The sequence below is a fragment of the Nocardiopsis sp. iso_25 genome, from assembly GCF_056173305.1.
Genome location: NZ_CM149667.1, coordinates 6,236,965 through 6,352,307 on the forward strand (window position 1 = coordinate 6,236,965; position 115,343 = coordinate 6,352,307).

Here is a 115,343-nt window from a genome sequence, read left to right on the forward strand (position 1 = left end):
GGGTGCGGGTCGGACACGGGAGGGGCGCACGGGGACGCCTAGACCCAGGTGACGTGTGTGCACCCGAATCCGCCACAGACAGAACCGCCCGGTTTCGGTCTTCCCCATGGGAGCGATGGGGGCCCGGCGCACGGAAGCGCCCCCCTCCGCGCCCCGTACCGGTGCGGCGGTGTGCGTCCAAACCCGGAGCGAACCCGCGGACCGGCCCCGAGCGCCGGTCTCCTTCCCGGGCGGGTCGGGGGTCGAAGCACCCAACGGCGGTGTGTGCCCCCGGTCCCGGAGCGGCCCCTCCCTCCGCTGTGCGCGGCGTGAACGGCGAACGGGCCGGTGCCGGGGACGCACTCCCCGGCACCGGCCCGTCACGGCCGCGGCGCCCGGATCACCCGGGCGGCGCCCCGGTCAGAACAGCTCCATGGCCCGCGAGTAGTGGCAGGCGTCCAGGTGGCCCGCCCCCCGGTCCATCAGCTCCGGCGGCTCCTCCACGCACTTGGCGCGCTCGCTCTCCGACAGCTCGTTCGCGAACTTCGGGCACCGGGTCCGGAACCGGCAGCCCGAGGGCGGGTCGGCGGGACTGGGCACGTCGCCGGTGACCACGATCCGCTCCCGGGTCCGCTCCTTGACCGGGTCCGGCAGGGGGATCGCCGAGATCAGCGCCTGCGTGTAGGGGTGCGAAGGCGCCCCGAACAGCTCCGCCGTCGTCCCCGTCTCCACGATCTTGCCGAGGTACATCACGGCCACCCGGTCGGCGATGTGCTTGACCACCGACAGGTCGTGCGAGACGAACAGGTACGACAGGCCCAGGTCGTCCTGGAGGTCCTCCAGCAGGTTGATCACGCCCGCCTGGATGGACACGTCCAGCGCCGAGACCGGCTCGTCCAGGATGAGCACCTTGGGGTTGAGCGCCAGCGCGCGGGCGATGCCGATGCGCTGGCGCTGGCCGCCCGAGAACTCGTGCGGGTAGCGCGTTCCGTGCTCGGCGTTGAGCCCCACCAGGTCCAGCAGCTCCTTGACCCGCTTCTTGGCGGTGCCGTTGCCCTGGCCGTGGATCCGCAGCGGCTCGGCGATGATGTCCGAGACCGTCATGCGCGGGTCCAGGGAGGCGAACGGGTCCTGGAAGACCAACTGGAGGTCGCGGCGCAGCGGGCGCATCTGCCGCGGGGACAGCGTGTGCAGCGGCTGCCCCATGTAGCTGACCTCGCCCGAGGTCTGCTTGATCAGCTGGAGCATGAGGCGGGCGGTGGTGGACTTTCCGCACCCGGACTCGCCGACCAGGGCGAGGGTCTCGTGCTCGCGCAGCTCCAGGGAGACCCCGGAGACCGCCTGCACCTCGCCGATCCTGCGCCGCAGGAGGCCCTTGGAGCGGATGGGGAAGTTCTTGACCAGGTCCTTGACGGTCAGAATGGCCTCACGGGGCTCCACGTCCGCGGGCTCGGCGGTCTCCGCGCCGATCCGGGCGCGCGCCTCCTGTGCCTGTCCCTCGGCCTCCTCGACCTCCGTGACGGTGTCGGCCTCCACCGCCGTCCCCCGGAACAGGTCGGCGGGGGCGGCGCCCCCCAGCTCCTCGCTGAAGTGGCAGGCCGCCGTGTGCGCGGAGGTGTCCGTCGCCGGCACGCGCACCCGCTCCCCGTTCCCGCCGACCGCGAGCAGGAGGGGCTCCTGTTCACGGCACAGGTCCCGGGCCATCGGGCAGCGCGGCGAGAACGCGCACCCGGTGGGCAGGGAGAGCAGGGAGGGCGGGGTGCCCACGATGGGGGTGAGCCGTTCGTGGCGGTCCTCGTCCAGGCGGGGCAGCGAACCCAGCAGGCCGAGGGCGTAGGGCATCCGCGGGCGGTAGAAGACCTCCTCCACGGGGCCCATCTCCACGAGGCGGCCGCCGTACATCACGCCGATCCTGTCGACGTGCCCGGCCACGACGCCGAGGTCGTGGGTGATCAGCACCAGGGCGGCGCCGGTCTCCTTGCGGGCCGCCTCCAGCGCCTCCAGGACCTGCGCCTGGACGGTCACGTCCAGGGCCGTGGTCGGCTCGTCGGCGATGATGACGTCGGGCTCGTTGGCCATCGCGATGGCGATCACCACGCGCTGGCGCATGCCGCCCGACAGCTCGTGCGGGTACTGCTTGATCCGCTGCTCCGGGCTGGGGATGCCCACCAGCACCAGCAGCTCCAGCGCCCGGGCCATCGCCGCCTTCTTGCCCACCTTGCGGTGGGCCAGGACGGCCTCGGCGATCTGGTAGCCGACGGTGTACACGGGGTTCAGCGAGGTCAGCGGGTCCTGGAAGATCATCGCGATCTTGTTGCCGCGGACCTTGCTGATCTGCGCGTCCTTGAGGCCGATGACCTCCTGGCCCAGCACCTTGGCCGAGCCCTCGACGCGGGCGTTCTTGGGCAGCAGCCCCATGATCGCCATCGAGGTCACGGACTTGCCCGATCCGGACTCGCCCACGATCCCCAGCGCCTCGCCCCGGCGCAGGACGTAGGACACCTCGCGCACGGCGGGCAGCGGCCCGTCGTCGGAGGGGAAGGTGACGCTGAGGTCGCTGACCTCCAGGACCACGTCGCCGGTCGCGGCCGGGGCGGTCCCCTCGTTGCTCATCTGGTCAGTCGTGGTCATCGCCGCACCATGGTCTGTCGTGGGTCGAGGGCGTCGCGCAGCCCGTCGCCGATGAAGTTGATCGTCAGGCAGATCACCAGCAGCAGCAGGCCCGGCGGGTAGAACAGCCAGGGCCTGGTGGAGACGGCCGTGCGCGCGTCGCTGATCATCTGGCCGAGCGAGATGTCGGGGGGCTGGATGCCGAACTGGAGGAAGGACATGCCCGCCTCCAGAAGGATCGCCACCGCGATCAGCAGGGTGGCCGCGACGATGATCGGCCCGGCCGCGTTGGGCAGCAGGTGGCGGACGATGATCCACCCGGGCGAGGCCCCCGCGGCCTTGGCCGCCTCCACGAACTCCTGCTCGCGCAGGGACAGGACCACGCTGCGCACCACACGGGCGATCTGCGCCCACGAGAAGAAGCCGATGATGAGGGCCACCGCGTACCAGGTGGTCCCGGCGCGGGCGTTGCCCGCGATCGCGGCGACCATCACCAGCAGGGGCACGATCATGAACACGTCGGCCACACGCATCATGAGCGCGTCGATCCGGCCGCCGTAGTAACCGGCCGTGGCCCCCCACAGGGAGCCGATGACGGTGCCCATGACCGACACCGTGAAGGCCACCTTGAGCGTCTGCTGGGCGCCGCGCATGAGCTGGCCCAGGACGTCGTGCCCGGCGGTGGTGGTGCCCAGCGGGTGGTCCGCGTTGGGCGGCACGCTCGGCGGGATCTCCAGGTGGACGGTGTGGTCCCACCGCCAGAGGAGCGGGCCCACGAAGGCGGCCAGGACGACGACCGCCAGGACGACCAGGCTGATCATGGCGGCCCGGTGGCGCAGGAACCGGGACAGGATCATCTGGAACTGGGTGCGTTCGGCACCTCCGACGCTCTCGGCGTCGGCGCTCCGCGGCGCCTGGGGCGCCCTCTTCTCACTCATAGCGAATCCTCGGGTCGAGCACGCCGTACAGGAGGTCGGCGATGAGGTTGGCCACGATGACCATGACACCGCTGAGCAGCAGCCACGCCATCAGCGCGTACGAGTCGTTCTTCTCGACCGCGGTGATGAAGAACTCGCCCAGGCCGCGCCACTGGAAGACGCGTTCGGTCAGGACCGCGCCGTCGATGATCCCGGCGATGCCGACGGCGACCACCGTGGTCAGCGGGATGAGGGCCGTGCGCAGCGCGTGGCGCCGGATGACGACGCGGTTGGGCAGGCCCTTGGCGCGTGCCAGGCGGACGTAGTCGCTGTTGAGCACCTCGAGCATGGAGGTCCGCTGGTACCGGCTCCACGAGGCGAAGCTGGTCAGCATCAGCACGATCGTGGGCAGGGTCATGTAGGCGAAGGCGTTGGTGACGCGCCCCCAGAAGTCCTCGCCCTGGGCCTGGTAGACGCCGTCGCCGATCGTGGCGAGGACCTGGTCGCCCACCAGTTCGTTGAAGCTGACACCGGCCTGCTGCATGATGCCCGCGAACCAGAAGACGGGCATGGACAGGGCCAGGAAGCCGATGAACGTGAGCGTGTAGTCGAGCTTGGAGTACTGGCGCATGGCGCTGACGACACCGGCCAGGACGGCCAGGCCCAGCGCGAAGACCATGGACGCGGCCACCAGCCGCAGGGTGGTGCCCAGCCGCTCGGCGATGTTGGCGCCGATGTCGTAGCTGTTGCTCTGCGTGGAGGGGCCGAACTCGCCCTGAAGCAGTCCGATGTCCCCGTTGCCGCCGATGCCGGTGACCCAGAGCCAGTAGCGCTCGGGCATGGACCGGTCGAGGTAGAGCCGCTCCTCCTGGAGCTGGATGACCGAGGGGTCCGGGGGCGGCTGCTGCATCCTGAGCTCTGTCAGGGGATCGCCGGAGACGTCGATCAGGACGAAGGTGAGCACGGACGCGAGGATCAGGATGGGTATCGCGCCCAGGACGCGCCGCACCGTGTAAACGAGCATGAGTGTGATCCTTCAGGGGTGGACGAGGACCGGCCCGGGCCCGGGAGGATGTCCCGGGCCCGGGCCACGGGCCTTGTGCCGCGAACTACTCGGCGAGGTCCCACTCACCGATGTTGTAGGTGGCGCGGTAGCTGGACTGGAGGTTGTCCTCGACGTTGACGAGCCTGTCGTTCACGAAGAAGTAGTTGGGCTCGGCCACGATCGGCAGGACGTAGGCGTCCGGGACCACGGCGGCCACGGCGGCGTTGGCGTGCTCGGCCGCCTCGTCCAGGTTGGCGGCCGTCGCGGTGGCCTCAGCGTGCTCGTCCACCTCGTCGTTGGCGTAGCCGCCGAAGTTGCTGGTGCTCTCGGAGTGCCAGAACTGCTCGGGGCTGGAGGCGAAGTACGGGCTGCCGCTCCAGCCGAACTGGACGATGTCGTAGTCCTGCTCGGCCAGCATCGTGCCCAGGTCGTCGGTCATCGAGATGGTGGTCTCGATGCCGATCTCGGCGAGCTGGGCCTGGATCAGCTGCACGGAGTTGTTGCGGATGACGGTGTCGGTGCTGCGCAGCTGGAACGGGCCGACCTGCTCGCCGTCGAGCATGAGGGTGTCCCCGTCGAGCTCGTAGCCGGCCTCCTCCAGGATCTCGGTGGCGGCTTCGACGTCGCCGCTGCCCTGCCCGGACTCGGAGACGAGGTCCTCGAAGTACTCGCTGTCGCTGCCGAAGAGGTGGTTGTTCTTCAGCTCGTACTCGGGGTAGCCGGCCTCGAAGTTGCGGCTGGCGATCTGGTCGCGGTTGATCGCGGTGAACACGGCCCTGCGGAGCTCGACGTCCGAGAGCCACTCGTTCTCGGTGTTGATGTCGATGTGCTCCCAGATGTTGCCCTCGCCGATGGTGAGCGTGGCGGTCTCCATCCCCTGGAGCTGGGTGATGATGTCCTCGCTGTACTGCGCGGGGTTGGCGCCGTCGATCTCGCCGTTCTGGAAGGCGGGGATGAAGGTGCCCTCGTCGGTGTTGTACGGCATGATGATGCGGTCGAGCGCGGGCTGCGTCTCGCCGAACCACTCGGGGTTGGGCTCCTTGACGACCTGGTTCTGCAGGTCGCCGTCCACGATCTGGTACGGGCCGCCGGACCACTCGGGGCGCGTCTCGTGCAGCCAGGCGTAGTACTCGCCGAGCTGCGCGGGGTCGTCGACGTCCCAGCCGTTCTCCTCGGCCAGGTGCGCCGGGTAGAAGCCGCCCGCCACGCTGTGCGCGTCGAACATGCCCATCCACTCGGGGTTGGACAGGCCCTCCTTGAGGGTGAAGGTCGCGGTCTTGCCGTCGACCTCGACCTCCTCGACCATGTCGGCGCCGGTGGTGCCGCGGGAGTCGCAGGTGTCGCAGTAACCCTCGGTGGGGGACGCGGACATCATGTTGGTGACCCGCAGGTCCTCACCGGTCATCGGCGTGCCGTCGTTCCACACGGCGTCCTCGGCGAGGGTGAAGCTGAACTGGAACGGACCCTCGTCGAGGTTGTCGTTGATGAGGACGGGCTCCTCGGCGAGGACGTCCAGGTCGTACTCGTACGTCGCGTCGGGCTGGTACTGCCCGGTGAAGGGCACGACACCGGAGAGCGCCTGGATGACGTAGACGCTGCCTCCGGCGCTACTGATGGCTCCCCAGGCTGCGGGAAGGCTGTTGATCACCCATGTGACCTCCTTCTCCTGCTCGCCTTCGCCACCACCGCCGCCGCAGGCGGTCAGCACCATCAAAGCGGAGGTGCCCGCCGCGGCGAGCGCGAGCGTCTTCCTTCGTTTGTGCATCAGTTACACCCTTGATCACTAATACGAGCCGAACCTCGGGGTTGTGTGGTTCGCACACGCCCCGCAGAACTAGGCGATTAGTCGATCAGAAGACCATTGAGCGAAATGTCTGTATAGCCCTACTGCAGGATTCGTGACCCATCCGCAACCGGTTCGCGCCCATCGCACCGAGCCGCGGGCGCATAGTTCATACCCCGCCCAGACATGGGGGTCACCGCAGGTCAGAGCCCAAACCCAGGAGACCGCCCCTTCTCTCCGGATTCGGACAAGCCAGAAATACATTGCGGGCTAGTTACGCGATCCAACAACGGTTAAGGTAAAGTAAACGTCGTTTAACTACCCGAAGGTCCCGAATGACTACGCAGAGGAAAGCGGACAAAAGTCCACAAAGCGCACATATAATCCCTAATGTTCACTCCAGCCCTGCGATCGTCTTCGGGACGACTCCCCCAGGAAACAGAATGCGGCAAACATAGGATGACGTGATGTAAACCAGACATGAGAGCAGCAACCTCTCAGTCAGGGGCAGACCACTCCAGGCAGGTACGGAAATCCACAGCTCCGGTTGTCCGAAACCACCGTCCACGCGTCGCCGGAGCCGATAGGGTTTCGAGCGGCGATTGCCGTCATCCCGCCCGCGGTGCCCACTCAGAGAGGCTTCTGCCGTGTCCGAAACAGTTCGCCTGGTCTGCCCGGTAGGCCGCAAGCACCTGGAGCTGTGGGGCGGCTACGGTCTGGTGGCTCTCGGCGCCCTGGCGATCGCGGTCGACGTATCGCACTGGGCCAACATCGCCCTCGGCGCCCTCCTGGCCCTCACGGGCGCAGCCCTGGCCGCGCACGGCCACATGATCAAGGCACCTGTCCTGGAGGTCTCCGACGGCGAGTTCCGCTACCAGCGGGGCCGCTACATCGTGCGCGTGCCCTTCCACGACATCGGCTCCTACTACGTGCTGCCGGGCCGCATCCGCTCCCTGGGGCTGTACGACAACGCCGGGCGCCCCAAGCGCTTCCCCTCGCTCCAGAGCCGCCGCACCTCGCGCGCCTACCTGCCGCTGACCGGGATGACCAGCCCGGCCAGGGTCGAGTCGTTCATGGCGGTGGCGGGCATCCCGCCGCGCGGGCGCTCGCTGACCTCCTGAGCGCGGCGGCCGCTCCCACGCGCCCGCCCCTTCCGAGGGCCGCCTCTCCTCCAGCCTGGGACCGAAACCGGCGGAGCTGCACCGTTCACACCGACTGCCGCGACATATCCCGACACTTCGGGCAATTACCCACCACGCCCCGTACGGACATACCGCCGCAAGACCATGTCCTCTACTCTCGATGGGGTGAAGCAGTCCAGAATCACCGCCATCCTGACCGTAGCGGGGATGCTCGCGGCCATGTGGGTCTTCGAGATCCTCGACAGCTTCGTGCTCCTCGGAAGGCTCGACCAGCAGTACGGTCTGCGCGCCTGGGACCTCCAGGGGCCCTGGACCGTGTTCACCGCGCCGTTCATGCACGGGAACCTCGAACACCTCATCGGCAACTCGCTGCCGTTCCTCGTGCTGGGCTCGCTCGTCGCGTTCAGCGGCCTGGGACGGTTCCTGCTCACCACGCTGATCATCATCCTGGTCAGCGGTGTGGGCGTGTGGCTGTTCAGCTCACCGTTCTCCCTCACCGTGGGCGCCAGCGGCCTGGTCTTCGGTTACTTCGGCTACACGGTCCTGCGCGGGATCGTCGAGCGCAAGACCATCGACATCGTCATCATGATCTGCGTGATCCTCTTCTACGGGACGATGATCTGGGGGGTCCTGCCCCAGTACCCCGGAGTCTCGTGGCAGGCGCACCTCTTCGGGTTCATCGGCGGCATGCTCGCGGCCTACCTGCTGCCCAGGCGGGAGCGCCGCAGGCAGCTCGACCAGGGCTACGGAGGCGCCCAGGGCGGCTACTACGCCCCCTGACGGCGTCCCCGGGGCCGCGCACGGCCCCGGGAAGCGCGGACGTACGCGGACGGGCCGCCCCCGAGGGGGCGGCCCGTTCTCGTGTGTGCGGTCCCGGAGGGCTCTCCGGCGCCGGCGCGCGCGGGGACGCGACCCCGCGCGGCCCTAGAACTCCAGGCCCTCGGCGGCCTCGCCCAGGGTGCGCTCCAGGAACTCGGGGTTCTCCGAGAGCCAGACGCGGGCGCCCGCCTCCGGGTCGTCCTTGTACCCGCCGTCCTCGGACACGGTCAGGACCTCCAGGCTGGCCAACTCGTCGTCGCTGAGCTGGAACTCCTCCAGCCAGCCGGTGAGCTCGGGGTACTCCTCGCCGAAGCCGTCACGGCCGACGGCGTGGACGGTCTCCGCGTCGCCCATCAGGCCCTCGGGGTCCTCCAGGTCCTTCAGGTCGTACTGGGCGTAGGCCGGGTGCGGACGCCACAGGGTCACCACGATGGGCTCCTCCTCGGCGATCGACGAGTCCAGCTCGGCGAGCATCGCGGCGGTGGAGGAGGTGACCAGCTCGAAGTCCTCGTCCAGGCCGTAGCCCGGCATGGCCTCCTCCTGGGTGACGCGGGTCAGCCCGGCGCCCGGGTCGATGCCCACGATCTGGCCGCCCAGGTCCTCGGCGTGGTCGGCCAGGTCGGGGATGCTGTTGACGTCCTCCATGTAGGAGGGCACGGTGATGGTCAGCTTGGCGTTGTCGTACCAGGAGCCGAGGTCCTCCAGCTGGTCCCCGTACTCCTCCCAGTAGTCGGCGTGCGTCACCGGCAGCCAGGTGTCGAGGAACAGGTCGACGTCGCCGTTGGCCGCGCCCTGGTACATCGGGGCGACGTCCACGTCGGTGATCGTGACGTCGTAGCCCTTCTCCTCCAGGATGGCCTGCCACATGTGCGTGACGGCGATGCCCTCCTCCCAGGCGATCAGCGCGATGTTGATCTCCTTGGTGTCCTCGCCGCCGCCCTCCTCCGGGCCGGTCAGGCTCTCACCGCCACCGCCGCCGCAGGCGGTCAGGAGGAGCGCGGCGCTCATGCCGGCGGCGGAGAGGGCCGTCATGCGCTTACGGCTGTACATCGTGGGGTTCCTTCCCTCGGGGAATTCGGTGTGCGGGGCTGGACGGGGTGGGGCGGGCACGCCGCTCAGGCGGCCGACGCGGCCGCGCGCGGGCTGTTGCGGGTGACGGCCGCGGTCAGGCGGTCGAGGAAGATCGCCAGGATGACCACAGCGATACCGGCCTCGAAGCCGAGTGCGCCGTCGTTGCGGGTGATGCCCTGGTAGACCTCGCTGCCCAGGCCGCCCGCGCCGACCATGCCCGCGATGACGACCATCGACAGGCCGAGCATGATGACCTGGTTGACCCCGGCCATGATGGTGGGCAGGGCCAGCGGCAGCTGGATGCCGGTGAGGACCTTGGTCGGGGAGGCGCCGAAGGACTCGCCCGCCTCCACCAGCTCCTTGTCGATCTGGCGGATGCCCAGCTCGGTCAGGCGGACGCCGGGCGGCATCGCGAACACGATGGTGGCGACCACGCCGGGAACGGCGCCGATGGAGAAGAAGAAGATCGCCGGGATCAGGTACACGAACGCGGGCAGCGTCTGCATCAGGTCCAGGACCGGCTTGACGATCTTGCTGACCAGGTCGTTGTAGGCGGCCACGACACCGATCGGGATCGCGATGACCACGGCGATGGCGCTGGCCACGAGGACGAGGCCGAGCGTGTCCATGGCGTTGGTCCACTGGCCGACCGAGGCCACCAGGGTGAGCGCGACCAGGCCGAACAGGCCCATGCGCCACCCGGCCACCGAGAGCGCCAGAAGGCTCAGCAACAGGATCATCAGCAGCGCCCCGGGCCGGGTCACCAGCATCGGGAGCACGAGCCAGCCGAGCAGGACCAGCACGAGCCAGCCGCCCGCGACGACGCCGGTGCGCACGCGGGTGCCCCGGTCGATCACGCCGAGGACGGTGACGGCGACCAGGAAGACCAGCGAGATGCAGAAGTAGGCGTCCACGTACTGCTGGTCGAACAGGTTCATCGCCCACAGGAAGAGCTGCGGCGGCAGGATGTTGACGACGGTGTTGCCGAACGCGAACTGCGCGTGCAGGACGTAGAGCAGCGAGACCGCGGCGACGATCACCACCAGCGGCAGCCGCCGGCGGCGCAGCAGCGGAACGGCGATGATCACGGCGGCCACGAAGGCGAGCTGCCCGGCGGCCGGTTCGGTGAAGAAGCCGGACAGGGCGCTCACGGCCCAGCGGATGAACTCGCCGACGACGTCGAAGAAGACGCCGAAGGTGCTCTTGAGCCAGGCGTTGAAGGCCTCGAAGCCGTCGCCGATGGGCAGGGACGGCGGGAAGTCGACGGGTGTCACGGGGTCTCCTTCCCGCCCGCGAGTGCGGCCAGTACGGAGTTGCGGGTCACCGTGCCGAGCACGGTGCCGTCCTCGTCGACCACGCGGAGGCGGTCGGAGGCGGCAGCGCTGGCGTACAGGTCGGCGACCAGGGTGTCGGCGCCGACCTCGGGCGCGGAGGAGTCGGCCTCGGGGGCGCTCGGGTCGAGCACCGACGCGGCGGTGAGCACGCGGGTGCGGTCGACGTCCTCGATGAACCGCTCGACGTAGTCGTTGGCGGGCTCGCTGAGGATCTCCTGCGCGCTGCCGATCTGGGCGACGCGGCCGTCCCGCAGCACGCAGATCCGGTCGCCGAGGCGCATGGCCTCGTTGAGGTCGTGCGTGATGAAGACGATGGTCTTGCCCAGGCTCTTCTGGAGTTCCAGGAGCTGGGTCTGCATGTCCCGCCGGATGAGCGGGTCGAGGGCGCTGAACGCCTCGTCCATGAGGATGATGTCGGTGTCGGCGGCCAGTGCCCTGGCCAGGCCCACACGCTGCTGCATGCCTCCGGAGAGCTGGTGCGGAAGCTTGTCCTCCCAGCCGCCGAGCCCCACGAGTTCGAGGGTCTCCCCCGCCCTGCGGCTCCGCTCTGCGCGGGACAGGCCCCGCAGCTCCAGGCCGTAGGCGGCGTTCTCCAGGACCGTGCGGTGCGGCAGGAGCGCGAAGTGCTGGAAGACCATGCTGATCTTCTCGCCCCGCAGCTTCAGGAGGCTCTTCCTGCTGAGCGCGGTGATGTCCACGCCGTCGACCTCGACCGTCCCCGCGGTGGGTTCCAGGAGGCCGTTGAGCATCCGGATCAGGGTGGACTTCCCCGATCCGGACAGGCCCATGACGACGAAGATCTCGCCCGGTTCGACCTCGAAGGACACGTCGATGACGGCGGCCGTCACGTCGAGGTCGGCGATGGTGTCACGGTGGCTGCCGTCCGAGAGCCGCTCGACGGCGGCTCTGGGCTGTCTGCCGAACACCTTGTACAAGTGGTCTGCGCGTACTGCTGGCACGGTCTCCTCTAGGGGGCTGTCCCGACCGCGAGGCGCGTCGGGGCAACAGTTCCGCCCCATCGCCGACCCGCGGTTCCCACAGGTAGTCGGCGTGCGCGGAGCCCCCTTGCGCGCCCCTCATCAGGGCGGAACCGCTACCTGGTTCACGTCGGGGCGCAACCTTACCGAGGTGTGTACGTACAGTTCAGGCGCTAAGTAACCACCAAATAACATGTTTAAACGTCATAAAAACGGTCCGCCGACCTGTGGCAGCGGATGCCGGGGCTCCAGAAGGCCCCTTTGTGATTTACACCACACGCAAAAAAATAGTGACCTTGGTCACATACTAGTGACAGGTGGATCGAACGACGGTCCGTGTCCGTTCATGACCGTACCGTAAACGAATCGCCCTGTCCGCCCCGGCCCCGACTAGACGCTTTCCGGGCTGATCGGGGTGCGGATGAAGTTCTGGTGGGACCTGGACGGCGTCGGTCCCCGCTGCCCCTGGTAGCGCGATCCGTAGCCCGCGGAGCCGTAGGGGTGCTCGGCCGGGGAGGACAGGCGGAACATGCACAGCTGACCGATCTTCATGCCCGGGTAGAGCTTGATCGGCAGGGTGGCCACGTTGGACAGCTCCAGCGTGACGTGCCCGGAGAAGCCGGGGTCGATGAACCCGGCCGTGGAGTGGGTGAGCAGCCCCAGGCGCCCCAGCGAACTCTTGCCCTCCAGGCGGCTCGCGATGTCGTCCGGAAGACTGACGACCTCGTACGTGGACGCCAGCACGAACTCGCCCGGGTGCAGGACGAACGCGTCCTCGCCGTCGGTCTCGACCAGCCGGGTGAGGTCCGGTTGCTCGGCCGAGGGGTCGATGTGCGGGTACTTGTGGTTCTCGAAAACCCGGAAGAAGCGGTCCAGCCGGACGTCGATGCTGGAGGGTTGGACGAGGCCGGGGTCGAAGGGGTCGATCCTGACCCGCCCGGCGTCGATTTCGGACCTGATATCGCGATCGGAGAGCAGCACGGTCCGAACCTACCGCCTGGGGCAACGCAGCGTAGCGGCGATCCCCGGCCGGGTGGCGGTCCGCGCCGAGTTGCCCACCCGGGCAGGAGTTGGGCTAGGATGGCATCCGTTGCCAGCCGGGTTCTTCCGGCGGTGCCGCGCGGATGTAGTTCAATGGTAGAACTTCAGCTTCCCAAGCTGATAACGCGGGTTCGATTCCCGTCATCCGCTCCACGCAGCAGAAGGCCAGGTAGATCGGTGAAAACCGAACACCTGGCCTAACGCGTTTCTAGGGGTCCGTACGGGCCGCGTGCCCGTTACGTGCCCGATGCTCGGACCGCAGCACCCGCAGAGGGTGAGCTTTCGCCGTGGCTCGCACGGGTCTGGCGCAGCTCCTCGGCTGCCTTCTCCCCCAACCGGTCGGCCAACTCCTGAGCGCGTTCGTCGCGCGCGTGGAGGTAGATCATCGCCGCGCGGGGACTGGAGTGCCCCATCCGGTTCATCAGCTCCCGCAGGGACGCCCCGGCCTCGGCCGCGTAGGTGTTGCCGGTGTGCCGAAGGTCGTGGAGGTGGACGTCCTCCAGGCCCACGGCCTCGCAGGCGTCGGCCCAGTACTTCGTGAAGTTGCTCCGGCGGAGCTGGTTGCCGCGCACCCCGACGAACACGAAGCCGTTCGGCCCCGGAGCCGAGTACTCGTCCAGGTGGCGGCGCAGGTCCGGGAGGATCAGCGACGGGAGGCGCACCGTACGGGCGCCCGCCCGGGACTTGGGTTTGCCCTTCTCCAGGGTCCCGATGTCGTAGACGGTCTCCCGCACGGTCACGGTCCGCCTGTCCAGGTCGAGGTGTCGGCGGCGCAGGCCCGCCAGCTCTCCCCATCGCAGACTGCCGAACGTCGCCAGCAGCACCAGCGCCCGGTACCGGGGGTTGATCGCCTCGGCCAGCTCGAAGACCTGGGACACCGACAGCACCGGGCGTTCCTCGCTGTCCTCCTGGCCCGCGCCGTCGATCTGGCAGGGGTTCTCGCGGATCAGCTTGTCCTTGACGGCGGTGTTGAGCACGGCCCGCATGAGCCGGTACGCCTTGGGGACCTGTCCCCTCCCCCGGGCCTTCCTGCGCTTGGCCGCCCGCCACTTGCGGATGTCGGCCTCCTGGATGTCCTTCAGGCTCATGTTGCCGAACGTGGGGTTGAGGTGGAGGCGGAGCAGGTCCTCATAGGTCCGGCGGCTCTTGGGGGTGAGTTCGCGGTTGTCCACCCACTCCGCCGCGTACTCGGAGAAGAGGTCTTCGCCCGCGTTGGGGTCCCACCAGCCGTCACGGTTGATCTCGGCCTCTCGCAGGGCCAACCAGCGGTCCGCCTCCTTCTTCGTCGCGAAGGTGTGCGGGGCGGGGTGGTCGATCCCGTCCGGCCCCGGATAGCGGACCTGGTAGCGCCCGGAGGCGAGCTTGCGGATACGGCCGAACCGGCGCTTCTTCGCGGCCACTACGCGGCCCTCCTCGTGTGCGACCGCAGCGGCTCCACGACACCGGCGGTGATGAACTCGTCCAGCGCCGATTCCGGGATGCGCACGTGGCGGCCGACCCTGACGAAGGTGATGCGCCGTTCCTCGATCAGGCGGCGGGGGTAGCGCTCGGAGGTGTTGAGGCGTTCGGCCGCCTGCGCGACGGTCAGGAGACGGCCGGTCAGACGGGTCTTCTTGCTGGTCATCAGGCGGCCCTTTCCGTTGCCGGGGGGACGGGGGTTCGAGCGGCGTCGAGTTGGGCGCGGCGTTTGAGGGCTTCGCCCACCGCGCGCAGGAGGCGTTGTTCACGGGGTGCCACGTCGGGGTCGGTGGGTCGGGCCAGTTCCCAGGCGAAGGAGCCCGAGGCGACCGAGGCCAGCACCGGGGGACGCGGAGTGTCCTCCTCGCCCTGGCCCTCGTTGGCCGGATCGACGCCGAGGGCGTTGAGGACCCAGGCCAAGCGGTCCGCCTTGTGGTCGGCCAGGGTCTTGCCGGACCACTTGCGTGAGACCAGGACGCGGCGGCCCGCGTAGCCCAGGTGTTCGCGACGATGCGCCTTGGAGCGGCAGAACCCGGGGCGCTGTCCGACCTTGGCCTCGTCCGGCTGGATGCCGTAGCGCAGCCAGTTCGAGCACCGGGGCGAGCACGGCTCGAAGCGCAGGGCATCGAGGAGCCGGTCCACGTGCTGTTCCTGCCGGACTGTTTCGACGGTGTGGCAGTCGGCGATGTCCTTGGTCAGGTACTTGGCCAGGTAACGCACGCACCGGGACGCGTCCGCCGAGCCCGCCACGACCCCTTTGGCGTCCACCTGACGGCCGAAGCGCACCACGTGATGAGGCTCCGCGTCCGGGTCGTCGTCGAGGGCGTCCAGGGCCTCGTCCCAGGTAGGCAGGACTTCCCCGGTGGTGGGATCGAGGTAGGTGTCGTTGTCCTCGTCCCAGACCGGTAGGTGGTCACCGTCGAAGACGACGCGGTCGGCGGCAGGCCACCACACCTGGTGGTAGGTCGCGGCGGCGATCTGGCGCAGCTCCGCCCGGGGGATGGTGCCGCGTGTGGCCATGTGCAGGTGCGGGGCCAGACGTCGTTGGGGTTCCACGGCCGCGAAGTACTGCACATCGAACCCGGCCACGCGGCGCAGGTTCTGCACGAACCGGTCCACCAGCTTGGAGAAGTGCAACGTGTCCCGAGCAGCACGCTGGTAGTCGTACATGGTCGGGTCAACGGGGGTCCCGTCCGAGCGCACCCGCCCATAGGAGTCCAACGTCAGGGTGATGAACAGCGAGGGCCGAAACACCTTGCCCGAGGCAGGGTCAGTGAAGGCCCGCCCGACCGTCTTCCTCGTCATGGGCCGCTTGGGCAGGTCCGGCACGTCCTGACGGCGTTTGGTCGAGCGCACCCGACGCGACCCCGACGAGGACGAGGAGTCGCCGGAGCGGGTGACCGATCCTCGTAGGCCGGAGGCGGTGATCTCCTCGTCCAGGTCCGCGATCGCCGCGTCCAGCGCCGAGAGCTGTTGCGGGTCAGCGGCCCCAGTGGCGGCGAGGCGATCCCGTTCGGCGGTGACCATCGCCCGCTGTTCCACCCATGCCCGTTGCTGTTCGGTGGGCGGATCAGGGGTCACCACGGGTTCGGTGGCCAGGTGCCAGCCCTCTTCGCACTGGGAGCGGCGAAGGCTGCGCTTCCTCTTGGCGCAGGCCGGGCAACGGGATTCCAGCGTGGACCCGCACGGAACGTCGATGATCTCGGTTTGGCCCGTGTCGATGTCGGTACGTCTTAGGGAGACCGGCCGTATGCACACCCCCTTGTCGGCAGCGATCTGTTCGGCGACCTCCCTCGCCAAGGGTTGGGCCAAACGCTCAGCACGAGTGCTCTTGCCTGTGGGAGTTGGCATCAGAGCCACCCCCGTTCAGCCTCTACGGTCGAAGCATGGAGCGACACGAACGCATCATCTTTTGGACCTGCATATCCGGTGCTCTTCCCACGATGTTGCTGTCGCAGCTCGTCAGCTTCACGGCAGCAATGCTGTGGCTTGGCACATGGATTGCTCTGATGGGCATAGCGGCCATCTGGTACACGCATCGACGCAGAACCCACGTGCATCAGACCACCTCGTCCTCGGAGGAGGAGCCCACCGAATAGCCCTCAGCCATGGCGGTGATGTCCTCGTCCGAGACGTAGGCCGCGCGGACCCGCACTGGGGCCGGTGAGCCCTCCAGACGGACGTAGGCCACCCCCGGCAAGGCAGGGTCGATCAGATGGGCCTCCGCGCCCCGTTCACGTGCTCCCTCACCGAGGACCATGTCCACCTGGGACGCCTCGTCCAGGCGCAGGGCGACCTTGTCCGGGAAGAGGTTGCGCAGGTTCATGACCTCCTTGCGCGGGTCCTGCAACGCCGCCAGCACGGCGAAGCCGACCGAACGCCCCTGCGAGGTCAGGGTGGCGATCGCGTTCTCTGCTCTCCGGCGCACGTCGCGGTCGGGGTGGTAGGCGGTCAGAAAGGCGACCTCATCGAGCAGCACCACGACGAACGGGTCATCGGTGGTCGGGATGTGGGAGCGCTGTTTGCCCGCGTAGCGTTCGGCCCGCTCCTGCATCGAGGCCACTGCCTTTTCCAGCAGGGCCACCGCGGATTCGCCGGTGTCGGCGTAGTGCGCGAACAGATCTCGGCCGTAGGCCAGTTCCATGCGCTTGGGGTCGATCGCCCACACCTGCGCGGTGCCGTCTGACAGGGCGGGGAGCATGGCGCGGATGGTGGACCAGATCACCGATCCCTTGCCGGCCCCGGTCACCCCGACCACGAGCACGTGGGTTCCGTGCAACCGCAGCAACCAGGGTGAGCCGTCCTCGCGCTGGCCGACCGGGAGCGCGTCCAGGTCCGGGGAGTCCGGAACCGGAAGGGCGTCCAGGGGTTCGGCCAAGTTGTCACGTCGGGGGAACTCCAACGTGATGTCCCGAGGCCCGTTGACGACCACGCGACAGGAGGGTGCGGCGAAGCCGTGCGCCAGCTCGGTGACGCGGTGTTCGAAGTCGGCCGGGGAGGTGCCCGCGACGAGGGAGACGCGCACGTAGTCGGCCCAGGAGTTGCACCGAACCCGGCGGATACGGGGCAGGTAGCGGCGTTCCTGGTAGGACTCGGCCAGCCCGGAGATCACCAGCACCGGCTGCCAGTGCCTCTTGTACACGAACAGGTGCCGCCACCACGCCAGCAGACGCAGGGTCACGCAGGCCCGGTAGGAGTCCGGCCAGGTCCGCCACCACACCAGGGACACCACCGCAGCGGCTCCCCACAGGCAGGCTAGGCCAGGCCAGTCGAACCACCACCAGGCCCCGACAGAGGCGGTCAGGCAGGCGACCATGACCGGGAACCGGAACGGCAGAGTGGCCAGGAAGCGGACCAGCCGCCAGATCCAGGAGGCCAGCACGACGATTCCGGGGGTTTCCACGATCGGGGTCGTCCACCGCACCCCCTGGGCCGGGGTGGGCAGGGTCGGGGAGGACTGAGCGGAACCGATCTTGGGTTGGCGCATCATCGCTGGCCACCCCGCTTCTGCTTCTCGATCTGGGCCAGGAGCCGGTCACGGTCGGAGCGGGCACGGGCGGCGAAGGTCGCGGCGGTAGGGTTCTCCTCACGATCGGCGAGGGTGGCGAACACCCGGGCCTTGAAGTCGAAGAACTCCGCACGCTCGGTGTCGGTGGTGGGCGGGGGGTTGGTCGCGTCCAGCAGCAGACGGACCAGTTCCGGGCCGCTGTGCCCGGACAGGTCACGGGGGTAATCGGACATACTGAAGACACCTCTTCACGAAGCTTGTGCAACGGCTTGGGGAGGGGTTCAAGGGGCGGCCGAGGTGTTGGCGCACCAGGCCGCCCCGCTTACATGGGGGTCAGGCGGCATCCTTCGCAGCCGGGGCACGGCGACCACCAGCACCAGGAGCCTTCACGCCACGGGCGCGCAGCGAGTACGCCACCCGGGGACGACGGCCGGAGTCGTCTACGTAGGGCATGACCGCCATGGACTCGAACTCGATCGGCCGGAACGGCAGTCCGGGGACCTCGTCCGGCAGGGTTGGGCAGACCTCGGCGGCGACCTTGACCTTGACCGACTTGGCCTTGCCCCGTGCCTCGGGGTCGGCGTCGATCACGTCCACCGCCCACAGCGGCAACCCGCTGTCCTTGTCGAGTTGGGGCCGCTTGGTCTCGAAGTCGGTGATCGCCTCCACCCCGAGGGCGAAGGCACCGTGGGGGAACACCGTGCCGAACGCCACCGGCAACGCACCCTGAATAGCCATAGGGCAGTCCTCTTCTCGTTGTTCGTCCTGTTCACGACCCTCGGCACGACCGGCAGGCGATCGCCTCAGCCGAGAATCGATACATGTATAGCATGTATCGAAACTAGCGACCAGTGGTAGCCGCACGCTCCTGTTCGTCGTTGACGTGTCCGCCGCCGCTCTCGGGTGGCGGCGAGGGTTCCACCATCCCTGGCAGGGCCGGGACGGGATCACTACATGGCTGGACGTGTTCAGGACGTCTCGATAATGTGAGCGCGTCCCCAGACATCCAGCGAACCCCCGAGGTACATGCCGAACGAGAGGTTGCGAGCCGCGCTGCTCCAGCGCGGGGCCACCCCGGCCGACCTGGCCGAGGAGATCGGCGTGGACGCCAAGAGCGTGGAGCGCTGGATCACCCAGGGGCGCACCCCCTACCGCCGTCACCGCTTCGCGGCAGCGGCCTACCTCGGTGTGGAGGAGACCTACCTCTGGCCCAAGGCCCTGTCCCCTGAGCAGAGCCAGGCCGCCTCACAGAGCGAGATCGTGGAGATCTACCCGCACCGGTGGAGCGTGCCGACCGAGCTGTGGCGCCGCGTCTTCGAGAGCGCGCAGCAGGAGATCTCGATCCTGGTCTTCAGCGGGTTCTTCCTGGCCGACGACCCGAGCATGATCAAGCTGCTGGCGGACAAGGCCAAGGCCGGGGTCCGCGTGCGTGTCCTCTTGGGAGACCCCGACAGCGAGGCGGTTGCCCAGCGCGGCCGGGACGAGGGCTTGAACGAGCTGTTCGCCGCGAAGATCCGCAACGTCATCGTGCTGTACCGGTCGTTGCGCCAGGTGCCGGGGGTGGAGTTCCGTCTCCACGGGACGACGCTGTACAACTCGATCTACCGCGCCGATGATCAGTTGATCGTGAACACGCACGTCTACGGCGCGATGGCCTCGGAGGCCCCCGTCTTCCACCTGCGCAAGATCCCAGGCGGGAGCCTGGTCGGCACCTACCTGGAGAGCTACGAGAAGGTCTGGACCGAGGCGACCCCGCTCGACTGATGCAAGACTGGGGGTATGTTCGAACGGTTCACCGACCAGGCACGGAACGTAGTTGTGCACGCGCAGCACGAAGCGGTCACCCTCAAGCACAAACGCATCAGCAGTGGGCACGTGCTGCTAGGGCTGATCCAAGAAGGCAACGGCCTCGCGGCCAGCACGTTGGCATCCCTTGGAGTGGGCTACGAGGCCGCTCGAACAGAAGTAACACGTCTTGGGGGACGAAAAGCCTGGATTGCCAGGAACTACCGACGGTTCGCTCCCGAGACCAAGAAGGCGTTGGAAGGCTCCCTTTACGCCGCTCTGGAGCGAGAGCACGACTTCATCGGTACAGAACACATACTTCTCGGGCTTTTGCGCAAGAAACGCAACATGGCCTCCGAAGTCCTTGAGAACCTGGGAACCCCGCCTGAAAAGGTCGTTCAGCACGTAAGCCAAACCCTGGACGACCTGGCGGAGCACAGCCGGAAGCATGGCCAGGACCAGGCCTCCCTACTCCGACTGATGGGAGAAGAGTAGCCATCGTTCCATCACACGCCGGAAAGCCCAACAAGCTGCATCCGGGAGAAGGTCCATGAGTAAGCGGATTGACTACTACGACGACCCCGAGGCCCCGACCGCGAACAGCCTCGTCCCGTCGGTGAACGTATTCGTGGTCAACCACCGCGACGAAGTGCTGATGATCCGCCGCACCGACAACGACAACTGGGCCGTGCCCGGAGGCGCGGTGGACCTGGGCGAGTCCGTCCCCCAGGCCGCGGTTCGCGAGACGCTGGAAGAGACCGGGGTGACGTGCGAGATCACCGGGATCGTGGGCATCTACAGCGACCCGAGGCACATCATCTACTACACCAGAGACGGCGAGGCCCGGCAGGAGTTCTCGTTGGTGTTCACCGCCAGACCGCTGGCGGGTGAGCCGACCCCGAGCGACGAGTCCAAGGAAGTCGTCTGGGTGCCCAAGGCCGAGTTGGCCGGGTACCGGATGGACCGGTCCATGCGCATGCGCGTGGACCAGTTCCTCAGCGAAGGCCCCACCCACATCGGGTGAACGGTCAGCCAGCCTCGGCCAGGCGGCGTTCCACGGCCCGCACCGACGCCGTCAGCAGCGGCGAGGAGCGAGTGATGGAGCGGTGGACCAGGTCCTCGGGGGCGTAGCGCTCCAGGATCTCTGACAACCGCCGTTCCACGGGCAGGTGTGTGCCGTCCGGGCCGGTGGTCATGTCCGCGTAGGTGAGCGCGTCCAGCAGGTCATCCTGCGGGGTGTCGAACTCGTCCTTGAGCGAAGCGAGCAGGCCCCGTTCCTCAGCTTCCACCACGGCGCAGGAGTGGTAGGCCACCAGGGAGACCAGGGCTTCATCAGCCTTCTGCACCTCACGCAGGTACCGGGCACCGTCGAGGGGATGAAAGCCCGTGGTCGCCAGGTCCGGGGAGTACCCGATGTCGTGCAGCCAGGCGGAGGCTTCCACCAGATCGGCATGTGCGCCGAGCACGCCTCGGAGGGACCGCGCCTGTTCGGCTACCCCCTGGGAATGCGCCCAGCGTCGGGGAAGCGGCTGTTCGAGCAGTTCTCGCGCGAGATCCCGCGCCCAGTGAACATGTCCCACATGTACCAGGCTAACCCGCGGTCGTTTCGGCCCCTTTGACGAACCGGCCCTTGCCGTGGACCGCGACGACGAGCCCCGTCCCCTCCAGCTCCGAGAGGGCCTGACGGGCCGTCCCGCGCGACACCGAGTACTGGCGGACCAAGGTGGCCTCACTGGGCAGAGCGTCACCGGGAGCGAGGTCCCCGCTGGTGATGCGCTCTCGCAGCTCGGCGGCGATGCGCCGGTACTGGGCAGGAGGTGTTCCGTCCGCAGGTGCGCTCTCGCGTTCCTCAACGGTGCACACGACACGGCCGGTCCCCGGAAGAGCCTTGATCAGCCGCTCCGCTTCCAGTTCGGCCAGGGCACGGCGCACGGTGGTGCGGGAGACGCTGAACTCCTGACGCAAGGCCGCCTCGGAGGGAAGCGCGTCACCCGGGGCGAAGCTTCCTGCGGTGATGCGTGAGCGCAGAGCTTCCGCGATCTGGTGGTACGTCCCCCACGGGGTGCGCGGACTCAAGCAGGTTCCTCCCGGATCGACCACAGCAAAACGCAAGACTCACTTCCAAGTGCAGGACTCACTTCGAAGTGCAAGACCTACTTCTTAGTGGATCATGCAGAAAAGTATGAGGCGTGTAGGCGCCCGCCGGTGCCGACCCGACCCGAGAGCCTTCCCCCTCGGTCGGCACCAGCAGACGCCCCAACCGCAGAGTCAGCACCAACCAACGAAGGCGGTGGTACCGGCCTACGGTCGGCTTTTATCTCTGCTGCAAGCCAGTCTCGGCATGGGACTCGCTTGCGCGGAGGCGTTCACTGGACAGCTCGGAGTTGCCGATCCCCGGAGGCGGATACTCCAACTGGTGAACGAAGACCTCCACGTCCTCCTCGATCAGCGTCGGCGCGTGCGTGATCTGCTGGCGGGTGGCGGTAGCGATCCACAGGCCCCCGTGGCGGCGGATCGACCACTGCTGTGCGTAGTGGCGTTGCAGGACATGGAGGAGCGTGTTCGGGACATCCCCGGTACTCATGCGGCGACAGCCTCCAATCGGGAGATCTCCAGGAGCAGTTCCAGACCGAGCTGGGACCGGTCGGGCAGCTCCACCGGACGACTCCTCGTACCGTCCACGACGTAGGGACGGACCAGTCTCGCCAACGGCGCAACCGGATGCGCCGGAGGTGGCGGAGTGAACGGGAGTCTCGCGCATGGTGAAGGCTTCGCGGCCCGGGGCCGTGTGGGTCCGCGTGTCCGAAGGTGTGGGATCAGGTTCCGCATGGTCACCCCTGGTGAGTTCGGGTGAGACTCACGGCGAGACGGCGGGAAGCGCCGGAGTCCTCTTACATGCGGGAACGATGCTCTGTGTGAGCGGACATGTGTACCACGTATCGGACAACTTGAGGGACGTCTAGGGACGTCTTCTGTTATCGTCGGTTCCCCGCACCCCGGAGGGCACCGACGTGAACGCTGCACTGCGCAAGGCACTGGCCGCGTCCCGACTCACCGAGATCGACGTGGCCGCACACCTCGGCGTAGACCCCAAGACCGTCCGCCGCTGGCTCTCCGGCCAACGGCCCTACCCCCGACACCGCTGGGCACTGGCTGACCTCCTCCAAACCGAGGAAGACACCCTCTGGCCCCAAGAAAGCCAGGGAAACGAAGCACACGCCCTTACATCCGAGCACGTCCAGCGGGTCTACGCACACCGCTGGCAGGTGCCTCGGAAAGTGTGGTGGGACCTGTTCAACGAAGCAGAACAGGAGATCGGCATCCTGGTCTACAGCGGCCTGTTCCTCGCCGACGACGCAGGAATGCTCAACCTAATCGGCTCACGAGCCCACGATGGCGTGAACGTCCGCATCCTTCTGGGAGACCCAAATTCTCAACCAGTGAAGCGACGCGGACAAGAAGAGCAGATCGGAGAGGCCCTGGCAGCGAGGGCATACAACGCCCTACTGCTCTTCCGAACACTTCTAGACGTCGATGGAATTGAGATTCGAACACATTCGACCGTCCTATACAACTCCATCTACCTGACAGAGAAGAAACTCCTCACCAACCAACATATATACGGACTCCCTGCCGCAAAATCACCCGTGATTGAGATCTATCGCAACTCTTCGTCAAAAATATCTGATCTTTACTTGAAGAGCTTTGAACTAGCGTGGAGGGAATCAAAAAAGATCCAATAACAGGCTTACCCACAACAACCCAAGGAGACATATAACCTAAGACAAAAGACGCCCAAAGTAAGCCCCTACAATGGCCCCCACAACCGCCCAAAAGGCGCTAACCTGCCAATTTTCCATCAACTTGTCACGAAAGAGCCGAGATTTTCCCTTGGGGGAGTTTACAAGAACATTCCCTTTTATTTTCATCTTTTTCATAACGAAGATCATTGCGGGAATGTAGAAAATTGCACATATGAACCCAAGAAGCTCCTGATCAAGGAGGAGCTCTTCAGAAATCGGGTACCCTAGAGCGCTTGTTGTGGCAACAATCGGGTCGACAAGAAGCCTTGCAGCCAGCGAGTAGAGCGGAATCATTGCGAACGTTAGAAGCGACAGGACTCCGACAAATTTAAGGTGATTTTCCCGCTCTTTAGCAATCTCCTGGATCCTTTCTGAGACCCCAGTCATTACCACATCATCTTCATCACGCATCTCAGACACACGACCCGAGTCCGCAAGAAGCTCTACCACCACCAAAGATTTTCCATGAGAAGCCTCAAATTTCACATCGCGAAACCTCTTTCCTTCCAGTGCCTCACCGTCAAAATCATCCAATTCATCAATTTCATACTCACCCCCATTGATTTTCACATTAACTTTCGCTTCACCATCAGGACCACGCCTGTTTAGGGTTTCAAATATTTTTTTCATATCTTCCTTGTAAAAAACAGAACCAGGCAGAGCCTCATCGTTTGACTTGGGGGAGCGGTTGACTTTGATGACCATTTTGATCCAATCAAATGGGGGTTCATGTAACTATTAAAAGACCGTTGCCGAGTTGAGCTGTATGGGATCAAGGCGACGGCGCAAGCGCCGTCGCAGCGGCCTACGGCCACTGCTCGGGCTGCGGGCTGCCGCCCGGTCCCGAGCGCGGCCGATGGCCGTACTACTTGGCATCATGACGCGACCCAGGGACGAACGGTTGCCGTTCGAGAGAAATTGGCTTCTGACGTGCTCAGATCCCGAGGCACCCGGTAGCGGAATGCGACTGTCTTGGGCGGCTGGCACCGGCGCTACCGGGCACCTCGGACCGGCTGAATCGCAACCCACTGCTGTGGTTACTCAGGGCAGCGCCCCGAGTGCGTGAACGCTCTACCTCACAGTGGATACGATTCCTTTCCAACCGCAGGAGGCGACGCGTATGGCACTGGTTCGCAAAGGGTCCCGCCACATCACCGTGGACGGCATCAACTACCGATGGCGCGTACGACGTAGGCCAACCTACGCACAGGCCCTCTGCGAGTCCCCCATGACCTTCGCCGTGGAACTGGCGGAAGCGCCAGGGCAGACCCTCGTGGTCGCCACCCAACACCCGCACCCCGGATCCTGGCTGTCGGTCGCCCCTCCCGTTCCCGTGACACCGAGCATCGTCTCCACCGCCATTCGAAACGCTCTCACACACGGGTGGTCCCCGAAGACCTCAGGGCCTGCCCACCACATGAAGCTCTAGCCACCGAAACCCCGTGCCCGTTGCGTGCCCGTTCGGATAGCAACAGACGGGGACTCACGGTCATTCAGACGGCAACCGCCCACGACACAGCAGGTCAGGGACTCGCAGGTCATCCAGATTCCACGGCCTCGAATTCCCAAGCTGATAACGCGGGTTCGATTCCCGTCATCCGCTCCAGACACACAGACGGCCAGGTCGTTCGGGGTTCTCCGAACGCCTGGCCGAACTGCTTTCCGGGGGTTGGTCCCGATCGCCGTGCCACACGCGCGGACGCCGACCTCAGTGGCGGGCACGCGCGGAGGGCGGTTCGCCGCCGTCGTCCTCGGCCCGGTTCGCCCTCAGCTCCTCGGCCACCCTCTCCCCCAGCCGGTCCGCGATCCCACGTTCGCGTTCGTCGCGCGCGTGGAGGTAGACCATCGCCGCACGGGGACCGGAGTCCCCAGAGCGACCTGCCCGGCCGCCTCACAGGCCAACGGTTGCGCGAGGCGTTAGGTCCGGGTTGTCTCATCAGCGAGGCCGACATCAACGCATTCCCACGCCCACAGAGCGGGAGACCCCCACCCCATGCAGCCCGGACCCGAACGGCCGTCAATGCGGCCCTTGATAGTGCTGATCGTCGTGTTCGCGACACACGTCGTCCTCGTGGTGACGCCGACGGCCTTCGGCGGCAAGCCTTACGGGATGACTGTCGCGTGGGCGATCATCGTGGTGTTCGCGGTCGTGGTGTACCGCAAGCTGTGGGCCCAGTACCGCGCCTACCAAGAGCGTCCTCCGTCCGAGGAGGAACCCGAGCCGTAGGCCCGCCACGCCGCAGTGGGTACGGTGCCCTCCCGGCGTAGGGAGCGACGCGTATGGCACTGGGCCGCAGGGGCTCTCGCAGCATCACCGTGGACGGCACCGGCTACCGGTGGCATGTACGGCACCGGCCGACCTACGCACAGGCCCTCTGCGAGTCCCCCATGACCTTCGCCGTGGAACTGGCGGAAGCACCAGGGCAGCCCCTCGTGGTCGCCACCCACCATCCCCACCCAGGGGCCTTGGCATCGGTAGCTCCTCCCGTCGAGACCCCGTGCCCGTCGCGTATCCGTCCGGGCAGCGGCCCCTGCCGCGCGAAGCTGCTTCGCGCACCGGGGGCCGTCTCCGGGTTCCGGGCCCGCCCGCTCTCACGCCGGTGACGCGACCCCGGACGGCGACGCGGCCGTGACGGCTGAACGCCTCCACGCGAGCGCCACCAGCCCGACGGCCACACCCACGCAGACGAGCTGCCCCACCAGGCCGAAGGTGCTGTACCCGTGCACCCCGAACTGGATCATGAATCCCGCCCAGCAGTAGGTCGCCACGGCGCCCGCGACGGCGGCCAGGGTGTGGCGGACCGTCCAGCCCGCGCGACCCGAGCTGACGAGGAGCACCGCGCCCGCGGTGAGCGCCAGGACGGACATCACCGCGAGCGTGACCGCGGCGGGGACCAGTCCGTTCTCCTGGACGAGGATGAAGCCGCTGCCGCACACCAGCGCCACGGCCGCCGGGGCGAGGGGGTGGGGCACGCGCCCGTCCCGCGCGCGGCCGGGTCGCAGGAGCAGTCCGCACACCACGCAGACCGCCACCAGGGCCAGCACCACGGCGACCTGCGCGGGAGAGGCGAAGAACCGGTAGGTGTAGTAGTTGCCGAGCCCGAGCAGCGTGCCGCCCAGGAGGTAGACCACGACCACGGCCACGGTGCCCGGCACCCGCAGCCAGGGCTCGCGGGCACGGGCGGGGAAGAGGAGTTCGACCAGCACGATCGGCACCAGGATGCTCCACACGCTGTGGATGCCGACCACGTAGAACGACCACACCGGGCTGGTGCCGAGCGCGGGCGTCCAGCCGTACTCCAGCAGCCCCAGCCCGAGGTACTCACGGTTGAAGAGGGTCCCCAGCACGATGCCCTCCTCGATGAGGCCGTAGCCGACGGCCAGGGCCAGCATGGTGGGGTAGCCGCGCCCCAGTCGGCGGGCCACCTCGCGGATGAGCAGGGCGCCCCCGCCGTACAGCAGGACGAGCGGGAGCAGCATGAAGGCCCACGTGGAGGGCTCGGGTGTGATGTTGCCCAGGAGGTACTCGCCGACGAACGGGGAGAGCACCAGCAGGACGAGGGGCGGGATCAGGCGCATGACGGCCTTTCACTTCGGTGAACAGGGCTGATGCCACCGAAGTTAGGGACCGGCAGCCGCCGCATCCAGTGCCGCGGGACCGATCGCGACGAACGGACCGCCCGGTGGGGCCGTGTCACGACGAAAGTCGCACCGGGCCCGACGCCTCAGCCGAACCACCGGGCGGCCATCAGGGCGAGCTGGGTGCGGTTGCCGCAGTCGAAGCGGCGCATCATCCGGGACACGTGCCCCTTGATGGTGGCCTCGCTCAGGTAGAGCTCGCGGGCGATCTGCGCGTTGGAGGCGCCCGTGGTCAGCAGGCGCGCGATCTCGCCCTCGCGCTCCGACAGGGTCGGCGTCTCGGGCCTGTCGGGTTCGGGTGCCCGCTGCTCCTTCTCCGCTCCGGCGGGCGCCACGTCGATGCGCACGGTCAGCCGGGGTCCGGAGGCGGCGTCTGGCGCGTTGAGTCCCTGTAGCGCGACCGTGCGCAGGTCGCGTGCCTGGGCCGCGGCGGTCTCGTCGCGCGCGGCCGTCAACATGCCCTCCGCCCGCAGCGCCACCAGGAGGAGCGCCTGCCGTGCGTCCCCCGCGTCGCCCCCGGTGGGGACCGGCGGGACGGCGGGGCGCGACAGCCTGTCCCGGCGTGCCTCGTCGAGCCGCTGGACGGTGGCCACCAGGGCGCCGCCCAGGACCGGGACAGACGAGGCGAGCAGGCTCGGCACCAAGGGGGCTCCGCCACGCGCGGTGACGAACGCCGACACGGCCGCGGCCGCTGACAACAGCACCACACCGGTGGCCAGCTCGGCCATGCTCCGGGCCCGCCGCACCAGGTTGAGGGTGCCGAAGGCGAGCGCCAGGACGGCCCAGGGGACCGCGCCCAGCCGCAGCAGCTCGCGCAGGGTGGGTTCGAGGGCGATGCCCAGGGTCACGACCGCGACCACGCCGGGCATCACCGCGAAACGGCCGCCGAGCCGCCAGCCCAGCGCGGTGGCGCCCAGTTGCACGAGGGTCGAGGCCAGGACGACGGCGGCGGCGTGGGGCGCGATCAGCAGGCCCGCCGCGCCGCCGAGCAGGGCGGCGGCGGCCAGCACGAGGGCGGGCAGGCCGGTTTCCCATCGGCTAGTGCTGTGGCCGGGAAGGTTCGCCCGGGTCAGTGATCGATGCCAGGGTTGACCGCAACACCAGCAGTCAACCCTGGGAACCGCGGTGTCCGCACCCCTCAAAGCCCGCAGACTCACCAACCCCGAGGGCCAAAAACTCCAACGCATCGTCCGCCGGGGCAGCACCAACACCGTCCGCTACCGGCGAGCGATGATCATCCTGGCCTCGGCCAGCGGCAACACCGCCCCCGTCATCGCCCGCCTGGTCGCCGCTGATGAGAAGACCGTGCGCGAGGTCATCCACGCCTTCAACACCCAAGGGCTGAGCTGCCTGGACCCTAAATGGGCGGGAGGCCGTCCCCGCCTACTCACCCCCGACGAGGAAGACCTCGTCCTGAAGACGGCCACCACCCGCCCGACCAAGCTCGGCCAGCCCTTCACCCGCTGGTCGCTGCGCAAACTCGCCGCCCACCTGGCCCACCGGCCCGGACCGGGCCTGCGCATGGGCCGCGAGACCCTGCGAACGCTCCTGCACCGGCATGGCATCACCTTCCAACGCACCACGACCTGGAAGGACTCGCCCGACCCCGAGGCCGATGCCAAACTCGACCGCATCGAGCACGTCATGGAGCACTTCGCCGACCGGGTCTTCGCCTTCGACGAGTTCGGACCGCTGGGCATCCGGCCCACCGCCGGGACGGGCTGGGCCCGCAAGAGCCGCCCGCACCGCCTTCCGGCCACCTACCGGCGCACCCATGGCGTCACCTACTTCCACGGCTGCTACTCGGTGGGAGACGACACCCTGTGGGGCATCAACCACCGGCGCAAGGGCGCAGCCAACACACTCACCGCGCTCAAGACGATCCGGGCCGCCCGCCCGGACGGCGCCCCCATCTACGTGATCATGGACAACCTGTCCGCACACAAGGGCCCCACGATCCGCTCCTGGGCCCAGCGCAACAAGGTCGAGTTGTGCTTCACCCCCACCTACGCCTCCTGGGCCAACCCGATCGAGGCGCACTTCGGGCCGCTGCGCCAGTTCACCATCGCCAACTCCCACCACCCCAACCACACGGTGCAAACGCGGGCGCTGCACGCCTATCTACGGTGGCGCAACGCCAACGCCCGCGACCCGGACGTGCTCGCGGCCCAGCGCCGTGAACGCGCCCGGGTACGCAGCGAGAAGGGTGTTCGTTGGGGAGGCCGACCGCTACCCGTAGCGGCGTGAGGGCACCCGGGCGAACCTTCCCGGCCACGGCACTAGGAGCGGTCACGGGTCCGATCCTAGGGCGGGTCCGCGGCGGAACGCGGGGCTGTCCCCGTCCCCCGCGGGGCGACGTCCCGACAGCGCGACGCCGCGCACCACGGGGCCGTCCCCCGTCCCCGTCCCGTTCCCGGTCACCACCGCGCGGCACCCCGGGAGCGCGAACGGGTCGGCGCCCCGGCGCGGCCTGCCCCGACCGCGCCCGAGGCGCCGACCCCCGACGGTCTCCGCGGGGGACGCGTCCCGCGGCCGTCAGTCCTCGGCGCGCACGTCCACGACCTCGCCCGCGGCGTCGAGGATGACCTCGTACTCCTGGCCGTCGGCGCCGCGCACCTCGGCGTCCCAGCCGTCCCAGCCGTCCTCGTCCTGGCGCTCGACGTCCTCGGTGGTCGCGCCCTCGCCGACCGCGGCGGCGGCGTTGGCGGAGACCGTCTCGCGGTCGGCCGCGGCCTGCTCACCGGTGTTCTGCCAGGGGGCGGGTCCCCCGTCGGTGTCGCGGAAGGCCGTGCCGTTGACGGTGAACACGTCGGCGTCGTCGCGGTCCTCGCCCTCGTCGTCGTCATCGTCGTCCTCGTAGCGCACGCCCAGGGTGACCTCGGTGCCCTCCAGGCCGCGCAGCTCGTCCAGGAGCGGCTCGACGGTGCCGTTGCCGTCGAAGTCCTCCAGCTCGGGGTTGGTCAGCAGCCACTCCTCCGGACCGAAGTCGACCTCCACCCCGGACACGTACCAGTCGTCGGTGTCGTCCCCGGCGCGCAGCTCGCCCACGAGCTGCTCCAGCCCGTCGACCGTCCGGGTCGAGGGCTCGCTCTGCTGCGACTGCCCGTTCCCGCCCGTCTCGGAGTCGGTCCCGGCGGTGACGCCGGTGAGCGCGATCGGGGCCACCTCCTGCTCGGGGTCGCCGGCGACCAGGTAGCCGACCGTGCCCACGGTCAGCAGTCCGGCGGCGGCAGCGGAGGAGAGGATGATGATGGTCTTGGTCTGCATCGCGGATCCCTTGCTCACGTGCTCGAAGGTCTGTGTACCACCCAGCATGCGGCGGCGCGATGATGGCGGCATGAGGTCGACATGAGGGCCTTCTTCATGTTGCGCTCAGGAACGGTTCAGCGGCCTCCGCCACGGTGGGAGGCGACACGGGGAAACGGGGAGGGGCACGGCCTTGGCGATTCTGGTGGTGGAGGACGAGGAGGGGATCGTCTCCTTCGTGCGGCGCGGGCTGGAGACGGCCGGTTACCAGGTGCTCACCGCCGCCGACGGGATCGACGGGTTGACGATGGCGCTGTCGTCGGACGTCGACCTCGTCGTGCTGGACCTGGGGCTGCCGGGGATCCCGGGTGAGGAGGTGTTGCGGCGGCTGCGCGCGCGCCGCCCCTCGGTGCCGGTGATCGTGCTCACCGCCAAGGACGCCGTGAGCGACCGGGTCGCCAACCTCGACGCCGGGGCCGACGACTACATGGTCAAGCCGTTCAGCGTGAGCGAGCTGCTGGCCCGCGTGCGGGCCCGGCTGCGCGGCGGCGGCCAGGAACGCGGCGACGTGCTGGCCGCGGGCGGTGTGGTGCTCGACCTCGGGGCGCGCACCGCCTCGGTGGAGGGGCGCACCGTCAACCTCTCGGCGCGTGAGTTCGCGCTGCTGGAGGTGCTCATCCGCCACCCGACGCAGGTCTTCTCCCGGCCCCAGCTGCTGGACCGGGTCTGGGGCTACGACTTCGAAGGCGCCTCCAACGTGGTGGAGGTCTACGTCAGCCAGCTGCGCCGCAAGCTCGGCAGCGAGCGCATCCAGACGGTCCGCGGCGCCGGGTACCGGCTCGGGGACGGCGCGCGGTGAGCCTCACCGGCCGGGTGGTCCTGCGGTCGCTGCTGGTCATGGCCCTGGTCATCGGCGGCGTCGCCCTGCTCACCTACGAACTGGTGCGCGTGTCGGGCCTGGCCGACATTGACAGCCTGCTGCGCGAGGAGTCGGCGCTGGTCGGCGACGCCCTCGACGGGCGGCTGCCCGCCGCCGCCGGGCTCGACGGCGTGGTCTCGGGCCCGGAGGCCGAGCGCGCCGCCCGCCAGGCGCTCGCCGTACGCCCCAGCGGAGCCCGCCACGTGACGCTGGTGACCGTCAACGACGTGCGGCTGCAGAGCACCGGGGGCCCCTCGCGCGTCGCGGGCCTCATGCGCGGCGGCGACGCCCCCGAGGCCGAACCCGGGACCCTCCGCACGCTCGACACCGACGCGGGGCCGCTCCGGGTGCTCGACACCCGGGTGGTGGACGACGCCGGTGACACCCTGGCCGTCGTCACCGTCGCCGCCCCGCTCGACTCCACCCGCGACACGGCGGCCACCGTCCTGCTGTGGGCCGGGCTCGCCGGGGCGATCGGCGTGGTCGGCGGAGGGGTCGTGCTGTGGCTGGTCGTGCGGCGCACCCTGGGCCCCGTGCGGGAGGTCTCCGACGCGGCCAAGGCCATCTCGCCGGCCGACCTGGCCACCCGCGTCCCGGTGCCCGCCACCCGCGACGAGATCGCCGAACTGGCCACCGAGATCAACCAGATGCTGACCCGCATCGAGCAGGCCGACAGCAACCGGCGCCGGTACCTGGCCGCGATCTCCCACGAGGTGCGCACCCCCCTCTCGGTCGCCGAGGGGCACCTGGAGCTGCTGGGCACCGCGGAGGCGGCGGTCGTGCGCGCCGAACTCGACCGCCTGCGCCGCGTGCTGGAGGACCTCATGGCGGTGGCCCGCGGCGGCGACGAGATCGACGTCCGCGTCGATGCCGTGTTCCTGCCCGACCTGTTCCACGACGTGCGGGCCCGGCTCGACGCCCTGCCGCACGCCGACGCCGTCACCCTGGAGGAGCCGCCGCCGGACGTCCTGCTCGGCGACCAGTCGCGCCTGGAGCAGTGCCTGGCCAACCTCACCGCCAACGCCGTCGACCACAACCCGCCCGGCACCCGGGCCACCGTGACCGCACGCGGCGGCGGGGACACGATCTCCCTCACCGTGGCCGACGACGGTCCGGGGATCAGCGCCGAGGTGCTCCCCCACGTGTTCGAACCGTTCGTCACCACGCGCACCACCGGATCGGGACGCACCTCGGGGCTCGGCCTGTCGGTCGTGCGTTCCCTGGTCGAGGCCCAGGGTGGTGAGGTGGGCATCGACAGCGGCCCCTCCGGCACCGTCGTCACGATCACCCTCCCGCGCCCTACGCCCTGACCGGCTCCGCGCGGGGCCGGGGCCGCGTGCGCGGCGGCTCGGGGCGTGTTCGCCGTCCACACGGGCCTCCCCCGGTGGAATTCCCCTTCACCGGGAACCCTTCGCCGCGAAGGGCGGGAACGGGAATTCCACCGGAAAGGGAGAGCGCGTTCCGGCGTGTGCGCACGTCCGGTCCGGTGAGTGGCGCACGCCGGTGCACACTACGCGGGGAGGCCGCAATCCCCACCCTCCGTGACAGTCCCGTGATATCGCCGCAACCTCCCTCACCTGCGCGTACGCCCCCCACGGTCGTCTGACCGAACCGTGACCGAGTTTTGGGCGGGCCTTGGGGGGCAGTGCGATATGGCAGGAGGTGCTCCGATGGAGACCGGAATAATTGTCATCATCGCCTTAGTGGTGGTGGTCGTCATCGCCGGAGGAATCGCGATCGCCGCGCGGTCCTCGATCCTTCCGGCCCGGCGCACCGCCCGGCTGAAGAAGCGCTTCGGCGCCGAGTACGACCGAGCCGTGGAGGTCCACGGCAACAGGGCGGCCGCCGAGAACGACCTGTCCGAGAGGCTCCGCCGCCGCGACAACATGACGCTCCGCGAGCTGAGCGACCAGCAGCGCGCGGCGCACACCCAGACGTGGGCCGCGGTGCAGCAGGAGTTCGTCGACGATCCCGTCCGCGCCGTCCGCGACGCCCGCGGACTGGTGGAGGCGATCATGGCCGACCGCGGCTACCCCGGCCCCGCGTCCGCGGCCGACGGTGAGTCCGCCTTCGACCAGCGCCTCGACGACCTGTCGGTGGACCACTCCGCCGCGGTCACCGGGTTCCGCCGCGCGCACGCCACCGGGCGCTCCGCGGAGGCGGGCCAGAGCGGCACCGAGCACCTGCGCGAGGAGCTGGTGTCCTACCGCGGCCTGGTGGAGTCCCTGCTGGGCGGCCTGCCGACGGCCGACGGCACGACGGACCGGAACCCCGGCGCGGGGCGGACCGCTGTCGACCACACCGCTCCGGCCGCGGGCACGGAGCGCGCCGCCGTGGAGCGGCCGCACCGGGAGAGGGGACCGGAGGCGGGTCTGTGACCGGCCCCGGCAGCTTCTCTCCCAGGAACCGACGACACGAGGAGGCGGACATGGTGGAACGCGTACCCGGTCCCGGCACGAACCGGGAGACCGAATCGGACCAGTACCGGGCGCGGACGCCCGGAACCGCGACCGGCCCCCGTACCGCGGAGCCGGTGACCGTCGACGCCGAGGTGAACGACCCCGGACGCGGGACCGGCCCCGGGCCCGTCGGCGCTCCCGGTCCCGACCGCACGGGTTCCGTCGGCGGTGACCAGACCGGCCCCGGGCCCTCCGGACACGCCAGGCCGGGTGGACGCGGAACCGCGCCGGGCAGGGTGCCGGAGCAGCCGGGCACCGGAGCGGACCGCCCCGACGCGGCGGACGGGCCCCGGTCGCGGGGCGCGAAGCTCGAACGCGTCCGGGAGCGCTGGAACGCGACGCAGGGCAAGTTCGTCGACGACCCCCACGGTGCCGTGCGCGAGGCCGACGCGCTGGCGGCGGAGGTCGCCGACGCCGTGGTCGCGGAGATCGAGGAGCGCCGCTCCGCGCTGCGCTCCGCGTGGAACGAGGGAGAGGGCACGGACACCGAGTCGCTCCGGGTGGCCCTGCGCGACTACCGCTCCTTCGTGGAGCACCTGGTCAACACCAACACCTGACGGCGCGCGGCCGCCGTGAGCCGTTCCGGTCCGGGAGGGGCCGCCCACCGCCGAGCGCGGGGGCGGCCCCTCCCGGTGCGCGGCCGCGGGCCGCCCCCTCGGCGGGGACCCGTGGGCGGGTCCGCGTCCCCCGGACGGGGCCCGGGCGGCCCCATGGGAAGCGGTCGGCCCCACCGGTCGGCTCATCCGGCGAGGAGCTTGTCGACCACCGCGTCGGCCTCGGCGAACAGCTCCCGGTAGTGGCGTTCCCGGGCCGCACCGGACAGGTCCTGGGCCTCGCTGTCGAACAGCGCGGCCGTGTGGACGTCGAAGATCCCGCAGTACTCCGAGATCCCCCGGCGCAGGGGTCCGTCGAGCAGGCCGAACACCAGGTCCGCGTTCTGTTCCCCATCGGTGAGCCCGGCCAGGGCCAGCCACAGCATCCGCTTGCCCGCCATGGGGGACTTGCTGCGGCCGTACGCGAGGCCGTAGTTCCACACGCGGTCGATCCAGCCCTTGAGCAGGGCCGGCAGCCCGTACCACCACACGGGGAAGACGGGGACGATGAGTTCGGCGGCGTGGACGCGGCGGATGTGTGCGTGCACCTCGTCGGAGTAGACCTTGTCCCGGTTGCCGTAGTCGGGTTCGTCGGCCTCGCTGTTGCGGGGGTCGAACCCCTCGGCGTGCAGGTCGAGCAGGTCGACGCGGTACCCGGCCTCCTCCAGGCGCGCAGCGGCCCGTGCGGCCACGGCGGCGGTCAGGGAGTCCGGGCGGTGGTGGGCGAACACGACCAGGGCGGTGCGTCCGGTCGGCGTGACGGGCCCGGAGGGCTCGAAGGAGTCGGAGGCTGTGAAGGGCTCTTGGTTCATGAACCCAGTACAGACCAGCGGACGTGGACGTTCCATAGCCGAAAAGCTCTGTTTCTTTGGCGTGCGTCTACACTCGCTCCCATGGACCCTTTGAGCGACATGCTCAGCGGCATCCGCTCCGCCGGAGCCTCCGTGAGCCAGGCCTCGCTGGACCCGCCGTGGACGATCCGCTTCACCGGCGGCGCGCCGCTGACCATGCTGACGGTGATCAGCGGCAGCGGGTCGGTGGCCATGCCCGACGGGAGCGCCCTCACGCTCGGCGCGGGCGACACCGTGCTCGTGCGCGGCCCCGACCCCTTCCACCTCGCGGACAGCCCCGCCTCGCTCCGCCGGCCCCACCGGGACCACGAGATCGACTGCCTCGACCCGGTGCCCGGGGGCGGGCCGGTCAGCGCTCCCCCGGACGGGCTCCCCCCGCGCGACGGCCTCCGGGACGGCGGCCTCGGCGGCGGACCCCCCGACGCGCCCCCGAACGGCAGTGTCGCGAACGGCAGACTCAGCGACGAGGCCTCCGCGGGCGCCACCACCCTCATCGTCACCGCCTACCGGGCCACCCGGAGCCGCCACGAGCGGCTGCTGCGCACCCTGCCGCCCACGCTGGTCCTCAACGAGGAGACCGAGGACGTCTTCTGGCTCGACGCGGCGAGGGACGCCCTGTCCCGGCGGCACCTCCCGGGCGGCCAGGCCCTGGTGGACCGCGTCGTGGACATGGGGCTGGTGTGCAGCCTGGCCTGCTGGTTCGAGCAGGAGGGCGCCGACGCCCCCGCCTGGTACCGGGGGGCCGTCGACCCGGTGACCGGACCCGCGCTGGAGGCCGTCCACCGGCGTCCGCACGAGGCCTGGACGGTGGGCGCCCTGGCCGCCCGGGCGGGGGTGTCGCGCGCGCTCTTCGCCAAGCGCTTCACCGAGGTCGTGGGCCAGTCGCCCCTGGGCTACCTGACGGAGTGGCGGATGTACACCGCCGAGGAGCTGCTGGCGGACCCCGAACTGAGCGTGGCGAAGGTGGCCGGGGCCGTGGGCTACGCCGACCCCTCCTCGTTCAGCACGGCCTTCAAGCGGCTGCGGGGGCTGAGCCCGCGGGAGTTCCGTCTGCGGAACCTGTCGTCCGGGACCGGCGCCGCCCCCGCCCCCGGCGCCGGAGCGGGTTCCTGATCCGGGTCGGGTCCGGGCCGGGGCCCGTCCCGGTCCGCCCGGGGACCGGAACCGGCCCGGGGCCGCGAACGGTCCCCGGGCCGGACGGCCTCAGCCCCAGACGACGGGGAGCGCGGCCCGACCGCTCGCCACGATGGACGGGGCCTGCTCCACCCGCGCCCCCTCGGCCAGGCGCAGGTCGGGGAAGCGCGTGAAGAGCGCCTCCAGCGCGGTCACGCCCTCCAGCCGGGCCAGCCCCGCGCCCAGGCAGAAGTGCGGACCGTGCGAGAAGGCCAGGTGCCCCCGCTGCTCCCTCCGCAGGTCGAAGGCGTGCGCGTCGTCGCCGTGGCGCCCGGGGTCGCGCCCCGCCGCGCCGAAGCCCATGAGCAGCGCCTCCCCCGCGGGCACGCGCGTACCCGCCAGGGTGACGTCCTCGGCCGTGTAGCGCAGCGGCAGGTACTGGATGCTGGCGTCCCAGCGCAGGGTCTCCTCGACCGCGTCGGCCCAGGAGGCGCCGCCGGACCGAACCAGCTCCAGCTGGTCCCGGTGGGTGAGCAGCGCGTGCACGGTGTTGGTGATGAGGTTCATCGTGGTCTCGTAGCCCGCGCCGATCATCAGGATCAGCGTCCACACCAGTTCGGTGTGGGAGAGCCGCTCGTCGCCCTCAGCCCGCGCCTGGAGCAGCGCGCTGGTGAGGTCGTCGCCCGGCTCGCGGGACTTGCGCTCGGCCAGCTCCGCCAGGAAGGACTGCATGTCGGCGTTGGTCTGCGCCGCCACCTCCGGGGTGGTGGTCGCGTCGAAGACCCGGTGCATCAGGGTGTGCAGGGTGCCGCGGTGCTCCGCCCCGACACCGAAGAGCTCGGAGATGACCGTCATGGGCAGCGGCAGCGACAGCGCCGCCTTGAGGTCCACCGGCCCCGGTCCTGCGGCGGCGAGGCCGTCGAGCAGTTCGGCGGTGATCTCGGTGATCCTCGGGCGCAGCTCCTCCACCCGGCGCGGGGTGAACGCCTGCGAGACCAGGGTCCGCAGGCGCCGGTGGCGGTCGCCGTCCGCGGTGAGCATGTTGTCCGGGGCCACCCAGGAGATCAGCGGCCAGTCCATGGGGATCTCGCCCTGCGCCCACGCCCGCCAGTGCCGCGCCTCCTTGCGCACGCCGGGGTGGGCGAGGGCCTCCATGACGACGTCGTGTCCGGTCAGCGCCCGAACAACCACGCCACCAGTGATCTCAACCTCGACGACGGGGCCGCGGTCTCGGAGTCCGGCTGTCTGTCGGTGGAGGTCGTAGGGGTGGAGGACGGGGATGTCTGCTGCCATGGCGGTGTTCCCTTCGGGGAGTCGGGCGGAAATTCCACGGGGAGTTCGGCCAGGGCCCGCGCGAACGGGGAGACGCGCCAGTGCGGGGCCGGGGCGGCCACGCGCAGGCCGCGCAGGCGCTTGGTGAGGACCTCGACGCCGACCTGGGCCATGGCCTGGGCGAACCCGTGGGCCGGGCAGCGGTGCGGGCCGACCCCGAAGGCCAGGTGGGCGCGGGTGACGTGCTCGATGTCGGGGCCGTTCTCGGCCATCGCGGTGTGGGCCGCGGCGTAGCCGAGGAGGATGGGCTCCCCCTTGCGGATGACCCGTCCGCCGCTGATCTCGACGTCGCGCACCGGGTAGAGGACCGGGTAGTTGGTGATGGGCGGCTCGCGCCACAGGACCTGCTCGACCACCTCGTCGATCCCGACGAGGGCGCCGTTGAGGGCCCGGCTCACCTCGGGGTCGGTGAGGATCGTGTGCGTGGCGGACGTGATGAGGTTGGCGGTCGGCTCGGCGCCGGCGCCGATGGTCACCACGAGCTGGTGCAGCATCTCCTCGTCGGTGAGCCCCGCCCGGTGCTGGAGCAGCCAGGTGGTGACGTCCTCCCCCGGCGACGCGTGCTTGTGCGAGATGGCGTCGGACAGGGCGCGCTCGTACTCGGCGTTGGCGCGCACGACGTCGTTGCCGTCCCACAGGTCCGCGAGCGAGGTCAGGACGCGCTCGCCGACCTCGCGCGAGAAGCCGAACAGGTCGCAGATGACCAGCAGGGGCAGCAGGCGGGCGTACTCCGGCACCAGGTCCGCGCTGCCGCGTTCGACGAAGGCGTCGATGAGGCTGTCGGCGTGGCGGCGGGTGCTCTCGCCGACGCGGCTCTCCGGCACCCGGCCCAGGGAGTCGACCACCGACCGCTTGAGGCGGGCGTGGGCGTCGTCGTCAGCGAAGAGCAGGTTGGGGCGGTAGGCCATCATCGCGGCCACGGGGGCGTCGTCGGGGACGCGCCCCTCGGACCAGTCGCGCCAGAGCCGGGAGTCGCGCCGGAAGGTGCGGGTGTCCCTGCACCAGGCCGTGATGAGCGCGTAGTCGGCGACCACCCAGGCGCTGATCCCGGGGGAGATCTCGGCGGGGAAGACGGAGCCGTGTTCCTTGGCCATCCGCGCGTAGACGTCGTGCGGGTCGGCGTGGAACTCGGGGGCGTGGAGTTCGGCGTAGGGGCAGCGGGAAGCCAACGTTTTCCTGTTCTACAGGGGGGTTCGAGAGCCGCGCCAGTCTAGTACCGCAACATGTCCGTTGTTCCTTCCGTCCCATCTGTTCCGCCCTTCACCGAACAGAGGGGCGGCCGTCCTCCTCCGGAGTCCCTGAGGTGCCCGGTCAGCGGCGTGAGTTGTAGCATCGTGGCCGGATTCCTCCCCCCTGCAACCCGCTCCTCCGGTCCCGGCGAAGGCCGTACGGCGGGGCTCCTCGACACACACGGGAACGGACGTTCATGGACGCTGAAGACACCCAGGTCATGACCAGGACGGGTGAGTTCACCAGCACCACCCTGAGCTGGGAGACCTCGGTCCGGGGCCGGGTCGCGGCGGCGGTCGACCGCCTCTCCGGGCCGCTGTCCGACCTGCTGGAGCGCGACGCCAACGACGGCGACACCCGCTTGCTCGTCGCCGACTTCTTCAGCGTCGGTCTGAACTTCAGCAAGTACCAGGACATGACCACCGAGTACCGGACCAGCGGGGACTCGATCGATTACGCGATCGTGCTGGACGGCAAGCTGTTCGCGCCGGTGGAGGTGCGCCGGGTCGGCCAGGAGCTCGACCAGCGCAACATCCAGGTGTCCCGGCGCCTGGCCGTCGAGGAGGGCGCCGAGTGGGTGATCCTCACCAACGGCCGCCTCTGGAAGGTCTACCACCTGCGCCCCGACGGCGACGGCGGCAACCGGCCGGTGGAGGTCATCCACGTCGACCTGACCGACGCCGACGCCTACCAGCGCAACATCGACGCCCTGTTCCACATCACCCGCGAGGCCGTCGACCGCGGACGGCTGAACACCCTGCGCAAGTGGAACGAGGCCGTCGAGGCGGCCCCCGTAGCCGATGTGCTGCGCAGCGACGCCGTGGTGGAGGCGGTCCGCGCGCAGCTGCGCGCCGCCACGGGCCACCTGGGGCACACGGGCGACGCCGACGAGGTGCGCCGCGCCCTGGTCGGAGAGGTCATCGCTCCGGGGCTGCTCAAGGACTGACGCCGGTGGCGGGCCCGGCTCCCCGGGGCAGGGCCCGCCCGCGTCCGCCCGGTCCCGCTGGTCACCGGCTCCGCTCCGGGTGCCTCCCGCCTCCTCCGCCGCCCGCTGGTTCGTGCGTTTGCCCCCATTGACAGCTGTGATACACGACACAACAATGGTCATACTATTGGGAGCGCTCCCAGTGCTTCCGGCCGCTTACCCCCCAGCGGAAGGACCCCCGTTGAGTCCGGCACGAAGAAACCGCGCGGCGGCGCTCGGAGCCGCAGCCGCACTGGGCACGAGCCTGCTCGTCGCCTCCCCCGCCCAGGCCGACGACGAACCGGTCGAGCAGATCACCAACGGCGACTTCGCCGACGGCACCACCGGCTGGTGGGCGACCGAGGGGATCGACCTCGCCGTCAGCGAGGACGGAGCCCTGTGCGTCGCGGTCCCCGGCGGCACCAGCGACCCGTGGGACCAGATCGTCGGCCAGAACGACATCCCCCTCGTGGCGGGGGAGTCCTACTCCCTCACGTTCACCGCCTCCGGCGCCGAGGGCCTGCCCGTCCGCGCGCTGATCCAGGAGCCCGTCGACCCCTGGCGCACCGAACTGGACGAGCGCCCCGTGCTCACCGCGACGGCGACCGGCTACGAGTACGTCTTCACCGCGTCGGCCGAGATGGCCGACGCCCAGGTCGCCTTCCAGATCGGCGGGGCCGAGGAGGACTGGACCTTCTGCCTGGACGACGTGTCGCTGCTCGGCGGCGCCGAGCCCCCGGTGTACGAACCCGACACCGGCCCGCGCGTGCGCGTGAACCAGGTCGGCTACCTCCCGCAGGGCCCCAAGAACGCCACCGTGGTCACCGACGCCGAGGAGGCCCTGCCCTGGCGGCTGGCCGATGCCGGGGGCGCGGTCGTGGCCGAGGGCGACACCGTGCCCCGCGGCCTGGACGAGTCCTCCGGGCAGAACGTGCACACCGTCGACTTCAGCGGCTTCACCGGGACGGGCGAGGGCTACACCCTGACCGCCGACGGCGAGACCAGCCACCCCTTCGGCATCACCGCCGACCCCTACGCCGCCCTGGCCACGGACGCCTTGGACTTCTACTACACCCAGCGCAGCGGCATCGAGATCCTCGACGAACTCGCCCCCGGGTACGGGCGCGAGGCCGGGCACGCGGGCGTGGAGCCCAACCGGGGCGACACCGACGTCACCTGCCACCCCTCCGCCCCGTGCGACTACTCGCTCGACGTGTCCGGCGGCTGGTACGACGCGGGCGACCACGGCAAGTACGTGGTGAACGGCGGCATCTCCGTCCACCAGCTGATGAGCGTCTACGAGCGCGCGCACACCGCGCCCACCGGCGACCCCGCCAGGGTCGCCGACTCCACCCTGTCCGTCCCCGAGCGGGACAACGGCGTGCCCGACGTCCTGGACGAGGCCCGCTGGGAGATGGAGTTCCTGCTGTCCATGCAGGTCCCCGAGGGCGAGGAGCTCGCGGGGATGGCCCACCACAAGGTCCACGACGAGCGCTGGACCGGCCTGCCCCTGCTGCCCTCCGAGGACCCCCAGCCCCGCTACCTGCACCCTCCGTCGACGGCGGCCACGCTGAACCTGGCCGCGACCGCCGCCCAGTGCTCCCGCGTGTTCGCCCCCCACGACGCCGACTTCGCCGCGACCTGCCTGGAGGCGGCCGAGACCGCCTGGGACGCCGCGGTGGCCGAGCCCGAGCGCTACGCGACCGTCGGCGGCGAGGGCGGCGGCGCCTACGACGACGACAACGTGGCCGACGAGTTCTACTGGGCCGCCGCGGAGCTCTACCTGGCCACCGGGCACGGCGACTACGAGGAGGCGGTGGTCTCGTCGGAGCTGCACACCGCCGACGTGTTCACCTCCGCCGGGTTCGACTGGCGCTGGACCGCCCCGCTGGGCCGCCTCCAGCTCGCCACCGTGCCGAGTGGGCTCGACGGGCGCGACGAGGTCCGCGCCTCCGTCGTGGAGGGGGCCGAGCAGTACCTGGCCGACGTCTCGGAGCACCCCTACGGGCTGGCCTACGACCCCGAGGGCGGGGTCTTCGCCTGGGGCTCCAACAACCTCGTGCTCAACAACATGGTGGTGATGGCCACCGCCTACGACGTCGGCGGTGACACGCGCTTCCGCGACGCGGTCCTGGAGGGCATGGACTACATCCTGGGACGCAACGCCCTCAACCAGTCGTACGTGACCGGGTACGGCGAGAACGACGCGGTCAACCAGCACAGCCGCTGGTACGCCCACCAGCTCGACCCGCGCCTGCCCAACCCGCCCGAGGGCACCCTGTCCGGCGGGCCCAACTCCGACACCGGCACCTGGGACCCGGTGGCCCAGTCCAACCTGGACGGGTGCGCCCCCCAGTTCTGCTACATCGACCACATCGACTCGTGGGCGACCAACGAGCTGACCGTCAACTGGAACTCCACACTGGCCTGGGTGTCCGGGTTCGTCGCCGACCAGGGCGACGCCTCCCTGCCCGCCGGGTCCTCCTGCGAGGTGGACTACGTGGTCCACGGCGAGTGGCACGACCGCTTCAACACCCAGGTGACCGTCCGCAACACGGGTGGGGAGCCCGTGACCGGCTGGGAGCTGGTGTGGTCCTTCCCCGGCGGCCAGACCGTGGAACGCCACTGGAGCAGCGCGCTGGAGCAGTCCGGGCACGCGGTGACCGCCGTGAACGCGGACTGGAACGGGACCATCGGGCCCGGCGACGAGGTGACGTTCGGCTTCATCGGCACCCTGACGTCCGGGGCGAACGCCGTGCCCGCGAGGTTCGCCCTCAACGGCTCGGTCTGCAGCTGACCCGTGGGCGGGGCGACGACGGCGCGCCCGCCCACGCCGTAAGACCCCCTTGGAGGACGGGGCCCCTCAGGAGAGCGTGGGGCCCCGTCCGTATGTCCGGGGGTTCAGCGCTGCCAGCGCGCCTGGCAGAAGCAGTAGGCGCCGTAGAGGGCGACGCCCAGGGCGACGGCCACCAGCGCCCAGGGCCCGGCCGGGGTCTGGGAGAAGGCCCGCAGCGCGCCGTCCAGCCCGACCGCCTGGTCCTTGTCGAAGGCGATCGCGGCCTGGACGAAGAAGACGCCGACGGCGGCCAGGACCAGGCCCTGGGTGCCGATGCCGAGCACGCCGATGCTGACGACGGCCCTGCGCCGCCGCGGTGTGAGCGCGCCGAGCGCCAACTCCTGCGTGAAGCGGCGGGTCACCGCCTTCCAGATCTGGTACAGGCCCACGGCGATCACGCCGCAGCCCACCGCGCCGACGGCGAACCGGCCGAAGGGCAGCGCCATGATCTGGGCCGTCAGCGCCTCCGACCGGCTGTCCTGGGATTGGGGCGACCCCTGCCCCAGCAGGAAGCCCGCGATGCTGGAGGCCAGCACGGCGTAGACCACCGCGCGGGCGCCGGAGGCGATGCGCCTGGTGGCCCTCTCCAGGCCCACGACGGCGTAGACCGCCTGCCACACGGTGAGTCCCACCAGTCCCGCCGCCGCGACCCAGAGCAGCAGCATGCCGCCGGTGTTCTGGGCGATCAGTTGGAGGGCGCCGCTGTTGTCCGCCTCCTGGCCGCCGCTGTCGCCGAAGGCGATGCGCAGGGCGAGGTAGCCGATGATGAGGTAGAGGAGGCCCGTGGCGGCGAAGCCCACGCCCGCGAGCCTGCGCAGCCAGGTGCTGTGGGCCGCCTGGCGTCCCGCGCGCCGCCCCGCCGCCCGGGCGTCCTTGGCGGAGCGCCGCGCCTTACCTGGTAAGTCTGAGGAGGACATGTCCGGCCCGTGCCCGCGAGGAGGGCAAGAAAACGGATGTTTACCGTTACTACTCCCTTTTGTGCTGTTCAGCGACGTGGAATCCCTCCGGGGCGCCCGTGCGGGACGACGGGTTGACCCGCGGCGGGTCGGGTGGGCCGACGCGAGCGCGGGGCGCCCGGGGACGGCACGGGACGCCCGGCCCCGCGCGGAACGCCGGACCCCGCCCGGGTGCGTGTGGAACGCCGGACCCCGCCCGGGTGCGCGGGGGCGCAGGGCGGGGCGGCCGGGGCGCCTACTCCAGCGGCACCCGCAGGATCCTGTCGCCCCCCTCGACCGGCTCCCCGACCCCGTCGAGGTTGCTGGTGGCCAGCCACAGCGCGTCGCCGCCGGGGGCGGTCACCACCGTGCGCAGGCGGCCGTACTCCCCCTGGTGGTGCTCCACCGGCTCTCCCACGCCGCCGTCACCGCTGAGCGGCACCTCCCACAGGCGTTCGCCGCGCAGCGCCGCGACCCACAGGGAGCCGCCCGCGACCGCCGCGCCGCTGGGCGAGGCCTCCGCGGGTCTCCACGTCAGCAGGGGGTCGACGTACTCGCCGCCTCCCCCGGCGCCCTCCACCTCGGGCCAGCCGTAGTTGCCGCCCGGTTCGATCAGGTTGACCTCGTCGAACTCGTTCTGCCCGAACTCAGTGGCGTACAGGTTGTCCTCGTCGTCCCACGCCAGGCCCTGGACGTTGCGGTGGCCGTAGCTGTAGACCGGGTTGCCGAAGGGGTTGTCCGGGGCCGGGTCCCCGTCGGCGGTGATCCGCAGGATCTTGCCGCCCAGCGAACCGGTGTCCTGGGACAGGCCCTCCCTGCCCGCGTCCCCGGTGCCGACGTACAGCAGGCCGTCGGGTCCGAACCCGATCCGGCCGCCGTTGTGGTACGAGGCGGAGGGGATGCCGTCGAGGACGATCTCGGCGTCGCCGAAGCCCCCGTCGCCGTTCTCGGGGTCGTACTCCAGTCGGGTGATCCGGTTGTCGGAGGCCGCGGTGTGGTAGGCGTACACGTACGGTTCCCCGGGGAAGTCCGGGTGCACGGCCAGCCCCAGCAGACCGCCCTCGCCGTTCGGCGCGGCCCCCTCGACGGCGCCGACGCCGGCGACCGAGCCGTCGGGGGACACGCGGACGACCTCCGCCGAGTCGCGCTGGGCGACCAGGGCGGAGCCGTCGGGGAGGAAGGCCAGCCCCCACGGCACCTCCAGGCCCGCGGTGACCTCCTCCGGTCGGCCCGGGTCGGCACCGGCGGAGCCGTCCTGTCCGCCCGGCTCCGGTCGGCCGTCCGTTCCGCCCGCCCCGTCCCCCTGCGCACCGCACCCGGCGAGGAGGACGAGGGCGCCCAGGACGGCGGCGGCGCGGAGCACGGCGCTCGGGCGCGCTGAAGATTCCATGCCGGTTCCCTTCCCCCTGTCGGGACCGTTACCCCGCCGCACCGCTCGACGTCCCCTCCTCGCTGTTCTCGTGTCCCTCCCGCAACTCCTCGAACAGGCGCTCCAGGTCGGTGAGGAGCGCGCTGTGCACGGGCCAGCGTTCGGAGTCCCAGTCCTCGCTCATGCGCTCCCGTGCCCGGTCGATGCGCCGGAGTCCCCCCTCCAGACAGGAGTCCAGGTCGGCGGAGACGGTGTCGCGCTCGGGTTCCCCGGCCTGGTGGACGGCGTCGAGGGCGTCCGCCGCCGCGTCCAGGAGGGGGGAGAGTTCGCGGAGGAAGGCGTCGCTCGGCTCGGGGAAGCGCGACCGGCCTCCGCTGGCGGAGCGGAGGGTGCGGACGAGGGACTGGATGTGGCGCCCGGACCTGCCCAGGGCGAGGATCCAGCCGTAGTAGGCCTTCGGCGCCCTCTTCCGTGAGGGACCGGGCAGGAGCCGACGCGGGTTCAGGCGCGCCCGGTACTCCTGCTGGGAGACCGATTCCCGGGCGTTGCGCTCGGTGTTGTCGAACCCCTGCGCGACACGGGCCCAGTAGTCGGCGTCCGTGAGCCCCTCTCCGCCCTCGCGGAGCGCCTCGGCCATCTCACGGGTGAGGTCGCGCAGGCCGTCGGCGAAGTCGAGCACGGCGCTCTCGGCGTCGCGGAAGCGGATGGCGGGCGCGAAGACCGTGTTCGTCACAACGGCGGTCCCGGCCCCCACCAGCACCATGAGCAGCAGCGTTCCGAGGTCCACGGGGCTGCCCGCGGTACCTCCCGCAAGCGCGAACGACGCCACCACGGGTATCTGCTTGCCCTGGTCACCGAAGACCGTGAACTGCCCCACCGTCACCGCGAGGAGCACGGCCAGGGCGAAGAACCACACGTTGAGCCCCACGGTGAGTCCGGTCAGGCCCGCGATCAGCGCACCCAGGAAGACCGCGGGGACGTAGCGCAGGGACTGGAGCACCGACCCGTACACGCTGGGGCGCACCACCAGGAGGGCGGAGAAGGGTGCGAAGCCGACCTGGGCGGAGTCCACCATGAGCGCGCCCAGGGCCCAGGCTCCGGTGGAGGCGATGACGCACTTGGCGATGATGACCGCGGTCTCGCGCTCGTAGCCGCGCCGCTCGACGATCCGGCGCAGTACCTCGCGGGCGTTGGCCGCGGTGCGCCTCAGCCGTTCGGTGACCATCCGGCCCCCGCCCTACGGTCTCGTGACGTCTCCCGCGCGAACTCCTCGACCAGGTCGGCGACCTGTCCGGGGGCGGCGGCGGTGAGCGCGTGGGGCTGTCCCGGCAGGGTCACGAGCCGTCCCCGGGGCAGCAACCGGGCGGCCTCCCGCGCCCAGGGCCCCGGGCAGAGCGGGTCCCGGCCCCCGCGCAGGACCAGGGTCGGCTGCACCACCCTCGGCAGGACAGTCTCGATCCGGTGCTCGCGGCTGGCCAGGAGACTGCGGACGTCCCTGCGCGGTCCCGCGTCCCAGTAGTCGGCCACGACGGAGCGGATCACGGAGAGGTCCTCTCGCATGCCGTCGCGCAGCAGGCGCGCGGCCAACTCGGGCAGCGAGCGGGCCCCGGGGTCCGTCGTGGGCCCGGCCAGCACGAGCGGCCCGACCTCGTCGGGCGCGCGCACCGCGGCCTCGGCGACCACCTGCGTTCCGAGGGAGAGCCCGAGCAGGCAGGGCCGCTCGATCCCGCGGACGCGGAGCCACTCCAGGAGGGAGTCCGCGAGTCCGGTGACCGTGGGCGCGTGGTCGGGTGAGGTGCTCGCGCCGAACCCCGGCAGGTCGACGGCCCAGGCGGGTGTCCTCCCCTCCAGGGCCCTGACCACGGGCAGCGTCTGGCGGGAGGAGATCCCCGCGCCGTGCACGCAGACCACCGGCGGCCCCTGTCCGGGTACGTGCCACCAGGCCATCGACGCCCTTCCGACCACGTCCGCGCCCCTGCGGGCCTCCATGCCTACCCCCGAACGGCCTCCTCGGCACCGGTCATGTGGTCGCCACATCTACCCAGGGCCCCCGCCTTCAACCCACTCCCCGCCGAGGCGTGTGGAGACGCCGCGGGGCGGTCAGGGAGGTACACGCAAGGGTGTGCGCGCGAAGGGAGCCGGGAGATGGGCAGGAAGTCGGATTCGCCTCCGAAGCACCCGTGGTTGCGGGGGGCCGTGCGGGGTGTCGCGGGTGCGATGGCCATGAGCGGTATGCGGCAGTTGGAGGTCGGAGCGGGGTTCGTGCGGCGCACACCGCCCGAGGCCGTCCTGGCGGAGGGCGTGCCCGCCCTGCTGGAGGGCGTTCCCCCGGAGCGGAGGAAGGCCGCGATCGAACTGGCCCACTGGGGGTACGGGGCGGCTGCGGGCAGCGTCTTCGCGCTGCTGCCGCGCCGGGTGAGGCGGTGGCGGCTGGCCGGGCCGGTCTTCGGGGTGGCGGTCTGGAGCGCGTACGAGCTGGCCGTGGCCCCCGCGCTCGGCCTCGCCCACGCGCGCAGGCACCGGCCCCGGGAGCGGTGGGCGTTCCTGGTCGACCACGTGGTCTTCGGGCTCATGGTCGGGGAGCCGCCCGAGAGCGTGGTGGCCGGAACCGGGGATTCCGGGGACGACGCGGAGGAGAGGTGCTGCTGCGGGGGCCACGGGAGCGCCGGGGACCGTGGGGGCCGCCGGGGACACCGGGGGCGCGGAGGCCGCCGGAAGTACGGGGGACACGGAAGCCACTGCGACCACGGCAGCCACGGGCACCACGCGGACGACGACGGCCCCGGGGTTCACGGTGGTCACGGGAAGCAAAGGAAGCAAGGGAAGCACGGGAAGCGGGGCAAGCGGCACCGGTCCTGACGGCGCCGGAGCCGGGGCGTGCTCTGCGGGCTCCGGTCCGGGGGTGTCCGGGGGTGTCCGGGACCGGCGCGGCGCCCCGGGGAGACCGGCCGGAACAGTCGCCGGTGCGGTGCGGCACCCCTACCCGCACCTCGGAGAGGTCCGACGGTCGGGACACGCCGCGGGTACAGGATCACCGCGGAGGAGGTCCCCGGCGGATCCTCCCGGTCGGACCGGACGCGGCGCCCCGCGCGTCACGGCGCCACGCCCGAGCGGTGCCGGTGCTCACCGGCCGCAGGGGCGTGGCGGCACCGGCTCAGGGGACGGCGGCGCTACTCCTGGGCCTTCTGGAGGCGCACGTACGCCAACTGGAGCCAGTCGGACACCGCCACGGCGCTGAATACCGCCCCGGTCCCCCGGGTCACCCCGGGGGCGAACACCAGGCCGAAGGCGTAGGCCGTGGCGATCCACTGCGCGGTGCAGAACGGGCAGGTGATCAGCTCGCCGACCGCCCGGCGGGCGCCCTGGCCGCGTACCTCCTCGGCCAGCTCGGCCGGGGCCGAGACCCCCTGGAAGCGGGTGAAGAACGCCCGGAGCGGGCTGGTGACCGCGTCCTTGGCCAGCATCCGGGACAGCTTGTGCGTGGTCAGCCCCATCAGCGCCAGGTCCCACGGGCCCACGCTCTCGGCCCTGCGCCTGCCCCGGAACCGGCTCGCGGCGAGCAGCCCGACCCCCACCAGCGCCAGGTAGCCCGAGGCCACGGCCGTGTACCCGAAGAGGGGCTGGTCGCTGTCGCCCCGGTAGGCCTCCGCCTCCTCCTGGATCGTCTCCTTGATGTCCCCGGTGGTGTCGTGGTCAGCCATCTGCTCCGGTCCTCCTTCGTCGTGTCGCGCCGCTCGACCTGTCGCGCACCCACGAGTGCAGCGCCTCCCCGTCCCCGGCCTGGTCGAGGTTGACCGCCGCCTCGATCAGCGCGAGGTGGGTGAAGGCCTGGGGGAAGTTGCCCAGCATGGTGCCGTCGGCGGCCATCTCCTCCGCGTGCAGTCCGAGCTCTCCAGAGCTCCCGCACAGTTCCTCGAACCTCCGCCGCGCCTCCTCGGTCCGCCCGGCGAGCACCAGGGCGGAGACCATGTCGAAGGAGCAGAGGAGGAAGGCGCCCTCCGGGGTGCCCAGTCCGTCGTCGGTCGTCTCGGGGTCGTACCTGCGGATGAGTCCGCCCTCTCCGCCCAGCTCCGCGTCCACCCGCTCCAGGGTCGCGAGCACGCGCGGGTCGGTCCCCTCCAGGAAGCCCAGGAGCGGGATCCGCAGCAGCGATCCGTCCACGTGGGACGAGCAGTAGGACTGCGTGAAGGTCCCGGCCTCCGCGTCGTAGCCCCGGTCGAGGACGTCCCGGCGCACGGCGTCCAACTCCTTGCGCCACTGGTCGAGCGGGACGTCGTCACCCGCCTTGCCGGACTCGGTGGCCAGCTGGACCCCGCGGTCCAGGCAGACCCAGGCGTAGACCTTGGAACTCGTCCAGTGCCGCGGCCGCGACCGCACCTCCCACATGCCGTCGTCCGGCTCGCGCCAGATCCGGCACGCCGCGTCGACCATCGAGGAGAGCTGTTCGACGTCCCCGCGCCCGAGCCCGCCGGTGGCCTCCTCGTAGGACAGCGCGGCGTCGAGCACGTGCCCGTACACGTCCAGCTGGTGCTGCGAGTAGGCGTCGTTGCCGACGCGGACCGGTCTGGACCCGGCGTGTCCGGCGAGGTGGTCCAGGGTCTCCTCCCCGGGCGGCGGCTGTTCGTCCACCGCCTGCACCGGGGGGATCCAGTCGATCGGCTGGCCGCACATCCGCAGCAGGAAGCGCAGGTAGTGCCCGGCCTCCTCGGCGTGCCCGAGCCGCAGGAAGGCCAGGACGACGAGCGCGGCGTCGCGGTGCCAGACGTAGCGGTAGTCCCAGTTGCGCGGGCCTCCCGGCCACTCGGGCAGGGACGTGGTGGGCGCGGCGATCAGGGCGCCGCTCTCCTCGTGGAGCAGGCCGCGCAGGGTGAGGGCGCTGCGGCGCACGTGCGTGGCGCCGACCCCGTCGTAGTCGGTCAGCCCGGACCACTCCCGCCAGGCGTCCAGGGTCTCCCGCAGCAGCGCCCGCCCCTCCCCCGGGCCGACGCGGCGCCCGCCCTCCAGGTAGTCCAGGGCGAACACGGCGGTGTCCCCCTCGGCGAGCTCCACGCGGTACTCCGGCACGCCGTCCCGCGCGAGCACGGGCGCGGGCGAACCGGACAGCAGCGGCCCCGAGGCCTCCCGCAGGCCGCCGTCCACCCGTTCCCACACGGGTTCGGCACGCGCGAAGTCGGGCCCGGCGTCGAACCGCGAGCGCACGGACGTGCTCCCGGAGCGGCACTCGACGACCCGCAGGAGGAAACCCTCCCGGTACAGGCCCGTCCCGCCCTCCCGCGACCGTCGCACCGCGAGCAGGTCGCGGACGGCCACCTCCGTGTCCGTGCCCCGCCAGAGCGTCTCCAGGACGAGCGTGTCGTCGACGTAGGCGCGTCCGGCCGGGCTCGCCCCCTCGACCTCCAGGGTCCACCCGCCTCCGCGCGGGTCCAGGATGCCCGAGACGAGGGCGGGCCCGTCGAACCGGGGAACGCACAGCCAGTCGACGGTGCCGTCGGGTGTGGTGAGCGCGGCGGTGTGGCAGTCCGAGAGGAAGCCGTGGTCGCCGATGCTCGCGGCGCCCTGTGCCATCCGCACCTCCGAGTCGTGTCGTGTTCCCGGGAACCCCTCATGTGCGACTGCCCCGGGGCGCCCCCGGCGAAACGACAGCTCAGAAGCTTGCCGAGGCATGTACATACCGGGCGGCGCTCGCGGGTAGCGGAGGGGGCGAAGGGCCGGAAGCGGCCGTGTCGACCCGTGTGGGGGTGGCCGAGGTGGCCGGGAGACCGAACGGCCGGATCGCGGTGGTCAGCGGAGCCAGCGCGGGCGTCGGAAGGGCGACCGCGCGCGAGTTCGCCCGGCGGGGGTACACCGTCGCGCTGCTCGCGCGGGGGCGGACGGGGCTGGAGGCCGCCGCGGAGGAGGCCCGCGCCGAGGGCGTGACCGCGCTGCCGCTGCGGGTCGACGCGAGCGACGCCGAGGCGGTGCGCGGGGCCCTGGCCCGGGTCGAGTCGGAGCTGGGACCGGTGGACGTGTGGGTGAACTGCGTGCTCGCCACGGTCATCTCGCCGTTCATGGAGGTGGAGCCGGAGGAGTACCGCCGGGTCACCGACGTCTGCTACCACGGCTACGTGTACGGCACCCGGGCCGCCCTGGAGCGCATGCTGCCCCGGGACCGGGGGGTGATCGTGCAGGTCGGGTCGGCCCTGGCCTACCGCGGCATCCCCCTGCAGGCGGCGTACTGCGGGGCCAAGCACGCGATACGCGGGTTCACCGACTCCGTACGGGCCGAGCTGATCCACCGCGGATCGGGCGTCCGGGTGACGGAGGTGCACCTGCCCGCGGTGAACACCCCGCAGTTCACCTGGACGCGCGCGCACCTGGACGGCCGCCGCCCGCGCCCCGTGGCCCCCGTGTACCAACCCGAGGTCGCGGCCCGGGCGATCGTCTGGGGTGCCGAGCACCCGGGGCGGCGCCGGTACTGGGTGGGGATCTCGACGGTGGCCACCGTCCTGGGCCAGCGGTTCGCACCGAGGGTGCTCGACTGGCAGCTGGGGCTCACCGGACGCAGGAGCCAGGTCCGCGACGCCCATCCGCCCGCGCGCGACAACCTGTTCCGTCCCCTGGACGACGAGCACGACTTCGGCGCGCACGGCGAGTTCGACGACGAGTCGCGCGAGTCGAGCCTGCTCCAGGAACTGAGCCAGCGGCGCGGCACCGTGGCCCTGCTGGGCGCCGCGGGGTTCGCGGTGGGAGCCGCGGGCTACGCGGTCGCACGGGGAGCGCACCGACGGCCCTGACCAGCAACGAAGCCGAAACCGAGGGGGAAGAGCATGGCCGAGCACGATCCCGCCGTCGACGAGGCGTGGGAGGAGTTCCACGCGGTGGTGAACATGACCGGGGAACAGCTGCGCGAGTGGCTGCTCACGAGCGCCTCGGGCGAGGACGCCTTCCGCACCGAACCGGGGCACACGGTGTCCCGGCGGGGCGAGGCGGTCGTGAACCTGCTGAACAAGCGCCGTGTGGACGCAACGGAGGCCGACGTCGAGCTGATGCGCGAGGTGACCGAGTACGTCCGCGGCCAGCTGGCGGACCCGCGCCGCGAGGACGCGGCGTGGCGGCACCGGCTGATGTCGGTGGGGCACGACCCGCTCAGCCCCGACTCGGTGCGTCCCGACGAGGAGGACCTCACCGGGTAGCGGTCGCGGTGGAGGCCGGGGCGGGCACGCGTGCCCGCCCCGACGCGTGTCGGCGGCGGCCCGCGGAGCCGCCCTCGCGGGGCGGGGCGTCTCTTCGCCGGGAAGACCACCTGTCGCAAGGTCGACAGCCACCGCTGGGTTCGGGCGGGTTCTCTCTGCTGGAGTACATGCGCGGAGAAGGCCAGCGCCGCAGTGAGGCCGCTGACGACCATGGCCGCACCGGGCCCCTCGTACCGGTGCGGCCTCCATGGTGGTCGGTTGCCCCGCTTGGCGGATCAGACCAGTAAGCCGGTGAGGTGGTGGGCGAGGGCCCCGGCGGCGGTAGCGAGGGCGTAGCCCGCGACCGTCCAGCCCACGCGGCGGCGGGGTTTGCGGTGGCTCGCTGTGCGGCGGGGACGGTCCGACCTGCGCGGCAGCGGCGGCGGGTCGGGCCCGGGTCCGTCGTTGGAACGGTGTACCGGTGACTGGACTGGGCCGACACAGCCAGAAAAGCTCGGATCGTACAGTGGCAGTGCGTACGACCTTGGCACTTCAAGCACCAAGGCCCCGACTTCCTCGGAGGCGAGATGGGTCCGCGACCCGGGCTGAACGACGACTCAGCGTCCTACGTGACCGCGCGCCCCGCCGGTGCGTCCGACCCCTGGACCGCTCAGAAGGGCCCGACCGCACAACGACTCGTGGAGGTCGGCGAAGTGGACGCCCCGGCGGAGGTAGCCGAAGCGCTGAGGGGCCAGGACCGGGTCGTGGTGCGCCGTCGAGTGATGCTCTTCGACGGCGTTCCCGTCGAACTCACGGACTCCTACTATCCGCTCTCCGTCGCGTCGGACACGCCCCTGGCCGAAAAACGCAAGATACGCGGTGGCGCGCCCACCCTGCTCAGCGAACTCGGGTACGCCGCACACGAGGCCGTCGAGGACGTGTCAGCACGTCCCGCGACGGCTACCGAGGCGGAGGCGCTGGACCTTCCCGCCGGGAACACCGTTCTTGTGCTGCTGAGGACGAGCCGTACGGCGGACGGCATCCCCTTCGAGGTATCCCGCATGGTGATGCGTCCCGAAGGACGCCACCTGCGTTACCGGCTGCTCGTGGGTGAGAGCTCATGAGACGAGAGGACACCCGTCCGCGACACCAGCAGATCGCCGCGTTCCTGCGCGCGGCGATCATGTGCGGGGAGCTGGAGCCAGGTGAACGCCTCCCCACAACGCAACAGCTCATGGAGCGCTACGAGGTCACCGGCCAGACCGTGCAGCGCACCCTCCAGGTCCTCAAGGAAGAGGGCTTCGTCGTCGGCAGACCCGGTGTGGGCGTGTTCGTGCGCGCTGAGACTCCGTTGGTGGTCCAGGTGGCCTCCTACCTCTCCCCACCCCTTCGGGGCGAAGCCCACCCGTGGATGTCCCGTGCTGACGAACGCGGTCAACGAGGAACCGCGAAGCTCCTCGACGTCATGCGGGTGAAGCCGCCCAACCAGGTCGCGGAGGCTCTCGGCGCCGCCCCCGACGAAGAGGTGGTACTGCGACACCAGCTCCTGTCGCTCGACGACGAACCTGTCGAGCTGGTGTGGAACTACTATCCTCTGTCCGTCGCCGACGGCACCCCGCTGGAGCGCAGAGCACGCGTCCGGGGAGGTTCTCCCGCCTTGCTGGCCGACCTCGGTTGCCCGCCGCGCGAGCACGTCGATCGGGTGTCCGTGCGCCTCGCCACCTCCGAGGAGTTCAGAGCCCTGGAACTCCCGGACGACGTGCCGGTCCTGCGGACCCTCCGCACGGTCTACAGCGACGACGGACGCCCCGTGGAGGCCTCGGTCCTGGTCAAGGGCGGTCACCGCCACGAACTGGCGTACCGGGGCACGATTTCCTGAGGCCAGCGGTCCTCCTCCTGGAAAGGGTGCGGCTTCGCGATATCACCTTGATGGTTTACGTAGCAAGGTAGTGAGGTAGAAACTCCTCGGGAACACCCCCTCTTCCTCCCAGGAGCGCGCCCGTGCTGGAAGACTTCGAACGTGCCAGGATCGCCGACTACTTCGCCTGTGTCTCCCAAGGCCTGCCGAACGGACGCAGGGCCTGCGCCATCGCGATCACCCACCTCCTGCCCGAACGCCCCGCGTTCCTGCACGCCCTCGCCGGGGTGGCCGACCTGCGCGCCGTACTCCCCAAGCCCAAGAGCATCGACGAGACGGCGCGCGCCGAGGCATCCCGCCACTGGCGGTGCGACGAACTCGACCGCGCCAGGTTCGCGACGGCCGATGACGTACTGGACTATCTGGAGACCACCGTTCCAGGCCAGCAGGTGGTACTGCTCGACATCGGCGGTTACTTCGCGCCCGCCCTACCGCAGGTGTGCGACCGCTTCTCCGGGCACATCCTCGGAGTGGTCGAGGACACCGAGAACGGCCACCGCCGCCATCTCGCCCACGGCAAGCCCCCCTGCCCGGTCTACAGCGTGGCGCGCTCCCCGTTGAAGATTCCGGAGGACTTCCTCGTCGGCCAGTCCATCGTCTTCTCAGCCGAGGCGCTGATCCGCTCCCGCGGCGACATCCTCTACGGGCGAGGCGCCACCGTCATCGGTTTCGGAAAGCTCGGCTCGTCCGTAGCGGGGATGCTGCACGCACGCAACGTCCGCGTGACCGTCTACGACACCGACCCGATCAAACTCACCCACGCCATGGCCCAGGGCTTCCACACGGCTCCGTCCCTGCGACAGGCACTGTGCGGAGCGGGAATCATCATCGGCGCGACCGGCAATCTGGCCCTGAAGCGCGCTGACTTCGCACGTGTGCCCAACGGCTCCTACATCGCCTCGGTCACCTCCTCCGACGACGAGATGGAACTGGAGGAGATCAAGAACGCCTACGCGCGCGAACAGCTCAGTGCGAGCATCACCCGCTACTCGCGAACAGGTCACTACTTCTACGTCCTCAACGGCGGCAACGCCGTGAACTTCCTGCACGGAGCCAGCGTGGGCGCGTTCATCTTCCTCGTCCAGGCCGAACTCCTCGCGGCGGTCTCCCTGCTGGCCAACCGGGAGCACGAGACAGCCCATCACGAACTCCCCTCCGATATCCGCGAATCGATTGCGGCGACCTGGCTCGACCACTTCACTGGAGCAGCATGAGCATCCCGAACACCCACATCCGCGCCGTGCTGGACGGCTACCTGCGCCGGTTTCCGGAGGAGGCCGAATCCGTCGGGCTCCTCCGACGCGCCCTGGACTCCGACCACGAACTGTCATCACGCAAGGAGTTCCGCATCGGACACGCCACCGCCGGGGCGATCGTCCTCGATCCTCGGGGACGGGTCCTGCTGATCCACCACAACGCGCTCGACACCTGGCTGCTGCCCGGCGGGCACCTGGAGCCCGAGGACGGCGCCCTGTATGAGGCCTCACTGCGGGAGCTGAAGGAGGAGACCGGGATCGTCCCCGAACGGACGGAGACCGAGAGCGTCACGAACACGCTGCCGATCGACCTGGACATCCACCAGATCCCGGCCAACCCGGTGAAGGGTGAGCCCGAGCACTGGCACTTCGACTTCCGCTATCTCCACCGTGTGCGGGAGTCGTCAGTACGACTCCAGGCCGAGGAGGTCGGCGACCACGCCTGGCGTCCCCACAGCGAGACCGGACAGGCGCGTCTGGCGGAGAAGGTCACGCGGGCCCTCAGCGGCTGAGAAACGGAAGCAGAAGAGGCTGGGACGGCCGCACCGGGCCCCTCGTACCGGTGCGGCCTCCATGGTGGTCAGTTGCCCCGCTTGGCGGATCAGGCCAGTAACTGGGCGAGGTGGTGGGCGAGGGCCCCGGCTGCGGTGGCCAGGGCGTAGCCCGCGACCGTCCAGCCCAGGCGGCGGCGGGGTTTGCGGTGGCTCGCTGTGCGGCGGGGGCGGTCCGACCTGCGCGGCAGCGGCGGCGGAGGCGTGCGCTCGCGCCGTGGGCGGGGGACCGGCAGGGTTTCGGGGCCGGGGCCGTCGCCGGGGGTCTCCCTGGGGACTGGTCGGGGAGCGGGCCCGCGCCCGGGTCCGGGTCGGGGCCTGGGCCTCGGGCGGGGGCGGGGCTCCGGATCAGGGGCAGAGGCCCCGTGCGGGCGGGATTTCCGGGACTCGGACTCGATCATCCAGGCGGGCACGTCCCCGTGGGTGAGCCGGTAGCGCAGCCGGGGTGTGTCCGGCATCCGGGCGAGCAGTTCGCGCTCGCGCGGGGTCCGGCCCAGCGAGACGAGCGGAGGCGGCGGGGCTGGCGCCGGACGCTTGGCCGGGCGGTCCGCTGTCCGGGCTCCCGGGCGGCCGAAGCGCTGGCCCCGGGGTGCGTCCAGGACGCGTCGCATGTCCGAGGAGAGCGCGGGCGCGGCGGGTGTGAGGACGGGCGCGGTCATCGGACGTCCTCCGGGGCAGACGCGGCGGAGGCGTTGGCCGCGGAGGCGGAAGCGACGGAGGCGGCGGAGGGGGTGTCGGGGTCTGAGGGCAGGTCGAAGTCCGCCCACAGCACGGTGCCGAGCCCCTCGCAGAACGGGAAGCCGACCACCTGTCGGGTGCCCCAGCGCGCGGCGAGGTGGTGGATGAGCAGCAGGCCCCGGCCGCGTTCGGCCTCGTGCCAGTCCCGTTCGGTGCGCTGGCGGGGGATGCGCGGGCGGGTGTCGGTGTCGCGGTAGCCGTCGTCGATGACCGAGAGTCGGAGCGTGCGCTCGTCCGGGACGGTCAGCGTGCGGATGACACGACCGCCGTCCTCGCCGGAACGGGTGTGCTCGCAGGAGTTCGCAAACATCTCGCTGGCGCACAGCACGATCGAGTCGACCAGGTCCGGGTCCAAGCCGTGCGATTCGTCGGGCGAAGCGGACGTGCTGGTCAGGTCGTGGCGCAGGTCGGCGCGCACTCGCGCGGTGGTGTCCAGGGTCCCGGGGTAGAGGCGTGGTTTCCACAGGCTGTGGATAACGGGGGGCGCGCACTCGGGTGCGGGGTTACGCGGCAGAATGAACATGCCAGGGGCTCCTTCGGAGACGTTTGAAACTGACTGGCCGCGCCCTGGGGGTGTTACGTCACCCGCCAGGGCTTTAACGTGCCCGGCCGGAGGCGGTACGCGGGGGTAGTCCGCGAGCCTCTCGAACGGGGGATGGACGAGAGCGGGGCGGTCGTCGCTGTCGTCCTGGGCGTTGCCACGCGGGCAACGGGTGTGGGTCCTGTGGCCGCCGTTCTCGGTGCGACAGCAGGCGGGACAGGTCCACGGGGTTGTGGGGCGGGGTGGTCCGTTCATTCGACGGTCCTCGCCTCTATCCGCTCCGCCGCGACCGGGTAGGCCACTGAGCGGTTTCCGCTGCGGGTGATGGCACCTCCAAGCCCAGAGGATTCTTCCGCCCCAATCACGTGTCTGGCTTCCAGAAGTCCCGTGAGGACCGCTACAGGACTGCGTGCGCCCTCACTCGTTCTTGTGCGTGTCCAACGGTCAACAGCCATGACAGCTCTCCTCACAGAGTTCCGCAGACGCCCACCCTGAGTCACCGAGTGCGCGAAGACAGTTACAGTACACATCAGGAAAGTCGCATATGCAATCCGCATCTACAGATTTCTTGCGGGAGTTTGGCCAGCCCGCGATGAAGGGGCACGATGGACCTCATGACTATGAGCCCGACTGTCGCGCAATGGCAGCTTGCGACCGAATTGCGCAAATTGCGCGCTGATCGGAAGTTGTCTGAGATCGCCCGCGCCATCAAGGTGAACGTCTCCACCGTGTCCCGCTGGGAGACCCCTGGTGTAGAGGGAGTCATTCCAGGCCCGGGGAGCCTTGAACGTCTGCTGGAGTACTACGACCTCGATAACGAGTCCATCCAGCGCTTCCTGCACATGCGTAAGGAAGCCAGATCATCCGGCTGGTGGCAGTCCAGCGGTGTGGCCGAGGACTACGGCACCTACATCGGCCTGGAAAGCGCGGCTCGGCGCATACGGACATACGAACCGGTACTGATCCCCGGACTGATGCAGACCGAAGGCTACGTCCGTGCTCTCTTCAAGGGGACAATGCCGAGCGCACGCCCAGAGGTGGTGGACGCCGGTGTTGAGGTTCGTCTGGGCCGTCAGGAGGCGTGGCGATCGAGGGGTACACACCTGTGGGCCATCGTCAATGAAGCGGCGATCCGCACCCAAGTCGGAGGCTCTAGGCTGATGGCCGAGCAGATCCGACACCTCGTCCAGATTGCGGAGCAACCCAATGTGACGCTACAGGTGCTCCCGTTCGAGGCTGGTGCCCATGCCGCTCTGGTCATCGGCGAGTTCACTCTCCTCACACTGGATGAGCTGTCGGTTCTCGTGACCATCACTGACAACACAAGCCTCTTCTGGGACGACCAGGGCGCTTTGGAGCAGCACACCAACGTGTTCGAGCGTCTGCTGGCGGATGCTTGGCGCCCAGCGCAGACAGTCGAGTTCCTAGCCAGTACGGCTGAGGCCTTGGAGAAGGAGTAAACGATGCAGCCGAGCAAAATGAACTGGTTCAAGTCCAGCTACAGCGGAACGTCGACCAACTGCGTCGAGGTGGCACACATGCCGACGTCGTTCCGCAAGTCGTCCTACAGCGGCAGCAACGGCAACTGCGTGGAGGTGGCCGACACCCCCGCCTTCTCCGCCGTCCGCGACACCCAGAACCGCGACCTGGGCACGCTCACCTTCGACCCCGCCGAGTGGCGCGCCTTCCTCAGCACCACCACGACCGACGCGCGCTGACCCACCCGGGCGCGCGGGCCTTCGAGGCCCCGCGCGCCCAAGCTCGTGGCTGTGCTGGGTCTCTGCTCGGCGTCAGTTCCCGCATCCAGGCTGGGCAGGTCGTACGGCGGCGTTACGCTGATCCGCGTGATTACCGGCGAGCTGAAGAGCAAGATCGATCGCCTCTGGGACGCGTTCTGGTCCGGAGGCATCTCCAACCCCCTCGAAGTGATCGAACAGATCACCTACCTGATGTTCCTCCGCAGGTTGGAGGACATCCAGGCGGCCAAGGACAGGCAGCACCAGCGCACAGGCAGGCCCATCAAGGATCCTGTCTACACACCCGATGACGAGGCCTTGCGCTGGACCAAGCTCCAGGAGCTCGCACCGGACACACTGTTCGACACGATGGGCAGGGTGGTCTTTCCCTGGTTGCAGCGGCTCGGCGGTGACGACTCCACGTACGCGCACCACATGCGCGATGCCCGTTTCACTATCCCCAACGCCAATCTGCTGACCAAGGCCGTCGACATGATCGACAAACTGCCTCTCGGTGATGGCGACGTGCAGGGCGACCTGTACGAGTACATGCTCAGCAAAATCGCCACTGCGGGCCACAACGGGCAGTTCCGCACGCCCCGGCACATCATCCAGCTCATCGTGGCGATGATGAACCCCGGCCCTCAAGACGAGATCTGCGACCCCGCGTGCGGTACGGCGGGCTTCCTGGTCGCCGCCTCCGAGCACCTGCGCGAGAAGCACCAGAACGACCTGTTGGAAGCCGCCAACCAGAAGCACTTCCACAACAGCATGTTCCACGGCTTCGACTTCGACAGCACCATGCTGCGAATCGCCAGCATGAACATGCTCATGCACGGAGTGGAACAGCCCGACATCCGTTACCGCGACTCGCTCGCCGAAAGCGTCGCGGACGAGGCGGAACGCTACTCGCTCATCCTCGCCAACCCGCCGTTCGCCGGAAGCCTGGACTACGAGAGCACCGCCAAGGATCTCCAGCAGATCATCAAGACGAAGAAGACGGAACTGCTCTTCCTCCCGCTCTTCCTGCGCCTGCTCAAGCCCGGTGGTCGTGCCGCCGTCATCGTGCCGGACGGTGTACTTTTCGGCAGCACCAATGCACACAAGGCCATCCGAAAGATCCTTGTGGAGGAACAGAAGCTGGACGCCGTGGTGAAGCTACCCAGCGGTGTCTTCAAACCGTACGCGGGTGTGTCCACCGCGATTCTGTTCTTCACCAAGACGAACGCCGGTGGTACCGATAACGTCTGGTTCTACGACGTCACGGCTGACGGTTACAGCCTCGATGACAAGCGAACTCCTCTGCTTCCTGAGGACAGGCTCGGTGCCCTTGTTAAGGAACCAGAAGAAAACGAGCATGAAAAGAACAACCTGCCGGACGTGCTCGCCCGATGGTCGCGTCGAGACGGCAGCGAGCAGGACCGCGCCCGCACAGACCAGAGCTTCTGTGTCCCCAAGTCAGATATCTCCACTGAAGGCTACGACCTAAGCATCAACCGGTACAAAGAAGTTATTTACAAGGAGGCCGAGTATCGAACACCAACAAAGATCATTGAGGAGCTCGAAGGCCTTGGGGCCGATATACGAGAAGGCATTTCCAAGCTCAAGGAGACCCTTAGGTGAATAGCCCCCATGGTTCCAAATGGCGAGAGGCAAGCCTCGGCGAAGTATGCAGCTTCCACTACGGAAAAAGCCTTCCGTCATCACAAAGAAGCCCTGGAAAATACAAAGTATTCGGCTCCAATGGGCCAGTCGGATCGCACATAGAACCCCTCACAAAAGGCCCATCTATCATCATTGGACGCAAGGGATCTTTTGGTGAGGTGCATTTTTCCGAAACACCCTGTTGGCCCATCGACACGACGTACTACCTAGACGAAGCATCCACTAAAGAAAATCTAAAATGGCTTTCATATAGGCTGCAAAAAATTGGACTCACCAAGCTAAATCGGGCAGCCGCCGTACCAGGGCTGAACCGCGAAGACGCATACCGACTAAGACTTCTCATTCCCCCACTAGACGAGCAATCCAGAATAGCCGACACGATTGAACAGGTTGATTCTCTAAGGAAAAATAGCCGCAAAGCAATCGGTCTCCTCGACGAGCTCACACGGTCCATCTTCCTCGACATGTTCGGCAATGCTATAGAGCATAGCACCCACTGGGACAGTCAACCCTTCGCAAAAATTCTGGCCGACTCACCTAGAAACGGCCTGTCGCCATCCAAGAGCGGAAACTTCTCCGCGAGCGTACTGACGCTGTCCGCGGTCACAGGTGACAGCTTCAATTCTCATGCACACAAAGAAGCCACATTCAAAGAATCACCACCCTCAGAGAAATCGGTAAGAAAGAAAGACTTTCTTGTATGCCGAGGGAACGGCAATGTTAACCTCGTTGGCCGCGGACATTTCCCCACGGAAGACATGCCAAGCATGACTTTCCCTGATACGATCATCGCTTCCCACGTAAACCAAAAAAAAGTATCTCCTGAATTTCTGGAAGTACTTTGGAAGCAAGAGAGCATCAGGGATCAGATAAATTCTGCTGCTCGCACCACGAACGGCACCTTCAAGATTAATCAGAAGTCTCTTGAGAACATTAGAGTCATTGTCCCTCCGATAGAACTTCAACGAGAGTTCTCCGAGAAGGTGCGGAAAATCGAGGAACTAAAGGCGAAGCACCAAGCCCACCTCTCCCACCTGGACGAACTCTTCGCCTCCGTCCAGCAGCGCGCGTTTGACGGCACCCTGTGGGACGATCGGGACATAACCGTGTAGCCCCCCACAGCCGCACGGCCCCACAACTCCATAACCCCGCTGCCCGCATCCCGTCCTGTCCCCTCCTCCGGGAAAGGTGCCTGGTGAGCAACTTCGCCTTCCTCCAGACCGAATGGCCCGAACTCCACAACGAGGCGATCCGCGCCGAGCGCCTCGCCGTGGCCGACCCCCGCGTGTCCTGCTTCTACGCGCGCCGGACGCTGGAACTGGCCGTCAACTGGCTCTACGAGGCCGACGACACCCTGCGCACCCCCTACCAGAGCGACCTCGCCGCGCGGATCGCCGAACCGACCATGGTCAACCTGGCCGGTCCGGCGGTCCGCACCAAGATGGACGTCATCCGCCGCCAGGGCAACGCCGCCGTGCACCGCCCCGGACCGGTCTCGCCCCAGGACGCGGTGCGGGCCACCGTCGAGCTGTTCCACGTCATGTACTGGCTGGCCCGCAACTACACCCGCGCGAAGGACGGCGCACCGGCCTCCGGCCTGTCCTTCGACCGCAAGCTGATCCCGACCCCGGTCCCCGCCGAGGTACGGAAGAAGAAGCAGGCCGAGATCCAGAAGATGGCGGAGGACTTCGCCCGCCAGCAGGAGGAACTCGCCAGGGCCCAGCGGCGCACCAAGGACCTGGACGCCGAGATCCTCCGGCTGCGCGCGGAGATCAAGGAGGCCAAGGCCGCCAACGCCGAGCTTCCCGACCAGCACGACTACGACGAGGCGAAGACCCGAACCCACATCATCGACCTCCTCCTACGGGAGGCCGGGTGGGCGCTCTCCGACCCCGAGGACCGCGAGTACCCCCTCAAGGGCCTGCCCACGCCCTCGGGTGAGGGCTGGGCCGACTACGTGCTGTGGGACGACAACGGCAAGCCCCTGGCCGTGGTGGAGGCCAAGCGCACCACCCGCGACGCCCGCGACGGCAAGCAGCAGGCCAGGGCCTACGCCGACGCGCTGGAGGCGAAGTTCGGGCAGCGGCCCGTCATCTTCTACACCAGCGGCTACGAGACCTTCGTCTGGGACGACCACTTCGGCTACCCGCCGCGCCAGGTCCAGGGCTTCTACACCAAGGACGAGCTGCGCACGCTCGTCATGCGCCGAGCCGGACGCCAGGCCCTGGCCGGGGTGGCGATCAACAGCGACATCGTCAACCGCCACTACCAGTCCCGCGCCGTCCGCCGCGTCTGCGAGGCCTTCGAGGAGGACAGACAGCGCGACGCCCTGCTGGTGATGGCCACCGGCTCGGGCAAGACCCGCACCGTCATCTCCCTGGTGGACCTGCTCAACCGGGCGGGCTGGATCAAGCGCGTGCTGTTCCTCGCCGACCGCCAGGCCCTGGTCAACCAGGCCCACGGCGCCTTCAAGCAGCACCTGCCCAGCACCCCGGTGGTCAACCTGCTGGAGGAGAAGGGCGCGGACGCGCGCGTGTACGTGTCCACGTACCAGACCATGATGGGCCTGATCAACGACACCTCCGACGAGGTGCGCCGGTTCGGTCCCGGCTACTTCGACCTCGTGGTCGTGGACGAGGCGCACCGGTCCGTCTACCACAAGTACGGCGCGATCTTCTCCTACTTCGACTCACTCCTGGTCGGCCTGACCGCCACCCCCAAGGACGAGATCGACCGCAACACCTACCGCCTCTTCCACCTGGAGGACGGAGTCCCCACGGACGTCTACGGCCTGGAGGAGGCGGTCAAGGAGGACTACCTGGTCAGCCCCACCACCATCGACGTGCCGCTGAAGTTCCCCCGCGAGGGGATCAGGTACGACGAGCTGTCCGAGGAGGACAAGGAGGCCTGGGAGCTCACCGAGTGGGACGACGACGACGGAATCCCCGACGCGATCGCCGCCGACGAGGTCAACAAGCACCTGTTCAACAAGGACACCATCGACAAGGCCCTCCAGACCCTCATGCGCCACGGCGCCAAGGTGGAGGGCGGTGAACGGCTCGGCAAGACCATCGTCTTCGCCCGCAACGTCAAGCACGCGCACTTCATCGTGGACCGCTTCCAGGAGCTCTACCCCGACCTCGGCGGCGACTTCGCGCAAGTGATCACGCACTCGACCACCTACGCCCAGTCCATCCTCGACAAGTTCTCCCGGCACGACTCGGCCCCGCACATCGCCGTCTCGGTGGACATGCTCGACACCGGCGTGGACATCCCCGAGGTGCTCAACCTGGTCTTCGCCAAGCTCGTGCGCTCCCGGACCAAGTTCTGGCAGATGATCGGGCGCGGCACGCGCAAGTGCCCGGACCTGTTCGGGCCCGAGGACCACAAGACGGGCTTCCTCGTCTTCGACCTGGGCCGCAACGTGGAGTTCTTCAACCAGAACCTCGCCGCCGCCGAGGCCAGGGTGCAGCCGTCCACGCGCGAGAAGGTCTTCCGCAGGCGCGCGGAGCTGCTGTACGGCCTGGACCGGCACTCCCCGGCCCGGGAGTCGGCCGCCGCGCCCGAGGAGGGCACCGCCCCCGCCCCGGACGGCTCCGCGGCCGCCTCCGACGGCCCCGCCGACGAGGCGGGGCTGCGCCGGTCGCTGGCCGAGCGCCTCCAGCTGGAGGTGGCGGGGATGAACTCCCGCAACGTCGAGGTCCGGCCGCACCTGGAGACGGTGGAGGCCTACCAGGACCCCGCGGCGTGGCGGCGGATCACCGAGGACAAGCGCGACCAGCTCACCGAGACCCTCGCCCCGCTGCCGACCGCGTACAAGGAGGACGAGAACAGCCAGGAGGCCAAGCGCTTCGACCTGCTGGCCCTGCGCCTCCAGCTGGGCGTCCTGGAGCCCGAGCCCGGCTTCGACAAGCTGCGCCGCCAGGTCCAGGACATCGCCGAGGCCCTGCTCGACCCCACCACCCTGAACAACCCGGTGGTGGCCAGGCAGCGCGAACTCCTCTCCGACCTGGTCTCGGACGCCTGGTGGCAGGACGTCACCCTGCCGATGCTGGAGGTCATGCGCCGCCGCGTGCGCGGCCTGGTGCGGCTCATTCCCAAGACCCGGCGGGGCATCGTCTACTCCGACTTCGAGGACGAGCTCGGCGAGCTCACGCGGACCGAGCTCAGCGGCCTGGACGTGGGCGGCGGCTGGACCCGGTTCGAGGTCAAGGTCCGCACCTACGTGCGCAACCACGAGAGCGACCTGTCCGTGCAGAAGCTGATGCGCAACCGGCAGCTGACCAGTGCGGACATCGACCACTTCGTGCGGGTGTTCCTCGACGGCGGCTTCGGCACCGAGAAGGACATCGAGCGCGCCGAGGAGGAGCACGGCGGGCTGGGGCTGTTCCTGCGCTCCTTCAGCGGGATGGAGCGCGACGCCGTCTCCGCCGCCTTCGACGGCTTCCAGGCGGGCAGGAAGCTCTCCGCCAACCAGCTGCGCCTGTTCAAGCTCATCGTCGACTACGTGGCCAAGAACGGCTTCCTGGACGTCGGCGACCTCTACGAGCCGCCGTTCACCAGTGTCTCCCCGGGCGGCCCCGAGAGCGTGTTCTCCGACGCCGAGGTCGACACGATCCAGGAGGTCCTCGAAGGCTTCCGGGCTACCGCGCTCCCCCCGGAGCGCGCCGCCGGCTGAGGGCGGGCGGTGCGGGCGCGGTGCGATCCGTGCCCGCACCGCTCACAGCCGCCCCCGCCCCGAGCGGGTCACACGCCGGAAACGCGTTCGACGGACCGCGTGCGGATGTTCCGCAGCTTGCCGTGCGGCAGGGCGATCAGCACATCGCACCTGACGCTGTTGGGCAGCGGGAACATGTGGACCCCAACTCGTTGAGTAGGACATGGAGTCCGACGGCGTTGCGGTGGGAAACGTGCTCCCGTTGACTTCCGCCACAGCGATAAGAGCCAAGCGGGTATGCAATCTAGACCGCGCATCTACACTCAGTTGATGAACGCATCTTCCGGAGGGTTCTTCAGGATCTCTGCGTACGCCTCCGCAGATTCCTGATCGAAACCCTCGTCAAGATACTTCTGAATCAGCTCTTCCAAAGTGTAGTTCTCTGGATCGTCCACGACACTGAACATTACAGTTTCCAATCGTTCTCGAAGACCGCGTCCAGCGCTAATGCTACTGGCCTGAAGTCATCTTCTGCCCACTGACGGTACCCTTCGATGCCCGGCTGTGACAGATGACTGCGGATCTCGCTCTGGAGACGCGGGTCTCCCGTCCGCTGAGCGATCCACTGAGCGTAGGAGCGCGCCCACAGCTCCTGGGGCAGCCTCATGTACCTACTGTAGCCAGTCACAGGCATACTCCTCAGCTCCCTGACTTGCGGAGAGTTCCTCACAGCAGAGGCCCACTCTCGCATCTCTGGGGTAGATGGCATCGCGGATGCCAGTCCGTGGCGTGACCCGGTCCTTTCTCCGTGCATGGCATTATCGATAACATGACCGATCTCATGCACCAGAGTTTCGCGCATATTGGGAAGAGATGGATCGAACGTGATAGTACGCGTAGCACGATCATAAGAACCCATTCGCCCAGATCCCAGCTCTCTGGAATCGAAAACGATCGGCTCCATTCCATCTGGAAAACTATGCACCTGGCTTACGAGATCGATGGCCCCACGGATCTCCAGCAGCACATCTGCTGGCGTGCCGTCAGGAATTTCAATTGGAAGCTCAGACCAGTTCTCCAGAACCTCTGGGAGCAATTGTCCATCTGGTCGACTCACGTGATCGCTCTGATCACCGAGGGACTGCTCGTTTGCATCCGCATCGGGCCCACGTGAGGTTTCTGTATCCTGAGTTGGCTGCGCCCAGCCCACCCGCTCAGAAATCTCGCTTCCACCGCTCTGGTGCGTCCTTCCGGAGGAAGCTATGTCAGCGCCTAGACCAGCATTTCTATTTCTGCTTTCGCGTCCCGACTCCGCAAGGTCGACAACGATCCGCTCTTCGGCAGGCCTGTTTCCGACGACGGTCGATCTGTTGTCAGGCCAACGATCGCCCTCGTGACCAGAGTAGTCCTCTCTATGATTATCAGCGAAAGCGTCGCCTGAGCCTGAAAGGTCTGTTTCGTCCTGTACCTCATCGCGTATGTCGTCACGCTCTTCGGAACGACCTCTGTCCTGAGGCTGCGGGGTGTTACTGCGTTGCGGCTCGGACGGGCTCTGCGAGGGCCGGTCCCCGCCGCCGTCGGGTACAGGGGCGTTCGGGGTGGAGGCGGGCGGGCGGTACCGGTCGGGGTCCAGCAACGACTCGTTCAGGTGGGTGAGCGGGTTCTCGAAGCGCTCACCCGTGGGGCGCTGGCCCTCCCCGGCGCCCGGCAGCGGACTGCTGGGCCAGCCCCGCGTTCCCGGTCCGCCCCTCGACGTGAAGTTGTCCGAGCCCGTGCCCGAACCCCCGCCGGAACCCGAGCCGGAGCCGTCGAACTCCGCGTCACCCGATCCCCCGGGGGCGTCCATGGAGCTGACCACCCCCGCCCCGGCGATGATCTTGAGAGCTTTGAGCGGCAGCCCGCCGGTCAGCATCACCGCGTTGGCGGCCATGGTGGTGTTGGAGTAGGCGACACCGTCATCCCGCGTGGACCAGGCGGTGTGCCCCTCCCACACCTCGGCGAGGCTGTCCTGGGCGTTGCCGGTCCACCGTTCGAAACCCGCTCCCCAACCCTCCTGGCCGCCCTCCCCCGGCTCCCACAACCACCCGTGCTCGTCGTGGACACCGACCAGCGCGGCCGCGTCCATACCCGCGTCGCTCCAGGCCGCCCCGAAGTTCTCCAAGCGCCCCCGCGGGTCGAACCGCCACCCGTTGTCGGGGTGCCAGAACCCGAGCTTGGACGTCAGCCCCACCGCCGTCCCCCACAGGAAGTCAGTGGCCCCCGTGTCCCACAGCGCCTGACCGATGGGGTTGCCCCAGTCCAGCAGGGAGGGGTGGAACTCGCTGCCCGCCCACGCGGTGAAGTCGTTGATGTTGCTGTTGACGCCCTCGAAACTCAGGGCGTGTCCCAGCGACACATCGCGCTCACCGGCGTCGGTGGGCAGCCCGTAGACCAGCGCGCCGTCCCCGCCCGCCTGGTCCGGGGACACGTAGGCGGGGCCGCCGAAGGTCGCGGAGATCCGGCTGGCGCACGCGTTCTCGGCCTCGTTGAAGGTCGACCAGGCCGCGTTGACCGCGTCCTTGATGCGGATGTTCTCCGCCAGCGCCCACTCGTCGGTCTCCTCGTCCTTGGTCAGCCACCACACCTTCCGGTCGTGGTTGGCGTTCCACAGGCTCTGGGCGTCGATGCGCAGGGTGTTGAGCGAACGGCGCGCGGTCGCGGCCGCCTCGGCCAGGTCCTCCAGCGCGCCGGCGACGGTGGCCAGGTCGCTCTGGATGCCCTCTCCCCGGGTGACCACGGGGTCCATCGCGGCGAAGAGCGTCTCGCTCTCCGGTGCGCTGTAGTGGGCCTGAAGCCCGCCCCAGGTGGAGGACATGTCCTCGGCCCCGCCGAAGAGGTCCTCCCCGCCGGTGCGCAGGGTCTCGGCCGCGTAGTTGAGGGACCAGACGTCGGTGAGGGGGTAGGGGACGGTGTCCGGGTCGATGAGCGTGAACGGGTTGGGGTCCACGCCGTTCTGGGGCTCGGTGGGCTCGAAACTCACCAGGGGGCCTTCCGTGGGGGCGGGGCGGGGGTGTCGGGGGTGCGGGGGTGTCAGGTCAGAGGTCGAGGTTCTCGCCGGTGCCCGCCTGGCTCTGGGCTTCGGCGGCCATCTCCTCCTGGCCCTGGTTGTAGGCCATGGTGGCGTCGTTGGCGCCCTGGAGGCAGGACAGGGTGCGGGTGAACATGGCGTCGGTCTCGCCGGTGAAGTGCTCGAAGAACCCGGACAGGGCGGCCTCCACGGGCGGGCTCTTGGCGTTGGTCAGCGCCATCTCGATCCCGTCGGCGGTGGAGTCGACGGTGTCGGAGAACCCGCCTCCTTCCAACCCGAGCTGTCCGCCGAGGTCGCCCAGGACCAGCGAGACCCCGTAGACGTCGATGTTCCACTGGCTCATCGGCCGTCTCCCTTCACCGGGGAAGCCGCGAACCGGTGCGGGTGGAACAGGGCTCCGGCCTCGGCCTCCGGAAGGTCAGCGGTGTGGACGCGGACCTCGGCCATGCTCTGCTCGGCGACGCGGGCCCGCAGCAGTTCCAGTGAGGCGCGCACGCCCTCGACTGCCCTGGCCCTGCGTTCCCGCACAGGCCCGGGGAAGACCGCGTCCGCTTCCTTGAGGACCGCGATCCCGTCGGCGGGCGCCGGGTTTCGCGGTTCGGTGACGGCGGCGTTCCCGTCCGAATCCTCCGTCTCGTCCGGCGGCTCCACCAGTTCGAACTTCATCCGATGCCTGCCCTCACTCGTGGATTCCGTGGCCCGCTTCGCAAGACTCCCATAGCAGTATGCGCATATGGAGTGACGTTCCACGGTCGGTCCCGGTTCCGGAGGAACCGCCCCGGCGGTGGGCAGGCGCGGGGTCTTCCGGACGAGCCGAGGAGAACACGCAGTTGAGCACTACGAAGGTGACGTGCGTCACTCATGCTCCAGGGAAGGGCGGCAGCCTCCCTCCGGGAAGGCTCAGGCCCTCTTCGCGGGAGCCGCGGACAGGTACTCCGTCTGCCTCCGCATGAGGTCCAGGGCGCGCAGGGGCGCCTCGGCGTCCTCCACCACCGGGTACCAGACCGCCCGGGCCCCGTCCTCACCGACGAGCGTGCCCGGGATCGGTCCCGCCTGGGCGCGGCCGGTCCCGATCCGGCGCAGCCGGTCCGGCCCGACCGCGAGCCCGATCGGGACCGCGGGCCCCGCCCACACCGGCGCGTAGGTGACATCGGCGCGCCCGGGGATGCGGCGCACGCGCAACCCGTCCAGCATCCCTTCGGCCGCCAACGCCTCCACCAGTGCCGGAAACGCGTCGAAGGGTACGGCGTCCGCGTTCTCGAACCCGGCCACCACCGACACCCGCTCCAGGAACCCGGTCCCGCGCCGGGCCAGGTGGAGCTGTCCGGAGAAGGGGCGCCCCTCGCCCAGCGGACCCGACAGGTACAGGATCGAGGGCTTGGGCCCGCGCTCGCGCACGAAACCGGCCACCCGCTCGCGGTCCCACGCCAGGAGCGCGGGCTCGTGCGGACCCCACGCCGCCGGCGCGGTCCCGGCCAGGTGCTCGGCGACGACCTCCGCCACGCGGCCCGGGTCCGGGGAGAAGGGGTCGCGGTGGAGCACGGACACGTCCACCACGACCTGCGTTCCGGCGCTCTCGGCGAAGTCCGCGAGGAACCCCGCGACCGGCTCGACGTCCGGCTTCCCGGCCCCCCACGCCAGTCCGACCGGTTCCCTGTCCGCGCAGAACCCATGCTCGTCGTCCCAGCGCACGGGCAGGCCGGTGATGCCGTCGTAGTGGCCGCCATCGAAGCCCCGCACCACCCAGCGCCCCAGCGACCCGGCCGCGAAGGTGCGCACCGCGTAGGTCAGGCGCGCGGTGGGCGGGGTGAGCACCTGGAGCGTCCTCTCCCCGCCGTGCGTGGCCACCGCGTCGCTGAGCCAGGACGAGAACGGCACCACCGCCCGGTCCTGGGCGACCAGGAGCGCCCTGGTCGCGGTGCGCTCGACCGCCGGGTGCTCCGGCTCCTCCCACAGGCCGAAGTCGGCCGACCCCGAGGTCCACACCGCCCCGCCGAGCCGCAGCGCGAGCCCGTCAGCGAACCGGTGCGCCGCCTCCCGCCCCCGTTCGTCGGGACGGGCGCGCGCCTCCACCCACCAGAAGGTCTCCGGCAGCCCCGCCACGACCTCCGGCCCCAGCAGGCGCACGACCGCGTCCGAACGCTCCACCGGCCGCCCGGGTTCGAGGGTGGCCAGCAGTTGGGCGTCCCCGTCGCGGATCTGCATGACAGTGGTGTCGCCGTGCCAGTGCAGCCGCAGCTCGGGGTCAACGCCTTGCAGGGCGTGGACGACCGCCTTCTCGTCGGGCTCGTGGGCGACCAGGGCCACCACGTCGTAGCTCAACGGCTCTCCTGAGGGGGTCAGGGGGCGGGCGGGGACCGCCACGGCCCCGCCCGCCCGGATCAGGCGTCCTGGTACTTCTCGACCCAGGACGTGAGGGGTTGCCCCTGGATGGCCGCCGCCATCAGCTCGGGGAACGCGTCGGGGGTGCAGGCGAACGCGGGCACCCCCATCTCGGCGAGCGCGGACGCGTTCTGTCGATCGTAGAACGGCGCGCCCTCGTCCGACAGCGCCAGCAGCACCACCACCTGGACCCCGGCCGCCTGCATCGCGGCCACCCTCCTCAGCATCTCCGCTCGGACACCGCCCTCGTACAGGTCGCTGATCAGCACGAAGACCGAGTCGTTCGGCTTGGTGATGAGCCCCTGGCAGTAGGCGATGGCCTTGTTGATGTGCGTGCCGCCGCCCAACTGCGTGCCGAACAGCACCTCGACCGGGTCGGTCAGCTGCTCGGTCAGGTCCACCACCGCGGTGTCGAACACGACCAGCGACGTGCGCAGGGTCTTCATCGAGGCCAGCACCGCGCCGAAAACGCTCGCGTAGACCACCGAGGAGGCCATCGAACCGCTCTGGTCGATCGCCAGCACCACGTCCTTCTGCACGCCCCGGCTGCGGCGGCCGTACCCCACCAGGGTCTGCGGCACGATCGTGTTGTGGTCGGGCAGGTAGTGGGCCAGGTTGCGGCGGATGGTGGCGTTCCAGTCGATGTCGGCCACCCGGCGCGGTCGGTGGGTGCGGGACGACCGGTCGATCGCCCCCTGCACCAGGGACCGCGTCTTCTGCGCCACGCGGCGCTCCAGGTCGTCCACCACGCGGCGCACCACCGCGCGGGCGGACTCGCGGGCCTGGTCGGGCATCACCCGGTTGAGGGACAGCAGGGTCCCCACCAGGTGCACGTCCGGCTCCACGGCCTCCATCATCTCCGGCTCCAGGAGGAGCTGGTGCAGCCCCAGCCGGTCCATGGCGTCCTTCTGCATCACCTGCACCACGGAGGACGGGAAGTACTCGCGGATGTCGCCCAGCCAGCGCGCCACGCGGGGAGCCGAGCCGCCGAGCCCGGCGGAGCGCTGGGCGCTGCTCCTGCCGGGGCCGACGCTGTCGTAGAGCGCCTCCAGGGCGCCGTCCATCCCCTGGTCGGCGGCGCTGAGGCCGGAGGCCCCGACCCCGCCGGAGCACTGCGCCTCCCGGCCCAGCACGAGCCTCCAGCGGCGCTCCCGCTCGTCCACGGCGTTCATGTGCGCACCTTTCCGTCGGTGAGGATGGCCAGCGCGGTGGCCAGGGCCGGGGCCGCGCGCCGGGCGTCCACGTCCACGCGGGCCGGAGCGGTCCGGTCGGCGGCGGGCGCCGTCCCGAGCCGCAGGGCGGCCGAGCCGATCTCCTGGCGCTCGGGGCCGTTGAAGGCCCCGAAGGTGCGCCGCAGCAGCGGCAGCACCGCGGTGAAGCGCTCCTCGGGCAGGGAGAGCAGCCAGGTGTCGATCAGCCCGAGCAGCCGGTCGTCGTGCACCAGGATCAGCCCGCTGCCCTGGAGGAACCCCTCCAGCCAGGCGGCGGCCGAGGCGGGTTCGGCGCCCGGGGACATCGCCAGGCCGAGGCGGCGGCGCAGCTCGTCGGCGTCCACGAGCCCGGAGTCGGACAGGATCCGGTTGACCCGCCCGGCGATGCGGCCGGGCAGGGTGTCGCGCACGGCCAGGGCGGCCAGGGCAGCCGTCCAGGCCCGGGCGCCCTCCCCGCCCAGGAGGGTGGCGGCGCCCTGCGTGGCGTCGATGTGCCGGACGAACCGCTCCGCAGCGTCGTCGTCCAGACCGTGTACGGCCGGTGCCAACCCGACGCACACGCGCCGCAGGATCTGCTCGGCGACCGTGCTCAGGTAGGCGCTGTCTGTGCCGCGCACGTCCCCGTAGCGGGCGGAGCGGGCCAGCGGCGGCAGCGCCTCCATCAGGTGGGTGACGTCGCTGTCGGTGGCCGCGCGGTCGGTGAGCAGGGACAGCACGCGGGGCAGGGCCTCGCCCAGGTCCGCGAACAGGCACTGCTCGGTGAGGGAGGTCAGCGCGGGCAGGGCCGCGTCCTCGGCGAGGTCGGCCACCCGGGCCGTGGCCGCCGACGCGACGGTGGTGCCCCACCGGCTGGCCTCGATCAGCGCCACGTCCATGTCGGGGTCCCAGCGCAGCCGCCACGACTCCCGGAAGGTGCCCTTCTGCCCACCGTCGGGGGTGCGCGGAACGCCCCACTCGACACCGAGCAGTCGCAGCCGGTGCAGCAGCACGCTGCGTTCGCGCTGGCTGTCCTTGCGCAGGTCCAGGTCGAGGTCGCTGTCGAAGGGCTCGGCCTTGAGCCGCAGGCGCTTGCGGATCGCGATGATGTCGCGCTGGAGCGGGACCATGGGCGTGGACGGGGGCACCGAGCCCATCCGCTCGCCGACGGACATCCGGCGGTGGACGAGGGCGGCCCGGGTGGGCTCGCCCTCGCACAGGACGGCCGTGAGCGCCTCGGCCACCTCGTCGAGTCCGGCGAGCGGACGCCCGCGCAGCACGGCGAGGCCCTCGGCCAGCCGCACGCCCTCGATGACGTGGGACGAGGACACCGCCAGCCCCTCCTCGCGGAGCATCCGGGCGGCGTCGGTCAGCCACCGGTGCACCGGGAGGTCGGGCGCGGTGAACAGGTGGTGGTACCAGCCGGGGGCGGCGACCCCCGCGCCGTAACCGCTGGAGGCGGCCAGGCGCCCGTGGGTCCACGGCACCCAGGTGGCGGTGACCTTCGCCTTGGGCAGGCCCTTGAGCAGGGCGGTGTCCTCCTTGATCGGGTAGTCGGCCAGGTCGCGCAGCGCGGGGGCGTGCCAGGCGCCGCAGACCACGGCGATCCGCTCGTGTCCCTCCTTGAGGGTGGCGCGCAGGGTCTGGCGCATGTACGCCTCCCGGCGCGCGTCGCGCTCCGTCTCGGGGCCGGACTCCGCGCGGACGGCGGCCATGGCGTCGGCGATCGCCGGGAACGGGGAGGGCTCCCCGTCCCGGCGCTGCTCGATGACGTCGTCCCACCAGCGCTCGGCGTCGTCGTAGCCCGCGGCCTCGGCGAGCACCCCGAGGGGGTCCAGCCGGATCCGCTCCGGCTCGCCGACCTCGCCGCCGTCCGTCCCGTCCGCGGCCTCCGGGGCCCCGGTCCCGTCGGTCTCCCGTGCCGCGGCAGCCGCACCGGCTCCGGCCGTCCCGATGTCCTCGGGGGCCGTGGTGCTCCCGCCGGTCCCGGGGTCCTCGTCGCCGCTTCCGGTCCCGGTGTTCCCACCGGCTTCAGGCACCTCGGTGTTCCCGGGAACCCCGTCGGACCCCGGTTCCCCGGAATCCTCCTCGGCGCGGGCGCCCTCCTCCGCGGCCCGGCGCCGCTCCTCGGCCTCGGCGACGCGCTCGGCCAGGGTGTTCGCGGCGGGCAGGTCGCAAAAGCGCACCCGCACGTCGTTCTCCACCGCGTAGCGCAGTGCCTCCCACTCCGGGGAGAAGCTGGCGAAGGGCCAGAACGCCCAGCCCTCGCCGGCCCTCGGCTCGTCCCCCTTGGGGGTGTCGGCGAGGTAGGCCAGCAGCGCCACCGGCGGCTCCAGCTCGCCCACCAGCGAGGTGAGGGCGTCCGCCTCCGGCGGTCCCTCGATCAGCACGGCGTCGGGTTTGATCTCCTCCAGCGCCGCCCGGACGGCCCGGGCCGATCCCGGGCCGTGGTGCCGCACGCCCAGGACGTGCAGCCCGCTCGTGTCCAGTCGGGGCCGACCCATCAGGCGCCCACCTCGCGGCAGGCGCGGTAGAACTCGCCCCAGCCGTCGCGCCCGCGCGCGACGGTCTCCAGGTACTCGCGCCACACCACGCCGTCGGACACCCGGTCCTGGACGACGGCGCCCTGGATGCCCGCGGCCACGTCGGCCGGGCGCAGCTGCCCGTCGCCGAAGTGCGCGGCCAGCGCGATGCCGTTGGTGATCACCGAGATCGCCTCGGCGGTGCTCAGCGTGCCGCTGGGCGACTTGACCTTGGTCCCGTTGTCCTCGGTCACCCCCGAGCGCAGCTCGCGGAAGACGGTGACCACCCGCCGGATCTCGGTGAGGCTGGTGGGCACCTCGGGCAGGTCCAGGGCGCGGCCGAGCTGCTCCACCCGCTGGGTGACGATGCGGACCTCGTCCTCGGCGCTGTCGGGGACGGGCAGCACCACGGTGTTGAACCGGCGGCGCAGCGCGCTGGACAGGTCGTTGACGCCGCGGTCGCGGTCGTTGGCGGTGGCGATGATGTTGAAGCCGCGCTGGGCCTGCACCTCGACGCCCAGCTCGGCCACCGGCAGGGCCTTCTCCGACAGCACGGTGATGAGGCCGTCCTGCACGTCGGAGGGCATGCGGGTGAGCTCCTCGATGCGGCCGATGGAGCCGCGCGACATGGCGGTCATCACCGGGCTGGGCACGAGGGCCGCCTCGGAGGGGCCCTCGGCGAGGAGCCTGGCGTAGTTCCAGCCGTAGCGGACGGCCTCCTCGGAGGTTCCGGCGGTGCCCTGGACGAGCAGGGTGGAGTCGCCGGAGACCGCGGCGGCCAGGTGTTCGGACAGCCAGGTCTTGGCGGTGCCGGGGACCCCGATGAGCAGCAGGGCGCGGTCGGTGGCCAGGGTGGCCACGGCGACCTCGACGACGCGGCGGGCGCCGATGTACTTGGCGCTGATCTCGGTGCCGTCGGACAGGGTGGTGCCCAGCAGGTACTGGGTGACCGCCCACGGGGAGAGCTTCCAGCCCGGGGGCCGCTGCCGGTCGTCGGCCTTGGCCAGCGCCTCCAGCTCCGCGGAGTAGGTCTGCTCCGCGTGCGGGCGCAGGGCCTGGGCGGCGTCGGTGCGGATGGAGGGGGTGGAGGTGGTCAACTGAGCTCCCTGTGCATGTCGAGTCGGAACCGGAGGGTGTCCCGGAGCCGGAGGTAGGCGTCGCCGGAGGCGTCGTTGTACGGGGGGTTCTGGTGGAGGTCGGCGAGGTGCCCGGGGGGCATGTGCACGGCCGCCGCCTCGCAGAGCAGCCGGTAGCCGTGGTAGTCCTTCTTGCGGTCCTTGGCGTGCAGGCGCGCGATGACCCGCGCGCTCAGCTCGGGGGTCCAGGGGCCGGGCGTGTCGCGGAGCTGGTCGCCCCAGCGGCTGAGGGAGGACTTGTCGGTCAGGACGCCGTCGGCGTACGCGCAGCGCTCCTCGACCGGCAGCAGTTCCAGCAGCCTGCTCGTCTGGAACCCCGGTCCCGTGCCCCGCGAACCGAGGAACTCCAGGACGGCCCTGGCCCACTCGGCGTTGCGCTGGACCACGACGGCGTTGACGAGGGCGCCCACCAGGCGTGCGTTCTGCACGGCCTCCCGGTTCGCCGCCTCGAAGACCCCGGCGGGTTCGGCGCCCAGCAGCCCGGGCCACACGTCCAGCGGCGCGTGGGTGAGCAGCGCCCACAGCCGTTCGGCCCGTTCGTGCACGTTCTCGTCGTCCTTGGAGGGCGCGGCCAGTGCCAGGTCGCGGTGGACGGCGGCGTCGCGGGTGCGGACGGGGTCCACCCACAGGGCGCCGTCCTCCCTGAGCGAGGCGTGCGCGCGGACGTGGCCGCGCAGCCGCTCGGCGTGCGCGCTGTCGGGCAGCCGGGTGAGCAGGGACAGCGCGATCCCGCGCACGTTGGCGCTGCGGTCGTCCAGCGCCCGGTCGAGGAAGTCCGCGTCCGCCGGGCCGAGCCCGGTGGCGAAGGTCTCCAGCAGGCGGCGGCGCAGGTCGGCCTTGGCCAGGCCGGTCCAGACGGCGGCCAGCAGCTCGCGGGCGCGGTCGGGGTCGGTGGCGCGCAGCGCGGCGAGCGCGCGGCGGCGCTCGCCCGGGGTGCCGCAGCCCCAGTCGCGCTCGCTGAACCGGTCCGCGTGGACCGACTCGGCCAGCATGTAGGACCAGGCGGGGTTGAGCCCGGCCAGCCAGTGGCCGCGCGTGCCGACCGCGGCCGCGAGCGCGGGGCGCAGCTCGCTGTCGCGGGCGCCCTGGTCGAGGAGGGCGGGAACGCTGGAGTGCGCGACGCGCCGTCCCGAGGCGGCCACCAGCCCGAGCCACTCCGGGAGGAGTTCGGTCCGTCCCGTGAGGATGTCCTCCAGCCGGTTGTTGGCGGCCTGTCCGGGTTCGGGGCGCTCGTCCTCGGCACCGGGCTCGACGGGCTCGACGCCGGTGGCGGGGACGTACCCGGCGGCGCGGCGGACGGCGATCAGGGCCGCCCGGTCCAGGAGGGCGACGGAGTCCTCGTCCTCGGGGGTGGGGGGCAGGTCGGGGGTGTCGGGGACGGAGCGCTTGGAGGTGCCGACCAGGGCGGTGGAGACCAGGCGGTCCCAGGAGTCCACGGCGGCCAGGGGGTCGGGGGTCACAGGGAGACCGCCTTTCCGTTCCGGTCCCACACGGTGATGGGGGTGAGTCCCGTCGCGGGCGACCACTCGGCGGCGACGGTGGAGGGGTGGCCGCCGGTGACCGCGAGGAGGCGCCAGGGCTCGGGGGAGGCCAGGGGCAGGGCGTCGCCCTCGGTGTCGGTGAGGTACCACCGGCCGTCGTGGGCGGGGGCGGCGCGGTCGAGCACGACCGGCCAGGTGTCGCGCCAGGGGTCCTCGGCGAGGGAGGCGGCGAAGTCGTCGAGGGCCTGCACGACCGTGCCGCCTTCGGGCGGGGCCGCCTCGGTCGTGACGCCGTCGCCGACCGGGGCGACCCGGTGGCCGTCGGGGTAGAAGGCGAACTCGGCCTCCACGTCGGTGCCGGCCCGGAAGGGGGTGGTGGGCGCCTGGCCGGGTCGGGCGAAGGCCAGGTACAGGGCCACGCGCCCGGTCGCGGTGCCGCGCAGCCACAGGCGGCGCACGCGCATGTCGGCTTCGAGGGTGGAGGCGTCGTGCCAGCCCAGGACCCGCCAGGTGTCGCGGACGCGCTCACCGGTGGCGAGGACCTCCTCGGCCTTGACGGTGATGCCCACCCGGGAGCGGACGGCGCCGCGGACGCGCTCGTCGAGGGCGTCGCCCGCACGGTAGCCGTTGACCAGCAGGTGGAGGAGGCTGAGCCGTTCGAGCATCCGCTCGGGCCAGCTGTCCCCGCGCGCCGCGGAGGGCAGCCGGGAGACGAGGGAGGCCGCGCCGCCCGCCTTGGCGTCCACGAGGCGCTTGGCCATGCGGTCCCAGTGGTCGTAGCCGTGCTTGGGCACCTCGGCGAGCCCGGTGTCGACCTGGTCGCGCAGCCAGAGGCCGAGTTCGTCGACCCCGGCCCGGACCGCCTCCTCCCTCTTGCGCAGGGTCGCGGCCGCCCGTTCGGGGTCGGCGGGGGCCGCCGGGCTGTTGGCCTTCTCCTGGCGGGCTGCTCTTCCGGAGAGCCACTTGGCCACCCACTCGGGCCGCTCCTCCCGGACGGCCACGCTGTCCTGGGTCCACAGGGCCAGCAGGCCCAGGACGTGCTTGCAGGGAATCTTGCGGCTGGGGCAGCTGCACTTGTAGGCGGTCCCGCCCGCGCCGTCCAGGTGGACGGCGGCCAGGTAGGGCTTGGAACCGCTGCCCTTACACTCGCCCCAGACGGCGGAGGTGCCGCCGGAGGGGGCGGCGACCGCTCCGCGCTCGGGCCAGGACGACTCCTTGGCCACCTTCAGGGCGGCCTTGCGGGAGGAGGCGTCCGGAGCCAGAGCCCATACGTCGTCGGTACTCCATCGATCGCTCACACAGAGAACACTACGGACTCCCTATGACAAAAAGCGCCCTTTTCGAACCTCCTTGCGAACGCTCGTGGAACTGTCGCACCCCCGTGGCAGACTCCGGCCGCGGAGCGGCTCCATCCGGCGCGCGACCCCGGGTTCCGGCGCGTGGGAGCCCCAGGAAAAGAGCACATTAATACCGTTTGTCACTAATACGCAGGCGTCCTTTCTCCGCCGTGTTGAAAAGAGAACGCCGCCCCTTCTACAATGAGCGATCCCGCTTCTCCCCTCCGTCACCGCACCGGCACACCATCTCCCCGAAGAGAGGGCATCGGTCCGTTGACGAACACACGGCTGTACGGCACCACACCCGCCACCGGACGCGACGGCCTCTGGGCCGCGCTGCGCGAACGCCACGGACCCGTGGCACCGGTCGAACTGGAGCCCGGCGTACGGGCCTGGCTTCTGCTGGGCTACCACGAGAACCTGGCGGTGTTACAGAACCAGCACCTCTTCTCACGCGACACCCGCCGCTGGCGCGAGGTGGCGGAGGGGCGCGTCGACCTCTCCTGCGCCCGGCCCGCGCTGTCCTGGCGCCCCAACGCCCTGTACGCCGACGGGGCCGAGCACACCCGGCTGCGCTCGGCCATCGCGGACAGCCTGGCCAGGGTGGACCTGAACGCCACCGCCCGCACGATCCGGCGGATCGCCGACGAGCTCGTCGACTCCTTCGTCGCCGACGGCAGGGCCGACCTCATCTCCGAGTACGCCAACCCCCTGCCCGTGCTCGTGGTCAACAGCCTGTACGGGCTCTCCGACAGCTACGGGTACATGCTGGGCGACCTCACGTCCATCGTCTTCAGCGAGAACGCCGAACGCGCAGAGGACGCCGTCGGCCGCATCCACCAGTACTTCTCCGAACTGGTGGCCCGCAAGCGCAGGATCCCGGGCCAGGACCTGGTGTCGTGGATGCTGGAGCACCCCGCGGGGCTGAGCGACCACGAGGTCGCGCACCAGGCCGCGCTCATCAACAATTCGAGCCACCAGACCACCACACACCTCATCGGCAACACGATGCGCACCCTGTTCACCGACGAGGCGGTCCGCACCGCCTACACGGACGCGCAGATGACCGTGCACGAACTGCTCGACCACGTGATGTGGACCGACACGCCCTTCCAGATCCTGCCCGCCCGCATCGCCCTCCAGGACATGCGCATCGGCGGCGTCGACATCCGTGCGGGCGACGCCCTGCTGATCGGCTTCGACGCCGCCCACCGTGATCCGACCGTCCGCTGCGAACAGGCGGGGGGCAGCCGGGCCCACCTGATGTTCGGCGCCGGACCGCACGCCTGTCCGGCCCGCGAGCTGGCCCGGCTGACCGCCACGATCGCGGTCACCACGCTCCAGGAGCGCCTGGGCGGGCTCCGGCTCGCCGTGGAGCCCGAGGACCTGCGCTGGACCCCGTCGCCGTTCCTGCGGGGGCTGCGCGAACTCCCGGTGGCCTTCACCCCGGGCGAACCCGTCGCCCTCGGCCCCCGGGAGGGCTCCGGAAGGGGCGGCTCCGGAGGGGACGGGCAGTCGGAGGCGGGGGCGCGGTCGGGGGGGCGGGCCCACGACGACGAGGGCCACGAGGACGACCTCCTCAGCCGTCTGCTCGCCTGGTGGCGCGGGCGGAGTTGACCCTGCCGCAGCGTCAACTCCTAGTGTCGGTGGTGCGGGCGCGGGGCGTGCGCCCCGCGCCCCGCACGGCCGACACGGGCGGCGCCGGTGGCGGGCCCGCGAGAACAACGGACCGGGGGCGGCCCCGCCGCCGGAGAGCAGACGGGACGGGCGCCTCACGTGGAGTGGACCATCCAGCAGGTCGCGGCCAGCGCCGGTGTCACCAGCCGGACCCTGCGCCACTACGACGACATCGGGCTCCTGCCCCCCTCCAGGGTCGGCGGCAACGGCTACCGGTACTACGACGCGGCCGCGGTGGCCCGGCTCCAGCGCGTCCTCCTGCTGCGGGACCTCGGCCTGAGCCTGCCCGTCATCGCGGAAGTGCTGGACCGCGAGCGGGACGAGGAGGCGGCCCTGCGCGACCACATCGGACTCCTGGAGGCCGAGCGCGACCGCTTGGACCGGCGGATCAGGTCCGTGCGGCGCACCCTCGACGCACGGCGCTCCGGCAGGGACGGCTCCCTGGAGATGATGCTGGAGGGGTTCAACGACCCCTACCGGGACGGGGTCGTCTCCCGCTGGGGGGAGCGCGCCTTCCTGGAGAGCAACGCCTGGTGGCACGGTAAGAGCCTGCGCCAGCAGAGGGACTGGAAGCAGGACACAGACCGGTTGGTCGCCGCGTGGGTCGCGGCCTGGGAGGACGGTGTGTCCCCCGTGTCGGACCGCGCGCAGGCTCTGGCCGCCCGGCACGTGGAGTGGCTCCGCCGGATCCCGGGGACGCCGGTGGCGGAGGGGAACCGCGAGCGCTCCGTCGAGCTCGTGTGCGACCTGGGCCGCGTCTACGTGGAGGACCCGGACTACGAGGGCCTCTACGGGAGCGCGGAGGGAGCCGCGTTCGTCCGCGACTCCCTCCGCGAGTACGCCCGGTCCATGTGAGGCCCGGCCCCTCGGCCGGCGCCCGTGCGCGGGATCCCCGGACACGGGCGGGTCGGCCGGTGCGCCGCGGGAGCTCCGGCCCGCGGACGGCACTGGGTGCGGGCCCGGCGCGCCTTCGCGGTGACGCGCTAACCGGCGCCCATCGCCCGGATCGGTCCGGCCAGCTCCCGCTCGAAGAAGCCGAAGAACCCCTCCGGATCGGGTCCGGCGTTGATCAGGCACAGGTGGTCGAACCCGGCGGAGGCGAACTCCCGCACCACCTCCAGGTGCCGGTCCGGGTCCGGCCCGTACGCGAAGACGTCGCGCATCGCGTCCCTGTCGATCAGGGCGGTGGCCGCCTCGAAGTTCACCGGGTTGGGCAGCTCGGCCTGCACCTTCCACCCGGTGAGCGCGAAGCGGAACAGCTCGTGCGCCGACTCCAGGGCAGCGTCCTCGTTGCCCGCCCACGCCAGCGGCACCTCGGCGTAGCGGGGGCCGGAGCCGCCGTTGTCCTCGTAGGCCCGGTTGAGCTCCCTGCTCGGCTCGGTGCAGAACAGGCCGTCACCCGCCTCGGCGGCCAGCAGGGCGGCCTGCTCGCCGCCCGCGGCCACGACGATCGGCGGCGCCTCCTCGGGCAGGTCGAAGACCCGGGCGTCCTCTAGGGTCAGGTACCTGCCGTCGTAGGAGTGGTAGCCGCCCGACCACAGCAGGCGGATGATCTGGATCGCCTCGCGCAGCATCTCGTGGCGCCGGGTGGCGTTGGGCCACCCCTGGCCCACCACGTGCTCGTTGAGGCGCTCCCCCGCCCCCAGACCGAGCGTGAACCGCCCCTCGGACAGGATGGCCGTGGTGGCCGCCGCCTGGGCGACGATCGCCGGGTGCACCCGCAGGATCGGGCAGGTGACACCGGTGGCCAGCTCGACGCTGTCGGTGCGTTCGGCGATGGCGGCGAGCATCGACCACACGAACCCGGAGTGGCCGTGGCTGTACAGCCACGGGTGGAAGTGGTCGCTGATCTCCACGAAGTCGAACCCGGCCTGTTCGGCGCGGACCGCCTGCTCCACGATCTCGCGGGGCCCGAAACCCTCGGCGAAGAGCTTGTAGCCCACCTTCATCTCGTCTTCTCTCCCTTCGTTACGCCTTCGCTCCGTGCCGGTCGTCCCGTACCCGACGCCCCGGCCGTTCCCCGTCGGGCGGACCCGTCGGGCGGGCCCCGTCAGGCGGGCACGGACGCCGTCGGCCGGTCCCAGAACCGGTGCTCGCCCAGCAGCCTCGTGAACTCGGCGACACCCGCCTCCCCCGCGTCCGGCGCGGCGACCACGCCCAGCTCCACCCGCAGGGCGTCCACGGGCCCGGCCAGCTCCTCCGGCAGCGGCGGGGCGAGCAGCTCCGTCCCCGCGCCGACCGCGGCAACCGGCTTGTGGTGCTTGTACGCCTCCAGCACGAAGTGCCGCGCGAGCCCGTCGCCCGCCAGCGTCCGGGCGGCGTCGGGGCCGCCGGTCACCACGACCGCGTCGTAGAGCACCGAGGAGACGGTCGAGTAGGCCCGGTCGACGGTGACGACGCCGCCCCGCGAGGTCCGGACCGAGCCGTCGGCGGCCGCGAGGAGTTCGACCACGGCCCCCGCCCCGATCAGGGGTTCGCGGAACGCGTCGACGGCGGCCTCGTCCACCCCGTCCGCGACCAGGACGGCCACCTTGCGGCCGACGACGGAGCCGAACGCGGTGTTGAGCTGGCTCAGGGCGGGCGAGGAGCGGCCGTGGTTGGGCGTGGCCTCCCGCTCCGGCGGCTCGACGCCGATCCCCTCCGCGACCCGGACGGACAGCCGGTGGTCCACGTGGTTGAGGTTGGTCACCACCCGCTGGCGCACCTCCAGCTCCTCGCACTTGCCCAGCTCGAAGCGGAAGGCCTCCACCACGTGCTCGCGCTCCCACCCGGCGAGGCTGTTGTAGAAGAGCGTGGCCTGCGAGTAGTGGTCGGCGAAGCTCTCGCTGCGGACCCGGATCTTGTCGCCCTCGACCTTCTCCGTGTAGTGGCGGTAGACGCCCTCCCCGTGCGCCAGGGCCGGGCAGCCCCCGCCCAGGCTGTTGGGGTGGTAGGAGGTCCCGCCCCGGTGCACGCGGTGCTGGGCGAAGCCGTCCCGCTGGTTGTTGCTCACCGGGGCCACCGGTCGGTTGACGGGGATCTGCTGGAAGTTGGAGCCGCCCAGGCGCAGCAGCTGCGTGTCCAGGTAGGAGAAGTTGCGGGCCTGGAGCAGCGGGTCGTTGGTGAAGTCGATGCCCGGGACCACGTTGGCGGTGTGGAAGGCCACCTGCTCCGTCTCCGCGAAGAAGTTGTCCGGGTTCCGGTTCAGGGTCAGCTTTCCGATCGGGCGGACCGGGACCTGCTCCTCGGGGATGATCTTGGTGGCGTCCAGCAGGTCGAAGTCGAAGGCGTGCTCGTCCTCCTCCGGCACCAGCTGCACGCCCAGCTCCCACTCGGGGTACTGGCCGCGCTCGATGGCCTCCCACAGGTCGCGCCGGTTGAAGTCGGGGTCCTTGCCCTGGACGCGCTGCGCCTCGTCCCAGACCAGCGAGTGCGTGCCGAGCAGGGGCCGCCAGTGGAACTTGACGAAGGTGCCCCGGCCCTCGGCGCTGACGAACCGGAACGTGTGGACGCCGAAGCCCTGCATCGTCCGGTAGCTGCGCGGGATCGCCCGGTCCGACATCAGCCACATCATCATGTGCGTGGTCTCGGGCTGAAGGCCCACGAAGTCCCAGAGGGTGTCGTGCGCGGACTGCGCCTGGGGGATCTCGTTGTGGGGCTCGGGCTTGACCGCGTGGACGAAGTCGGGGAACTTGATGCCGTCCTGGATGAAGAAGACCGGCATGTTGTTGCCGACGAGGTCGTAGTTGCCCTCCTCGGTGTAGAACTTCACCGCGAACCCGCGCACGTCGCGCACCGTGTCGGCGGATCCGCGCGACCCGGCGACCGTGGAGAAGCGGACGAAGACCGGCGTGGTGACGTCGGGGCCGCTCAGGAAGTGGGCCGCCGTCAGATCGGAGAGCCCCTCGTAGGGACGGAAGTGGCCGTAGGCGCCCGCGCCGCGCGCGTGCACCACCCGTTCGGGGATGCGCTCGTGGTCGAAGTGGGTGATCTTCTCCCGGGCGTGGAAGTCCTCCAGCAGTGTCGGGCCGCGCGCCCCGGCCCGGAGCGAGTTGTCGGTGTCGCCCACCCGGACACCGGTCTCGGTGGTCAGGGGCTGGTCGGAGTCGGTCCTGGCCGCGTCGAGCTGGCGGTCCTTGCCGTCGCGCCCGTCGCTTCCCCCACGTCCTTCAGTGCTCACAGCAGGCCTCCGTCGATCTGCGGGTACCACGTGCCGAGGTCTCCCTCCGGTTCCTCCTGACCGACGCCCGTTCGGGGCAAACGTGGTTGACCGCCTTTTGGAGCGGCGTTCACCGCGGTGCCGTCCGGGCCGGGACCGACCCGCGCCGGGACCGAGTCAGCGGGGGCGAACGGGGTAGGGGCGGGCACGCGGAAAGACGGCCCGGGCTCGCCCGGGCGCACAGCGCGGGACGCCCCGGACCGGTTCCGGGCCGGGCCCGCGGAACCGAGACGACAGGGGGAGACGACCATGTCCGAGACTTCGCCTCCGGCGCAGAGCCAGCCCTACCCCGGCCGGACCGAGCCGATGGATCCGCAGCCCAGGGACGAGATGCGCGACTACGAGGGCCGCGGCCTGCTGAAGGGGAAGCGCGCGCTGATCACCGGGGCCGACTCCGGGATCGGCCGCGCCGTCGCCGTGGCCTTCGCCAAGGAGGGGGCGGACGTCGTCTTCGGCTACCTCAGCGAGGACGCCGACGCCCAGCACACGGTGGGGTTGGTCCAGGAGCAGGGGCGCAAGGCGGTGGGCGTACGCGGCGACCTGGCCGACGAGTCCTTCTGCACCCACCTGGTGAACCGCGCGGTCGAGGAGCTGGGCGGGATCGACATCCTGGTCGAGCACGCCGCGACACAGGCGCCGGTGGACGACTTCACCGACCTGAGCACCGAGCAGCTGCGCCGTACGTTCGACGTCAACGTGATGGGGGTGTTCTGGACCGTCCGCGAGGCGCTGGAGCACATCCCCGAGGGCGGTTCGATCATCATCACGGGGTCCATCAACGGCCTGCGCGGCAACAAGTCGCTGATCGACTACGCGTCCAGCAAGGCCGCGGTGATGAACCTGTCGCACTCGCTGGCGCAGACGCTCATGGACCGGGGCATCCGGGTCAACTGCGTGGCGCCCGGGCCGGTGTGGACGCCGCTCATCCCCTCCACGCTCGGGGAGAAGGGCGCGGAGGGCTTCGGCCGGCAGTCGCCCATGGGCCGGGCCGCGGACCCGGACGAGATCGCACCCTCCTACGTCTTCTTCGCCAGCGGACGGCTGTCGTCGTACTACACCGGCGAGACCCTGGCCCCGACCGGCGGGGAGATCCAGGCGAGCTGAGCCGGGGAGGAGGGGGCGGGCCGCGGTCCCCGCCCCCTCCCCGCACGCGCCCTCACGGCGTGAGCCCTCATGGCGGGCGCCTCCCCGGCGCAGCAAGAAGCCCCTCCCGGACGGAGCTCGGGAGGGGCTGTCTGGGGTGGGCCGACGGCGTGTCCGGCCGGGGCGGTGTCAGGAGCGGGCCTTGGCGGTGCGCCGGTCGTTCTCCTTGCGCAGCGCCTCGACCAATTGGTCCTTGTTCATGTTCGAACGCCCCTGGACGCCGAGCTTCTTCGCCTGCTCGTAGAGGTGCTCCTTGCTGGCGTTGGCGTCCACTCCCCCGGCGGTCTTCTTGTCCTTGCCACGGCCGCGCGCGGCCTTGGGGTTGGACGCCTGCTCGTCTGAGGGGCCCGAGCGCTGCTTGGGCACCCAGCGGTCGCCCTGCTTCTCGAACTCGTGCTTGACCGCCGCGAAGGCGACGCGGTGTGCGCGCTCGCCGTCCCCGTACTCCTCCACAGCGGAGTCGTGCGCCTTGATCCAGGTGCGCTGGGCCTTCTTCGGAGACCGCTGGAGGGTCGACGGAAGTTCGCTTGCACCGGGCATGGTCCTCACTCCCTCGTCGTGCGCCTACACGGTTCGCCTGCCCGGGAAGGGAGCGGCAAAACACCGCGACCCACCGGCGCGTCGGGGCGTCGGGGCGTCGGGGCCAGGAGCGCCGGTGACACGGGAGCACCACGAGCGCACCCGGGTCACCGGGTGAGCGCACGCCCCCTTCTCCCCCCGCGAGCTGGGCTCCGTCACTACTGGTGATTCAACGGATGCACGTTTACCGAAACGACACCATAGTGAACCCACGGCCAAAGGGAGCCGGTCACCCGACTCCCTCCCTCCTCCACCGGGAGGCGGGACGGCCACCGCCGACCACCGCGGGTACCCGTTCGGTTACCTTACGGTAATGTCGGCTTCCCCCCACGGGAGACCCTTGGTCCGCGTACACCGCGAGGTGCGCGGATTCCCGCTGCACGAGAAAAAGGAAAAGCCGTGCGAACATACCCCCTTTCCCCCGAAGAGACCGACGGCGCGCAGCGCGGCCCCCGCTCCCGCGTGGCCCGGTTCGCCGCCCGCGCGGGTATGACCCTGGCGCTCACCGCCGGGCTGACCGGCGTCGTCGTCGCCCCGGCCCAGGCCGCCAACCCGTACGAGCGCGGCCCCGCGCCGACCGAGTCGAGCGTCACCGCCGAGGAGGGTTACTTCGACACCGACGAAGAGAGCGTGTCCTCGCTGGTGAGCGGGTTCGGCGGCGGCACGATCTACCACCCCACCGACACCAGCGAGGGAACGTTCGGCGGCGTCGTCGTCGCGCCCGGCTACACGGCGAGCCAGTCCTCGATGGCGTGGATGGGCCACCGGATCGCCTCGCAGGGCTTCGTGGTGTTCACGATCGACACCAACACCCGCTACGACCAGCCCGACAGCCGGGGACGCCAGATCGAGGCAGCCCTGGACTACCTGGTCGACGACAGCGACGTGTCCGACCGGGTGGACGGCGACCGCCTGGCCGTGATGGGCCACTCGATGGGCGGCGGCGGCACACTCGCGGCCGCCGAGGACCGGCCGGAGCTGCGCGCGGCGATCCCGCTGACCCCCTGGCACCTCCAGAAGGACTGGTCGGATGTCGACGTGCCCACGATGATCATCGGCGCGGAGAACGACAGCATCGCGTCGGTGAGCTCGCACTCCATCCCGTTCTACGAGAGCCTGGACGGCGACCTGGAGCGCGCCTACCTGGAGTTGGAGGGCGCGAGCCACTTCGCCCCCAACCTCTCCAACACGATCATCGCCAGGTACAGCATCTCCTGGCTCAAGCGCTTCGTCGACGAGGACGAGCGCTACGAGCAGTTCCTGTGCCCGCCGCCCGACACCGGGTTCTTCTCCGACTTCTCGGACTACAGGGACTCCTGCCCGCACATCACCTGACCCCGCACCGGCGACGCGGGGCCGCTCCGGTCCCGCGTCGTCCGGAACGGCAGCCTCCGGAACAACAGTCTCAGGAACAGCGACACGGCGGCGGCTCGGTGGACGCTCTCCCGGGCCGCCGCCCCGTGTGTCCGGGCGTGGGAGGCCGGCCGTCCTCACCGACGAGCAGGGACGGGGATACCGTCCGCGGGCTCCGTCCAACGCCCTGGTCGCGGGTGGTGGCCGGAGGTGGCGGCGCCTGCTGCCGCGAGGTGGTGCGGGAGGGCGACCAACGCCTGAGGTTGTGGGGTGGTGGGGCTTTGCTGCGTTGGCACCAAAGGCGGCGGGAGTGGCGGGCCTGGGGCAGCGCGACCGGCCCCTGTGGCGGGGGTGGGCGACGGTGGCAGCGACGACGGCTGGCGGCAGGGCCCGGGCCGCCTGGCGGGCGCGGGCATGCCGGGGCCCGGCCCGGCCGGGGTCACTCCCGGGGCGGTGGCACCAGAATTCTGTCGGGCGGATGGTCTCGTCCCCACCCGTGTCCCTGCTGTTGGTGTGTGCGCAGTTCGCGTTGGTACTTGGCCCGGTTATGCGGCCCGCACAGCGGTTGCAGGTTCGCCACCACCGTGCGCCCGCCCCGAGAGAAGGAGGTGACATGGTCGGCCTGGCAGAGGGCCACCGGAACTTCGCACCCGCCCGGGTGGGCGCAGGTGGTGTGCCCGTGGAAGGCGGCGGTGCGCTGGCGGGCTGAGGCCAGGCGGCGGCTGTGGCTCACGTCCAGGACCTGCCCGGTGGGCGGGGCGGTGAGCATCCGCACCACCTCAGAGTCGGCGGCCAACTCGTGCACCACCCCGACCGGTACCACCCGTCCGCGCTCGTCCAGCGCCGGAACTTCCTGGCCTTGGGTGTCCAGGTAGGTCTGCACCGGCACCACGATGCGGATCTGCGCCAACGCAGCGGGGGCGTTGGCGCATCCGGTGTGGGTGGTGGCGAAACGCAGCGCCGCGATGAGCGCGTCATGCTCCCGCTGCGACCGCGACCGGGTGTCCTCGTCCGAGGGTGGGGTGGTGAAGGTGTCGATGGCCGCGCGCACGATCAACGCATCCCCACTGCCGCCCCACGCTTGGAGCTGGTAGCTGCCCTGGAACGTGTCATGCACGACCAGGCCACGCGAGGCGTGAGCGGCCTCGTGGTCGCGGTCCAGGCGGTGGGGGTCCAAACGGTGCGCGACCTGGCGGGCCACTGACTGAAGTTGGTTGACCGACAACGCAGGCCGCTCCTGCTTGGCCGCCACCAGAGCGGACTCGAAGCCCTGCCGGTACTGCGCCTGATCGGGGAAATGCTCGGCGTCGCGGGTCTGGACGGCCTTGTCGGTGACTTTGGCGATCACCACCGCCTCACCCAACCCCACCACGCCCGTCTCCACCGCTTCCACCGTGGCGGGCAAGGTCTCCTCGTGCACATGCTGGGCCAGCCGCGCCAAATCCTTGGCCTGGGAGGTGGGCAACTTGCCGTGGTGCACCAACCACTTGTCCAACGTGCTGTAGCCGCTGTAGCGGGCCACCGCACCCCGCGCGTACAAACGCGCCATCCGCGCCAGAGCCTGGTAGCGGATCTGGTCCAGTTGCGCCCACAGCGCCGCGATCTCCTCAGCCGCACTCTCGTCCGCCCCGGGCGGCACGTCGGCGTTCAACGCGTGGTCGATGATCTCGCGCGCACCGGCCAGCGCGGCCACGGCCGGGGAACATTCCCCGGGGGCCGCCTCGGGCGCTGCGGTCATCGTCTCCATACTTCTTATTATAGGCCGCCGATCGCCCTTTCTCTACTATTCACAGCATCAATTGCCGACTTTCTTTCTGGAGGATGCTTTTGCCTCATGGTCTGCAATGGGGTCGGGTTAAAAGGTGCCCGAAAAGGTGCGCCCAGAATGCCATATTGACCTCGGCGATGTCGCCCCCCGACCACAGGGGCCAGGATCGTTGCCCGAGGCCGGAGGGCCTGCTGGCCGTTGGTGCCGACGCAGCAGAGCCCGACCACCCCCACACCCCGGGCGTTGGTCGCCCTCCGGTAGCCGCTCCCGCCTTTGGTGCCGCTTTTCGTCGGTCGCCCACGCCCCCACCCGGCGCCCGCCGTTCCCCGCTGCCCGTACCCTTTCGCGGCAGCTGGCGCGCTTTCGTTGCCGCCAGAAACCCCCAACAGGAATAGCGTAGGGAGGGGCCCTGTGGACGGCCCCTCCCTACCCCTCAATCCATTACCGTTATTGAACGAAGAGCGTTCCAGGGCATGCCAAAACACCTACTGGGTGGGATCCCCCCTATTTCCAGCAAACCATCACCGCACCACCCACGACCAGCCCCAAATCCCACCTGTGGAAAACGCAGCCCTACGGAGACCACCGCCTCGCGGGGACCACCGCTCTCCGAACCCATCCGGACTCATCTGAACCCATCCGGACTCATCTGAACCCGTCCGAACACATCCGAACACCTCCGAACCCATCCGAACTCAGTCGTGGAAGACCAGCTCGTCCGGACCGAGGGCCGTGAAGTCGGCCTCCTCGATGGGGCCGCCCTCGCGGTCGGTCACACGCGGTTCCTGGACCATGTCGATGCTGCCGCCCGACTCGTACCGGACGACGTAGACGCCCTGGTGACCGCCGTGGTCACCGTCGCCTGAGGCGAAGGGGACGGGGCTGGGCCCCTGCCACTCCTGGGACTCCAGGGCGTCGACGAGCGACTGGCGGGTGAGGTCCTCGCCCGCCGACCTGAGCGCCTGGGCGAACATGACGGCCTGGGTCATGCCGAAGACGTGCGTGTTGGTGATCGTGCCGCCCTCGCCGTACTCCTCGTACACGTCGATGAAGAACCGGGCCCACACGTCGTCCTCGTCCTCCACGCGCGGCATGTAGCTCGTGATGAGCATGCCGTCGAGGAACTCGTCGGCGGGCACGCCCTCGGCGTCGGTGTCCTGCGTGAACTCCGCCAGCAGCCCCTGGAGGGTGGCGGTGTCGCCGCCGATGCTGGAGACCACCCACTGGGGTTCGTAGCCGATGCTGGCCGCCTCCAGCATGCCGAGCGCGACGAACGCCGGGATGCAGGAGCACACGACCACCTCGGCCCCGGTGCGCTCCAGTTCGGCGATCTGGGCGCTGAGGTCGGGCACCTCGGACTCGTAGTGCTCCCGGGCCACGACCTCGTCGCCGAGGTACTGGTCGAGCCCGGCCTGGGAGTCCTCGCCGACGTCGTCGTTCTGGAACAGGTAGCCGACGCCCCGGTCGGGGAAGTTCGCCGCGATGTACTCGCCCTGGATCTTCGCCTCCTTGGTGTAGTCGGTCTGCCAGCCGTAGGTCAGGGGGTGCTCGTCGGGGTTGTTCCACGCCAGGGCGCCCGAGGACGGGAAGACGTCGGGCACGCCCTCCTCGTTGAGGTAGTCGAGGACGCTGCTGTGCGTGGGCGTTCCCAGACCGCCCACCATCGCGAAGATCTCGTCCTCGATGACCAACTGCCGTGTCACGTCGATCGTCCGCGCGGGGTCGTAGGCGTCGTCCTCGACCCGGTAGTCGATCTCGCGGCCGTTCACGCCGCCCTGGGCGTTGACGTACTCGAACACGGCGCGGGCGCCCTGGGAGACCGCGAGGTAGCCGGGGGCCGCGGGTCCGGTCAGGGGCTGGTGGGAGCCGATGACGACGGCGTCGTCGGTGACACCGGTGGAGAGGTTCAGGTCGACCTCGGAGCCCTCGGTGACCTCACCGGCGCCGGTGCAGGCGGTCGCCAGCATCGTCAGGGCCAGGGAGGCCGCCAGGGCGGCCCGGGTTCCGCTGCGGTTGCGCATGGGGTTCTCCTTCTCGGGGGGGTGGGGGTGGAGCGGTGCCGGGCGGGCGGGCGCCCCGGCACCGGCTAGCGGGGTCCGGACCCGGCGGGTCCGAGGCGTGTGGCCAGGCGTTGGAGCGCGCCGTGGATTCCCAGGGGCCAGAAGCGCAGGACGAGGATGAGGACCACGCCGAAGAACACGATCGGGAGGTTGTTCTCCGCGTCGCGGCTCAGGCCCAGGGTTCCGGCCAGGTCGGAGACCCAGACCTCCAGGTAGACGACGGCGACCGCGGCCCACAGCGCGCCCCACAGGCTGCCGATGCCGCCCAGGACGAGGGCCGCGAGCAGGGTCAGCGACAGCGCGAGGGTGAAGGTGCTGGGGGTCGCGGTGCCGAGCACGTAGGCCTGGAGGCCGCCCGCGAGGCCGCCGGCCGCCGAGGCGATGACGAACGCGACCACCTTCGTCGTGCCGACCGGGATCCCGGCCATGGCGGCCGCGGTCTCGTCGTCGCGGATGGCGCGCATGCGGCGGCCCAGGCGGCCGGTGGAGACGGTGGCCAGGACGGCCAGACCGAGCACCACGGCGGTCCACACCACCAGGGCCTTCCACTCGCTGTCGGTGACCAGGCCCTGGAGGAGGGGCGGCGCGCCCGCGGTGCGGATGTTGAGGCCGTTGCTGCCGCCGAGGACCTCGTGGTAGCGGTGGGTCAGCCCGGGCAGGCCGACGGCGAGGATGAGGGTGGCCCCCGCCAGGTAGGGGCCGTGCAGGCGTGCCGTGGCGGCGCCGACCGCGATCCCGGCGACGGCGGAGACCCCCACGATGAGCAGCAGGTTCACCGTCAGGGGGAGCAGCGGCTGGTACAGGACCAGCAGCGCCATCGTGTAGGCGCCGATCATCATGAACGCGCCGTGGCCGAGGGACACCTGGCCGCTGCCGCCGACGAGCAGTTGCAGCCCGGCGACGGCCAGCATGGTGTAGCCGACGGCGGCCACGCGCAGCGCGGTGAGGTCTCCGGTGGCCAGCAGCAGCGCGGTGACGGCGGCGAGGCCGAGCGCGGCCAGGAGCAGGTGGCGCAGCGGCGCGGGCAGGGCGCGCCACCGGCCGCCGGAGGAGGCGGCGGACGGGTTCGGGGTGTGGGGGGCGGTGGCGCGCTGCGCGCGCTGCCGGGTGGGTGAGGGCATCGCTACACCTTTCGCGCGGCCGGGCGGGACAGGATGCCGTCGGGGCGAACGCTCAGCACCGCGACGACGATGACGAGGGCGGCGAGGGTGGCCAGTTCGGGCCCGGCGTAACCGGACACGTAGGACATCCCGAGGCCGATGAGCATCCCCCCGAGGACGGCGCCGAACGGGTTGTCCAGACCGCCGATGACGGCGGCGGTGATGCCGTAGACGAACACGACGTCGAACACGTTCGGCGAGATGAACGGCGGTCCGGCGAGCATGCCCGCCAGGGCGCCGATGAAGGAGGCGATCGCCCACCCCGCGGTGAGCATCAGGCCCACCCGCACGCCGCTGAGCCGGGCGGCCTCGGGGTGGAAGGCGGCGGCGCGCATGCGCAGGCCCAGCGGGGTGAACCGGTACAGGGCGAACAGCAGCAGCGCGACGGCCCCGACCGACACCAGGGCGAACACGTTGGCGGGCGAGAAGCGGCCCACGTAGCTGAACGCGTAGCCGAACCCGTGCTGCTCGTTACCCCAGACCATCCCGACCAGCCCCTGGACGACCAGGAGGAGGCCGAGGGTGACGATGATGGCGTTGAGCTGGGAGACGCGGGCGATGGGCCGGATGACGAACCGCTCGACCAGCGCGCCCGCGGCCAGGCCCGCGGTGAGCGCGGCGGCGAAGCCGAGCCAGTACGAGCCGGTGATCTGGGTGACGGTGTAGGCCGTGTAGACCGCGACCAGGGCGAGCGCGGGCTGGGCGAAGTTCACCAGGCGGGTGGCCTGGTAGATGATCACCAGGGACAGCGCCAGCGCCGCGTAGGCCGCCCCGGAGGCCAGCCCGTTGAGGGTCAGGTTGATGAAGTGGGTCATGCGGGGACTCCTCTAAAAGCCCAGGTAGGCGTGGCGCGTGCGGTCGTCGGAGAGCAGGTCGGCGGAGGCGCCCCCGACCGCGACGCGTCCCTGGTTGAGGACGAACCCGGTCTCGGTGACCGACAGCGCCCCGGCCGCGTTCTGCTCGACCAGGACGACGGTGAGCCCGGTGCGGTCGCGCAGGTCGCGCAGGAGGGTGAAGATCTGCCTGGTGACCAGGGGCGCCAGGCCCAGCGAGGGCTCGTCCAGCAGCAGCACCCGGGGCCTGGCCATGAGGGCGCGGCCGATGGCGAGCATCTGGCGCTCGCCCCCGGAGAGGGTGCTGGCGGGTCTGCCGCGCCGCTCGGCCAGGGGCGGGAAGAGCTCCAGGACCTCGCCCATGGCGGAGTCGCGGCGGCGGTCGGAACGCCACAGCCCGCCCAGGCGCAGGTTCTCCTCGACGGTGAGTTCGACGATGACGCCGCCGCCCTCGGGGACGTGGGCGAGGCCGCGGGTGATGACCTTCTCGGCGGGCAGGCGGGTGATGTCCTCGCCGTCGAGCAGGACGCGCCCGGAGGCGGCCGGGTGGAGGCCGGTGAGGGTGCGCAGCAGGGTGGTCTTGCCCGCGCCGTTGGCGCCGAGGACGGCGCACACGCCCTTGGCGGGGACGGTGAGGGACACGCGGTCCAGGGCGCGGACGGCTCCGTAGGAGGCGCTGAGCTCCTCGACGGACAGCAGGGGCGGGGCGGTCATCGGGCGGCTCCGTTCGCGTCGCCGGGACCGGCGCCGGGGGTGTCGGTGGGGGCGGCGGCGTCCCGGGCCAGGGTCCCCGTGTCCCGGCCGGGTGCGTCCGCTGGGGCCGCCGCGTTCCGGGCGGGGGCGTCCGCGGGGGTGCCGAGGTAGGCCTGGGTGACGAGGGGGTCGGCCTGGACCTCGGCGGGGGTGCCGGTGGAGATGACCCGGCCGAAGTTCAACACGACGATGTGGTCGCAGACCCGCATGACCAGGTCCATGTGGTGCTCGACGAGGACGACGGCCATGTCCCGCCTGAAGCCGCGGATCCGGTCGGCGAGGGCGTCGATCTGCGCCCCCGACAGTCCGCTGGCGGGTTCGTCGAGCAGGAGGAGTTCGGGTTCGCCCACGCAGGCGCGCGCGAGGGCGACCTGCTTCTGCACGCCGTAGGGCAGGGTGGCGGGCAGCCGGTGGGCGTGCTCGGCGACCCCGAAGCGCTCCAGGGCGGCCAGGGCCCGCCCGCGCAGCTCCCGTTCGTCGCGGTGGTGCCGTCCCAGGCCGCTGAGCAGTGAGAACGGGCCTCCGGAGGCGAGGCGGTCGGCCCCGGCGACGACGTTGTCCAGGACCGTCATCATCGGGAAGAGGTTGAGGCCCTGGAAGGTCCGGGCGATGCCCGCGCGGGCGAGGTGGTGGGGGCGGCGGCCGGGCGGCGGGGCGCCCTTCCAGGTGATGGTCCCGGCGGTGGGGCGCAGGACGCCGGACAGGACGTTGAACAGGGTGGTCTTGCCCGCTCCGTTGGGGCCGATGAGGCCGACCACGGACCCGGGTGCGACCCGGAGTCCGACGTCGTCGAGCGCGGTGAGGCCCCCGAAGCGCACGGTCACCCCGTCAGCGCTCAGGAGGTGCTCCGTTGCGGTCGTCGTCATTGGCTGCCTTTCTCTTCGACCGGAGGCGTACCGACCAGTTGGTATGAAGGGGGTGTCCGGCGGCGCCTCGGTCGTCGGCCGGGGGTCAGTTGAACAGGCGGGCCAGGTCCACGCGGGACCTGATGTTGAGCTTGCGGAAGATGCCGCGCAGGTGGTGCTCGACCGTGCGCGGGCTGATGAACATGTGGGCGGCCACCTCGCGGTTGGTGGCCCCTTCGGCGACCAGCCGGGCGATCTGCTGCTGTTGCGCGGTCAGTTCGCTGGTGGAGACGGGGTCGGGTCCGCGTTCGGCGGTCCCGATCGCGCGCAGCTCGGCGCGGGTCTGGCGCACCCACAGCCGCGCCCCGAAGCGCTCGAAGGTCTCCAGCGCGTTGTACAGGTGCTCGCGGGCCCGGCCGGGCAGGCGGGCCCGGCGCAGGTGGGCGCCGAACAGCAGCTGGGTGCGCGCGTGCTCGACGTCGTCGTCTCCGCAGGCCCGGTGCAGGGCCAGCGCGTTCTCGAAGTGGTCGCAGGCCTCGTCGCCCGCGGCCAGCAGGCCCGATCCCCGGGCGGCCAGGGCCAGCGTGCTCGGGCTGCCCACCGACTCGGCCCAGCGCCGGTACCCGGCCAGGGAGGTGCGCGCCCACTCGGTCTCGCCCATGCGGGTCGCCGCCTCCACGAAGTGCGGGGCGGTGAGCAGCCGCATGGTGGGGTGGCCGTGCCCGGGGGCGGCGTGGACCAGGGCGCGCAGCCGGAAGAACGCTTCCGCGGCGTTGCCCCGGGACAGCTCCAGGACGGCCAGCGCCCACGCCGACAGGGCGGCGGCCAGGCCGAGGCTGTTCTCCCCCGCCTGGACGGCGACCGCGCGGGCCCGGATGCGGCAGGTGTCCACGTCGCCCTGGATGGCGGCGATCATCGCCAGGGACGCCAGGTGCTGGGTGGCCCACACGGTCTGGCCGGTCTCGCGGGAGACCCTCAGGCCGGTCAGGGCGGTCCCGGCGGCCGAGGGGAAGCGTCCGCTCCAGAACTCGGAGAAGACCAGGAAGCCCAGCGCGGCGGGCAGGGTGGCCCGTTCGCCCCGCAGGCGGCCGACCTCGACGGCGCGCGAGGTGACCGACCGCACGAACGGCGCGTCGCCCAGGCGCAGGCCGCTGATGCCCGCCCAGACCAGCTCGGAGGGCTTGGCGATCCCGGCCAGCCCGGTCGCCTCGCGCAGCAGCGGGGTGGAGCCGGGGTAGTCGCCGCGGAAGGAGACCGCGCAGCCCTCCAGGAAGGACGCGACCATGCGCATCGGCGCCGGGTCGTCCGGACGGACCAGGGGCAGGGCCAGTTCGGCGGCCCGGCCGTGGCGGGCGGCGTCACCGGCCAGGGAGGCGGCGTCGGCCGAGCGCACGAGGGCGCGCAGGGCCAGGGAGCGGTCGTGGGGGATGAGTCCGCGGCCGACGGTGAGCAGGCGTTCGGCGACGTCCATGGCGTTCTCGCCGCGCATGGCGATCTGGGCGTCGATGAGGTCGGCGGTCGCCCGCCGCCGGTCCGACACCGCCAGGGGCCGCGCCCGCGCGAGCAGCCGGGTGGCGCGCGCCGAACTCCCGGCCATGTAGGCCTCGTAGGAGGCCGTGTTCAGTCGGCAGGCGCGTTCGTCGGGGTCGGGGCACAGGTCGGCGGCGCGCTCGTAGGCGTGGGAGGCGGCGAGGCGGCCCCCGACCCTCTTGACGCGCCGGGCGGCGGCGGTCGCGGCTTCGGCGAGTCCGGCGTCGGGCGCGTCGGCCCCGGCGGCGGTGTGGCGGACGAACTCCGCGGGCGAGGTTCCGGGGTCGCAGGCGCGGGCCAGGGCCCGGTGCGCGGCGCGCAGCCGCCCGGCGGGGGCGTCCTGGGCGATGGCCTCGCGCGTCAGGGGGTCGGCGAAGACGACGGTGTCGCCCTCCACCCGCACGAGGCCCCGCTCCTCGGCGGGTTCGAGGTCGGTGACGGTCGGTCCGGGTGCGGGGACGGAAACGCCGGAACCGGGGCCGGTGGCGTTCGGTCCGGGTTCCCCGCAGGCCTCCAGCAGCCGGTGGACGCGGGGCTCGTCACCGAGGGCGGCGAGCAGCAGCAGGTGGCGGGCCCGTTCGGGGAGGCCCCGGTAGGGGGCGAGGAGGCCGGCGCGCAGGCGGCCGGGCAGGCGCGGCGGGTCGGGGAGGGGCTCCTCATCCAGGAGCTGGGTCCGGGACAGCCCCCGCAGGAGGCCGAGGACGGCGGCGGGGTTGCCGTGGGCGGCGCGGACCAGGGCGGAGCGCACGGCGGAGGCCGGGGTGACCGGGGCCCTGTCGGTGAGGATGTCGTGGAGCGCCCGCTCCTCCAGGGGCGCGAGCGGGATTTCGGCGACACCGGGGACGAGGGCGTCGGAAGGGGGTTCGGCGTCGGTCTCGGAAGCCCGGGCCCCGGCGGGCTTGCCCCGGCCCTCGCGCGCGGCGAGGACGGCGGCGACGGGCGTTCCGGCGAGGCGCCGGGCGACGAAGGCCAGGGCGTCCAGCGAGGGCGCGTCGAGCCGGTCCGCGTCGTCCACGCACAGCAGGAGGGGGCGGTCGGCCGCGGCGAGGGAGAGCAGTTCGACCAGGCCGGTGTAGAGGGCGAGCCGGTCCGCGTCGGCGACCGCTCCCCGGGTCAGGGCGTCGCGGAGGAGGTCGCGCGGGGGCTCGGGAAGGCGCTCGGCCTCCCGCGCGAGGGGGCGGAGGAGGCGTTGGAGTCCGGCGAGGGGCAGGTCCGCCTCGTCGGCGACGCCGTCCGCGCGGAGCACGGTGAAACCACCTGCGGACCCGCTCAGGTACTCCAAAAGCGCCGTCTTGCCGCGCCCGGGGCCGCCGGAGAGGAGCAGGGAGGCGCCCCGGCCGGACCGCGCGTCGTCCAGGGCGTCGGAGAGGGCCCGCTGCTCCGTGTCGCGACCTCGGAGGCGGGCGACGGGGGGTTGTGTGTTCCTGCCAGCCACGTGCACACATTCGCACAGCGGGCCCCCGTCGCGGCAGGTGCGGGCGACCACACTGGTCGTTTCACCGATGCTCGCCCGGAGTCGCACGCGACGTGCGGGACGGGCCTGGGTAGGGGTACTCGCGGTGCCCGCGGGACGGGTGCGCGGGCGGGGCATCGCGGTGCCCACCTGGGTTTCCGCGGCCGGGGAAAGTGACGGTGCTCACTCCGCGGAGGGGGCCCGGCGCCGCCCCGGCGCCCGCACCGGCCGGGAGCAGGGTTATCAAGCCGTAACGTGCGCGCAACGACACACCCGCGATACCGACAAACGGGACAAAAGATCACATGGATAGCTTTTTATCTTCTTCAGGACACTGTCGCGACCGCCCCCGACGGGGATATCCAGTCCGGGACGCCCCCGTGAGGGAGCGCCCCTACGGCAGGGAGGGACCGACGCCCATGGAGAACCGCTCCACGGCAGCACACGACACCCGGCGGTCGGCGGCCGCCGGCGCCCGCGACGGGAACCGCACCGTGCCCCCGACCTTCGGCGTCGAGGAGGAGTTCTTCGTCGTAGACCCCGGCACCCGCCTCATCCTGTCCCGGGCACCCGAGGTGCTCGCCAACACCCGCGTCCTGCGCGACCACCTGTGCGGCGAGTTCTCCCGCGCGCAGGTGGAGGCCAACAGCCCCGTGTGCGACGACGCGGGCGAGGCCCTGCGCTTCCTGCGTGCGGCGCGCGGGGAGCTGGGCCGCGCCGCGGGCGCGGCCGGGCTCGCCGTCGTCGCCTCCGGCACCGCCGTCCTGGGCGATCCGGCCTCGGTGGGGACCAGCGAGGGGCGCCGCTACGCCGACATCGCCGCGCACTTCGGTGCGCTGCGCGAGTCGCACGTGGTGTGCGGCTGCCACGTGCACGTGGGCGTCCCCGACCGGGAGACCGCCGTGGCGGTGGGCAACCACCTGCGCCGGTGGCTGCCGTTCCTGGTGGCGCTGTCGGCGAACTCCCCGTTCCAGGCCGGACGCGACACCGGCTACTCCAGCTGGCGCACGGTGGCCTGGAACCGGCTGCCCTCGGCCGGTCCTCCCCCGCTCCTGCGCTCCCTGGCCGAGCACGAGCAGACCGTGCGGGCGCTCTCCGACGCCGGGGCGATCCTGGACCGGCGGATGGTCTACTGGGACGTCCGCCTCTCGGACCACCTGCCCACGCTGGAGATCCGGGTGAGCGACGTGGCCGCCACCGCCGAGGAGGCGCTGCTGCTGGCCGTGCTGATCCGCGGCCTGACCGGTCGAGCGCTCACCGACGTGTGCTACGGGATCCCCGCGCCGGGCATCCCCGACCAGGCGCTGCGGGCCGCCGTGTGGCGGGCCGCCCGGGACGGGCTGGAGGGCGTGGTGCCCGACCCGCTGACCGGGGAGGCGCTGCCCGGGCACGCGGCGGCCGAACGGCTGCTGCACGCCGCGCTGCCCGGGCTGCTGGCCAACGGCGACGCCGACCTGGCCTCCTCCCTGCTCGGCCGGGTGCGCGCGGCCGGAAGCGGGGCGGCCCGCCAACGCGCCGTGTACGCCCGGCGGGGCAGGCTCGCCGACGTGGTGGACCACCTCGTGGCCCAGACGAGGGAGGGCCTCGCCTGAGGAGGGCGGGCCGCGCTTGTCCGCAGGGGCTACCGCCCGACGCCGCCCGCCACCTCGGCCATGGTGGGCGGGTTCGCCCCCTCCCGGGTCACCGTGACCGCGGCGACCGAGACCGCGAACCCCAGCAGGTCCGCCAGGTCCGCCCCGTCCAGTCCGGCGAGGCGGGCCCGCGGATCCTCCCCCAGCCGGTCGTGGCGGTCCAGCCAGTTCAGCAGGGCGCCCATGAAGGAGTCGCCCGCGCCCACGGTGTCGGCCACCTCGGTCCTCGGCGCGGCCACCGCCACCTCCTCGCCCCGGCAGACCGCCAGGGCCCCGTCGGCACCCATGGTCACCACCACCAGCGCCGGGCCCAGCGCCGCGACGGCGTGGGCCGCCCGGACCGGGGACAGGTCCGGGTACAGGAACGCCAGGTCCTCGTCGCTCGCCTTCACCAGGTGCGCCTGCGCGGCGTGCCGCAGGGCCAGCGCCCGCGCGGTGACGGGGTCGCCTATGACGTCGTGGCGGATGTTGGGGTCCAGGGTGAGCGTCACCCGCCCGCGCCCGTGCTCGCGGCGCAGCATCGCCTCGATCAGGGTGGCGCCGGGCTCGCGGAACAGCGCTATCGACGCGGTGTGCAGCGCGCGGACCCCCGGTTCCAGCTCCTCGGGCAGCTCCCCCGCGCGCCAGCGCCAGTCGGCGGCGTCGTCCATGCGGAAGTCGTAGCGGGCCGACCCGTCCCGGCCGAGCGTGGCCAGGGCCAGCGCCGTCGGCTCCCGGGCCGGGAGCAGCCCCGCCGGGTCCAGCCCCTCCCCGAGCAGGCGCTCGCGGATCAGCTCGCCGAAGCCGTCCGCGCCGATCCGCGCGAGCAGCCGGGTGGGCGTGCCCAGCCGGGCCGCCGCCACCGCCGTGTTGGCCGGACCGCCGCCGGGCGCCGCCTTGAGCACGTCGGGGCCGTGGGAGGTGGGCAGCAGGTCCATGACGTTCTCGCCCACCACGACGAGGCGGGGGGAGGACCCGGCCCCCGCGGCCCCTCCGGCCGGGACGCCCTGCGCGTCCCCTGCGTTGTCGGTGGTCACGCGTTTCCTCCGGGGTTCTGGTCGGTGCCGGGCAGGAGGGCGGCCGCGATGGAGGCCGACAGCCCGACCTGGGGCAGGAGTGCCGCCTGGTAGGCGTGGTAGACGTCCGGCTTGCCCGGCCACACGCTCGCGGCCGGACGGTTGTCCGGGTCCAGCTCGTGGTGCCAGCTGCCGCGCTCGCGGTCCAGGTGGTGCCGGTCGGCGTAGGCCCACCAGCGTTCGTACAGGTCGGTGTAGGAGGCCCCGCCCGTGTGCTCCCCCAGCGCCCAGGCGGCCATGGCGGCCTCGGCCACCACCCAGTGCATGCGCTCGCGCACGACCGGCCGGTCCTGCCAGTCGAGGGTGTAGACGAACCCGTCGGCGCCGTCCACGGCCCAGCCGCGCCGGACGGCGTGGTCGAACAGCGCCTCGGCGTCGGTGCGCAGCCACGCGGGGACGGGGTCGCCCGCACGGCTGAGCGCGACCTCCAGGTGGACCAGCAGACGCGCCCATTCGAGCAGGTGCCCCGTGGTGCTCCCGAAGGGGCGGAAGGGGTGGTCGGGCTGGTCCCGGTTGTAGTCCGGGACGGGCTTCCAGTCGGGGGTGAAGTGCTCGGGCAGGCGCCAGTCGTGCTCGGCGGCCACGCCGTGGATCAGGTGCTCGGCGACGGAGAGCGCGCGGCGGGCCCACAGGGCGTCGCCGGTGGCGTCCGCCGCCGCCAGGAAGGCCTCCACGGCGTGCATGTTGCTGTTGGCGCCCCGGTAGTCCTCGGTGGCGTTCCACCCGCTGTCCCAGCTCTCGCGCAGGGCGCCCGCGGACTCCTCCCAGAAGCGCTCCTCGACGACCCGCAGCGCGTCGTCGAGCAGCTCACGCGCTCCCGGGCGACCGGCGAGGGTGGCGCTGGAGGCGGCCAGGACCACGAACGCGTGCTCGTAGGCCGACTTGCGCGGAGGCTCATGGGAGCGCTCCCGGGAAGAGTCCGCCGCAGTGTCGTCCGGCACCCGGTCGAACCAGCCGCCGTCCCGGGCGTCGCGCAGGGGGCCCGACGCCAGGGCCGCCACACCGTGGTCGGCCAGCCGCCCCGCGTCGGCCTCCCCCCGCAGGTGGGCCAGGGAGAACACGTGCGTCATCCGCGCGGTGATCCAGGCGGCGGCGGGCCGGTCCCGCTCCACACGCCCGTCCGCGTCGAGCCAGCCGAAGCCGTCGGACACGGCGGATCCCGCGGCGAAGCCGTACAGCCGCCGCTCCTCCTCGCGCAGCCACTCGGGCAGGCCCGGGGCCGGTCGTGTCGATGGTGTCAATCCACTGCCTCCTCAAGGCGTCGGTGAGCGGGTCCACGGTATCCCGCGAACTCGACACCGCGGTAGACCGGGGAGCCCGGTCAACAGAACACACCATCACTCCCGGGACAGCACATTCCGGACACGCGGTTCCGGAGCGGCGGCCGAAAACCGGGTGCGCCGCCCCGCCCCCTCTGCCAGAGTCGCCCCGGCGCCGCACGCCGCGGCTCCCGGAATCGCCCGGACCCGCGACGCGGCCGGTTCCCCGTCCGTCCACGGCAGAAGGCAGGCCCGCCATGGCCCACTCCGCTTCCTCCCCCGAACGCTCCGACCGGGACACCCTGTCCCGCGACCCCCTGCCCCTGCGCGGCAGGACCGCCCTGGTCACCGGCGCGAGCAGGCGCGGCGGCATCGGCTACGCCGTGGCCCGCCGCCTCGCCGCGTACGGCGCCTCGGTGATGGTCCACCACCACCAGCCGCACGACGCGGAGCTGCCCTGGGGCAGCGACGACCTCACCGCCGTGCTCGACGGCGTGCGCGCGGTGCTCGGCGACCCCGCCGCCCGCGTGGCCGACGTCGGCGCGGACATGGCCGACCCCGACGCGCCCCGGCGGGTGGTGGAGGCGACCGCGGCCGAGTTCGGGCACCTGGACGTCCTGGTGGCCAACCACGCGCGCAACGGCGGCGACGCGTCGCTGGCCGAGGTGACCCCGGAGATGCTCGACGGGCACTGGGCGGTCGACGCCCGCGCGCCGATCCTGCTCGCCCAGGCCTTCGCGGCGCGGCACGACGGGCGCCCCGGCGGCCGGGTGCTGTTCATGACCTCCGGGCAGATCCGCGGGGCGATGCCCGGTGAGGTGGCGTACGCGTCGGCCAAGGCGGTCCTGGCCCAGATCACCCCGACCCTCGCCGCCGAACTGGGCCCGCGCGGCATCACCGTGAACGCCGTCGATCCCGGCCCGGTGCAGACCGGCTACATCGACGAGGAGCTGATGCACCGCGTCCTGCCCGGCTTCCCGGCCGGGCGGGTGGGCGTGCCCGACGACCCGGCCAGGCTGCTGGCCTGGCTGACCACCGACGAGGCCTCGTGGGTGACCGGCCAGGTGATCAGCACCGACGGCGGTTTCAGCTGCTAGAGACCGGATTCAGTCCTGGGGTCCGGGTTTGGTCACGCGCCCGGCCGCGTTGCGCGCGGCGGCCTTGGCGCTGCCCAGGTCGGCGGCGCGGCAGGTCCACCAGACGTGCTGGGCGGCCGTGACCGGGTCGTCGGCCATGGGGATGTGCCCGCTGCCGATCAGCGAGACCATGCGCGCGTTGGGCACCCGGTGGTGGGCGTGCGCGGCGCTGGACGGCAGCAGTGTCCGGTCGCGGTCGCCCCAGGCGATGGTGACCGGGCACTCGATCGGCCGCGCCGTGAAGACGTACTCGGCGATGCGCGGCACGAGCCGGATGTAGGGCGAACCCTGCTGGAGGCCCCGGACGCTGAACCGGGTCGCCTTGGCCTCGGGCGTCGAGGGGTCGCCGCGCAGCGCGATCCGGGCGGCCGTCCTGGCCGGGGCGGTGTTGGCCAGGCGCTCCTTGACCCGCATCGGGACGTGCGTGGCCAGGCGGGAGAGCGCGCCGACCCCGCGTATCGCGCACCGGGCGAGCCTGTCGGAGAACCCCGCCGGGGAGAACACCGTCACCGACGCGGCCAGGCCCCGGACCCCCAGTTCGAGGGCGATCGACCCGCCGAGCGAGTTGCCCGCCAGGTGCGGGCGCTCCAGCCCGTGCAGGCGGCAGAACTCCTGGATGTCGTCGGTCAGGGTGAGGACGTCGTAGGGCTCGTCGGGGCCGGGCCCGGGCGAGGCGCCGAACCCCGGCAGGTCCACGCAGATGACGCGGTAGTCGGCGGAGAGCCGCCGCATCACGGCGGTCCAGCTCTGGCGGCGGTCCCCGAGTCCGTGGAGGAGGACCAGGGGGCGGCCGCTCCCCCGTTCTTCGAAGGCGATACGTGTCGGGTCCATGCCCTTCGGTCTACCCGATACGGGGACCGGTAGCGCCCCGGACCCGCGGGGCGCCGGGGAGGGCGCACGGTCCGGGGCTCCCCGGACCGGGCGCGGGGCGGTCAGCTCCTCCGGGGAGCCCGCGTCAGGAACACGCCCGACAGCACCGCGAGCAGTCCGAGGACCGGGCCCGCGCCGAGTCCCAGGCCGGACACCGTCAGCAGCAGCATCCCGCCGCCGACCAGCGCCGCGGCGGCCAGGACGCGGACCATGCCCGGGGAACCGCTCAGCACCTTCGGCGGGTTCTCGAACCGCACCGCCCAGTGCGCCAGCGGCACGATCAGGGGCACCAGGACCACCAGCCCCAGCACGCCCCACAGCACCCACAGGCCCGTCAGCGGCTCGGGGGTGTCGATCCCCAGGCCGAACACCAGCACGCCCGCCACCACGCTGAGCGGCAGCATGTGCCACAGGTAGACCGTCATCAGCTGCGGGCAGATCCGGTCCAGCAGACGCGCCGGGCCCGGGCGCTCCGACCAGGCGCTGATCCGCTCGCGCAGCAGCACCGCGACGCCGATCTGCAGCGCGCCCATGGCGGCGAGCACCAGGGTGGGCGGGGACACGTTGGAGGACTCCGTGGCGAACACGCCCGTCATGTTGAGCGAGTAGGGGCCGAACGTCGTCAGGGCCAGCGCGGCGGCCGCGCCGCCCGCCACCATCCCCGCGGCGTAGCGCAGGCGGATCGCCCCCGTCGCGTAGCGGAACCCCAGCTGGTGCACGCCCAGCCACACGAAGGCCACGTTGAGGTAGCCGACCCAGTCCGCGCCGGTCGAGAAGCGGGTCAGGTCCACGGCCGCAGCGGCGGCCAGCAGGGCGATCGGGACCCACCAGCCGAAGAGCTCCTGGGCCCGGAACAGCAGCGGGGTGGACACGACCACCAGCACGTACACGGCGAGGAACCACAGCACCATGCCCGCGGCCCCGGCGCCCACCAGGACCGCCTGGGCCGGTGCGCCGCCCAGGACCAGCAGGTGGGAGGCGACGATCCACAGGGCCGCCAGCGGCACCACCGGCCAGGCGAGTCTGCGCAGTCTGCGCGCGAACCAGTCCGACGCGGACATGCCCCGGCCCGAGGCCGAGCGCCAGCTGATGAGGTTGGCCGCGCCCCCGACGAAGAAGATCAGCGGCATGACCTGGACGACCCACGTCAGCACGAAGCCGCCCTCGGTGGACAGGACGCTGCCCGCCTCGAAGGACCCGGGTTCGTGGACCAGAACCGGCAGCCACCAGTGCTGCATGACCACCAAAGCCATCACGAACAGCCGGATGACGTCCAGGAACCTGTCCCGGCCAGCCCCGGGCCGCGGTGTCCGCGGAGAGGGCAGGAGGGCTGTGCCGGAGGCGTACGCCGACGACGAGCCCCCGCCTTCGTTCTCGACGGTCACGGTCATCGGTCGCTCCTTGGTCTACCCCGTACGCGTGTGCGTCCCCGGACGCGATGGTGCGCGGGGGCCGTGTGGCCGGGATCAGGGGGTGGCGACGCGTTCTCGAACGCGCCCGGTGGCGTGGCCGCGTCGGCTCAACTGTCGGCGACGCGTGGTAACGAGAGTAGGTCGGGCCGGGTGGTGGCCGCGATGGATCTGACGCCCCTCTCCGAGAGGCGGTTGCCCGACCGTGGAAGGTGGTGCCTGCACCACCGCGCGTCGGGGCGCGGCGGATCGGGGACCGTTCTCCCCCGGGCGGAGGGCGCTGACGCGCCGAACGTGCTCCGGGAAGTCCGGGAGAGTTCCCGCACACGGTACCCCGCGAGACGGCGTGCACGAAACCCTTGGGGAAGGTCCGTGTGCGGAGACGGAACAGCTGTCCGGGGCGGTCGGGCCGCGCGGCAGCGGTGTGAGGGCCCCGGGCGCGCACGGAAACGGCGGCGGAAACGGCGGCGGAACGGAGGGGTCCTCCGGTCCGCCGCCCGGCCCCGTACGCGCGGCGGGCCCGGCCCCGGCCACCGGTGTCGGCCGGGTGCGCGGGACCCGCCGGTTCGCCGCGGTGGCGTCAGGGAGCGGTGGGCAGCGCGCGCTTGTGGGCGGTGGCGCGGTACCGGCCGACCAGCGCGGTCTCCACGTGCCCGGGCACCGGCAGGCCCTCCAGGAAGTCGTCGATCTGGTCGTAGGTCAGGCCGAGGGCCTCCTCGTCCGGCTTCTGCGGGGAGAGCGTCTCCAGGTCGGCGGTGGGCACCTTGCGCACCAGGTCCTCCGGAGCGCCCAGCTCGGCGGCGACCGCGCGCACCCGGCGCTTGGTCAGACCGGTCAGCGGCACGAGGTCGGCCCCGCCGTCGCCGTACTTGGTGAAGAACCCGGTGACCGCCTCGGCCGCGTGGTCGGTGCCGACCACCAGTCCGCGCAGGCCGCCCGCGACCGCGTACTGGGCGATCATCCGCTGCCGCGCCTTGACGTTGCCGAGGACGAAGTCCGCCGAGGACTCGCTGGCGTAGGCCATCCCGGCGGCGGACAGGGAGTCGGCCATGGCGTCGCTGGCGGGCCGGACGTCGACGGTGAGGCAGCGCTCGGGGGCCGTGAACGCGACGGAGCGGGTCGCGTCCTCCTCGTCCTTCTGCTCGCCGTAGGGCAGGCGCATGGCGACGTACTCGCACTCGTGGCCGTTCTCGCGGGCCCGGTCCACCGCCAGGCGGCACAGGCGTCCGGCGGTGAGCGAGTCCACACCGCCGCTGATGCCCAGGACCAGCGCGGTGGAGCCGGTGCTGATCAGCCGCTCGGCGAGGAAGGCCACACGGCGTTCGATCTCGACGCGCGCGTCGAAGTGCTCGGGCACTGCGAGGTCGCGGATGATCTCGCGACGGTCCTGGCTCAGCTCGGTGTCGGTCACTGCGGTCCCCCGTGGGTGTGGTGCGTGTGCCCGCCGATTATCGCCTGTCCCGCGTTCGGGGACGAGCCCGGGGAGCGGCCCGGACCGGAGGGGGCGGCGGAGGGGCCGGTGGAGGGGGCGCGGCCTCGGGGAGCCGGAGGGAGGGATCGCGGGGGCGGGGTGGGGATGCGCGGGGCGGGGACTCGCGGGGGCGGGAGAGTGCGCGGGGCGGCCTCAGGTGTCCGTGCGCAGGCGGCGGGCGAAGCGCTCGTAGTCGACGACCACCCCGTCCCCGTCCACCGACAGCCGGTACTCGCCGTGCAGGGGGTCGCGGTAGGTGTAGCGCTCCAGGCCGTCCTCGGCGGGGTGGCGGGTGTAGCGCTGTCTGACCCGGCGCACCCGCAGGGAGGGGATGTCGATCCAGACCACCGCGATGTCGCGGTACTCGCCCGGGCGCAGGCCGAGGCGGCGGATGGGCAGGGTGTTGGTGAGCGGGGTGGCGGCGACGTCCACGTCCAGGCAGCCCACCAGTTCGGGCCGGGGAACGCCGTCGGGTCCGCTCCAGTGGCCTCCGTGGGCGTCGAGCGTGACCGACTCCAGGCCCTGGGAGGAGAGGACCTCGGCGTACACCCGCCGGGTCGTCCACGCCAGGTCGGTGCGGACGCTGAAGCGGGTGAGGAACCGCTCCTCGCCCACGACGACGGTCTCCCCGGCCTCCAGGCGGTGGCCGTCGGGCTCGGGGAGGAGCGCGCCCAATCCGAGGCCCTCGGGCACGTCGGTCCGGGCCCACACGGCCGGGTGTTCCGTCAGTGACGACATGTCACCGTTCTACCGTTCCGGGGTCGGGTGCGCCAGAGCGGCCTCCCCGCCCGCACTGCGGACGCGGTGCGGGCGGGGAGGCCGGGGCGGTCGCCGGTCAGACCCGTGTGGCCTCTCCCGGGGCGGAACCGGTGCCGCGGATCTCCGCCTCGACCCGGTCGAAGTCGCTCTCCATCTGCGGGGTGACCCTGGCCAGGCCGTTGAAGACGAAGATGGCGGCGACGCTGAGGACCACGGCCGGGACCATGGCGTACAGGCCGGTGCCGAAGAAGTTCGCGTCGAGGACGTCCCACACGATCGCGGTGGTGCCGCCCGCGATCATGCCCGCGAGCGCGCCGGACCAGCTCATGCGCTTCCAGAACACGGAGAGCACCAGGATCGGGCCGAAGCCCGCGCCGAACCCGGCCCAGGCGTAGCCGACCAGGTCCATCACCGACTGGTCGCCCCACAGGGCGATGGCCGCGGCGCCCAGGGCGACGGCGACCACGGTGACGCGGCTGACCCACAGCAGCCTCTTGGGGTCGGCGTCGCGGTCCACGAAGGCCCGGTAGCCGTCCTCGGTGAGGGCGGACGCGGCGACCAGCAGCTGGGAGTCGGCGGTGCTCATGACGGCCGCGAGGATGGCGGCGAGCAGCAGACCGGCGACCAGGGGGTGGGTCAGGGCCTCGATCAGGAGCGGGAAGACCTGCTCGGAGTTCTCCAGCGGGGTGTCGAAGTAGGCGATGCCGATGAAGCCGACCAGCACCGCCAGGATCATGGCGGTGACCGCCCAGACCACGCTGATGACGGCGGCCTTGGGGATGTCGCGGACCGAGCGGATGCCCATGTAGCGGGACAGGATGTGCGGCTGGCCGAAGTAGCCGAAGCCCCAGGCCAGGCCGGAGACGATGACCACCCAGCCGAGGGTGTCGGTGCTCACCCACTGGCCGAGCTCGGCGTCCAGGGCGGTGCCGCCGACGGCCGACAGCAGCCCGTCGCTCTTGCCGGACACGCCCTCGGACAGCCCGGCGAAGCCGCCGAGCGCGGTGACCGCCATGGCGGGGACGACCAGCAGGGCGATCCACATCATCGCGGCCTGGACCACGTCGGTGTAGGACACCGCGAGGAAGCCGCCGAGCACGGTGTAGAGCACCACGATGCCCACGCCGATGGCGATGGCGGGGCCCGGGCTCAGACCGAAGACCTGGTCGAACAGGGCGGCCATGGCGACGAGCCCGGAGGCGACGTAGAAGAAGTAGAAGACGATGATGAGCACCGCCGAGACCCCGCGCAGCAGCCGCGTGGGGTCGTTGAAGCGGTTCTCCAGGAAGGAGGAGAGGGTCAGGGAATCGGAGTCGCCCCCCGAGCGGGCGTCGGTCACGCGTTCGGTGTACACCCGCAGGCGGGGCGCGAGGAGGATCCAGCTCCCGGCGAAGCCGCAGGCCAGGCCGACGGCGATCCAGGCCTCGCCCAGGCCGGAGACGTAGATGGCGCCGGGCAGCCCGAGCAGCAGCCACCCGCTGAAGTCGCTGGCGTTGGCGCTCAGGCCCGCCACCCAGCTGTTGAGCTGTCTGCCGCCGAGCACGAAGTCCGACTGCGAGACGGTGCGCTTGTAGGCCCACAGGCCGATGGCCACCATGGCGGCGAGGTACACGCCGAAGGTCGCGACGGACCAGAGCATGGACTCGTCCAAGACCCTGCCCTCCCTTCTCCTGAGCGCGCGGGCACGAGCCTTACGCGCTGTTCGTGGATATTGCGGGGGATCATTGCCCCGTGTCCGGTAAGTCACAACACCTGTGCGTGGAACAACACCGCTTTGATACCTCGGCGAGTCCTCGGCCGTGGGTCGCCGTCCGCCAGGCCATGCCGGGGCGCCGGTGTTTGTCGGACCGGACATAGACAGGGCCATCCTTGTATCGGAACACCCCGTACCGCACGACCCGCTACCGGAGCTCTCCCCTCTCCCGGGCACCCTGCGGATTGACGACCCGCGTTCCCCCGGTTGCCCGCAGTCGCACGGGGGAACGATTCCGGCCATAACGTCCGAGAGGTATCACCGGGCGAAACGGATACGAGAGAGGTCCGCGAACTGTGGCCGTCCCCCTCCCTCCCCCACCTGGACTGCAGCCGCACGAACCTCCGTGGCAGACGCGGGTACTCAATCCGAACGGACAGGTCTGCGGCGGTGCGGTACTGGTGTCCCCGCACCTGGCGGTGACGTGCGCGCACGTGGTCGCCACCGCCCTGCGCCTTCCACGACATGTGGCTGAGCACCCGGGGGACGACGCCTTCGTCGCACTGCGCTCGTTCGACGGCCGCACGTGGGAGGCGAGGGTCGGTACCGAGCTGTGGGCAGCAGGACCAGGAAGCCGGGACCTGGCCCTGCTCAGGTTGACCGCGTCGGGAACACCGGACACCGGATTCCCCGTCCTCGCGAACTGCTCGGAACTACCGCTCGAAAGCGGACTGCGCGCCACCGGTTATCCCGCGCTCATGGACTCCCTGCAGGCCCCGCTGCTCTACAGGGGCAAGGGAGGCCCCACCGGTTTCACCCATCAGGTGGAGATCGCGGCCCAGAGCGAGGTACGCATCACCGAGGGATTCAGCGGCTGCGCCGTGCGCGCGCAGACCGGGGAGGTCGTCGGGATCCTCCAGAAGAACCACCACTACCCGTGGAAACAGCCCGAGGAGCCGACGACCCTGGGCTTCGTCCTGCCCGTCGAGGAGATGCTCGGCAGCCGTGTACTCCGTGACACCCGCAGCGCCGTCACCGTGCAGCGCCTGGTCGACGAGTCCCTGTGCGGGGAGGAGACGTACGACAGCCTCCACGACCTCCTCGCCTCGGTAACCCTGGACGAGGTCCCCACCCGCGGGCTCCTCGACTCCTCCGAAGTGCGCGAGGTCCGCAGGCGTACGAGCGGGGAGGCGACCGCGTGGACGGTCTTCACCGCTCTGCTGGACCTGGTCGCCCCCTACGGCGGCCCGCCCCGGCACGTCTCCTGGGTGCACCACGTGTACCAGGAGCTGCTCCCGCGACGACCGATACCCCTGGTGGTCGGCCAGTGGATCCGGAGGACGGCGTCCGTCCTGGGGCCCGACTGGGAGGAGATCCTGATCCGGGACCGCGAACGTCGCCGCGGGGACCGCGCCGTCGGCGCAGGCGCCGCGCCGACAGGGGAACCGAGCAGCGGCCCTCCCTCCGCTTCCGGGAGCCTGGCGGTCCCGGAGACGGTCGTGGTGTTCGACCTGGCACCCGCCGCCCGTGGCTACCGGCTCTCGCACAGCATCGCCCATCTCGGCGACGCCGGGTACGAGGTCTTCCCCCAGGGTGAACAGCAGGCCGACGAGGAGCAGATCTGCGACCTCGTGGGGGACATCATGAGCGAGGCTTCCCTGCAACGCCTGGTCGTACCGACGGAGGAGTCGCTGAGGCTGCGCGTCCTGCTTCCCCGCGAACTCCTCCACCTGAACGTGGCCGAAGCGAGGATGCACCGGGAGATGGCGGGGCTGGCACCGAGCCTGGGAACGCAGTACGAGATCGTCTACCACATACGCGAGCGCACGGAGTCGAAGGACGACGTCACCGTGCCCCCGGAGAGATGGGCCCGGCGCTCCGAACGACAACGTGAGAAACCGTGCTTGGACGACCGCAACGTCCTGATCGCCTGGAGGACGCCCGGCGACGAGATCGCGGACGCGCTGGCCGACCACAACATCACCGTGTGCGTGGTGGACTCGGACCACGCACACATCCGGACCATCTACAACGCGATCGTCTACCAGGGCGTGCCCACCATCATCAGGGGGCCTCGACACGCTGTCACGGAACTCGTGGACGAACTGCTGTCGCGCAAGCCGGGGGACCGCGTCGAGGTGACCGCGCTCGCCCGCTACCTCAGGGACAGGGCGAGGATGAGGGCGCGTTTCTCGGAAACGGTGCAGACCCACCTGATCGCCTTGATACATGATGACCACGGCGACGACATGATCCCCCAAATAATATCAAGCAGCACCACATGACACATAAGCCACACAGAACTCCTCATGACCCACGGACGAAACCCGAGGCGACAGCGAACCACCCTCGGTTTCCCACGGGGAGAGGAAGGGCGATGACCGCACCACGTGTTCCCCGAAAGGGTTCCAGTGAACCCGCGTTCTCCGCCGGGAACGAAATAAGATGGCTCACAACCGACGGCTGTCGGAGCAGTGAAAGACTGAGGTAATGCGTCCCCGAGGAGGCCTTCCACCCGCGTACGTGGAAGGACGCCGACTTTTCCACACAGATTCGGCGAAACCACACCATGGATGAACTGACTCAGCGATACCGGAAGGCCCTGTCCGGCACGGACGGTTCCGCACGCATGGCCGTCATCATCGACGGCTCCCCTCTGATGCAGCTCCATGAGCATGCCGTGGCCCCCATTCGGAGAGCCGCACGGGAGGTGGGAGCACCCGTCAGCGCACTGGGCGGCGCCTCCTCGCTACTCGCCGCGGACCACCGCTCCCTCCTGTCGGGCGGAATCGGTGTGATCGGCGTCGTCACCGACACCCAGGACCGGAAGTGGAGGGGGCCCAGCCTGCTCCCGTGGCTGGCCGAGCTGGCCGCGAACGTACCCGTCGTCCTACTCCACCTGCTCGACCGTTCCGCGTGGTCCCGAGGACCCGTCACGCTCAAGCCCCTGTGGATGCGGGAGATGCCTCCCACCGCGTCCTCCTCCTGGTCCTTCGCCAGCTCCGTGGCCGACACCGAGCCACACGGCCCCCCTCCCGACACCGTGGTGGTTCCGTTGCTCGAGTGCGCTCCGGAGTCGGTCGCCGCGGCGGTCTCGGCCCTGACCGCCTCCCGTCCGGACTGGAAGGTGGACGCCTGGGTCCTCACCGGCGGGGGACGCAGCGGCTCGGCCCCGCGTGAGGTGCCCGATCCGGTCGCCCACTTCCTGGCCAACGCCTCATCGGGTGCCCGCGAACTGGCCGTGCGGCTGGCCCAGACCCCGGTGAACCTCCCGGCGGCCGAGGTCATCCAGCGGGGGATCCCCCGTGCACCGGTGAGCGGGTTGACCGCGCGGACGGAGATCGCCGAGGTGTTCGGTTCGGAGCTGATGGACCCGGCTTTCCACGGCGGACGCCTGGACGACCCTTCCCGGGGCGCGCTGGAGTTCCGCGCCGAGGTCAGACGTGAGCTGCTCGGCCGGTTCGGCCAGATCAGCACGATGCGCTCGGTCTTCTACGCGATCGGCATCGAGTTCAAGGACGAGGCGCGGATCTTCCAGTACCTGTCACGTATCGACTCGGGAGCCCCCGTGGCCGTCTCCGTCGAGGGCGAGGAGTCCCTGGCGCGCGCGGTCCTTCCCGCCCTGTCCGAGATGCCCGGTGAGTACCGCAGGCTCGCCGACCGCATACGGGAGGCGCTCGGTGAGGCGCCGGTCCGTGACCCCAGCGCCCCACGAGAGGAAGAGAGCCGTTCCGTGACCACCTCGCAGATCCCGGTACCGGACCCGGCGGGTTCCGTTGCCGACAGTACCGACAGGTCCTCCGCGTCTCCCCGGCGGAGGATGGCGCGGTTCGGAGGAGTCCCTCCGCACAACCGCAACTTCACCGGCCGCGAGGACGTCTTGGCCCGGATCCACGCCTCCCTGTCGGACCCGGGAGGCGACTCGTTCCTGTTGGCGGGCGGCGGGGGCATCGGCAAGACGCAGATCGCCATCGCCTATGCGCACACCTATCGCGGATCCTACGACCTGGTCTGGTGGTTTCCGGCGGAGAACCAGACCGACATCCAGCAGTCCTATCTCCGGCTGGCCAGGCACCTGGGTGTGCGCGACGACCTCGGCGCCGAGGAGACCGTGGTCCAGGTTCGGGAGAGGTTGGAGGGCGACCCTGACGTCGGCACCTGGCTTCTCATTTTCGACGACGTCTCCAACCTGGACGATCTGCCCCTCGATAACCTGCCGCACAGCGTGGACGGGCGCGTCCTGGTCACCTCGCGGGACAAGAACTGGATCACGAACGGGCTCAGTGACGGTTGCTCCGTTCCCACGATGAGTCCCGACGAGAGCGTGGCACTCCTACGCAAGGTGTGCCCAGCCGGGCTGGAGGGCGGATCAGCCGCCGCGCAGATCGCGGCACGGCTCGAACACTTTCCCCTCGCCCTGGCGCAGATGGGCGCCTATCTGCGCGACTCGCTGCTGAGCACCGACGAGTTCCTCGAACTGCTGGACACCAAGTTCGACGACCTTGTGAGCCAGGTCGAGTCGGACGGCCTCTACCCCCGTTCCCTGGCTGCGGCATGGAAGCTCCAGCTCGACGACCTGCGGCGCGGCACCGGGAGGGACCGGGAGCTCAAGCACATGGTGCGGGAGTTCATCCAACTGTGCGCCTTCTTCGCGCCCAAGCCGCTGTCCAGGACCCTCTTCCACCGGGCGGCGGGGTTGAGTACCAGCTCCCACCTCTCCCGTGTCCTGGGCAACGACATGGTCCTGTCGAAGGTCCTGACCTACGTGGGACGGCACAGCCTCGCGGAGCGGGACCTGGCGCACAACACCTTCCAGCTGCACGTGACCTTCCGCAGTGTCGTCCAGCAGAGCCTGGACGACGAGGACCGGCTCGGCTACCGCCTGCTGGCGCACCGGCTACTGGCCCAGAGCGACCCCCTGGGCCCGGGCCGCCCCGAGAACTGGGACACCTACCAGCTGTTGTTCGCCCACACGCACGCCTCCGAGGCTTGGCGTAACAGTGATCCCCAGGTCCGCAACCTCATGTACAACACCATCTCCTACCTGGTGGAGACAGGAAACTACACACCGGCACTGCAGTTGACCGACCGTTGTGCGGCCAGCTGGTACGACGACGTCTCGCAGCGCTTCCAGGTCCAGCTCCTGCGCAACCGGATCCTACGCAGCCAGGGGCACAACCGTACAGCGTTGGCGGAGGCGGAGCATATGCACGCCGAACAATCCGAGCTGGAAGGAGCCGAGAGCGAGGAGGCCCTGGCTGCTCTGAGGGCGCGCGCCATCGCTCTGGCCAACCTCGGACACTTCACTGAGGCCGAGGAGCTCTTCCGAGGAATCTACGAACTACGGCTCGAACGGTACTCCGAAGAGGAGGAGACTCTGGTGGCGGCGCACGACTACGCCACCATCCTGCAGAATCTCAGCCGATACGAGGAAGCGCTGCGAATCGACCGGCGCAACGCTGAGCAACGTGCCCGGCTCCTCGGAGAGAACGCGATCTCCACTCTGCGCAGCCGCCTGTCCGTGGGGGTCAGCCTCATCGCGGTCGGACGGCTGGAGGAGGCGGAGGAGGTGCTCGAGGACTGTCAACAGCGCTTCGAGGTCACAGGAGCAGCCACCAGTGTGCACTCTGTGGACATCCCTCTATTCCTGTCGGTGATCCGACGCAGGCTGGGAGACCACGAACGAGCGCTGGAACTGTCCCTGCGTGTGGAGACAGGACACCACAAGAAACGTGTTCAACAGGGCGTGACAGCTCTTTACTTCTGGGCCGTGCACACCGTGAACCTGGCCTTCGGAGGACGCGTCGAGGAGGCCTGCCGACGGGCGGAGTACCTTCTGGGCAATGTGGCGGAACACTACCCCGACCACCATCCCTTCCCCTGGGTCGCACGTGTGAACGCCGCCATAGCGTTCAGGACCTCGGGAGACCTCAAACGCGCATTCGAGCTTGACAGCGCGGCTTTGGAGGGACTGGTGCGGATCTACGGTGAGAGCGAAGCGACCACGATCCCTGCGCGAATCAATCTGGCGAACGACTTCTTCGCCTTGGGACGGATCCAAGAAGCACGGACACGCGACGCCGACGGTGTGGAGCAATGCCGTGCGAGTCTGGACGAGAACCATGTGTCGCTGCTGATCGCCCGCCGCAACCACCTGATCAGCCGGAGAGCGCTAGGCGAGGATGTTGAAGAGGAATGGGAGGGGCTGCGTCAGGAGTGCATCGCCAGGTTCGGTGCCGAGCATCGCTTCACCACCACGATGTCACGCTTCATACGGCTCGACTGCGACATGATTCCCGTAGCCCGCTGAATACCGGTTCGTGTGCTTCCTGCTCAGGGCAGCACCCTGAGCAGGGGCAACCACGCGCCTGGAACAAAAAACAGAACGGGGCCAGCAGGATGAACCGAATCGCGGAGCAGGACACCACCCGAGGAACAGAGCCGTACCTCGCAGCAATCCGCCTCGTCCATCGACCTCGACGACTTTTTCCAGAGCGCCGTGCCGATAGACCCTCCCCGAGAAGGACGGCCATCGCTTCTTCTGGTCACCATGGGCTCCAAACGCCATCGCTTTCGCTGGGGGCGGACCTCGGCTACCTTTGTCTCTCGTACAGTCCCTCACATT

96 protein-coding genes, 1 tRNA gene and 1 pseudogene are annotated in these 115,343 nt (G+C 70.7%); 36 read left to right on the forward strand and 62 right to left on the reverse strand.

Going from position 1 to position 115,343, the window contains the following annotated elements:
• Positions 1-399 precede the first annotated feature (399 nt).
• The 4 genes from AC0VX6_RS26905 to AC0VX6_RS26920 form a co-directional block, all read right to left on the reverse strand.
• Positions 400-2,610, reverse strand: coding sequence for an ABC transporter ATP-binding protein (locus tag AC0VX6_RS26905; protein ID WP_475466692.1), 2,211 nt, complete (start codon positions 2,608-2,610; stop codon positions 400-402).
• Positions 2,607-3,527 carry an ABC transporter permease gene (locus AC0VX6_RS26910; protein ID WP_248772598.1) on the reverse strand — a complete coding sequence of 307 codons (921 nt, stop codon included), beginning with the start codon at positions 3,525-3,527 and terminating at the stop codon, positions 2,607-2,609. Before AC0VX6_RS26910 ends, AC0VX6_RS26905 begins: the two co-directional genes overlap by 4 nt.
• On the reverse strand, positions 3,520-4,530 hold the full coding sequence (locus AC0VX6_RS26915; protein ID WP_274975283.1) for an ABC transporter permease: 1,011 nt from the start codon (positions 4,528-4,530) through the stop codon (positions 3,520-3,522). Before AC0VX6_RS26915 ends, AC0VX6_RS26910 begins: the two co-directional genes overlap by 8 nt.
• Positions 4,531-4,615: 85 nt before the next feature.
• Positions 4,616-6,316 carry an ABC transporter family substrate-binding protein gene (locus AC0VX6_RS26920; protein ID WP_274975284.1) on the reverse strand — a complete coding sequence of 567 codons (1,701 nt, stop codon included), beginning with the start codon at positions 6,314-6,316 and terminating at the stop codon, positions 4,616-4,618.
• Positions 6,317-6,981: 665 nt separating this feature from the next.
• On the opposite strand from AC0VX6_RS26920, the gene AC0VX6_RS26925 reads away from it, so the two are divergent.
• The gene (locus AC0VX6_RS26925) at positions 6,982-7,455 is read left to right on the forward strand and encodes a hypothetical protein (protein ID WP_274975285.1); all 474 of its coding nucleotides are present in this window, start codon (positions 6,982-6,984) and stop codon (positions 7,453-7,455) included.
• 186 nt (positions 7,456-7,641) lie between these two features.
• Positions 7,642-8,256, forward strand: a complete 615-nt coding sequence (locus tag AC0VX6_RS26930; RefSeq protein WP_047868609.1) for a rhomboid family intramembrane serine protease — start codon at positions 7,642-7,644, stop codon at positions 8,254-8,256.
• A gap of 144 nt (positions 8,257-8,400) precedes the next feature.
• Here the strand turns inward: AC0VX6_RS26930 and AC0VX6_RS26935 are convergent, their stop codons facing one another.
• The 4 genes from AC0VX6_RS26935 to dcd all read right to left on the reverse strand — a co-directional run bounded on the left by AC0VX6_RS26935 (position 8,401) and on the right by dcd (position 12,658).
• Positions 8,401-9,345 carry a glycine betaine ABC transporter substrate-binding protein gene (locus tag AC0VX6_RS26935; RefSeq protein WP_274975286.1) on the reverse strand — a complete coding sequence of 315 codons (945 nt, stop codon included), beginning with the start codon at positions 9,343-9,345 and terminating at the stop codon, positions 8,401-8,403.
• A 65-nt stretch (positions 9,346-9,410) separates the two neighbouring features.
• Positions 9,411-10,640 carry an ABC transporter permease gene (locus AC0VX6_RS26940; protein WP_274975287.1) on the reverse strand — a complete coding sequence of 410 codons (1,230 nt, stop codon included), beginning with the start codon at positions 10,638-10,640 and terminating at the stop codon, positions 9,411-9,413.
• Positions 10,637-11,635: a quaternary amine ABC transporter ATP-binding protein gene (locus tag AC0VX6_RS26945; RefSeq protein ID WP_274978271.1), complete on the reverse strand. Its 999-nt coding sequence runs from the start codon at positions 11,633-11,635 to the stop codon at positions 10,637-10,639. Before AC0VX6_RS26945 ends, AC0VX6_RS26940 begins: the two co-directional genes overlap by 4 nt.
• Positions 11,636-12,067: 432 nt before the next feature.
• Entirely contained in the window at positions 12,068-12,658 is a 591-nt protein-coding gene (dcd, locus tag AC0VX6_RS26950; RefSeq protein WP_013155535.1) for a dCTP deaminase, read from the reverse strand.
• A 139-nt stretch (positions 12,659-12,797) separates the two neighbouring features.
• On the opposite strand from dcd, the gene AC0VX6_RS26955 reads away from it, so the two are divergent.
• Positions 12,798-12,871 (forward strand) — tRNA-Gly (locus AC0VX6_RS26955).
• Between the two features lie 83 nt (positions 12,872-12,954).
• On the opposite strand, the gene AC0VX6_RS26960 is transcribed toward AC0VX6_RS26955, so the two are convergent.
• The 6 genes from AC0VX6_RS26960 to AC0VX6_RS26985 all read right to left on the reverse strand — a co-directional run bounded on the left by AC0VX6_RS26960 (position 12,955) and on the right by AC0VX6_RS26985 (position 18,422).
• Positions 12,955-14,118, reverse strand: a complete 1,164-nt coding sequence (locus tag AC0VX6_RS26960; protein ID WP_475466696.1) for a tyrosine-type recombinase/integrase — start codon at positions 14,116-14,118, stop codon at positions 12,955-12,957.
• Positions 14,118-14,342 carry a helix-turn-helix domain-containing protein gene (locus AC0VX6_RS26965; RefSeq protein WP_378811106.1) on the reverse strand — a complete coding sequence of 75 codons (225 nt, stop codon included), beginning with the start codon at positions 14,340-14,342 and terminating at the stop codon, positions 14,118-14,120. Before AC0VX6_RS26965 ends, AC0VX6_RS26960 begins: the two co-directional genes overlap by 1 nt.
• Positions 14,342-16,027, reverse strand: a complete 1,686-nt coding sequence (locus AC0VX6_RS26970) for a replication initiator (RefSeq protein WP_475466697.1) — start codon at positions 16,025-16,027, stop codon at positions 14,342-14,344. The genes AC0VX6_RS26965 and AC0VX6_RS26970 overlap by 1 nt, the downstream gene beginning before the upstream one ends.
• Before the next feature lie 208 nt (positions 16,028-16,235).
• Positions 16,236-17,666, reverse strand: a complete 1,431-nt coding sequence (locus AC0VX6_RS26975) for a cell division protein FtsK (protein WP_475466699.1) — start codon at positions 17,664-17,666, stop codon at positions 16,236-16,238.
• Positions 17,663-17,917 carry a hypothetical protein gene (locus AC0VX6_RS26980; RefSeq protein WP_061081025.1) on the reverse strand — a complete coding sequence of 85 codons (255 nt, stop codon included), beginning with the start codon at positions 17,915-17,917 and terminating at the stop codon, positions 17,663-17,665. The genes AC0VX6_RS26975 and AC0VX6_RS26980 overlap by 4 nt, the downstream gene beginning before the upstream one ends.
• 100 nt (positions 17,918-18,017) lie before the next feature.
• Entirely contained in the window at positions 18,018-18,422 is a 405-nt protein-coding gene (locus AC0VX6_RS26985) for a plasmid replication, integration and excision activator (protein WP_071622985.1), read from the reverse strand.
• Positions 18,423-18,710: 288 nt separating this feature from the next.
• On the opposite strand from AC0VX6_RS26985, the gene AC0VX6_RS26990 reads away from it, so the two are divergent.
• The 3 genes from AC0VX6_RS26990 to AC0VX6_RS27000 are packed head-to-tail and all read left to right on the forward strand — an operon-like array spanning position 18,711 to position 20,493.
• Positions 18,711-19,448 carry a DUF5919 domain-containing protein gene (locus tag AC0VX6_RS26990; protein WP_475466701.1) on the forward strand — a complete coding sequence of 246 codons (738 nt, stop codon included), beginning with the start codon at positions 18,711-18,713 and terminating at the stop codon, positions 19,446-19,448.
• Between the two features lie 15 nt (positions 19,449-19,463).
• Positions 19,464-19,964 carry a Clp protease N-terminal domain-containing protein gene (locus tag AC0VX6_RS26995; RefSeq protein ID WP_475466702.1) on the forward strand — a complete coding sequence of 167 codons (501 nt, stop codon included), beginning with the start codon at positions 19,464-19,466 and terminating at the stop codon, positions 19,962-19,964.
• Between the two features lie 55 nt (positions 19,965-20,019).
• Positions 20,020-20,493, forward strand: coding sequence for an NUDIX hydrolase (locus AC0VX6_RS27000; RefSeq protein WP_475466704.1), 474 nt, complete (start codon positions 20,020-20,022; stop codon positions 20,491-20,493).
• A 4-nt stretch (positions 20,494-20,497) separates the two neighbouring features.
• Here the strand turns inward: AC0VX6_RS27000 and AC0VX6_RS27005 are convergent, their stop codons facing one another.
• The 4 genes from AC0VX6_RS27005 to AC0VX6_RS27020 all read right to left on the reverse strand — a co-directional run bounded on the left by AC0VX6_RS27005 (position 20,498) and on the right by AC0VX6_RS27020 (position 22,178).
• On the reverse strand, positions 20,498-21,010 hold the full coding sequence (locus tag AC0VX6_RS27005; protein WP_475469452.1) for an HD domain-containing protein: 513 nt from the start codon (positions 21,008-21,010) through the stop codon (positions 20,498-20,500).
• A gap of 49 nt (positions 21,011-21,059) precedes the next feature.
• Positions 21,060-21,545 carry a GntR family transcriptional regulator gene (locus AC0VX6_RS27010; RefSeq protein WP_475466705.1) on the reverse strand — a complete coding sequence of 162 codons (486 nt, stop codon included), beginning with the start codon at positions 21,543-21,545 and terminating at the stop codon, positions 21,060-21,062.
• A gap of 238 nt (positions 21,546-21,783) precedes the next feature.
• A complete protein-coding gene (locus AC0VX6_RS27015) occupies positions 21,784-22,053 on the reverse strand; it encodes a hypothetical protein (RefSeq protein WP_378667108.1) in 270 nt (89 codons plus the stop codon).
• Positions 22,050-22,178: a hypothetical protein gene (locus AC0VX6_RS27020; RefSeq protein WP_475466707.1), complete on the reverse strand. Its 129-nt coding sequence runs from the start codon at positions 22,176-22,178 to the stop codon at positions 22,050-22,052. Before AC0VX6_RS27020 ends, AC0VX6_RS27015 begins: the two co-directional genes overlap by 4 nt.
• Before the next feature lie 302 nt (positions 22,179-22,480).
• Here AC0VX6_RS27020 and AC0VX6_RS27025 point away from each other — a divergent pair, with 302 nt between their 5' ends.
• Positions 22,481-23,212, forward strand: a complete 732-nt coding sequence (locus AC0VX6_RS27025) for a helix-turn-helix domain-containing protein (protein ID WP_475466708.1) — start codon at positions 22,481-22,483, stop codon at positions 23,210-23,212.
• A 36-nt stretch (positions 23,213-23,248) separates the two neighbouring features.
• Here the strand turns inward: AC0VX6_RS27025 and AC0VX6_RS27030 are convergent, their stop codons facing one another.
• On the reverse strand, positions 23,249-23,977 hold the full coding sequence (locus AC0VX6_RS27030) for a hypothetical protein (protein ID WP_475466710.1): 729 nt from the start codon (positions 23,975-23,977) through the stop codon (positions 23,249-23,251).
• Positions 23,978-24,980: 1,003 nt separating this feature from the next.
• Positions 24,981-25,148 (reverse strand): annotated as a pseudogene (locus AC0VX6_RS27035) (site-specific integrase); the annotation flags it as partial.
• Between the two features lie 171 nt (positions 25,149-25,319).
• Between AC0VX6_RS27035 and AC0VX6_RS27040 the strand changes: the two are divergent.
• On the forward strand, positions 25,320-25,499 hold the full coding sequence (locus AC0VX6_RS27040; protein ID WP_475466712.1) for a hypothetical protein: 180 nt from the start codon (positions 25,320-25,322) through the stop codon (positions 25,497-25,499).
• A gap of 365 nt (positions 25,500-25,864) precedes the next feature.
• Here AC0VX6_RS27040 and AC0VX6_RS27045 read toward each other — a convergent pair whose 3' ends face one another.
• Positions 25,865-26,851, reverse strand: coding sequence for a hypothetical protein (locus tag AC0VX6_RS27045; protein ID WP_475466714.1), 987 nt, complete (start codon positions 26,849-26,851; stop codon positions 25,865-25,867).
• Between the two features lie 146 nt (positions 26,852-26,997).
• Positions 26,998-27,921 (reverse strand): helix-turn-helix transcriptional regulator, encoded by a 924-nt coding sequence (locus AC0VX6_RS27050; RefSeq protein ID WP_475466716.1) that lies wholly within the window; start codon positions 27,919-27,921, stop codon positions 26,998-27,000.
• A gap of 115 nt (positions 27,922-28,036) precedes the next feature.
• On the opposite strand from AC0VX6_RS27050, the gene AC0VX6_RS27055 reads away from it, so the two are divergent.
• Positions 28,037-29,158: an IS630 family transposase gene (locus AC0VX6_RS27055; RefSeq protein ID WP_212642420.1), complete on the forward strand. Its 1,122-nt coding sequence runs from the start codon at positions 28,037-28,039 to the stop codon at positions 29,156-29,158.
• Between the two features lie 288 nt (positions 29,159-29,446).
• Here AC0VX6_RS27055 and AC0VX6_RS27060 read toward each other — a convergent pair whose 3' ends face one another.
• Positions 29,447-30,178: a PepSY domain-containing protein gene (locus AC0VX6_RS27060; RefSeq protein ID WP_274978272.1), complete on the reverse strand. Its 732-nt coding sequence runs from the start codon at positions 30,176-30,178 to the stop codon at positions 29,447-29,449.
• 172 nt (positions 30,179-30,350) lie between these two features.
• On the opposite strand from AC0VX6_RS27060, the gene AC0VX6_RS27065 reads away from it, so the two are divergent.
• From AC0VX6_RS27065 to AC0VX6_RS27080, 4 genes are all read left to right on the forward strand, one after another.
• Positions 30,351-31,016, forward strand: coding sequence for a response regulator transcription factor (locus AC0VX6_RS27065; RefSeq protein ID WP_212642320.1), 666 nt, complete (start codon positions 30,351-30,353; stop codon positions 31,014-31,016).
• Positions 31,013-32,386, forward strand: a complete 1,374-nt coding sequence (locus tag AC0VX6_RS27070) for a sensor histidine kinase (protein WP_274975299.1) — start codon at positions 31,013-31,015, stop codon at positions 32,384-32,386. The genes AC0VX6_RS27065 and AC0VX6_RS27070 overlap by 4 nt, the downstream gene beginning before the upstream one ends.
• A gap of 360 nt (positions 32,387-32,746) precedes the next feature.
• Entirely contained in the window at positions 32,747-33,454 is a 708-nt protein-coding gene (locus AC0VX6_RS27075; RefSeq protein WP_212642318.1) for a hypothetical protein, read from the forward strand.
• 50 nt (positions 33,455-33,504) lie between these two features.
• Positions 33,505-34,092: a hypothetical protein gene (locus AC0VX6_RS27080; protein ID WP_212642317.1), complete on the forward strand. Its 588-nt coding sequence runs from the start codon at positions 33,505-33,507 to the stop codon at positions 34,090-34,092.
• Positions 34,093-34,274: 182 nt separating this feature from the next.
• Here AC0VX6_RS27080 and AC0VX6_RS27085 read toward each other — a convergent pair whose 3' ends face one another.
• Positions 34,275-34,940, reverse strand: a complete 666-nt coding sequence (locus tag AC0VX6_RS27085; RefSeq protein ID WP_274975300.1) for an NAD(P)H oxidoreductase — start codon at positions 34,938-34,940, stop codon at positions 34,275-34,277.
• Between the two features lie 81 nt (positions 34,941-35,021).
• Between AC0VX6_RS27085 and AC0VX6_RS27090 the strand changes: the two genes are divergently transcribed.
• A complete protein-coding gene (locus AC0VX6_RS27090) occupies positions 35,022-36,092 on the forward strand; it encodes a cupin domain-containing protein (protein ID WP_475466718.1) in 1,071 nt (356 codons plus the stop codon).
• 90 nt (positions 36,093-36,182) lie between these two features.
• On the opposite strand, the gene AC0VX6_RS27095 is transcribed toward AC0VX6_RS27090, so the two are convergent.
• Both AC0VX6_RS27095 and AC0VX6_RS27100 read right to left on the reverse strand, forming a co-directional pair.
• Entirely contained in the window at positions 36,183-37,283 is a 1,101-nt protein-coding gene (locus AC0VX6_RS27095; protein WP_212642315.1) for a cytochrome P450 family protein, read from the reverse strand.
• On the reverse strand, positions 37,265-38,593 hold the full coding sequence (locus tag AC0VX6_RS27100) for a cytochrome P450 family protein (RefSeq protein ID WP_475466720.1): 1,329 nt from the start codon (positions 38,591-38,593) through the stop codon (positions 37,265-37,267). Before AC0VX6_RS27100 ends, AC0VX6_RS27095 begins: the two co-directional genes overlap by 19 nt.
• Before the next feature lie 257 nt (positions 38,594-38,850).
• Here AC0VX6_RS27100 and AC0VX6_RS27105 point away from each other — a divergent pair, with 257 nt between their 5' ends.
• Both AC0VX6_RS27105 and AC0VX6_RS27110 read left to right on the forward strand, forming a co-directional pair.
• The gene (locus AC0VX6_RS27105) at positions 38,851-39,600 is read left to right on the forward strand and encodes a hypothetical protein (RefSeq protein WP_475466722.1); all 750 of its coding nucleotides are present in this window, start codon (positions 38,851-38,853) and stop codon (positions 39,598-39,600) included.
• A gap of 220 nt (positions 39,601-39,820) precedes the next feature.
• Positions 39,821-42,415, forward strand: coding sequence for a glycoside hydrolase family 9 protein (locus AC0VX6_RS27110; protein WP_475466724.1), 2,595 nt, complete (start codon positions 39,821-39,823; stop codon positions 42,413-42,415).
• Between the two features lie 104 nt (positions 42,416-42,519).
• On the opposite strand, the gene AC0VX6_RS27115 is transcribed toward AC0VX6_RS27110, so the two are convergent.
• From AC0VX6_RS27115 to AC0VX6_RS27130, 4 genes are all read right to left on the reverse strand, one after another.
• A complete protein-coding gene (locus tag AC0VX6_RS27115; protein ID WP_274975303.1) occupies positions 42,520-43,371 on the reverse strand; it encodes a DUF1206 domain-containing protein in 852 nt (283 codons plus the stop codon).
• A gap of 274 nt (positions 43,372-43,645) precedes the next feature.
• Positions 43,646-44,779, reverse strand: coding sequence for a PQQ-dependent sugar dehydrogenase (locus AC0VX6_RS27120; RefSeq protein WP_475466726.1), 1,134 nt, complete (start codon positions 44,777-44,779; stop codon positions 43,646-43,648).
• Positions 44,780-44,807: 28 nt separating this feature from the next.
• The gene (locus tag AC0VX6_RS27125; RefSeq protein ID WP_475466728.1) at positions 44,808-45,983 is read right to left on the reverse strand and encodes an FUSC family protein; all 1,176 of its coding nucleotides are present in this window, start codon (positions 45,981-45,983) and stop codon (positions 44,808-44,810) included.
• Entirely contained in the window at positions 45,965-46,747 is a 783-nt protein-coding gene (locus tag AC0VX6_RS27130; protein ID WP_475466730.1) for an alpha/beta fold hydrolase, read from the reverse strand. The genes AC0VX6_RS27125 and AC0VX6_RS27130 overlap by 19 nt, the downstream gene beginning before the upstream one ends.
• 234 nt (positions 46,748-46,981) lie before the next feature.
• Here AC0VX6_RS27130 and AC0VX6_RS27135 point away from each other — a divergent pair, with 234 nt between their 5' ends.
• Positions 46,982-47,617: a hypothetical protein gene (locus AC0VX6_RS27135; RefSeq protein WP_368045807.1), complete on the forward strand. Its 636-nt coding sequence runs from the start codon at positions 46,982-46,984 to the stop codon at positions 47,615-47,617.
• Between the two features lie 311 nt (positions 47,618-47,928).
• Here AC0VX6_RS27135 and AC0VX6_RS27140 read toward each other — a convergent pair whose 3' ends face one another.
• A complete protein-coding gene (locus AC0VX6_RS27140) occupies positions 47,929-48,459 on the reverse strand; it encodes a DUF1360 domain-containing protein (RefSeq protein WP_475466732.1) in 531 nt (176 codons plus the stop codon).
• On the reverse strand, positions 48,452-50,323 hold the full coding sequence (locus tag AC0VX6_RS27145) for a glycoside hydrolase family 15 protein (protein WP_475466734.1): 1,872 nt from the start codon (positions 50,321-50,323) through the stop codon (positions 48,452-48,454). Before AC0VX6_RS27145 ends, AC0VX6_RS27140 begins: the two co-directional genes overlap by 8 nt.
• Before the next feature lie 155 nt (positions 50,324-50,478).
• Between AC0VX6_RS27145 and AC0VX6_RS27150 the strand changes: the two genes are divergently transcribed.
• The 6 genes from AC0VX6_RS27150 (at position 50,479) to AC0VX6_RS27175 (ending at position 55,595) form a co-directional block, all read left to right on the forward strand.
• A complete protein-coding gene (locus tag AC0VX6_RS27150) occupies positions 50,479-51,531 on the forward strand; it encodes an SDR family oxidoreductase (protein WP_475466736.1) in 1,053 nt (350 codons plus the stop codon).
• Between the two features lie 33 nt (positions 51,532-51,564).
• Positions 51,565-51,930 (forward strand): DUF3140 domain-containing protein, encoded by a 366-nt coding sequence (locus AC0VX6_RS27155; RefSeq protein ID WP_274975310.1) that lies wholly within the window; start codon positions 51,565-51,567, stop codon positions 51,928-51,930.
• A 566-nt stretch (positions 51,931-52,496) separates the two neighbouring features.
• The gene (locus AC0VX6_RS27160) at positions 52,497-53,033 is read left to right on the forward strand and encodes a UTRA domain-containing protein (RefSeq protein WP_274975311.1); all 537 of its coding nucleotides are present in this window, start codon (positions 52,497-52,499) and stop codon (positions 53,031-53,033) included.
• A complete protein-coding gene (locus AC0VX6_RS27165; protein WP_274975312.1) occupies positions 53,030-53,788 on the forward strand; it encodes a GntR family transcriptional regulator in 759 nt (252 codons plus the stop codon). Before AC0VX6_RS27160 ends, AC0VX6_RS27165 begins: the two co-directional genes overlap by 4 nt.
• A gap of 122 nt (positions 53,789-53,910) precedes the next feature.
• Complete coding sequence (locus tag AC0VX6_RS27170) at positions 53,911-55,041, forward strand: NAD(P)-binding domain-containing protein (RefSeq protein ID WP_475466738.1); 1,131 nt, start codon at positions 53,911-53,913, stop codon at positions 55,039-55,041.
• Positions 55,038-55,595, forward strand: coding sequence for an NUDIX hydrolase (locus AC0VX6_RS27175; protein WP_274975314.1), 558 nt, complete (start codon positions 55,038-55,040; stop codon positions 55,593-55,595). Before AC0VX6_RS27170 ends, AC0VX6_RS27175 begins: the two co-directional genes overlap by 4 nt.
• Positions 55,596-55,684: 89 nt before the next feature.
• Here the strand turns inward: AC0VX6_RS27175 and AC0VX6_RS27180 are convergent, their stop codons facing one another.
• Positions 55,685-56,293 (reverse strand): hypothetical protein, encoded by a 609-nt coding sequence (locus tag AC0VX6_RS27180; RefSeq protein ID WP_475466740.1) that lies wholly within the window; start codon positions 56,291-56,293, stop codon positions 55,685-55,687.
• A complete protein-coding gene (locus AC0VX6_RS27185) occupies positions 56,290-56,895 on the reverse strand; it encodes an ATP-binding protein (RefSeq protein ID WP_475466742.1) in 606 nt (201 codons plus the stop codon). The genes AC0VX6_RS27180 and AC0VX6_RS27185 overlap by 4 nt, the downstream gene beginning before the upstream one ends.
• Positions 56,896-57,518: 623 nt before the next feature.
• Between AC0VX6_RS27185 and AC0VX6_RS27190 the strand changes: the two genes are divergently transcribed.
• From AC0VX6_RS27190 to AC0VX6_RS27210, 5 genes are all read left to right on the forward strand, one after another.
• Positions 57,519-58,373, forward strand: a complete 855-nt coding sequence (locus AC0VX6_RS27190; protein WP_475466744.1) for a helix-turn-helix domain-containing protein — start codon at positions 57,519-57,521, stop codon at positions 58,371-58,373.
• A gap of 3 nt (positions 58,374-58,376) precedes the next feature.
• A complete protein-coding gene (locus tag AC0VX6_RS27195; protein ID WP_274975318.1) occupies positions 58,377-58,631 on the forward strand; it encodes a DUF397 domain-containing protein in 255 nt (84 codons plus the stop codon).
• Between the two features lie 126 nt (positions 58,632-58,757).
• Entirely contained in the window at positions 58,758-60,272 is a 1,515-nt protein-coding gene (locus AC0VX6_RS27200) for a type I restriction-modification system subunit M (protein ID WP_475466746.1), read from the forward strand.
• On the forward strand, positions 60,269-61,426 hold the full coding sequence (locus tag AC0VX6_RS27205) for a restriction endonuclease subunit S (protein ID WP_475466748.1): 1,158 nt from the start codon (positions 60,269-60,271) through the stop codon (positions 61,424-61,426). Before AC0VX6_RS27200 ends, AC0VX6_RS27205 begins: the two co-directional genes overlap by 4 nt.
• Positions 61,427-61,509: 83 nt before the next feature.
• Positions 61,510-64,992, forward strand: coding sequence for a DEAD/DEAH box helicase family protein (locus AC0VX6_RS27210; RefSeq protein ID WP_475466750.1), 3,483 nt, complete (start codon positions 61,510-61,512; stop codon positions 64,990-64,992).
• 302 nt (positions 64,993-65,294) lie between these two features.
• Here AC0VX6_RS27210 and AC0VX6_RS27215 read toward each other — a convergent pair whose 3' ends face one another.
• The 10 genes from AC0VX6_RS27215 to AC0VX6_RS27260 form a co-directional block, all read right to left on the reverse strand.
• Positions 65,295-65,426, reverse strand: coding sequence for a hypothetical protein (locus AC0VX6_RS27215; RefSeq protein WP_274975323.1), 132 nt, complete (start codon positions 65,424-65,426; stop codon positions 65,295-65,297).
• Positions 65,427-65,437: 11 nt separating this feature from the next.
• On the reverse strand, positions 65,438-67,990 hold the full coding sequence (locus AC0VX6_RS27220; RefSeq protein ID WP_475466752.1) for a hypothetical protein: 2,553 nt from the start codon (positions 67,988-67,990) through the stop codon (positions 65,438-65,440).
• Between the two features lie 55 nt (positions 67,991-68,045).
• A complete protein-coding gene (locus AC0VX6_RS27225) occupies positions 68,046-68,381 on the reverse strand; it encodes a DUF6507 family protein (protein ID WP_475466755.1) in 336 nt (111 codons plus the stop codon).
• A complete protein-coding gene (locus AC0VX6_RS27230) occupies positions 68,378-68,704 on the reverse strand; it encodes a cell envelope biogenesis protein TolA (RefSeq protein WP_274975326.1) in 327 nt (108 codons plus the stop codon). The genes AC0VX6_RS27225 and AC0VX6_RS27230 overlap by 4 nt, the downstream gene beginning before the upstream one ends.
• A gap of 234 nt (positions 68,705-68,938) precedes the next feature.
• Positions 68,939-70,360 carry a DUF6177 family protein gene (locus AC0VX6_RS27235; RefSeq protein ID WP_475466758.1) on the reverse strand — a complete coding sequence of 474 codons (1,422 nt, stop codon included), beginning with the start codon at positions 70,358-70,360 and terminating at the stop codon, positions 68,939-68,941.
• 59 nt (positions 70,361-70,419) lie between these two features.
• On the reverse strand, positions 70,420-71,592 hold the full coding sequence (locus AC0VX6_RS27240) for a VWA domain-containing protein (RefSeq protein ID WP_274975330.1): 1,173 nt from the start codon (positions 71,590-71,592) through the stop codon (positions 70,420-70,422).
• Entirely contained in the window at positions 71,589-74,111 is a 2,523-nt protein-coding gene (locus AC0VX6_RS27245; RefSeq protein ID WP_475466762.1) for a DUF5682 family protein, read from the reverse strand. Before AC0VX6_RS27245 ends, AC0VX6_RS27240 begins: the two co-directional genes overlap by 4 nt.
• Entirely contained in the window at positions 74,111-75,226 is a 1,116-nt protein-coding gene (locus tag AC0VX6_RS27250) for an ATP-binding protein (protein ID WP_212642292.1), read from the reverse strand. Before AC0VX6_RS27250 ends, AC0VX6_RS27245 begins: the two co-directional genes overlap by 1 nt.
• Positions 75,223-76,725 (reverse strand): DUF5691 domain-containing protein, encoded by a 1,503-nt coding sequence (locus AC0VX6_RS27255; RefSeq protein ID WP_475466765.1) that lies wholly within the window; start codon positions 76,723-76,725, stop codon positions 75,223-75,225. The genes AC0VX6_RS27250 and AC0VX6_RS27255 overlap by 4 nt, the downstream gene beginning before the upstream one ends.
• Positions 76,722-77,969, reverse strand: coding sequence for an SWIM zinc finger family protein (locus tag AC0VX6_RS27260; protein WP_274978273.1), 1,248 nt, complete (start codon positions 77,967-77,969; stop codon positions 76,722-76,724). The genes AC0VX6_RS27255 and AC0VX6_RS27260 overlap by 4 nt, the downstream gene beginning before the upstream one ends.
• A gap of 387 nt (positions 77,970-78,356) precedes the next feature.
• Between AC0VX6_RS27260 and AC0VX6_RS27265 the strand changes: the two genes are divergently transcribed.
• A complete protein-coding gene (locus AC0VX6_RS27265; RefSeq protein ID WP_274975333.1) occupies positions 78,357-79,700 on the forward strand; it encodes a cytochrome P450 family protein in 1,344 nt (447 codons plus the stop codon).
• A gap of 159 nt (positions 79,701-79,859) precedes the next feature.
• On the forward strand, positions 79,860-80,615 hold the full coding sequence (locus AC0VX6_RS27270) for a MerR family transcriptional regulator (RefSeq protein ID WP_475466767.1): 756 nt from the start codon (positions 79,860-79,862) through the stop codon (positions 80,613-80,615).
• Positions 80,616-80,743: 128 nt separating this feature from the next.
• Here AC0VX6_RS27270 and AC0VX6_RS27275 read toward each other — a convergent pair whose 3' ends face one another.
• Positions 80,744-81,709, reverse strand: a complete 966-nt coding sequence (locus AC0VX6_RS27275; RefSeq protein ID WP_274975335.1) for a TIGR03557 family F420-dependent LLM class oxidoreductase — start codon at positions 81,707-81,709, stop codon at positions 80,744-80,746.
• A gap of 101 nt (positions 81,710-81,810) precedes the next feature.
• Complete coding sequence (locus tag AC0VX6_RS27280; RefSeq protein ID WP_475466769.1) at positions 81,811-83,919, reverse strand: catalase; 2,109 nt, start codon at positions 83,917-83,919, stop codon at positions 81,811-81,813.
• Between the two features lie 288 nt (positions 83,920-84,207).
• On the opposite strand from AC0VX6_RS27280, the gene AC0VX6_RS27285 reads away from it, so the two are divergent.
• Positions 84,208-85,062 carry an SDR family oxidoreductase gene (locus AC0VX6_RS27285; RefSeq protein ID WP_475466770.1) on the forward strand — a complete coding sequence of 285 codons (855 nt, stop codon included), beginning with the start codon at positions 84,208-84,210 and terminating at the stop codon, positions 85,060-85,062.
• Positions 85,063-85,230: 168 nt separating this feature from the next.
• Here the strand turns inward: AC0VX6_RS27285 and AC0VX6_RS27290 are convergent, their stop codons facing one another.
• On the reverse strand, positions 85,231-85,641 hold the full coding sequence (locus AC0VX6_RS27290; RefSeq protein WP_274975338.1) for a ChaB family protein: 411 nt from the start codon (positions 85,639-85,641) through the stop codon (positions 85,231-85,233).
• Between the two features lie 438 nt (positions 85,642-86,079).
• Between AC0VX6_RS27290 and AC0VX6_RS27295 the strand changes: the two genes are divergently transcribed.
• Positions 86,080-87,015, forward strand: a complete 936-nt coding sequence (locus AC0VX6_RS27295) for an alpha/beta hydrolase family protein (protein ID WP_274975339.1) — start codon at positions 86,080-86,082, stop codon at positions 87,013-87,015.
• Between the two features lie 457 nt (positions 87,016-87,472).
• Here AC0VX6_RS27295 and AC0VX6_RS27300 read toward each other — a convergent pair whose 3' ends face one another.
• The 7 genes from AC0VX6_RS27300 to AC0VX6_RS27330 all read right to left on the reverse strand — a co-directional run bounded on the left by AC0VX6_RS27300 (position 87,473) and on the right by AC0VX6_RS27330 (position 97,468).
• Positions 87,473-88,771: an HNH endonuclease signature motif containing protein gene (locus tag AC0VX6_RS27300; protein ID WP_475469454.1), complete on the reverse strand. Its 1,299-nt coding sequence runs from the start codon at positions 88,769-88,771 to the stop codon at positions 87,473-87,475.
• Between the two features lie 725 nt (positions 88,772-89,496).
• Positions 89,497-90,822 carry an ABC transporter substrate-binding protein gene (locus AC0VX6_RS27305; RefSeq protein WP_475466771.1) on the reverse strand — a complete coding sequence of 442 codons (1,326 nt, stop codon included), beginning with the start codon at positions 90,820-90,822 and terminating at the stop codon, positions 89,497-89,499.
• A 65-nt stretch (positions 90,823-90,887) separates the two neighbouring features.
• Entirely contained in the window at positions 90,888-91,982 is a 1,095-nt protein-coding gene (locus AC0VX6_RS27310) for a branched-chain amino acid ABC transporter permease (protein WP_475466772.1), read from the reverse strand.
• A gap of 2 nt (positions 91,983-91,984) precedes the next feature.
• A complete protein-coding gene (locus AC0VX6_RS27315; protein WP_274975342.1) occupies positions 91,985-92,836 on the reverse strand; it encodes a branched-chain amino acid ABC transporter permease in 852 nt (283 codons plus the stop codon).
• 12 nt (positions 92,837-92,848) lie between these two features.
• On the reverse strand, positions 92,849-93,568 hold the full coding sequence (locus AC0VX6_RS27320; RefSeq protein WP_212642283.1) for an ABC transporter ATP-binding protein: 720 nt from the start codon (positions 93,566-93,568) through the stop codon (positions 92,849-92,851).
• Positions 93,565-94,473 (reverse strand): ABC transporter ATP-binding protein, encoded by a 909-nt coding sequence (locus AC0VX6_RS27325; RefSeq protein WP_475466774.1) that lies wholly within the window; start codon positions 94,471-94,473, stop codon positions 93,565-93,567. Before AC0VX6_RS27325 ends, AC0VX6_RS27320 begins: the two co-directional genes overlap by 4 nt.
• 85 nt (positions 94,474-94,558) lie before the next feature.
• Positions 94,559-97,468 (reverse strand): helix-turn-helix transcriptional regulator, encoded by a 2,910-nt coding sequence (locus AC0VX6_RS27330; RefSeq protein WP_475466776.1) that lies wholly within the window; start codon positions 97,466-97,468, stop codon positions 94,559-94,561.
• Positions 97,469-97,854: 386 nt separating this feature from the next.
• On the opposite strand from AC0VX6_RS27330, the gene AC0VX6_RS27335 reads away from it, so the two are divergent.
• Positions 97,855-99,027, forward strand: coding sequence for a carboxylate-amine ligase (locus AC0VX6_RS27335; RefSeq protein WP_475466777.1), 1,173 nt, complete (start codon positions 97,855-97,857; stop codon positions 99,025-99,027).
• Between the two features lie 29 nt (positions 99,028-99,056).
• Here AC0VX6_RS27335 and AC0VX6_RS27340 read toward each other — a convergent pair whose 3' ends face one another.
• Both AC0VX6_RS27340 and AC0VX6_RS27345 read right to left on the reverse strand, forming a co-directional pair.
• Entirely contained in the window at positions 99,057-100,082 is a 1,026-nt protein-coding gene (locus tag AC0VX6_RS27340; RefSeq protein ID WP_475466779.1) for a carbohydrate kinase family protein, read from the reverse strand.
• On the reverse strand, positions 100,079-101,362 hold the full coding sequence (locus AC0VX6_RS27345; RefSeq protein WP_475466781.1) for an AGE family epimerase/isomerase: 1,284 nt from the start codon (positions 101,360-101,362) through the stop codon (positions 100,079-100,081). Before AC0VX6_RS27345 ends, AC0VX6_RS27340 begins: the two co-directional genes overlap by 4 nt.
• A gap of 275 nt (positions 101,363-101,637) precedes the next feature.
• On the opposite strand from AC0VX6_RS27345, the gene AC0VX6_RS27350 reads away from it, so the two are divergent.
• Complete coding sequence (locus AC0VX6_RS27350; RefSeq protein WP_475466783.1) at positions 101,638-102,477, forward strand: SDR family oxidoreductase; 840 nt, start codon at positions 101,638-101,640, stop codon at positions 102,475-102,477.
• Positions 102,478-102,486: 9 nt separating this feature from the next.
• On the opposite strand, the gene AC0VX6_RS27355 is transcribed toward AC0VX6_RS27350, so the two are convergent.
• From AC0VX6_RS27355 to putP, 5 genes are all read right to left on the reverse strand, one after another.
• Positions 102,487-103,347: an alpha/beta fold hydrolase gene (locus tag AC0VX6_RS27355; protein ID WP_475466785.1), complete on the reverse strand. Its 861-nt coding sequence runs from the start codon at positions 103,345-103,347 to the stop codon at positions 102,487-102,489.
• Positions 103,348-103,448: 101 nt separating this feature from the next.
• Positions 103,449-104,777, reverse strand: a complete 1,329-nt coding sequence (locus AC0VX6_RS27360; RefSeq protein WP_475466786.1) for an acyltransferase family protein — start codon at positions 104,775-104,777, stop codon at positions 103,449-103,451.
• Positions 104,778-105,375: 598 nt separating this feature from the next.
• Positions 105,376-106,206 carry an ammonia-dependent NAD(+) synthetase gene (gene nadE / locus AC0VX6_RS27365; protein WP_274975350.1) on the reverse strand — a complete coding sequence of 277 codons (831 nt, stop codon included), beginning with the start codon at positions 106,204-106,206 and terminating at the stop codon, positions 105,376-105,378.
• Between the two features lie 213 nt (positions 106,207-106,419).
• A complete protein-coding gene (locus tag AC0VX6_RS27370) occupies positions 106,420-107,004 on the reverse strand; it encodes a putative glycolipid-binding domain-containing protein (protein ID WP_212642273.1) in 585 nt (194 codons plus the stop codon).
• Positions 107,005-107,101: 97 nt separating this feature from the next.
• The gene (gene putP / locus AC0VX6_RS27375) at positions 107,102-108,664 is read right to left on the reverse strand and encodes a sodium/proline symporter PutP (RefSeq protein ID WP_274978276.1); all 1,563 of its coding nucleotides are present in this window, start codon (positions 108,662-108,664) and stop codon (positions 107,102-107,104) included.
• Positions 108,665-109,074: 410 nt separating this feature from the next.
• On the opposite strand from putP, the gene AC0VX6_RS27380 reads away from it, so the two are divergent.
• A complete protein-coding gene (locus tag AC0VX6_RS27380) occupies positions 109,075-111,003 on the forward strand; it encodes a trypsin-like peptidase domain-containing protein (RefSeq protein WP_475466788.1) in 1,929 nt (642 codons plus the stop codon).
• Positions 111,004-111,287: 284 nt separating this feature from the next.
• On the forward strand, positions 111,288-115,028 hold the full coding sequence (gene fxsT / locus AC0VX6_RS27385) for an FxSxx-COOH system tetratricopeptide repeat protein (RefSeq protein WP_475466790.1): 3,741 nt from the start codon (positions 111,288-111,290) through the stop codon (positions 115,026-115,028).
• A gap of 23 nt (positions 115,029-115,051) precedes the next feature.
• Here fxsT and AC0VX6_RS27390 read toward each other — a convergent pair whose 3' ends face one another.
• Entirely contained in the window at positions 115,052-115,270 is a 219-nt protein-coding gene (locus AC0VX6_RS27390; protein ID WP_302475376.1) for a DUF397 domain-containing protein, read from the reverse strand.
• Positions 115,271-115,343: the final 73 nt, after the last annotated feature.

Excerpts from the sequence above, each read along its gene's own strand:
- AC0VX6_RS27305 (WP_475466771.1), bottom strand. The coding sequence starts at position 90,822 with ATGCGCAACCGCAGCGGAACCCGGGCCGCCCTGGCGGCCTCCCTGGCC.
- AC0VX6_RS27165 (WP_274975312.1), top strand. The coding sequence starts at position 53,030 with ATGAGACGAGAGGACACCCGTCCGCGACACCAGCAGATCGCCGCGTTC.
- AC0VX6_RS26915 (WP_274975283.1), bottom strand. The coding sequence starts at position 4,530 with ATGCTCGTTTACACGGTGCGGCGCGTCCTGGGCGCGATACCCATCCTG.
- AC0VX6_RS26985 (WP_071622985.1), bottom strand. The coding sequence starts at position 18,422 with ATGGCTATTCAGGGTGCGTTGCCGGTGGCGTTCGGCACGGTGTTCCCC.
- AC0VX6_RS27185 (WP_475466742.1), bottom strand. The coding sequence starts at position 56,895 with ATGTTCATTCTGCCGCGTAACCCCGCACCCGAGTGCGCGCCCCCCGTT.
- AC0VX6_RS26905 (WP_475466692.1), bottom strand. The coding sequence starts at position 2,610 with ATGACCACGACTGACCAGATGAGCAACGAGGGGACCGCCCCGGCCGCG.
- AC0VX6_RS27075 (WP_212642318.1), top strand. The coding sequence starts at position 32,747 with ATGGAGACCGGAATAATTGTCATCATCGCCTTAGTGGTGGTGGTCGTC.
- AC0VX6_RS27060 (WP_274978272.1), bottom strand. The coding sequence starts at position 30,178 with ATGCAGACCAAGACCATCATCATCCTCTCCTCCGCTGCCGCCGCCGGA.
- AC0VX6_RS27080 (WP_212642317.1), top strand. The coding sequence starts at position 33,505 with ATGGTGGAACGCGTACCCGGTCCCGGCACGAACCGGGAGACCGAATCG.
- AC0VX6_RS27045 (WP_475466714.1), bottom strand. The coding sequence starts at position 26,851 with ATGCGCCTGATCCCGCCCCTCGTCCTGCTGGTGCTCTCCCCGTTCGTC.
- AC0VX6_RS27350 (WP_475466783.1), top strand. The coding sequence starts at position 101,638 with ATGGCCCACTCCGCTTCCTCCCCCGAACGCTCCGACCGGGACACCCTG.
- AC0VX6_RS27290 (WP_274975338.1), bottom strand. The coding sequence starts at position 85,641 with ATGCCCGGTGCAAGCGAACTTCCGTCGACCCTCCAGCGGTCTCCGAAG.
- AC0VX6_RS26920 (WP_274975284.1), bottom strand. The coding sequence starts at position 6,316 with ATGCACAAACGAAGGAAGACGCTCGCGCTCGCCGCGGCGGGCACCTCC.
- AC0VX6_RS26995 (WP_475466702.1), top strand. The coding sequence starts at position 19,464 with ATGTTCGAACGGTTCACCGACCAGGCACGGAACGTAGTTGTGCACGCG.
- AC0VX6_RS26910 (WP_248772598.1), bottom strand. The coding sequence starts at position 3,527 with ATGAGTGAGAAGAGGGCGCCCCAGGCGCCGCGGAGCGCCGACGCCGAG.
- AC0VX6_RS27325 (WP_475466774.1), bottom strand. The coding sequence starts at position 94,473 with ATGACGACGACCGCAACGGAGCACCTCCTGAGCGCTGACGGGGTGACC.
- AC0VX6_RS27175 (WP_274975314.1), top strand. The coding sequence starts at position 55,038 with ATGAGCATCCCGAACACCCACATCCGCGCCGTGCTGGACGGCTACCTG.
- AC0VX6_RS27285 (WP_475466770.1), top strand. The coding sequence starts at position 84,208 with ATGTCCGAGACTTCGCCTCCGGCGCAGAGCCAGCCCTACCCCGGCCGG.
- AC0VX6_RS27125 (WP_475466728.1), bottom strand. The coding sequence starts at position 45,983 with ATGGTCACCGAACGGCTGAGGCGCACCGCGGCCAACGCCCGCGAGGTA.
- AC0VX6_RS27390 (WP_302475376.1), bottom strand. The coding sequence starts at position 115,270 with ATGGTGACCAGAAGAAGCGATGGCCGTCCTTCTCGGGGAGGGTCTATC.
- AC0VX6_RS27140 (WP_475466732.1), bottom strand. The coding sequence starts at position 48,459 with ATGGCTGACCACGACACCACCGGGGACATCAAGGAGACGATCCAGGAG.
- AC0VX6_RS27225 (WP_475466755.1), bottom strand. The coding sequence starts at position 68,381 with ATGAGCCAGTGGAACATCGACGTCTACGGGGTCTCGCTGGTCCTGGGC.
- AC0VX6_RS26980 (WP_061081025.1), bottom strand. The coding sequence starts at position 17,917 with ATGTCCGATTACCCCCGTGACCTGTCCGGGCACAGCGGCCCGGAACTG.
- AC0VX6_RS27120 (WP_475466726.1), bottom strand. The coding sequence starts at position 44,779 with ATGGAATCTTCAGCGCGCCCGAGCGCCGTGCTCCGCGCCGCCGCCGTC.
- AC0VX6_RS27355 (WP_475466785.1), bottom strand. The coding sequence starts at position 103,347 with ATGGACCCGACACGTATCGCCTTCGAAGAACGGGGGAGCGGCCGCCCC.
- AC0VX6_RS27015 (WP_378667108.1), bottom strand. The coding sequence starts at position 22,053 with ATGAGTACCGGGGATGTCCCGAACACGCTCCTCCATGTCCTGCAACGC.
- AC0VX6_RS27335 (WP_475466777.1), top strand. The coding sequence starts at position 97,855 with ATGGAGAACCGCTCCACGGCAGCACACGACACCCGGCGGTCGGCGGCC.
- AC0VX6_RS27195 (WP_274975318.1), top strand. The coding sequence starts at position 58,377 with ATGCAGCCGAGCAAAATGAACTGGTTCAAGTCCAGCTACAGCGGAACG.
- AC0VX6_RS27360 (WP_475466786.1), bottom strand. The coding sequence starts at position 104,777 with ATGACCGTGACCGTCGAGAACGAAGGCGGGGGCTCGTCGTCGGCGTAC.
- AC0VX6_RS27145 (WP_475466734.1), bottom strand. The coding sequence starts at position 50,323 with ATGGCACAGGGCGCCGCGAGCATCGGCGACCACGGCTTCCTCTCGGAC.
- AC0VX6_RS27180 (WP_475466740.1), bottom strand. The coding sequence starts at position 56,293 with ATGACCGCGCCCGTCCTCACACCCGCCGCGCCCGCGCTCTCCTCGGAC.
- AC0VX6_RS27240 (WP_274975330.1), bottom strand. The coding sequence starts at position 71,592 with ATGAACGCCGTGGACGAGCGGGAGCGCCGCTGGAGGCTCGTGCTGGGC.
- AC0VX6_RS26965 (WP_378811106.1), bottom strand. The coding sequence starts at position 14,342 with ATGACCAGCAAGAAGACCCGTCTGACCGGCCGTCTCCTGACCGTCGCG.
- fxsT (WP_475466790.1), top strand. The coding sequence starts at position 111,288 with ATGGATGAACTGACTCAGCGATACCGGAAGGCCCTGTCCGGCACGGAC.
- AC0VX6_RS27275 (WP_274975335.1), bottom strand. The coding sequence starts at position 81,709 with ATGAAGGTGGGCTACAAGCTCTTCGCCGAGGGTTTCGGGCCCCGCGAG.
- AC0VX6_RS26970 (WP_475466697.1), bottom strand. The coding sequence starts at position 16,027 with ATGCCAACTCCCACAGGCAAGAGCACTCGTGCTGAGCGTTTGGCCCAA.
- AC0VX6_RS27315 (WP_274975342.1), bottom strand. The coding sequence starts at position 92,836 with ATGACCCACTTCATCAACCTGACCCTCAACGGGCTGGCCTCCGGGGCG.
- AC0VX6_RS27000 (WP_475466704.1), top strand. The coding sequence starts at position 20,020 with ATGAGTAAGCGGATTGACTACTACGACGACCCCGAGGCCCCGACCGCG.
- AC0VX6_RS27130 (WP_475466730.1), bottom strand. The coding sequence starts at position 46,747 with ATGGAGGCCCGCAGGGGCGCGGACGTGGTCGGAAGGGCGTCGATGGCC.
- AC0VX6_RS27090 (WP_475466718.1), top strand. The coding sequence starts at position 35,022 with ATGGACCCTTTGAGCGACATGCTCAGCGGCATCCGCTCCGCCGGAGCC.
- AC0VX6_RS27160 (WP_274975311.1), top strand. The coding sequence starts at position 52,497 with ATGGGTCCGCGACCCGGGCTGAACGACGACTCAGCGTCCTACGTGACC.
- AC0VX6_RS27230 (WP_274975326.1), bottom strand. The coding sequence starts at position 68,704 with ATGAAGTTCGAACTGGTGGAGCCGCCGGACGAGACGGAGGATTCGGAC.
- AC0VX6_RS27300 (WP_475469454.1), bottom strand. The coding sequence starts at position 88,771 with ATGACCGCAGCGCCCGAGGCGGCCCCCGGGGAATGTTCCCCGGCCGTG.
- AC0VX6_RS27085 (WP_274975300.1), bottom strand. The coding sequence starts at position 34,940 with ATGAACCAAGAGCCCTTCACAGCCTCCGACTCCTTCGAGCCCTCCGGG.
- AC0VX6_RS27310 (WP_475466772.1), bottom strand. The coding sequence starts at position 91,982 with ATGCCCTCACCCACCCGGCAGCGCGCGCAGCGCGCCACCGCCCCCCAC.
- AC0VX6_RS27030 (WP_475466710.1), bottom strand. The coding sequence starts at position 23,977 with ATGGTCATCAAAGTCAACCGCTCCCCCAAGTCAAACGATGAGGCTCTG.
- AC0VX6_RS27190 (WP_475466744.1), top strand. The coding sequence starts at position 57,519 with ATGGACCTCATGACTATGAGCCCGACTGTCGCGCAATGGCAGCTTGCG.
- AC0VX6_RS27135 (WP_368045807.1), top strand. The coding sequence starts at position 46,982 with ATGAGCGGTATGCGGCAGTTGGAGGTCGGAGCGGGGTTCGTGCGGCGC.
- AC0VX6_RS26990 (WP_475466701.1), top strand. The coding sequence starts at position 18,711 with ATGCCGAACGAGAGGTTGCGAGCCGCGCTGCTCCAGCGCGGGGCCACC.
- AC0VX6_RS27245 (WP_475466762.1), bottom strand. The coding sequence starts at position 74,111 with ATGGGTCGGCCCCGACTGGACACGAGCGGGCTGCACGTCCTGGGCGTG.
- AC0VX6_RS27320 (WP_212642283.1), bottom strand. The coding sequence starts at position 93,568 with ATGACCGCCCCGCCCCTGCTGTCCGTCGAGGAGCTCAGCGCCTCCTAC.
- AC0VX6_RS27370 (WP_212642273.1), bottom strand. The coding sequence starts at position 107,004 with ATGTCGTCACTGACGGAACACCCGGCCGTGTGGGCCCGGACCGACGTG.
- AC0VX6_RS27115 (WP_274975303.1), bottom strand. The coding sequence starts at position 43,371 with ATGTCCTCCTCAGACTTACCAGGTAAGGCGCGGCGCTCCGCCAAGGAC.
- AC0VX6_RS26935 (WP_274975286.1), bottom strand. The coding sequence starts at position 9,345 with ATGTACAGCCGTAAGCGCATGACGGCCCTCTCCGCCGCCGGCATGAGC.
- AC0VX6_RS27155 (WP_274975310.1), top strand. The coding sequence starts at position 51,565 with ATGGCCGAGCACGATCCCGCCGTCGACGAGGCGTGGGAGGAGTTCCAC.
- AC0VX6_RS27105 (WP_475466722.1), top strand. The coding sequence starts at position 38,851 with ATGGACGCTGAAGACACCCAGGTCATGACCAGGACGGGTGAGTTCACC.
- AC0VX6_RS26975 (WP_475466699.1), bottom strand. The coding sequence starts at position 17,666 with ATGATGCGCCAACCCAAGATCGGTTCCGCTCAGTCCTCCCCGACCCTG.
- putP (WP_274978276.1), bottom strand. The coding sequence starts at position 108,664 with ATGCTCTGGTCCGTCGCGACCTTCGGCGTGTACCTCGCCGCCATGGTG.